This window comes from Polaribacter sp. AHE13PA (assembly GCF_019278505.1).
Lineage (GTDB): Bacteria > Bacteroidota > Bacteroidia > Flavobacteriales > Flavobacteriaceae > Polaribacter.
The window spans coordinates 461370-576712 of record NZ_CP058985.1; the positions used below are offsets into that span (position 1 = coordinate 461370).

General features: G+C 30.3%; 111 protein-coding genes and 1 other RNA gene (2 of these 112 cut by a window edge). 56 read left to right on the forward strand and 56 right to left on the reverse strand.

The annotated features are described in order from the left end of the window. A protein-coding gene (locus H0I28_RS01980; protein ID WP_254712623.1) for a DUF6452 family protein crosses the window boundary here: on the reverse strand, positions 1 to 28 show its beginning. It extends 446 nt beyond the left edge of the window; only the first 28 of its 474 coding nucleotides appear in the window; it begins with the start codon at positions 26 to 28; the stop codon falls past the left edge of the window. After that, complete coding sequence (locus tag H0I28_RS01985) at positions 18 to 308, reverse strand: 4a-hydroxytetrahydrobiopterin dehydratase (protein ID WP_068450203.1); 291 nt, start codon at positions 306 to 308, stop codon at positions 18 to 20. The genes H0I28_RS01980 and H0I28_RS01985 overlap by 11 nt, the downstream gene beginning before the upstream one ends. A 427-nt stretch (positions 309 to 735) precedes the next feature. On the opposite strand from H0I28_RS01985, the gene H0I28_RS01990 reads away from it, so the two are divergent. Together H0I28_RS01990 and H0I28_RS01995 are read left to right on the forward strand one after the other, a co-directional pair. Further along, positions 736 to 3318, forward strand: a complete 2583-nt coding sequence (locus H0I28_RS01990; protein ID WP_218760269.1) for a sulfatase-like hydrolase/transferase — start codon at positions 736 to 738, stop codon at positions 3316 to 3318. Beyond that, positions 3315 to 3776, forward strand: coding sequence for a DUF6702 family protein (locus H0I28_RS01995; RefSeq protein WP_218760270.1), 462 nt, complete (start codon positions 3315 to 3317; stop codon positions 3774 to 3776). The genes H0I28_RS01990 and H0I28_RS01995 overlap by 4 nt, the downstream gene beginning before the upstream one ends. Positions 3777 to 3863: 87 nt before the next feature. Here the strand turns inward: H0I28_RS01995 and rlmD are convergent, their stop codons facing one another. The 3 genes from rlmD to H0I28_RS02010 form a co-directional block, all read right to left on the reverse strand. Next, positions 3864 to 5318 (reverse strand): 23S rRNA (uracil(1939)-C(5))-methyltransferase RlmD, encoded by a 1455-nt coding sequence (gene rlmD, locus H0I28_RS02000; RefSeq protein ID WP_218752618.1) that lies wholly within the window; start codon positions 5316 to 5318, stop codon positions 3864 to 3866. Between the two features lie 100 nt (positions 5319 to 5418). Further along, complete coding sequence (locus H0I28_RS02005; RefSeq protein ID WP_218760271.1) at positions 5419 to 6114, reverse strand: OmpA family protein; 696 nt, start codon at positions 6112 to 6114, stop codon at positions 5419 to 5421. 16 nt (positions 6115 to 6130) lie between these two features. Continuing rightward, positions 6131 to 6607: a lipocalin family protein gene (locus H0I28_RS02010; RefSeq protein WP_218733014.1), complete on the reverse strand. Its 477-nt coding sequence runs from the start codon at positions 6605 to 6607 to the stop codon at positions 6131 to 6133. A 288-nt stretch (positions 6608 to 6895) separates the two neighbouring features. Between H0I28_RS02010 and H0I28_RS02015 the strand changes: the two genes are divergently transcribed. Further along, a complete protein-coding gene (locus H0I28_RS02015) occupies positions 6896 to 7054 on the forward strand; it encodes a YqaE/Pmp3 family membrane protein (protein WP_082864245.1) in 159 nt (52 codons plus the stop codon). Between the two features lie 155 nt (positions 7055 to 7209). Here H0I28_RS02015 and H0I28_RS02020 read toward each other — a convergent pair whose 3' ends face one another. Genes H0I28_RS02020 through H0I28_RS02030 form a run of 3 tightly spaced genes read right to left on the reverse strand, consistent with a single transcriptional unit; the run spans position 7210 to position 8562 of the window. After that, positions 7210 to 7548 carry a tRNA-binding protein gene (locus H0I28_RS02020; RefSeq protein WP_218760272.1) on the reverse strand — a complete coding sequence of 113 codons (339 nt, stop codon included), beginning with the start codon at positions 7546 to 7548 and terminating at the stop codon, positions 7210 to 7212. Positions 7549 to 7551: 3 nt separating this feature from the next. Beyond that, on the reverse strand, positions 7552 to 8016 hold the full coding sequence (locus H0I28_RS02025) for a DUF962 domain-containing protein (RefSeq protein ID WP_218752620.1): 465 nt from the start codon (positions 8014 to 8016) through the stop codon (positions 7552 to 7554). Between the two features lie 9 nt (positions 8017 to 8025). Beyond that, positions 8026 to 8562, reverse strand: a complete 537-nt coding sequence (locus tag H0I28_RS02030) for a YfiT family bacillithiol transferase (RefSeq protein ID WP_218733017.1) — start codon at positions 8560 to 8562, stop codon at positions 8026 to 8028. Between the two features lie 682 nt (positions 8563 to 9244). On the opposite strand from H0I28_RS02030, the gene H0I28_RS02035 reads away from it, so the two are divergent. Then, the gene (locus tag H0I28_RS02035) at positions 9245 to 10207 is read left to right on the forward strand and encodes a glycosyltransferase family 2 protein (protein ID WP_218760273.1); all 963 of its coding nucleotides are present in this window, start codon (positions 9245 to 9247) and stop codon (positions 10205 to 10207) included. Between the two features lie 57 nt (positions 10208 to 10264). Here H0I28_RS02035 and mazG read toward each other — a convergent pair whose 3' ends face one another. The 4 genes from mazG to ruvX form a co-directional block, all read right to left on the reverse strand. After that, complete coding sequence (gene mazG, locus H0I28_RS02040; protein WP_218733019.1) at positions 10265 to 11044, reverse strand: nucleoside triphosphate pyrophosphohydrolase; 780 nt, start codon at positions 11042 to 11044, stop codon at positions 10265 to 10267. Between the two features lie 87 nt (positions 11045 to 11131). Continuing rightward, a complete protein-coding gene (locus H0I28_RS02045; RefSeq protein WP_218752623.1) occupies positions 11132 to 11551 on the reverse strand; it encodes a DUF5606 domain-containing protein in 420 nt (139 codons plus the stop codon). A 102-nt stretch (positions 11552 to 11653) separates the two neighbouring features. Beyond that, positions 11654 to 12244, reverse strand: a complete 591-nt coding sequence (def, locus tag H0I28_RS02050) for a peptide deformylase (protein ID WP_218733021.1) — start codon at positions 12242 to 12244, stop codon at positions 11654 to 11656. A gap of 251 nt (positions 12245 to 12495) precedes the next feature. Then, entirely contained in the window at positions 12496 to 12906 is a 411-nt protein-coding gene (gene ruvX, locus H0I28_RS02055) for a Holliday junction resolvase RuvX (RefSeq protein ID WP_165730167.1), read from the reverse strand. Positions 12907 to 13287: 381 nt separating this feature from the next. Here ruvX and H0I28_RS02060 point away from each other — a divergent pair, with 381 nt between their 5' ends. The 3 genes from H0I28_RS02060 to H0I28_RS02070 are packed head-to-tail and all read left to right on the forward strand — an operon-like array spanning position 13288 to position 15829. Further along, positions 13288 to 14103, forward strand: a complete 816-nt coding sequence (locus H0I28_RS02060) for a 2,3,4,5-tetrahydropyridine-2,6-dicarboxylate N-succinyltransferase (protein WP_218733023.1) — start codon at positions 13288 to 13290, stop codon at positions 14101 to 14103. Between the two features lie 12 nt (positions 14104 to 14115). Then, on the forward strand, positions 14116 to 14880 hold the full coding sequence (locus H0I28_RS02065; protein ID WP_218760274.1) for a glycosyltransferase family 2 protein: 765 nt from the start codon (positions 14116 to 14118) through the stop codon (positions 14878 to 14880). Continuing rightward, positions 14867 to 15829: a stealth family protein gene (locus H0I28_RS02070; RefSeq protein ID WP_218760275.1), complete on the forward strand. Its 963-nt coding sequence runs from the start codon at positions 14867 to 14869 to the stop codon at positions 15827 to 15829. Before H0I28_RS02065 ends, H0I28_RS02070 begins: the two co-directional genes overlap by 14 nt. A 32-nt stretch (positions 15830 to 15861) precedes the next feature. On the opposite strand, the gene H0I28_RS02075 is transcribed toward H0I28_RS02070, so the two are convergent. Further along, the gene (locus H0I28_RS02075; RefSeq protein ID WP_218760276.1) at positions 15862 to 17880 is read right to left on the reverse strand and encodes an LTA synthase family protein; all 2019 of its coding nucleotides are present in this window, start codon (positions 17878 to 17880) and stop codon (positions 15862 to 15864) included. Between the two features lie 362 nt (positions 17881 to 18242). On the opposite strand from H0I28_RS02075, the gene H0I28_RS02080 reads away from it, so the two are divergent. Continuing rightward, a complete protein-coding gene (locus H0I28_RS02080) occupies positions 18243 to 19661 on the forward strand; it encodes a CCA tRNA nucleotidyltransferase (RefSeq protein ID WP_218760277.1) in 1419 nt (472 codons plus the stop codon). A gap of 7 nt (positions 19662 to 19668) precedes the next feature. Continuing rightward, positions 19669 to 20466 carry a glycosyltransferase gene (locus H0I28_RS02085; RefSeq protein ID WP_218752631.1) on the forward strand — a complete coding sequence of 266 codons (798 nt, stop codon included), beginning with the start codon at positions 19669 to 19671 and terminating at the stop codon, positions 20464 to 20466. A 6-nt stretch (positions 20467 to 20472) separates the two neighbouring features. Here H0I28_RS02085 and H0I28_RS02090 read toward each other — a convergent pair whose 3' ends face one another. From H0I28_RS02090 to H0I28_RS02105, 4 genes are all read right to left on the reverse strand, one after another. Continuing rightward, complete coding sequence (locus H0I28_RS02090; RefSeq protein ID WP_218760278.1) at positions 20473 to 22302, reverse strand: ABC transporter ATP-binding protein; 1830 nt, start codon at positions 22300 to 22302, stop codon at positions 20473 to 20475. After that, positions 22302 to 24017: a phospho-sugar mutase gene (locus H0I28_RS02095; RefSeq protein WP_218760280.1), complete on the reverse strand. Its 1716-nt coding sequence runs from the start codon at positions 24015 to 24017 to the stop codon at positions 22302 to 22304. Before H0I28_RS02095 ends, H0I28_RS02090 begins: the two co-directional genes overlap by 1 nt. A gap of 42 nt (positions 24018 to 24059) precedes the next feature. Next, positions 24060 to 25016, reverse strand: coding sequence for a glycosyltransferase family 2 protein (locus H0I28_RS02100; RefSeq protein ID WP_218761546.1), 957 nt, complete (start codon positions 25014 to 25016; stop codon positions 24060 to 24062). Between the two features lie 64 nt (positions 25017 to 25080). Next, a complete protein-coding gene (locus tag H0I28_RS02105) occupies positions 25081 to 25602 on the reverse strand; it encodes a DUF4199 domain-containing protein (RefSeq protein WP_218733032.1) in 522 nt (173 codons plus the stop codon). A gap of 175 nt (positions 25603 to 25777) precedes the next feature. On the opposite strand from H0I28_RS02105, the gene ffs reads away from it, so the two are divergent. The 5 genes from ffs (at position 25778) to H0I28_RS02130 (ending at position 29962) form a co-directional block, all read left to right on the forward strand. Beyond that, positions 25778 to 25876, forward strand: an RNA gene (gene ffs / locus H0I28_RS02110) — signal recognition particle sRNA small type. Between the two features lie 157 nt (positions 25877 to 26033). Then, entirely contained in the window at positions 26034 to 26837 is an 804-nt protein-coding gene (locus H0I28_RS02115; RefSeq protein WP_218760282.1) for an SDR family oxidoreductase, read from the forward strand. A 202-nt stretch (positions 26838 to 27039) separates the two neighbouring features. After that, entirely contained in the window at positions 27040 to 27693 is a 654-nt protein-coding gene (fsa, locus tag H0I28_RS02120) for a fructose-6-phosphate aldolase (RefSeq protein WP_165730188.1), read from the forward strand. Between the two features lie 119 nt (positions 27694 to 27812). Then, entirely contained in the window at positions 27813 to 29471 is a 1659-nt protein-coding gene (menD, locus tag H0I28_RS02125; protein WP_218760283.1) for a 2-succinyl-5-enolpyruvyl-6-hydroxy-3-cyclohexene-1-carboxylic-acid synthase, read from the forward strand. Next, on the forward strand, positions 29471 to 29962 hold the full coding sequence (locus H0I28_RS02130; protein ID WP_254712818.1) for a DNA-binding protein: 492 nt from the start codon (positions 29471 to 29473) through the stop codon (positions 29960 to 29962). The genes menD and H0I28_RS02130 overlap by 1 nt, the downstream gene beginning before the upstream one ends. A 279-nt stretch (positions 29963 to 30241) precedes the next feature. Here the strand turns inward: H0I28_RS02130 and H0I28_RS02135 are convergent, their stop codons facing one another. After that, positions 30242 to 31369, reverse strand: coding sequence for an alpha/beta hydrolase-fold protein (locus H0I28_RS02135; protein ID WP_254712819.1), 1128 nt, complete (start codon positions 31367 to 31369; stop codon positions 30242 to 30244). 98 nt (positions 31370 to 31467) lie between these two features. Here H0I28_RS02135 and H0I28_RS02140 point away from each other — a divergent pair, with 98 nt between their 5' ends. The 8 genes from H0I28_RS02140 to ftsY all read left to right on the forward strand — a co-directional run bounded on the left by H0I28_RS02140 (position 31468) and on the right by ftsY (position 37612). Next, positions 31468 to 32307: a 1,4-dihydroxy-2-naphthoyl-CoA synthase gene (locus tag H0I28_RS02140; protein ID WP_218733036.1), complete on the forward strand. Its 840-nt coding sequence runs from the start codon at positions 31468 to 31470 to the stop codon at positions 32305 to 32307. 146 nt (positions 32308 to 32453) lie between these two features. Next, on the forward strand, positions 32454 to 33323 hold the full coding sequence (gene purU / locus H0I28_RS02145) for a formyltetrahydrofolate deformylase (RefSeq protein ID WP_218760284.1): 870 nt from the start codon (positions 32454 to 32456) through the stop codon (positions 33321 to 33323). Between the two features lie 94 nt (positions 33324 to 33417). Further along, positions 33418 to 34026 (forward strand): fumarylacetoacetate hydrolase family protein, encoded by a 609-nt coding sequence (locus H0I28_RS02150; RefSeq protein WP_218760285.1) that lies wholly within the window; start codon positions 33418 to 33420, stop codon positions 34024 to 34026. A gap of 315 nt (positions 34027 to 34341) precedes the next feature. After that, complete coding sequence (locus H0I28_RS02155; protein WP_218760286.1) at positions 34342 to 35589, forward strand: competence/damage-inducible protein A; 1248 nt, start codon at positions 34342 to 34344, stop codon at positions 35587 to 35589. 82 nt (positions 35590 to 35671) lie between these two features. Next, a complete protein-coding gene (rpmB, locus tag H0I28_RS02160) occupies positions 35672 to 35911 on the forward strand; it encodes a 50S ribosomal protein L28 (RefSeq protein WP_158838598.1) in 240 nt (79 codons plus the stop codon). Between the two features lie 29 nt (positions 35912 to 35940). Beyond that, positions 35941 to 36123 carry a 50S ribosomal protein L33 gene (gene rpmG / locus H0I28_RS02165; protein WP_068449915.1) on the forward strand — a complete coding sequence of 61 codons (183 nt, stop codon included), beginning with the start codon at positions 35941 to 35943 and terminating at the stop codon, positions 36121 to 36123. A 51-nt stretch (positions 36124 to 36174) separates the two neighbouring features. After that, positions 36175 to 36327 (forward strand): DUF4295 family protein, encoded by a 153-nt coding sequence (locus tag H0I28_RS02170; protein ID WP_218733040.1) that lies wholly within the window; start codon positions 36175 to 36177, stop codon positions 36325 to 36327. 310 nt (positions 36328 to 36637) lie between these two features. Continuing rightward, positions 36638 to 37612: a signal recognition particle-docking protein FtsY gene (gene ftsY / locus H0I28_RS02175; RefSeq protein WP_218733041.1), complete on the forward strand. Its 975-nt coding sequence runs from the start codon at positions 36638 to 36640 to the stop codon at positions 37610 to 37612. A gap of 107 nt (positions 37613 to 37719) precedes the next feature. Here the strand turns inward: ftsY and cysK are convergent, their stop codons facing one another. The 8 genes from cysK to H0I28_RS02215 form a co-directional block, all read right to left on the reverse strand. Then, the gene (cysK, locus tag H0I28_RS02180) at positions 37720 to 38634 is read right to left on the reverse strand and encodes a cysteine synthase A (RefSeq protein WP_218733042.1); all 915 of its coding nucleotides are present in this window, start codon (positions 38632 to 38634) and stop codon (positions 37720 to 37722) included. A gap of 247 nt (positions 38635 to 38881) precedes the next feature. Next, a complete protein-coding gene (locus tag H0I28_RS02185) occupies positions 38882 to 41083 on the reverse strand; it encodes a M1 family metallopeptidase (protein ID WP_218760287.1) in 2202 nt (733 codons plus the stop codon). A gap of 135 nt (positions 41084 to 41218) precedes the next feature. Further along, a complete protein-coding gene (locus H0I28_RS02190) occupies positions 41219 to 43339 on the reverse strand; it encodes a M1 family metallopeptidase (RefSeq protein ID WP_218760288.1) in 2121 nt (706 codons plus the stop codon). 61 nt (positions 43340 to 43400) lie between these two features. Then, entirely contained in the window at positions 43401 to 43898 is a 498-nt protein-coding gene (locus tag H0I28_RS02195; RefSeq protein ID WP_368384463.1) for a DUF6702 family protein, read from the reverse strand. Between the two features lie 29 nt (positions 43899 to 43927). Next, positions 43928 to 44719 carry a carboxypeptidase-like regulatory domain-containing protein gene (locus H0I28_RS02200; RefSeq protein WP_218733046.1) on the reverse strand — a complete coding sequence of 264 codons (792 nt, stop codon included), beginning with the start codon at positions 44717 to 44719 and terminating at the stop codon, positions 43928 to 43930. Between the two features lie 11 nt (positions 44720 to 44730). Beyond that, positions 44731 to 45525: a carboxypeptidase-like regulatory domain-containing protein gene (locus tag H0I28_RS02205; RefSeq protein ID WP_218760289.1), complete on the reverse strand. Its 795-nt coding sequence runs from the start codon at positions 45523 to 45525 to the stop codon at positions 44731 to 44733. An 11-nt stretch (positions 45526 to 45536) separates the two neighbouring features. After that, positions 45537 to 46349, reverse strand: coding sequence for a carboxypeptidase-like regulatory domain-containing protein (locus tag H0I28_RS02210; protein WP_218760290.1), 813 nt, complete (start codon positions 46347 to 46349; stop codon positions 45537 to 45539). Between the two features lie 9 nt (positions 46350 to 46358). Further along, positions 46359 to 47141 carry a carboxypeptidase-like regulatory domain-containing protein gene (locus H0I28_RS02215; protein WP_218760292.1) on the reverse strand — a complete coding sequence of 261 codons (783 nt, stop codon included), beginning with the start codon at positions 47139 to 47141 and terminating at the stop codon, positions 46359 to 46361. 93 nt (positions 47142 to 47234) lie between these two features. Between H0I28_RS02215 and pepE the strand changes: the two genes are divergently transcribed. Further along, positions 47235 to 47936, forward strand: a complete 702-nt coding sequence (pepE, locus tag H0I28_RS02220; RefSeq protein ID WP_218760294.1) for a dipeptidase PepE — start codon at positions 47235 to 47237, stop codon at positions 47934 to 47936. Positions 47937 to 47941: 5 nt separating this feature from the next. Here the strand turns inward: pepE and H0I28_RS02225 are convergent, their stop codons facing one another. The 8 genes from H0I28_RS02225 to tpx form a co-directional block, all read right to left on the reverse strand. Continuing rightward, positions 47942 to 48676: an SDR family oxidoreductase gene (locus tag H0I28_RS02225; RefSeq protein ID WP_218760295.1), complete on the reverse strand. Its 735-nt coding sequence runs from the start codon at positions 48674 to 48676 to the stop codon at positions 47942 to 47944. A gap of 63 nt (positions 48677 to 48739) precedes the next feature. Then, entirely contained in the window at positions 48740 to 49342 is a 603-nt protein-coding gene (locus tag H0I28_RS02230) for a TetR/AcrR family transcriptional regulator (RefSeq protein ID WP_218760297.1), read from the reverse strand. 163 nt (positions 49343 to 49505) lie between these two features. Continuing rightward, on the reverse strand, positions 49506 to 50651 hold the full coding sequence (gene ribB / locus H0I28_RS02235) for a 3,4-dihydroxy-2-butanone-4-phosphate synthase (protein WP_218733053.1): 1146 nt from the start codon (positions 50649 to 50651) through the stop codon (positions 49506 to 49508). Between the two features lie 6 nt (positions 50652 to 50657). After that, entirely contained in the window at positions 50658 to 52121 is a 1464-nt protein-coding gene (locus H0I28_RS02240) for an LptF/LptG family permease (protein ID WP_218733054.1), read from the reverse strand. A gap of 62 nt (positions 52122 to 52183) precedes the next feature. Next, on the reverse strand, positions 52184 to 52840 hold the full coding sequence (locus H0I28_RS02245) for an outer membrane lipoprotein carrier protein LolA (protein WP_218733055.1): 657 nt from the start codon (positions 52838 to 52840) through the stop codon (positions 52184 to 52186). A gap of 37 nt (positions 52841 to 52877) precedes the next feature. Continuing rightward, positions 52878 to 55352, reverse strand: coding sequence for a DNA translocase FtsK (locus H0I28_RS02250; RefSeq protein ID WP_218760299.1), 2475 nt, complete (start codon positions 55350 to 55352; stop codon positions 52878 to 52880). 43 nt (positions 55353 to 55395) lie between these two features. Next, on the reverse strand, positions 55396 to 55776 hold the full coding sequence (locus tag H0I28_RS02255; RefSeq protein ID WP_218733057.1) for a diacylglycerol kinase family protein: 381 nt from the start codon (positions 55774 to 55776) through the stop codon (positions 55396 to 55398). A gap of 3 nt (positions 55777 to 55779) precedes the next feature. Beyond that, positions 55780 to 56277, reverse strand: coding sequence for a thiol peroxidase (gene tpx / locus H0I28_RS02260; protein WP_218752657.1), 498 nt, complete (start codon positions 56275 to 56277; stop codon positions 55780 to 55782). A gap of 160 nt (positions 56278 to 56437) precedes the next feature. Between tpx and H0I28_RS02265 the strand changes: the two genes are divergently transcribed. The 4 genes from H0I28_RS02265 to H0I28_RS02280 all read left to right on the forward strand — a co-directional run bounded on the left by H0I28_RS02265 (position 56438) and on the right by H0I28_RS02280 (position 61365). Then, complete coding sequence (locus H0I28_RS02265; protein ID WP_218752658.1) at positions 56438 to 57007, forward strand: fasciclin domain-containing protein; 570 nt, start codon at positions 56438 to 56440, stop codon at positions 57005 to 57007. Between the two features lie 131 nt (positions 57008 to 57138). Next, on the forward strand, positions 57139 to 58515 hold the full coding sequence (locus H0I28_RS02270) for an MATE family efflux transporter (protein ID WP_218760301.1): 1377 nt from the start codon (positions 57139 to 57141) through the stop codon (positions 58513 to 58515). A 96-nt stretch (positions 58516 to 58611) separates the two neighbouring features. After that, positions 58612 to 58836: a hypothetical protein gene (locus tag H0I28_RS02275; protein WP_068449935.1), complete on the forward strand. Its 225-nt coding sequence runs from the start codon at positions 58612 to 58614 to the stop codon at positions 58834 to 58836. A 378-nt stretch (positions 58837 to 59214) separates the two neighbouring features. Beyond that, the gene (locus H0I28_RS02280; protein ID WP_218760303.1) at positions 59215 to 61365 is read left to right on the forward strand and encodes a S46 family peptidase; all 2151 of its coding nucleotides are present in this window, start codon (positions 59215 to 59217) and stop codon (positions 61363 to 61365) included. A 235-nt stretch (positions 61366 to 61600) separates the two neighbouring features. On the opposite strand, the gene H0I28_RS02285 is transcribed toward H0I28_RS02280, so the two are convergent. The 7 genes from H0I28_RS02285 to H0I28_RS02315 form a co-directional block, all read right to left on the reverse strand. Next, a complete protein-coding gene (locus H0I28_RS02285; RefSeq protein WP_254712820.1) occupies positions 61601 to 62122 on the reverse strand; it encodes a hypothetical protein in 522 nt (173 codons plus the stop codon). Between the two features lie 226 nt (positions 62123 to 62348). Further along, positions 62349 to 63005, reverse strand: coding sequence for a hypothetical protein (locus tag H0I28_RS02290; RefSeq protein ID WP_218760305.1), 657 nt, complete (start codon positions 63003 to 63005; stop codon positions 62349 to 62351). Between the two features lie 532 nt (positions 63006 to 63537). Beyond that, entirely contained in the window at positions 63538 to 64890 is a 1353-nt protein-coding gene (locus tag H0I28_RS02295) for a DUF4831 family protein (RefSeq protein ID WP_218760307.1), read from the reverse strand. Positions 64891 to 65401: 511 nt separating this feature from the next. Continuing rightward, positions 65402 to 66331: a peptidylprolyl isomerase gene (locus H0I28_RS02300; RefSeq protein WP_218760309.1), complete on the reverse strand. Its 930-nt coding sequence runs from the start codon at positions 66329 to 66331 to the stop codon at positions 65402 to 65404. A 157-nt stretch (positions 66332 to 66488) separates the two neighbouring features. Further along, positions 66489 to 68078 (reverse strand): hypothetical protein, encoded by a 1590-nt coding sequence (locus H0I28_RS02305; protein ID WP_218760310.1) that lies wholly within the window; start codon positions 68076 to 68078, stop codon positions 66489 to 66491. Positions 68079 to 68083: 5 nt separating this feature from the next. After that, positions 68084 to 69676, reverse strand: a complete 1593-nt coding sequence (locus tag H0I28_RS02310; protein ID WP_218733067.1) for a peptide chain release factor 3 — start codon at positions 69674 to 69676, stop codon at positions 68084 to 68086. A gap of 351 nt (positions 69677 to 70027) precedes the next feature. Next, positions 70028 to 70705 (reverse strand): peptidylprolyl isomerase, encoded by a 678-nt coding sequence (locus H0I28_RS02315; RefSeq protein WP_218760311.1) that lies wholly within the window; start codon positions 70703 to 70705, stop codon positions 70028 to 70030. 122 nt (positions 70706 to 70827) lie between these two features. Here H0I28_RS02315 and idi point away from each other — a divergent pair, with 122 nt between their 5' ends. The 7 genes from idi to H0I28_RS02350 all read left to right on the forward strand — a co-directional run bounded on the left by idi (position 70828) and on the right by H0I28_RS02350 (position 74450). Beyond that, positions 70828 to 71346 (forward strand): isopentenyl-diphosphate Delta-isomerase, encoded by a 519-nt coding sequence (gene idi / locus H0I28_RS02320; protein WP_218752666.1) that lies wholly within the window; start codon positions 70828 to 70830, stop codon positions 71344 to 71346. After that, complete coding sequence (locus H0I28_RS02325; protein WP_218760312.1) at positions 71339 to 71752, forward strand: 6-carboxytetrahydropterin synthase; 414 nt, start codon at positions 71339 to 71341, stop codon at positions 71750 to 71752. Before idi ends, H0I28_RS02325 begins: the two co-directional genes overlap by 8 nt. Before the next feature lie 31 nt (positions 71753 to 71783). Then, the gene (kdsB, locus tag H0I28_RS02330) at positions 71784 to 72515 is read left to right on the forward strand and encodes a 3-deoxy-manno-octulosonate cytidylyltransferase (RefSeq protein WP_218733070.1); all 732 of its coding nucleotides are present in this window, start codon (positions 71784 to 71786) and stop codon (positions 72513 to 72515) included. Positions 72516 to 72518: 3 nt separating this feature from the next. Continuing rightward, positions 72519 to 73217: an HAD family hydrolase gene (locus H0I28_RS02335; protein ID WP_218733071.1), complete on the forward strand. Its 699-nt coding sequence runs from the start codon at positions 72519 to 72521 to the stop codon at positions 73215 to 73217. Continuing rightward, positions 73214 to 73840: a chloramphenicol acetyltransferase gene (locus H0I28_RS02340; protein ID WP_218760313.1), complete on the forward strand. Its 627-nt coding sequence runs from the start codon at positions 73214 to 73216 to the stop codon at positions 73838 to 73840. The genes H0I28_RS02335 and H0I28_RS02340 overlap by 4 nt, the downstream gene beginning before the upstream one ends. Before the next feature lie 28 nt (positions 73841 to 73868). Continuing rightward, on the forward strand, positions 73869 to 74129 hold the full coding sequence (locus H0I28_RS02345) for a hypothetical protein (RefSeq protein ID WP_165730272.1): 261 nt from the start codon (positions 73869 to 73871) through the stop codon (positions 74127 to 74129). 126 nt (positions 74130 to 74255) lie between these two features. Next, entirely contained in the window at positions 74256 to 74450 is a 195-nt protein-coding gene (locus H0I28_RS02350) for a hypothetical protein (RefSeq protein WP_165730274.1), read from the forward strand. 37 nt (positions 74451 to 74487) lie between these two features. Here the strand turns inward: H0I28_RS02350 and H0I28_RS02355 are convergent, their stop codons facing one another. Genes H0I28_RS02355 through H0I28_RS02370 form a run of 4 tightly spaced genes read right to left on the reverse strand, consistent with a single transcriptional unit; the run spans position 74488 to position 77578 of the window. Further along, positions 74488 to 74946, reverse strand: coding sequence for a sensor of ECF-type sigma factor (locus H0I28_RS02355; RefSeq protein ID WP_218733073.1), 459 nt, complete (start codon positions 74944 to 74946; stop codon positions 74488 to 74490). A 10-nt stretch (positions 74947 to 74956) separates the two neighbouring features. Further along, entirely contained in the window at positions 74957 to 75496 is a 540-nt protein-coding gene (locus H0I28_RS02360; RefSeq protein WP_218760314.1) for a hypothetical protein, read from the reverse strand. Between the two features lie 33 nt (positions 75497 to 75529). Beyond that, positions 75530 to 76078, reverse strand: a complete 549-nt coding sequence (locus H0I28_RS02365) for an RNA polymerase sigma factor (protein WP_218733075.1) — start codon at positions 76076 to 76078, stop codon at positions 75530 to 75532. A 51-nt stretch (positions 76079 to 76129) separates the two neighbouring features. Continuing rightward, complete coding sequence (locus H0I28_RS02370) at positions 76130 to 77578, reverse strand: TonB-dependent receptor (RefSeq protein WP_218733076.1); 1449 nt, start codon at positions 77576 to 77578, stop codon at positions 76130 to 76132. 79 nt (positions 77579 to 77657) lie between these two features. On the opposite strand from H0I28_RS02370, the gene H0I28_RS02375 reads away from it, so the two are divergent. The 5 genes from H0I28_RS02375 (at position 77658) to H0I28_RS02395 (ending at position 81749) form a co-directional block, all read left to right on the forward strand. Next, the gene (locus H0I28_RS02375; protein WP_218760315.1) at positions 77658 to 78440 is read left to right on the forward strand and encodes an MBL fold metallo-hydrolase; all 783 of its coding nucleotides are present in this window, start codon (positions 77658 to 77660) and stop codon (positions 78438 to 78440) included. Positions 78441 to 78544: 104 nt separating this feature from the next. Further along, positions 78545 to 78898 carry a hypothetical protein gene (locus tag H0I28_RS02380; protein ID WP_068449955.1) on the forward strand — a complete coding sequence of 118 codons (354 nt, stop codon included), beginning with the start codon at positions 78545 to 78547 and terminating at the stop codon, positions 78896 to 78898. Positions 78899 to 78907: 9 nt separating this feature from the next. Next, positions 78908 to 79708, forward strand: coding sequence for a cell envelope biogenesis protein OmpA (locus H0I28_RS02385; protein ID WP_218752675.1), 801 nt, complete (start codon positions 78908 to 78910; stop codon positions 79706 to 79708). 17 nt (positions 79709 to 79725) lie between these two features. Further along, positions 79726 to 80211 carry a Rab family GTPase gene (locus H0I28_RS02390; protein ID WP_208888887.1) on the forward strand — a complete coding sequence of 162 codons (486 nt, stop codon included), beginning with the start codon at positions 79726 to 79728 and terminating at the stop codon, positions 80209 to 80211. 5 nt (positions 80212 to 80216) lie between these two features. Next, complete coding sequence (locus tag H0I28_RS02395) at positions 80217 to 81749, forward strand: ATP-binding protein (protein WP_218760316.1); 1533 nt, start codon at positions 80217 to 80219, stop codon at positions 81747 to 81749. 47 nt (positions 81750 to 81796) lie between these two features. Here H0I28_RS02395 and H0I28_RS02400 read toward each other — a convergent pair whose 3' ends face one another. Both H0I28_RS02400 and tsaD read right to left on the reverse strand, forming a co-directional pair. Continuing rightward, positions 81797 to 83653, reverse strand: a complete 1857-nt coding sequence (locus H0I28_RS02400) for an LTA synthase family protein (protein WP_254712821.1) — start codon at positions 83651 to 83653, stop codon at positions 81797 to 81799. A gap of 49 nt (positions 83654 to 83702) precedes the next feature. Continuing rightward, entirely contained in the window at positions 83703 to 84734 is a 1032-nt protein-coding gene (gene tsaD / locus H0I28_RS02405; protein WP_218760317.1) for a tRNA (adenosine(37)-N6)-threonylcarbamoyltransferase complex transferase subunit TsaD, read from the reverse strand. A gap of 239 nt (positions 84735 to 84973) precedes the next feature. On the opposite strand from tsaD, the gene H0I28_RS02410 reads away from it, so the two are divergent. The 4 genes from H0I28_RS02410 (at position 84974) to H0I28_RS02425 (ending at position 92060) form a co-directional block, all read left to right on the forward strand. Continuing rightward, positions 84974 to 89359 carry a translocation/assembly module TamB domain-containing protein gene (locus tag H0I28_RS02410; protein ID WP_254712822.1) on the forward strand — a complete coding sequence of 1462 codons (4386 nt, stop codon included), beginning with the start codon at positions 84974 to 84976 and terminating at the stop codon, positions 89357 to 89359. Positions 89360 to 89584: 225 nt separating this feature from the next. Beyond that, a complete protein-coding gene (pfkA, locus tag H0I28_RS02415; protein WP_165730296.1) occupies positions 89585 to 90568 on the forward strand; it encodes a 6-phosphofructokinase in 984 nt (327 codons plus the stop codon). A gap of 25 nt (positions 90569 to 90593) precedes the next feature. Continuing rightward, positions 90594 to 91595 carry a type I glyceraldehyde-3-phosphate dehydrogenase gene (gene gap / locus H0I28_RS02420; RefSeq protein WP_218760319.1) on the forward strand — a complete coding sequence of 334 codons (1002 nt, stop codon included), beginning with the start codon at positions 90594 to 90596 and terminating at the stop codon, positions 91593 to 91595. Positions 91596 to 91691: 96 nt separating this feature from the next. Beyond that, entirely contained in the window at positions 91692 to 92060 is a 369-nt protein-coding gene (locus H0I28_RS02425; protein ID WP_068449962.1) for a methylglyoxal synthase, read from the forward strand. Here the strand turns inward: H0I28_RS02425 and H0I28_RS02430 are convergent. Both H0I28_RS02430 and H0I28_RS02435 read right to left on the reverse strand, forming a co-directional pair. Then, the gene (locus H0I28_RS02430) at positions 92053 to 92433 is read right to left on the reverse strand and encodes a RidA family protein (protein WP_218733084.1); all 381 of its coding nucleotides are present in this window, start codon (positions 92431 to 92433) and stop codon (positions 92053 to 92055) included. The two genes, H0I28_RS02425 and H0I28_RS02430, sit on opposite strands and share 8 nt — an antisense overlap. A gap of 247 nt (positions 92434 to 92680) precedes the next feature. Beyond that, positions 92681 to 95341 (reverse strand): putative LPS assembly protein LptD, encoded by a 2661-nt coding sequence (locus tag H0I28_RS02435; protein WP_218752680.1) that lies wholly within the window; start codon positions 95339 to 95341, stop codon positions 92681 to 92683. 93 nt (positions 95342 to 95434) lie between these two features. Here H0I28_RS02435 and H0I28_RS02440 point away from each other — a divergent pair, with 93 nt between their 5' ends. The 13 genes from H0I28_RS02440 to H0I28_RS02500 all read left to right on the forward strand — a co-directional run bounded on the left by H0I28_RS02440 (position 95435) and on the right by H0I28_RS02500 (position 108176). Further along, positions 95435 to 96526, forward strand: a complete 1092-nt coding sequence (locus H0I28_RS02440; RefSeq protein ID WP_218760320.1) for an N-acetylmuramoyl-L-alanine amidase — start codon at positions 95435 to 95437, stop codon at positions 96524 to 96526. Positions 96527 to 96580: 54 nt separating this feature from the next. Continuing rightward, a complete protein-coding gene (locus H0I28_RS02445) occupies positions 96581 to 97552 on the forward strand; it encodes an MlaD family protein (protein WP_218760322.1) in 972 nt (323 codons plus the stop codon). A 23-nt stretch (positions 97553 to 97575) separates the two neighbouring features. Next, complete coding sequence (locus H0I28_RS02450; RefSeq protein ID WP_218760324.1) at positions 97576 to 98892, forward strand: (Fe-S)-binding protein; 1317 nt, start codon at positions 97576 to 97578, stop codon at positions 98890 to 98892. Positions 98893 to 99069: 177 nt separating this feature from the next. Further along, the gene (locus tag H0I28_RS02455) at positions 99070 to 99849 is read left to right on the forward strand and encodes a (Fe-S)-binding protein (RefSeq protein ID WP_218733089.1); all 780 of its coding nucleotides are present in this window, start codon (positions 99070 to 99072) and stop codon (positions 99847 to 99849) included. A 23-nt stretch (positions 99850 to 99872) separates the two neighbouring features. Continuing rightward, the gene (locus tag H0I28_RS02460; protein ID WP_254712823.1) at positions 99873 to 100376 is read left to right on the forward strand and encodes a PH domain-containing protein; all 504 of its coding nucleotides are present in this window, start codon (positions 99873 to 99875) and stop codon (positions 100374 to 100376) included. After that, the gene (locus H0I28_RS02465) at positions 100369 to 101868 is read left to right on the forward strand and encodes a PH domain-containing protein (protein ID WP_218760325.1); all 1500 of its coding nucleotides are present in this window, start codon (positions 100369 to 100371) and stop codon (positions 101866 to 101868) included. The genes H0I28_RS02460 and H0I28_RS02465 overlap by 8 nt, the downstream gene beginning before the upstream one ends. Beyond that, on the forward strand, positions 101859 to 102770 hold the full coding sequence (gene menA / locus H0I28_RS02470) for a 1,4-dihydroxy-2-naphthoate octaprenyltransferase (RefSeq protein ID WP_218760326.1): 912 nt from the start codon (positions 101859 to 101861) through the stop codon (positions 102768 to 102770). The genes H0I28_RS02465 and menA overlap by 10 nt, the downstream gene beginning before the upstream one ends. A 27-nt stretch (positions 102771 to 102797) precedes the next feature. Next, entirely contained in the window at positions 102798 to 103475 is a 678-nt protein-coding gene (locus H0I28_RS02475; RefSeq protein WP_218760327.1) for a metal-dependent hydrolase, read from the forward strand. A gap of 1 nt (position 103476) precedes the next feature. Beyond that, complete coding sequence (locus H0I28_RS02480; protein WP_218760329.1) at positions 103477 to 104001, forward strand: SRPBCC family protein; 525 nt, start codon at positions 103477 to 103479, stop codon at positions 103999 to 104001. A 104-nt stretch (positions 104002 to 104105) separates the two neighbouring features. Continuing rightward, positions 104106 to 105143 (forward strand): o-succinylbenzoate synthase, encoded by a 1038-nt coding sequence (locus tag H0I28_RS02485; protein ID WP_218760330.1) that lies wholly within the window; start codon positions 104106 to 104108, stop codon positions 105141 to 105143. A gap of 2 nt (positions 105144 to 105145) precedes the next feature. Continuing rightward, entirely contained in the window at positions 105146 to 106111 is a 966-nt protein-coding gene (locus H0I28_RS02490; RefSeq protein WP_218752690.1) for a CPBP family intramembrane glutamic endopeptidase, read from the forward strand. Beyond that, complete coding sequence (locus H0I28_RS02495; RefSeq protein WP_218760332.1) at positions 106108 to 107199, forward strand: AMP-binding protein; 1092 nt, start codon at positions 106108 to 106110, stop codon at positions 107197 to 107199. The genes H0I28_RS02490 and H0I28_RS02495 overlap by 4 nt, the downstream gene beginning before the upstream one ends. 488 nt (positions 107200 to 107687) lie before the next feature. Then, positions 107688 to 108176 carry a thioredoxin family protein gene (locus H0I28_RS02500; protein WP_218760334.1) on the forward strand — a complete coding sequence of 163 codons (489 nt, stop codon included), beginning with the start codon at positions 107688 to 107690 and terminating at the stop codon, positions 108174 to 108176. Positions 108177 to 108302: 126 nt separating this feature from the next. Here the strand turns inward: H0I28_RS02500 and H0I28_RS02505 are convergent, their stop codons facing one another. The 7 genes from H0I28_RS02505 to H0I28_RS02535 all read right to left on the reverse strand — a co-directional run. Continuing rightward, a complete protein-coding gene (locus H0I28_RS02505) occupies positions 108303 to 109403 on the reverse strand; it encodes an OmpA family protein (RefSeq protein WP_218733098.1) in 1101 nt (366 codons plus the stop codon). 110 nt (positions 109404 to 109513) lie between these two features. Then, positions 109514 to 110410, reverse strand: a complete 897-nt coding sequence (locus H0I28_RS02510) for a Ppx/GppA phosphatase family protein (RefSeq protein ID WP_218733099.1) — start codon at positions 110408 to 110410, stop codon at positions 109514 to 109516. A 6-nt stretch (positions 110411 to 110416) separates the two neighbouring features. Beyond that, entirely contained in the window at positions 110417 to 110905 is a 489-nt protein-coding gene (locus H0I28_RS02515; protein WP_218733100.1) for a histidine phosphatase family protein, read from the reverse strand. A 34-nt stretch (positions 110906 to 110939) separates the two neighbouring features. Continuing rightward, positions 110940 to 111587, reverse strand: coding sequence for a pyridoxamine 5'-phosphate oxidase (gene pdxH / locus H0I28_RS02520; RefSeq protein WP_218760336.1), 648 nt, complete (start codon positions 111585 to 111587; stop codon positions 110940 to 110942). A 68-nt stretch (positions 111588 to 111655) separates the two neighbouring features. Further along, positions 111656 to 112843, reverse strand: a complete 1188-nt coding sequence (locus tag H0I28_RS02525) for an NAD(P)-dependent oxidoreductase (protein WP_218760338.1) — start codon at positions 112841 to 112843, stop codon at positions 111656 to 111658. A 135-nt stretch (positions 112844 to 112978) separates the two neighbouring features. After that, positions 112979 to 114172 (reverse strand): retropepsin-like aspartic protease, encoded by a 1194-nt coding sequence (locus H0I28_RS02530; RefSeq protein ID WP_218760340.1) that lies wholly within the window; start codon positions 114170 to 114172, stop codon positions 112979 to 112981. 458 nt (positions 114173 to 114630) lie between these two features. Further along, a protein-coding gene (locus tag H0I28_RS02535; protein ID WP_218760341.1) for a sodium:solute symporter crosses the window boundary here: on the reverse strand, positions 114631 to 115343 show its end. 718 nt of this gene lie beyond the right edge of the window; only the last 713 of its 1431 coding nucleotides appear in the window; the start codon falls outside the window, past its right edge — the gene reads right to left on this strand; it ends in the stop codon at positions 114631 to 114633.

Sequence of the window (115343 nt, forward strand, 5' to 3'; positions counted from 1 at the left end):
CTGTTATTTTATAGATACTATTCTTCAACTTCTACAATTTTATTGATGGCTTTAGCCAATTTAAAGTCTAGTTTTGTAACACCATCTACATCATGTGTGGTCAACTTAATATCTAAAGTATTATAGTTGTTTGTCCATTCTGGATGATGGTTTAAAGCTTCACACTCAAATGCAATTCTATTCATTGCAGACATACAATCTTTAAAGTTATCGAACTCAAAATCTGTATGCAAAGCATCGTCATAATAATCCCAATCTTGTAATTTTTCTAATTTTCTATTGATTTCGAAATCTGTTAGTTTTTTCATAGTGAAAAAGGATTTATGTTAATAAAAAGGTTCATTATAATTTCGTTTTGTACATAAAAAATGAATTTTAAAACGAAAGATAATTATTTGTGATTTTATAAGATGCTAAAATAGTTTGATTTTCATAAATAAGCTTTAATTCTTTAGAAATTATGAACGGATTTAACATTTTTGTAGTAAAACTAGAGGTAATTGTGATAGTCAAGTTTTTTCTTTTGTCCCTTTTCTCTTGTAAGAACTTTGGATTCTTTTTTTTATTTAGAGATTGATGTTTTTAAAAACGTTACATTATTATTAAACTCTAAAAAAAAGATCAATTAAACCATTTTCAAAATAATTGGTCTAAAATTTAGAAATGTGATTTTATAAGTTTTAATTACTATTTCTAATCAACTACAACTTTCTAATCAACTACAACAATTAATATATGAGAATATTAAAAACCATTCTATTAGTGTTTTTTTTCAAAACAACAATTTATAGTCAACAACAATCACCAAACATATTATTAATAATTGCAGATGATTTAGGAATAGATGCTGTTTCTGGATTTGGAATTAGTGAAGACTTACCTGTTACACCAACTTTAGACTCATTTAGAAAAAAAGGCGTGTCTTTTACCAATGTTTGGGCAGCACCACAATGTTCGCCTACTCGTGCCGCAATTATGAGTGGGAAATTCGGAATTAAAACAGGAGTGATGAGCCCCCCTTTAATTTTAGATACCAGCCATACTTCTTTATTTACCAAAATAAAAGAACAAAGTAGTACAGATTATAGTATGGGGCTTATTGGTAAATGGCATATTGGTGGAAATAGTAGTGCTAATTACAGTCATCCAGAAGATTCTGGAGTACCTTATTATGAAGGTGTATTTACGAGTCAGGTTGATGATTATTATAATTGGACAAAATTAAATTCAGACGGACAAGAAGAGCAAGTAAATGAATATATTACTACTCATTTAACCAATAGTGCAATATCCTGGATAGACAATCAAACGAAACCATGGTTTTTATGGTTAGCGCATATTGCTCCACATATTCCTTTTCAAACACCACCAGAAGGTACGTATACAACTTCGCCTACAGATGATAGAACTACCTATTTAGCAATGGTTGAGTCTTTGGATTATGAAATTGATAGACTTCTTAAAAGTATGGATGAAGAGACGTTAGAAAATACAGTTATTATTTTTATTGGAGATAATGGTACTCCGGGGAAGGCAAATAATTATTTTCCCAATGGACATGTAAAGTCTTCTTTATATGAAGGCGGAATTCGAGTACCTATGATTATTACAGGGAAGTCTGTAGAAAGAGTAAATGAAGTAGAAGCAAGCCTTGTGCAAGCAACCGATTTACATGCTACAATTTTAGAGTTAGCTGGTGTGCAATTAAACGGAGGAACTGAGAATAGTTTAAGTTTAAAACCTGCATTGATATTTGAAAACCAAATAGGAAGACAGATAAATTATACGGATTATGAAAATAATGGTACAGAATCTTGGGCTACTAGAAATGCTACTTATAAGTTAATTGAAGATGAAAATGGAGGTGAGGAGTTTTATAATATTGTTGATGATCTTAAAGAAGAAACTAATTTAATAGGAAGCTTAACAACAGAGCAAGAAACAATAAAAGCAATGTTGCAACAAGCAGCTCAAATAATAAGAACTGATTGGTCTTGTAGTGATGGAATTAAAAATGGAGCAGAAACTACTTTAGACGACTGTAATGATACTTGTGGTGTTACAGATGTGTTGAGTTATGACTATATTGTTTGTACTGATATACCCACAAGCCCTAGTATTTATTACGAATATGTAGAAGGAGACCAAAGAGTTGTGTATTCTAACAATTATCCAAATCATAATTTTTCTTATGTTTCACCTAGAACTCCAGAACCTTATTATAGAGTGTATAATTTTGATTTAGCACCAAAGTTATCTGGAGAAACAACTAGTATCTCTAGAACAAACGGAAGACCTGTTAATTATTTTGGAATCAGTTTAAATGGAGTTTATATGATGCCAGCTCCTGCAACACCATTTATTTTTGAAAACACAAATACTGGGCAATATAATTGGGATTGGGTATTTGAACCTACAACCAATATTGGGGATGGAAGAGATTTTGTTGCTTTAGATTGTGCTTCTGCTCATGTAAACCCGAATTCAGGTTATCATTATCATGGAAATATGTTTGGCTATGTAGAGGTACTAAAACCAGGTATTTCTTCAACAAATACAATTCCAACAGAACTTTTACAAGTAGGTTGGGCTTCAGATGGTTTCCCTATTTTATATCGATTTGGCCCTGATAAAGATGGAAATGTCAAAGAAATGTTTCCTAGTTTTCAATTAAAAAGTGGTCTAAGACCTGGAGATGGAATTAGTGCTCCTTGTGGGCCTTATTCAGGAAAATACACTAATGATTTTGGGTATATAGCAGGTAAAGGAGATTTAGATGAATGTAACGGAATTGAAGCTTCGGTTACGTTAACGACCGCTCAAGGTGAAGAAACTTTTGAATATTATTATGTAGTAACTCAAGATTTTCCGCAGATATCAAGATGTATGAAAGGAAATTTTAATGATAGTTTTATTAGCAGTGCAGGTGCTTTAAATGATGTTGATGCAGATTCAGATGGCTTTGTGAGTGCTTATGATTGTGATGACACCAATGCGAATATCAACCCTTTTGCAATAGATGATCCAGCAACGAGTGTAGATGAAAGTTGTGGGTCTACTTTAAGCATTGATAAACCTGAGTTAGATGAATTAGGTTTCTACGTAAATTCAAATCCTAATAATGGCAGTTTTTCTGTTATATCCACCCATGTAGAAAAATACAGGGCAGAATTGTTTTCTTTGAAGGGGCAGTTAATTAGTCAAAAGTCAGGTATTGGTGTCATAGAATTTAAGAATATTATAAGTGCAGGCGTCTATCTTTTAAGGATTACAATAGATGGAAAATTAGTAGGGACTTCTAAAATAATTGTAAAATGAGAATTTTAATTATTACATTTTTATCTTTTTTAAACTTTGGAAATACCAATGATTTTCATGAGGCTGTTTCAGCCACTTTTAATGTTGTTGAAAGAGGACATGTTTTAATGCTTGAAATTGATTTTGATACCTTCAACTTTTTAAAGTTGGATGCTTCAAAAAGTATTAAAGTAACTAAAGATGATTTTAGTACATACCTGAATAAAACATCGAGTTGGAAATTTGATGGAGAAAAAATAACACCTCAAGTTTTAACTATAAAATCGGAAAATCATCATACAAAAGTGATTTGTTTTTTAGCAAAGTCTAGAAAAAACATAAAAAAAGTTGAAATTAAAAATGAGTTTTTATTAAATGTTGAAACGCATTCTAATATCGTTGAGTTAGATATAAACGAAACTTTCAAAGATTTTAGGATGTATAAGGATAGAAAAGAAATTGTGGTGAATTATAATTAGAATTATCTTCAAGTTGATGTAGACTAAAAAATCTCAGGTTAATTATCAACCTGAGATTTTTTAATATATATAGTTTATGAAATTTAGTTATTTCTTCTCAAACAAAACCACTGTTTCAATATGACTAGTATGTGGGAATTGATCTACCAAACTAATCTTTTTAATAAAATAACCAGCTTCTGCTAACAGTTCTGTATCTCTAGCTTGAGTTGCTGGGTTACAAGAAACATACACCATTCTATCAGCATTTAGATTAATGATTTTTTGTAATGTTTTTGGCGCAATTCCTGCTCTTGCAGGATCTAAAATAATTGTCTTTATTTTATCTTTATATTCTGGATGTGCAACTAAGAATTTACCAACATCTGCTGCATAAAATTTTAGTCCATCAATATTATTTCTTTTGGCATTTTTTTCAGCATCTTCAATAGCGGAAGCCACGATATCTACACCAACAATTTTTGCGTTTTCACTTTTAGAAGCTACAATCTGACCGATGGTTCCTGTACCACAGAATAAATCCATTACCACAGTATTGTCTACCTTCGTTTTATCTTCTAAAACATATTCAACAACTTTTGAGTATAACTTTTCGGCACATTTAGGGTTCGTTTGAAAAAAGCTTTTCATGCTGATTTCAAAATTCAAACCTAATAATTCTTCTACAATTTTATCTTTACCATACACTAAGTCTAAACTACCCGCTGTTGCAATAGTTCTATCGCCCGTCTCATCATTAATAGTATGTAATAAACCTGCTAAACGATCTCCAAAAATATCCTTTAGAAAAGAAGCAAATTTCTGTAAATCAAAATTCTCTAATTCAGGAGAAGTAGTTACCAAATTACATAATAATTCGTCTGTTTTAAAAGATTTTCTTACAACAAAGTATCTAAAGAAACCGGTCTTTTTTGGACCATGCCAAGGCTCTAAACCAGTGTCTATACAATATTGACGAATGTTTTTTAAATTGTCTTCTAATTGCTTGTCAAATAAGCCAGAATCTTTTTCTAAATTATCTCCCATCCACCAAACACCACGTCTTTTAAAACCTAATGTAAACTCATCTTTATCTCTCTTTGTAACTCTATCATATCCAATAGCAGAAAAACCATATTCCATTTTATTTCTATAATGAAATACGTTTGGCGAGGTTACAAATTCATCAAATAGATCTTCGATATTAGCTACTTTTCCTATCTTTTTAAATAAGGTTAAAGTACTTTCTTTTTTATATTGATGTTGTAAATCTATAGGTAATTGAATATAAGGCGCACCAGGAATGTCTTGATAAGGAACTTCTACCTCATCTTCAGATGGTTCTAAAACATCTATCAACTTTGCTTCTGCATAGTTTTTACTAGACTTACTTATTTGTGCTTTTACTAATTGACCAGGCAAGGTATTCGGAACAAAAATAACAAAACTACCTTCATCAGACTGGATTCTTGCAATCCCTTTTCCGCCAAAAGCGTAATCTTCAATTTTTAATTCTAAAACTTGATTCTTCTTTACAAATTTATTTCGTTCTCTACGTGGCATTCTTAATTGTTTATGTGGTGCAAAATTAGGGAAAATATAGTTTGATGAAACAAAAAAGGCCACTCATTTGAGTAGCCTTTTTATTAAAGTAAGATTATATTTAGTTTCCAGCTTCTTTTTGTGCTTCTTGAATCATTTGTTCATTGGCAACAATAGCAAACTCTACACGTCTGTTTTTACTTCTTCCTTCTGCAGTTTCGTTTGTTGCAATAGGATCATTAACACCTAAACCTTTGGTTTCAAATCTTGCATTTTCAAGACCTTTAGTGGTTAAATACTCTTTTACAGAATTCGCTCTTTTTGCAGATAAAGTTTGGTTGTATTCAACTCTACCAGTGCTGTCCGTGTAACCATAAATAACAATATTAGTATTTTCGTAACTATTAAAAATAGGAACTAATTTTTCTAAATTTGCTTTTGCTCCTAAAGATAATGTAGCTTTATTAGTATCAAATCTAACGGCATTTTCACCTAAAGTTAACATAATACCTTCACCAACTCTTTCTACTTCTGCACCAGGTATTGCTTCTTCTATTTCACGAGCTTGTTTGTCCATTTTATTACCAATTACACCACCGGTAACACCTCCAATTACACCACCTAAAACAGCGCCTAATTCAGAATTTTTACCATTTCCAACATTGTTTCCAATTACGGCACCTAAAATGGCACCTGCTGCAGTACCAATACCAGCACCTTTTTGTGTGTTGTTTGCATTTTTAACAGCTTCACAAGAGGTTAGCATGCTTGCTGTTATAAATAATACTGATAAACTATAAATTATTGATTTTTTCATTGTGTTTCTTTTTTAATTATTTTCTTTGAAAAGAGTAAGTAATATCTTTTGTTTGTCCTGCAACGTTAATTTGGTCTACCAATTGGAAGCTTGATTCTGTTACATTTATAATATCTAAAACAAAACCATTATTTACTTCTTTTGCTTTGTAGTCGTTAATGATTTTTAAAACAAATTTTCCATCTTTATTTAGGTACCAAGTTATTGGAGAACTAAATTCTTTACAAGAGGTGCTTAGACTAGTAAGTGCCATTTCTCCTTTGTTGTTATTTGAAACAAAACTCCAGTCACTACCAACAAAACATTTAGAGTCTGCTATGTAAAAAGAAGTTACATTTAAAAAGTCTGATCCAGGAAAGTCAACAGCAGTCATTGTAAAATTTCCTTTTAAAATACGTTCGGTTTTATTGTCTAATTTGGTACTAACTGCAGAGGTAGATTTACATGCAATAGCTACTGAAATAAATAAAACAATACATAAAATTTTTTTCATAAGTAATATAGATTAGTTTTTTGCAAAGTTAAGAATACTAGTTAGCATATTCTTTATTTTTATATGCTATAGTTTAAGACACGTTTTTATAAAGATAGTCACTTTTATTGACATATTTTTTGAGTTTTTTTACAATTTATTTTAAATAAAGTCTATTCTGTTATTTAATGTTGATTTTGTTGAGGTTATAAATAGAAAATAACATATTTAAACTTTATTTTTTTAGCATTTCTCTGTAACAAATTTATTTTTGGTTCGTCTTATTTCTGTAACCAACTAAATATAAAAATGAGTTTTATAAGGGTATTACTTGCTATTTTCTTTCCGCCACTTTCTGTGATAGATAAAGGTTGTGGTTCTTTCTTTATTATTTTTTTACTGACGCTTTGCGGATGGATTCCTGGAGTAATCGGAGCTTTAGTCATTTTAAATAATCCGAAGAATTAATTTTTATGGCATTGACATAAGTTAGTTTTACAGATTTCAAGAAACTTGAAACCTGAAACTATTGTACTTCTTGCGTAAAATAAACCTATGTTTACTATGTTTCTATGTGGAGGTGTTTTTAATTCCTTAAACCTTAAACCTTAAACCTTAAACCACTAATTAACTTGCTCTCCGTTTTTTATCTCTTTAGAGGCTTGTAATAAAACCACATCTCCTGCAGTATTATAAACACCAATTACTAAGCATTCACTCATAAAGTTGGCAATTTGTCTAGGTTTAAAATTTACAATTACAGAAACTTGTTTGTTTAGTAAATCATCTTTTGTATATAAATCAGTTATTTGCGCACTAGACTTTTTAATACCCAATGCGCCGAAATCAATTTTTAGTTGATAGGCAGGTTTTCTAGCCTTAGGAAAATCATTCACTTCAATAATAGTTCCTGTTCTAATATCAACTTTTAAAAAATCTTCAAAGGTAATTTCTTCTTTCATTCCTTATTTTTTCTTTCCTAATTTTTGTATTACCCATAAAGGACCAATCAATAAAAATTCTAAATCTTTTAAGAATGATGGTTTTGCACCTTCTACTTTATGTCCATAAAACTGGCCAATCCAAGCTAAAATAAAAATAATTAAAGATGCGAAAAGCAGGTTTACTTGATTACTTAGCCAAAAATTGGCTGCAATTGTTATTAAAATTATCAAAGACATTTCTATAAAATACCAAAAGCCTAAACGCAAATAAAAAATAGAAATAACAAGACCAACTATTACAGCCCAATTTTCTATTAAAGGATTAGATAAGTTTAATGTGTTTTCTAAAAATGTGGTTGGTATACTCATGAGTAAACCAATAACACTAAAAAAAATTAAAGGAACACAAATGTAATGTATCGCTTGATTTGTTTCGTTTTGATGACTAACTGCATATTCATCAAAATATTCTTTAGCTGTTTTCATAAGTCGTTTTTATTTCCAACCTTCACGAATCATCAATTCTTCTATATGTGCAAAATGGTGCTTACTATGCCAAGCATAGATACAAATGTTTTCTTTTAAACTAACTTCTTTATTTCCAGATGGATGAATAAATATTTTGTTTAACTGTGCATCCGTCAATTTACGTAAGAAATACACCCATTTAGAATGTAAGGCTTTTAAAGCATCAATTGATAAAAATACAGGGTCAGATTTAGAATCTTCTAATTCTGCCCAACGTTCTTCATAATAGGCTTTTATAACAGGTTTGTCTTCTGTTAAAGCCCATTTAAAACGCGTATATGAATTATGATGACTGTCATAGCAATGATGTATTACCTGTCTAATTGTCCAGCCGCCCTCACGGTACGGTGTGTCTAATTGTTTGTCAGATAGGTCTTTGGTTAGGAATTCTAGTTCTTGAGGAAATCTTTCCAAAATAGAAACCCAATCTTCAATATTTTTATTTGTGATGTTTTTTGGAATATTTGTTCTTCCTATCGGATATTTTAGTTCTTCTAGTGTCATTTATTTCTTTGTTATTTTCTTTAAAAAACGTTCAGAATTTTTATTTTCTGGTTTAATAGCTAACGCTTTTTTAAAGTTGATAATTGCATTGGCAGTATCTTTTTTCAAAAAATAGGCTTCTACCATGCTATCAAAAACGTTTGATTTATTTGGGTATAATATAGCGTTTATTTTGAAAAGCACGATTTTCAAATAAAATAATATCCTTTTACTTCTTATTTTACCAATTTGCTAAATTCAATAATCTTTTTGATCGTTTTTTCTCTAATGGATAAACAAATCTATTTGCTCATCTAACTAAATAAATCGTATGTTTTTAGATATATAAAATTGATATTTTTTTTTACCTTCTTTCCACTGTTTATTAATCCTTTAGAAATAGAAAATCCAGTGCCTTTTTTTTTATTAGGTTTTACATTTACACCTATTGGTACAGTTTGATATTTAGGATTGTCTTTTTTTGCGAGTCTTTTTTCTCAAAAGTTACAGAGTAATCCTAATTTTAATGTTTGGTTAAATAAAATTAGTGGTTTTATTTTTATTCTGATGGCATTTTTAATTATACTAAGCTAAAGCTATCTGTTTTTTTGTTGTTTTTTTGATTTATGAGCGTTCAATTTTTTACATTTACAAGATTGTTTTAAATTAGTTTAACATTTAAAACGTTGAAAATATTTATAATTTGAGTCTCAATTTTTCCTTAATAATTCCAGTTTACAATCGTCCTAATGAAATAGAGGAGTTGTTAGAAAGTCTTACAAAACAAGATTTTTCTGATGATTTTGAAGTTTTAATTATAGAGGATGGTTCTACGGATAAAAGTAATTTAATTGTTGAGAAATATAAAACTGAATTAGATTTAAAATACTTTTTTAAAGAAAACAGTGGGGCAGGAGCGAGCCGTAATTTCGGAATGCAAAATGCTTCAGGAAATTATTTTATTATTTTGGATTCTGATGTTATTGTTCCTGTACAGTATTTATCCGAAGTGCAAAAAGCCTTAGAGACTAATTTTACAGATGCTTTTGGTGGGCCAGATGCAGCGCATAAAAGTTTTACTTCGTTACAGAAAGCAATTAATTACTCGATGACTTCTGTGTTAACTACAGGTGGAATTAGAGGTAAAAAACAAGCTGTCGGTAAATTTCAACCAAGAAGTTTTAACTTGGGGTTGTCTCAGATAGCTTTTAAAAAGACACAGGGTTTTTCTAAAATGAAAAACGGAGAAGATATCGATTTAACATTCCGACTTTGGGAAAACGATTGTGAAACACAGTTAATAGAAAAAGCTTTTGTGTATCATAAAAGAAGAAGCTCTATTCAGCAATTTTTTAAACAGACCTTTGGTTTTGGAACAGCTAGACCTATTTTGAATAAAAAATATCCCACAACAGCAAAACCGACCTATTGGTTTCCTTCTTTGTTTATTATTGGAATTGATGTGAGTATCATTTTAGCCATTTTGGGCTATAACCAATTGTTGTATTTCTACGGATTTTATTTTCTGCTTGTCTTCTTAGATTCTTTAGTGCAGAATAGGAGTTTGTATGTAGCTTTCTTGAGTATCTTAACTTCTTTAACCCAGTTTTTAGGATATGGATTAGGGTTTTTAGAATCGCAATTTTACCCGAAGAAGAATAAGTAAATTAAGGTTTCGACTGTAATCATCAACTTGATATAGAAAATAGTCTAGTTTATTTTTTTACTTAAAAAATTCTTTAGATTTCTCCCAATACACATCCATTTCAGTTAAAGACATATCAGCAAGTTCCTTGCCTTCTTTTTTAGCTTCTTGTTCTAGAAATTGAAAACGATTAATAAACTTCTTATTCGTTTTTTCTAAAGCATTTTCTGGATTTACGCCAATAAAGCGAGCGTAATTAATCATAGAAAACAAGACATCACCAAACTCTTTTTCTGTGTTTTCTTGATTTCCTGCTTTTACTTCTTCATTTAGTTCTGTGAGTTCTTCTTGTACTTTTTCCCAAACTTGTTCGGGTTTTTCCCAATCGAAACCAACACCTTTTACTTTTTCTTGAATTCTACTTGCTTTTACAACCGCAGGTAAACTTTTAGGAACACCTTCTAGAACAGATTTATTTCCTTCTTTTAATTTTAATTGTTCCCAATTACGTTTTACTTCTTCTTCTGTTTCAGCAACAACATCTCCGTAAATATGTGGGTGTCTGTGTACTAATTTGTCGCAAATTGCATTGGCAACATCAGCAATATCAAAAGCCTTTTTTTCGCTTCCAATTTTAGCATAAAAGACGATGTGCAGAAGCACATCGCCTAATTCTTTTTTAATTTCTTGTAAGTCATTATCTAGAATAGCATCGGCCAATTCATACGTTTCTTCAATAGTAAGATGACGTAAGCTTTCTAAAGTTTGTTTTTTATCCCACGGACACTTCTCACGAAGATCGTCCATAATATCTAACAATCTATTAAAAGCCGCTAATTGTTCTTTTCTGCTATTCATTTTTTTAGTTTTGAATACTGAATACTGAATACTGAATACTGAATACTGAATACTGAATACTGAATACTGAATACTGAATACTGAATACTATTTTTCAGTTTCTTCAGCAGATACTTCTTCAACTTTAGGAAATTCCATGCCAGCTTTTACTAAAATATTAAACCACTGAATTACTTTTTTTATGTTAGAAGCATATACTCTTTCTTCATCATAACCAGGTAAAACCTCAGAGAAAAATGCAATTAAATTTTTGCTACTTTCTTTATGAGATAAAGCCTCTTTACCTTCTGTTTTTTCATACATAGAAGTAAAAATGTTTAATAAAGGCACATCTTCTTCATACGTGTAAATTGCTATGTTTTCTAACAAGCTAACGTTTTGAGCAGCATTAATTGCTACACGTTTTTTTTCTACTAAAGATTCTGCGATTACTGCATTTTTAGATTGTGAGATTACTTGAAATAATCCAGGTTTACCAGTTACGGCAATAATTTTGTTAAATTCCATTTTTGTATATTTTATTAGATGTCATTTCCAGAACAGACAAACGTTTTCTTAAATCAAAAACAATTAGTTTGTGACTGAGCTAGAAAAAGACATGGTTTTTTGTTATTTACCTTTTTTTGCATTTGGGAAACGCATTCTGTAGTCTGCATTAACTTTCCCTTTAGAAATATTTTCTAATTTCTTTTTTATCAACCTCTTTTTAAGGGAAGAGAGTTTGTCTGTAAACAATACTCCATCTATATGGTCGTATTCATGTTGAAAAACCCTTGCAGCTAAACCGTCTAAAGTTTCTGTATGAGTTTTAAAATCTTCATCTTGATATTCAATAGTAATTTCTGGCTGACGAAAAACATCTTCTCTAACATCAGGAATGCTTAAACATCCTTCGTTAAAAGCCCATTCGTCACCTTCTTCCTTTAATATTTTAGCATTTATAAATACTTTATTAAAATCCTTTAAAGCTGCTCTATCCTTTTCAGATAAATCTTCATCTTCAGCAAAAGGAGAAGCATCAATAACAAATAAACGGATTGCTTTACCAATCTGAGGAGCTGCCAAACCAACACCAGAAGCATTGTACATGGTTTCTTTCATATTAGAAATCAATTTTTCTAAATTAGGATAATCTGCATCAATTTCTACGGACATTTTTCGTAAAACAGGATCTCCGTAAGCTACAACTGGTAATATCATTTCTTTATTTTTAAGATTGGCAAAAATACAATTTACAATTACGAATTACGAATTTTTTGAAATTGGATTTTATTTTTTTTTGAGTTTTATTTTTTAAACAGTTTTGTCTTTGCTCTAATAAGGTTAAAACATCTAAAAAGAACCTATTGTTTAAAGTGAGTTTCTCATTCATCGCATGAAAAAACTTAATTGTAAAAGTTGCTTAACTAATAGAATAACATTAGCAAACAATCTAACAATTTTGCGTTTTATTACTTACTATATAAATAAGACTGTAAAATAATGGTAGCACTAATTTCATCAACCAAAGCTTTATTTCTACGTTGCTTTTTATTTAAGCCTCCATCAATCATCGTTTGAAAAGCCATTTTAGAAGTAAAACGTTCATCAATTCTTAACAGTGGAATTTGAGGTATTTGGTTTTCTAGTTTTTTTAGAAACGGAAGTATTAAAACTTCACTTTCACTATCGGTATTATTCATCTGTTTCGGTTTTCCTACCAGAAAAAGATCTACTTTATTTTCAGAAATATATTTTTTCAGAAAAGGAATTAAATCATCGGTGTTCACCGTTGTTAAACCAGAGGCAATAATTTGTAGTTCATCTGTAACTGCAATACCTGTTCTTTTTTTACCAAAATCGATGGCGAGAATTTTACCCAAATTAAATGTTTTTTGCAAAAATAAAAGTTATAATATAATAACTACTGTTTAATTTAAATATTATCAATTAGTTAACGTTTTTTTTTGTTTTATGCCGTATAAACACCCAAAATGTCTAGTTAAATTCAATTTTATTCTCCTAACACTTACATAGGCATGAAACAATTCAATTTTATTGTCAATCATTTAAAAAACATTTGTTTGTCAGATAGTTACAATCAAGCCTTAGTTCTTGATTCTAAATACAAAGTGGTCTTATGTGTTTTCTCGAAGATAAATGATAATTGTATTTTAAACAAGATGTAATAATCTGTTTAAAAAACGTATATTCGTCCACGTTTTTGTGGATAGATTTATATTTGCGCAAATATACATATTAGAATGAAAGAAATTAGAGAAATCATAGAGTCAGCTTGGGAAAACCGCGAGTTGTTAAAAGAAGAAAATACAATTAACACAATTAGAAAAGTTGTTGATTTATTAGATAAAGGAGAGTTAAGAGTTGCTGAACCAACAACGGATGGTTGGCAAGTAAATGAATGGGTAAAAAAAGCGGTAGTTTTATATTTCCCTATTCAAAAAATGGAAACTTTAGAAGCTGGTATTTTCGAATACCACGATAAAATGCCTTTAAAAACAGATTACGCAGCACAGGGAGTTCGTGTAGTTCCTGGAGCGTCTGCTCGTAAAGGATCTTATCTTTCTCCAGGTACTATTTTAATGCCAAGTTATGTAAATATTGGCGCGTATGTAGATGAAGGTACTATGGTAGATACTTGGGCTACGGTTGGTTCTTGTGCACAAATTGGTAAAAATGTTCACCTTTCTGGTGGAGTAGGTATTGGTGGTGTTTTAGAACCATTACAAGCGGCACCTGTAATTATAGAAGACGGAGTTTTTGTTGGTTCTAGATGTATTGTTGTAGAAGGTGTAAGAGTAGAAAAAGAAGCAGTTTTAGGTGCAAATGTTGTATTAACAATGAGTACTAAAATTATTGATGTTACTGGTGATGTACCTGTAGAAACTAAAGGTGTTGTTCCTGCTCGTTCTGTAGTGATTCCTGGTAGTTATACAAAGAAATTTCCAGCAGGAGATTTCAATGTGCCATGTGCTTTAATTATAGGGAAGAGAAAAGAAAGTACCAATAAAAAGACTTCTTTAAACGATGCGCTACGTGAATATGATGTAGCCGTTTAAGAATTAGGTACTATGACAAAAATCACAGCAATTATACCTACATTAAATGAAGAAATTCATATTGCTGATGCTATTAAATCAGTAAGTTTTGCAGATGAAATTATTGTTATAGATTCTTATAGTACAGATAAAACTTTAGAAATAGCTGAAAAGCTACATGTAAAAATCATCAAGCGAAAGTTTGATGATTTTTCTTCTCAAAAAAACTTTGCAATTGACCAAGCAGCACATAACTGGATTTATATTTTAGATGCAGATGAAAGAGTTACGCCAGAAGTAAAAAAAGAAATTTTAGAAGCGGTTAAAAACCCGAATGGTTTTGTCGGTTTTTATATAAGAAGGACTTTCTATTTTTGCGAAAAAAAGGTAAATTATTCTGGGTTTCAGAGAGATAAAGTAATTCGTTTATTTTTAAAAGAACATTGCAATTATAAAGGAGCTGTTCATGAAAGAATTGCAGCGAATGGAGAAATTGGTTTTTTTAAACATAAAATAGACCATTTTTCATATAGAAATTATGATCATTACATTTCTAAGCTGAATCATTATGCAGCAATTAGAGCCAAAGAATTACATGAAAGAGGAGCTAAAGTGAATATTTATCATGTAATGATAAAACCCTCTGCAAGGTTTTTTATTCATTATTTTATCCGCCTTGGGTTTTTAGATGGTTTTACAGGTTTTTTAGTTGCAAAAACACAAGCTTATGGTGTGTTAACGAGGTATATTAAGTTATGGTTATTAAATAATAAGAAGCATTTAAATGGAAGAATCTAAAGGAATTGTTATTGATGCTGTTATTACTTGGGTAGATGGAAATGATCCCGTACATAAAGCCAAAATGAGAAGATATTTAGATGATAAAATTATACTATCTCCTAAGGGAATTAATCTGCGTTATGGGCAAATCGGTGAAATCGAATTTTGTGTAAAGTCTATTTTAAAGTATGCTACATTTATAAGACATATTTATATAGTTACAGATAATCAGACACCTCAATTTTTAAAAAAGAATTCATCACTTTATTCCAAAGTGAAGATTATAGATCATAAAGATATATTTAAAAATCATGAAAACTTTTTACCAACGTTCAATTCTAGGTCAATAGAAACAAGGTTATATAAAATACCCGGTTTATCAGAAAGGTTTATTTATTTTAATGATGATTTTTTTTTACTAAAGAAAACAAAAGTAGAAGATTTTTTTATAGGTGATTTACCTGTATTAAGGGGGAGTTGGTTAAGATTTGATAGTGATGTTTTATATAAAAAAATAAAAAATATTTTTAAGAAACAAAAAAAAGAGAAAAGAGTTGGGCATAAAATTGCACAACAAAAAGCAGCCCAAATCTTAGGTTTAAAAAAATACTTTAAATTTCATCATACACCTCAACCTTTAAGAAAGTCGACTTTTGAGAATTTTTATAAAGATAATCAGTCGTTAGAGGTTTTAAATATTAAGCCAAGATTTAGAAGTGATAGTCAGTATATCGCTCAAAGTTTGGCTAATCATTTAGAGATAAAGAATAAAACCTCAATTAAAAAAAATAATTATAATTTGGTTTATTTTCAGAGCTATAAAAAACCTCTTTTTTTTATTAAGAATAAAATTAAAAGAGCTGAGAAAAATCAAAATAAACTCTTTTTATGTATGCAGAGTTTAGACCAATGTCCTTCAGAAAAACTAATTTATATAAAAAATTGGCTTCAAAATAAATACGAGTAATTATTTTGAAGTCCAATTATAGCTTTAAGTATTTAGTCTACAGTTGTAGATTTAGGTATTTTCTTGTTGTTAAAATATAAATATTTGGTTGTATAATAGTAAGCCGATAAAAGGCTATCCATTTGTTGCGCAACCTCAGGCTTCTCTAACTGAATATCTTTTACTGTATTTGCATCTAAACTGTACAAACTCGTTTTTTTAGAGATGTTTGTTTTCTCGTAATAAAAATTATCTTTTAATATTCCAACTCCTTTTTCTCCTTTACTTTGTAAGTAGACAAAAGCAGCAGTATCTGTGTTGGTACTATCTAATAGGTCTCTTCCTAAAGTATAATTTGTATAGTCTACTTTAGCGATACTTGTTGCCGTAGGAAACACATCTATTAATTTAGCATATTTATTAACTACTTGAGGTTTTACATATTTTGGGGCATGAATAAAAAATGGCACATTATGCACTTGTATCCCTAAATCATCTTGATTATTTTTTAAGAAATTTAGTTTTTTCATACCTCCTCTATGATCGCCAAAAAAGACAAAAATAGTATTGTTATAATAACCAGTTTCTTTAGCTCTTTCTAAAAAACGTGCAACATTAAAATCTAAATATCTAATTGCGTTTAATTGTCCTAAAGATCTAAAACCACCTTTTGACAAGGTTTTTTCGTCTATTTCGTCCTCTAAAATAGGTTTAAAACTTTCTTTTTTGTCAGGTACTGTAAAAGGCATGTGGTTTGTTGCTGTTTGAATGTAGGCAACAAAAGGTTTTCCGCTTTCATGTAGTTTTTTAAATTCTTTGTCAGACTCTTTAAATAAATCGTAATCATCAATTCCCCAAACATCAGCTCTGTTTTCTTCTTCGAAACTACCTTCTTCAAAAATTTGTAAATCTTTTACATTCGATTGAAATACGCCTCTTATATTCGCCCAATTTGCAGAGCCACCTATAAAATATTGTTTTTGATACCCTTCATACTGATCAAAAATAATACGTTGATCTATAATCATAGGGTTTCTAGAAGCCGTTTTTACATCCTCTATATCTGGTAACCCCGTAACACTAGCAAAAACGCTTGCTGCTGTACCTGGTTTATGAACATAGAATTTAGAGAAGCTTAAACTTTCCTTTATAATAGAATCCATTTTTGGGCTAGAGTTTAAAGGATTACCATAGTGACTCAATGTTGCCGTTCCTGTAGATTCTAGCATTACATAAATTACATTTGGCTTCTCTTTATATGGTTCTTTAAAAGTTACTTTCTTTGCAAAATTTATAGTGTCTTTTGGTAAGTTTAAGTGTTTTGCAATTACAGGGTAATAAGCTTTAAATTTTTCAATATTAGCACCTTCACTTCTAAATGAAAAACTATCAAAGAAATATAAAACAGGGTTTAATGCAAATTGATTTACGGTAGTGTTTTTAGAGAAAAAAGCCTCACTCCAGCGTAATGGGTAGTGTGTAATACTGTTATAGATACCAAAAGATAAAACGAGTATGGTTAGAATAATAATTACTGCTTTTACTTTTTTTGTTATTTCTTGATGTGCTTTTGAAAATATATTATATACAAAATTAGCATATTTATAGATGATAAAACATAAGATTATCAACCCTATAAGTCCTTTATAAATAGGATAACTTTCAACTAAAACTTGACTAGATATTTTTAAATTACCTAAAAATCGAAGTGAAGAAGCATCTAATCGAATTCCTAAATACTCATAATAACCAAGGTCAAATAAGTAAAATAAAGTTAAGGTCAAATAAGTTAAAACGAGATATGTATTCGCTATCTTTTTATAAATTTTCCTTTCAAAAAAACGAAAATTAGTGATTAAAAGTAATATCGCTAGTGGGAAAAAAGCAATAACGGCAAGTTTTAAATCAAAACGTATACCTAAGAAAATAGCTTTTTGTAATTTTAGTGGATCAAGATCTTCTACTTGTATAAATAGAAGGTAGAAGATTCCTCTAAAAAGTACTGCGAAAATAAATAGAAAAAATACATTTGTAAAAATGTATTTTATGTAACTCGGAATTTTTTGAAACATAGGTATTATATAGGAGCGCAAAGATAGTATTTTTAGAATACACAGTTATAAAGTTCATTTCAATATTTGAGAGAATCTAGCATCGGTTTTAATTTATATTTATTGCTAAAGACTTGAATAAAACAAAGTACTTATAGATACAAATCACTAAGTTGTTTTTATTACTTATTATTTATCCGAGAGATTATTACTATGGTAATTGTATTGCTAACTATTACCTTAGAATCATTTTAAGAAAAAGTAATTCATTTTTTTGTGTAGCATGTTTTATATAGTAAATTTGCGGTAAATTAACATGAATGTAAAATGACCAATTACTTATAGATTGGTGACTTATATTCGAACTTTAAGAGCATAAATTCATGCAAAAACAATTCTTTAAAGAAGCCATTTCTCTAGAAATATTTAATGTTATATCCAAAGCATCCAAAGAGTTACAAATAGAGAGTTATGTAATTGGCGGTTATGTACGTGATTTTTTTTTAAAAAGAGGAAACTCTAAAGATATTGATGTTGTAGCGGTTGGTAGTGGTATTGAGTTGGCTCAAAAAGTATCTAAACTGTTGCCAAATAAACCCAAGGTACAAGTTTTTAAGACCTACGGAACTGCAATGTTACGTTATAATGATGTAGAAATTGAATTTGTTGGCGCTAGAAAAGAATCGTATTCTGAAGATAGTAGAAATCCTGATGTTACAGAAGGTAATTTACAAGACGATCAAAATAGAAGAGATTTAACGATTAATGCGTTAGCTTTAAGTTTAAATGAAGATAGTTTTGGCGCTTTATTAGATCCTTTCAATGGAATAGAGGACTTGAAAAGTAAGGTGATTAAAACACCTTTAAATCCAGATATTACGTATTCTGATGATCCTCTAAGAATGATGCGTGCCATTCGTTTTACTACGCAATTAAATTTTAATATTGATAGAGAATCTTTAGATGCAATTTCTAGAAATGCTTATCGATTAAAAATTATCACTCGTGAAAGAATTGTGGACGAATTGAATAAAATTTTGTCATCTCCAAAACCATCAATTGGTTTTTTATTGTTAGAACAAACAGGTTTGTTAAAGCAAATATTACCTGAGTTAATGGCTCTAAAAGGAGTGGAGGAAGTAGAAGGGCAGAAGCACAAAGATAATTTTTACCACACTTTAGAAGTGGTTGATAATATTTCTGAAAATACAGCAGATGTTTGGTTAAGATGGGCGGCATTATTGCATGATATCGGAAAAGCACCAACTAAAAAATTTAGTAAAAAAGTAGGTTGGACCTTTCATGCTCATGAATTTGTAGGTTCTAAAATGGTGTATAAGTTATTCAAGCGTTTAAAAATGCCTATGAATAACAAAATGAAATTTGTTCAGAAAATGGTCATGTTAAGTTCTAGACCTATTGTTTTAGCAACGGAAGTTACAGATTCTGCAGTTAGACGTTTGGTTTTTGATGCTGGAGATGATATTAATTCATTAATGACTTTATGTGAGGCAGACATTACAACTAAAAACCCCAAGAAATTTAAACGTTATCACCAAAATTTTGAGTTGGTAAGAATCAAGATAAAAGAGGTAGAGGAGAGAGATCAAGTACGTAATTTTCAACCACCAGTTACTGGTGAAGAAATTATGGAAGCTTTTAATTTAAGACCTTGTAGAGAAATAGGTCAAATTAAAGAAGCTATTAAAGAGGCTATTTTAGAAGGAGAAATACCAAATGAAAAGCAAGCATCTTATGATTTTATGATTGAAAAAGGAAAAGAATTGGGTTTGAAAATTTAGATAAAAAATGAAAGTATCTGTAATTATTTCTTATTATAAAAATAAAATTAATCTCAACTTAATTTTAAAAGCTTTACAAAATCAAAGTGAAACTAATTTTGAGGTCATTGTTTCTGAAGATGATTATAATGAAGATACATTTACTTTTTTAGAAAACTGTAAAAAAGACTATAATTTCCCAATAAAGCACACAAATCAAGATAAAGATGTAGGGTTTAGAAAAAACATGATGCTAAATAAATCTACTAAATTGGCTCAAGGTGATTTATTGGTTTTTATTGATGGAGATTGTGTTCCTCATAAACATTTTATAAAAGCCTACATAAAAAATTTTGAAGAAGACGTTATGTTAAAGGGACGTAGGGTGATGCTTTCAGAAAGACTTACATCAAAGCTTAAAAAAACATTTAATTTAAAACTGTTAGATTTACCTAATGTTTTATTTTCAAAAAGCAAAAAGAAAAAAATTGGAGTTTATAGTCCATTTTTAAATTTGTCTTACAATAGTGATAAAAAATGGCTGCTTGGATGTAATTGGGGAATCTCTAAAAAGACAATTTATAAAGTAAATGGTTTTGATGAAGATTATCAAAGAGCGGCAGTAGGTGAAGATAATGATATTGAATGGAGGCTTAAGTCTATTGGTATTAAAGGTAAATCTGTAAAAAACAAAGCTATTGTTTATCATTTATTTCATAAAGAAAAATATTCTAAAGAAGATTTATTATTTAATAAACAGATTCTTAAGAATAAAAAACTAAAAAAAAACTATTACTGTTTAAACGGATTAGATAAGGTAACTTAGTTGGCACTATGATAAACTCTGCATAGTAACCAACTTAAAGTACTCTCCTTTTTTAGCAAGTAATTCGTCGTGTTTACCTTGCTCTACAATTTTACCTTTTTTAAGTACTACAATTTTATCTGCTTTTTGTATAGTAGATAGTCTGTGTGCAATTACTAAAGATGTTCTGTTTTGCATCATTTTTTCTAAAGCAAGTTGTACCAATTGTTCCGATTCTGTGTCTAGGGCAGAAGTAGCCTCGTCTAAAACCATTATTGGAGGATTCTTTAAAACTGCTCTTGCAATAGACAAACGTTGTTTTTGTCCGCCAGAAAGTGTGTTTCCACTATCACCAATATTTGTATCGTATTTTTCAGGTAAATTCTGAATAAACTCGTCTGCATTAGCAATTTTTGCAGCTTCTAAAACCGCATCATCAGTTGCCTGCTGTGTTCCTAATTTAATATTATTGGTAATCGTATCATTAAATAGAATAGAATCTTGAGAAACAATACCCATTAAATTTCTTAAAGACTTTTTAGTGATGTCTTTAATATTGTTGTCATCAATAAGTACATCCCCTTTATTAACATCATAAAAACGAGTAATTAAATTTGCCAAGGTAGATTTTCCACTTCCAGATTGCCCCACTAAAGCAACGGTTTCTCCTTTATTAATCGTTAAAGAAAAGTTTTTTAAAACATATTCATCTTTATACTTAAAAGAGATATTTTTAAATTCTATTTTATTTGTAAAGTCTTGTTTTATAATTGCGTTCGGCTTGTCCTTAATGGTGTTTTCTGTATTAAGAACCGTCATAATTCTTTCTGCAGAAGCCTCTCCTTTTTGAATGTTATAAAAGGTGGTCGTAATTAATTTTATAGGATTTAAAACAGTGTAAAAAAGTACAATGTACCCTAAAAACTGACTCGCTTTTAAATTACCTGTATTAGACAAAACTTCTGTGCCACCATACCAGAGAATCGCTATAATTGTTGCCGACCCTAAAAACTCACTCATAGGTGAAGCTAATGTTTGCCTGTGATATACACTTGTCATTAATTGCTTAAAATGAAGTGTTGAGTTATTGAATTTTTTTGCGATTACATGTTCTGCATTAAAGCCTTTAATAATTTTTAATCCAGTTAATGTTTCTTCAATAAAAGATAAGAAATTACCAGTTTCCTTTTGTGCTTTTGCCGATTTCGATTTTAACTTTTTACTAATAGATGATATTATAAAACCAGAAACGGGTAATAAAACAAAAACAAACAATGTTAGTTTTAAACTCATGTACAGCATAATTGTTATAGAAATAACAACTGTTAAAGGTTCTCTAACAATGGTTTGTACAGAGCTTATTATTGAGTTCTCTACTTCTTGCACATCTCCTGTCATACGAGCTATAATGTCTCCTTTTCTTTTTTCTGAAAAATAGGCAATAGGGAGTTCTACAATTTTATTATACAAATTATCTCTTAAATCTTTTACAATTCCTGTTCTTAAAAAAGCAATTGCATAAGAAGCTAGATATCTAAATAAATTTTTAAAAAAGAATAATGACAGTGATAATAAACAAATAAATAAAAGCACGTTTATTTCGCCGTCATTAATAATTTTTTGAGAAATAAAGTAGTTAAATTCATTTTCTAGATAACTACCAATATTTCCGATACCACTATAAATTGGCTTTGAAATGGCTACTCTTTCTTCTCCAAATAAAATTTTTAGAACAGGAATAAACGCCAATACAGAAAGCACATTAAAAACTGCGTAAAGTATATTAAATAGAATATTTAAAATAGTAAATTTTCGATACTTTTTCTCATATTTTAGAATGTCCTTAAAATATCCCATTAATTCAATTTCATTTCTTTAATAATTCTTTGAATTTTTGCATCTAAAGCAGCTTCTACAGAAGTAGCGTTTTCTTTAGTATCTAAAGATGTATTTACACTAAAGTAGAATTTTATTTTTGGTTCTGTTCCACTTGGTCTTGCAGCAATTCTTGTTCCAGATTCTGTTTGGTAAATTAAAACATTAGATTTTGGTAAATCGATGTTTGTTACCTCACCGGTTATAAGGTTTTTTCTAGTTGATGCATCGTAATCAGAAAGAGATTCTACTTTTTCTCCATCAATTTCAGTCAATGGATTGTTACGCATATCGCTTAACATTTGCTGAATTTCTGCAGCACCATCCATTCCTTTTTTAGTAATTGAAATTAAATGCTCTTTATAGAAGTTGTTTTTAACATATATAGCCAATAACTCTTCGTAAAAAGAACTTCCGTTTTGTTTAGCATACGCAGCAACTTCACAAGCTAAAAGTGTTGCAGTTACTGCATCTTTATCCCTTACAAAACCACCAACCATGTATCCAAAACTTTCTTCACCACCACCAATAAAGTCTAGCTCTGGAAAATCTCTAACCATTTTAGCGATCCATTTAAAACCAGTTAAACCAACTTTGGTTTCAACACCATAACTTGCAGCAACATCATTAACCAACTCCGTAGAAACAATAGTTGATCCTACAAATTGTTTTCCGTTCATTTTGCCTTCTTCTTTCCACTTCTTCAACAAGAATTCAGTCATAACAACCATTGTTTGGTTCCCATTCATTAATTTCATGTTTCCGTTTGTATCTCTAATAGCTACACCTAATCTGTCGCAGTCTGGGTCGGTACCAATAACAATATCTGCACCAACTTTATTCGCTAAGTCAGTTGCCATCTTTAAAGCTTCTGGCTCTTCTGGGTTTGGAGATTTTACAGTTGGGAAATCTCCATCTGGTTCTCTTTGTTCTTCAACAATATGTACATCTGTATATCCTGCTTTAGCTAATGCATCAGGCACAGAAACTATAGAAGTTCCGTGTAAAGATGTAAATACAATTTTTAAATTTTTACGATCTACTTTATCAGATAAAGAACCATTTTTTACAGATGCTTCAATAAAAACATCATCAACTTCTTTACCAATTACTTCAATTAAACTTTCGTTTGCATCAAATTTAATTTCAGAAAAATCTAATGCATTTACTTTTCCAATAATTCCACCATCATGTGGAGGAACAATTTGTCCACCATCTGCCCAATATACTTTGTAACCGTTATATTCTGGCGGGTTGTGAGAAGCCGTTAAAACGATACCAGCATCGCAACCTAAGTGACGAACGGCAAAAGACAATTCTGGAGTTGCGCGTAAATCTTCAAAAAGAAATACTTTTATATTATTTGCAGATAAAACATCTGCGACTACTTTAGCAAACTTTTTACTGTTATGTCTACAATCGTACGCAATTACTACGCTTAATTGTTCTTTTTTTACGTTTTCTATTAAATAATTAGACAAGCCTTGAGTTGCTCTACCTAATGTATATTTGTTAATTCTGTTGGTTCCAGCACCCATAACTCCACGCATTCCTCCAGTTCCAAATTCCATGTCTTTGTAGAATCTGTCTGCTAAAGCATCAGGATTATTGTTAATTAATTCTTGAATTTCAGTTTGAGTTTCAGCATCAAAAGTAGCTGTTAACCATTGTTTTGCTTTGTCTAAAATATTATCCATCGTTTAAAATTATGTTGCTTAGTTGAAATACAAATATACTATTTAGAAATTGAGTTTTTCTTTAATTGTATAGTGTTTTTCGTTACTTTTTGTTTTTATAATGAGTTCTCCAATAAATCCTGCTAAAAATAATAGTGTTCCTAATATCATAGAAGTTAATGCTATATAGAACCAAGGATTGTCTGTTATTAAAATTGTTTTAATACCGTTAAAAAGTTTGTAAAGTTTATAGGCGCCAATATAAAATGCAGATGTTGTTCCAAATAAGAACATTAAAGTTCCCCAAAGACCAAAAATGTGCATGGGTCTTTTACCAAATTTTGATAAAAAAGAAATGGTAATTAAATCTAAAAAACCATTTACAAAACGGTCCATTCCAAATTTAGTTTCTCCGTATTTTCTTGCTTGGTGTTGTACTACTTTTTCTCCTATTTTAGTATAGCCTTCGTTTTTGGCTAAAACAGGAATGTATCTGTGCATTTCTCCACTTACTTTTACTGCTTTTATAACCTCGTTTTTGTAAGCTTTTAAGCCGCAGTTAAAATCGTTTAGTTTTAAACCAGATGTTTTTCTGGCAGCAGCGTTAAATAATTTTGAAGGGATGTTTTTAGTGATAACGTTGTCATAACGCTTCTTTTTCCAACCAGAAATTAGGTCGAAATCTTCTTTAATGATTAGATCATATAATTCAGGAATTTCATCTGGATTGTCTTGTAAATCGGCATCCATGGTAATTACAACAGCTCCTTTTGCCATGTCAAAACCAGCATCTAAAGCTTGCGATTTTCCGTAATTTTTTTGAAACTGAATTCCTTTTACCTCGGTATGTGCAGCGGATAGTTTTTCAATTACACTCCAAGAATTATCTGTACTACCATCATCTATAAAAATGATTTCATATAAATAACGATTGGATTGCATAACTTTTGCAATCCAATCGTATAATTCTTGTAAAGATTCATCTTCGTTAAGAAGTGGTATTACTACCGAAATATCCATGTTTGTTTTATTCAATATTTATAATTCAAAGTTTAATTTGTACAAAAACCTCAAATATTAAAATTTAGTATGTTTCTTCTTCAGTTTTTTTCATGATTGCAGAAGCAATTGCAGAAATAATAAAACCTAATATTGCAGCACCAATAATTGAAATAGCAGCTATAATGCCCGGAGATTGAAATTTCTGTGCTATTTCATTAGCACCTTCAATTTGCGCTTCTGTCATTCCACCATCTAAATATGCTTGATTTTGAATTTCCATAGCTTGTTGCATAAAATCAGGCTCTATAACAGTCATAAAAATATACTGATAAATGGCTGTAATTAATGCAGAAAGTATACATATACCAACACCAATTTTAACACCTTGTCCCCAAGAGATAAAACCACTATTAATTTCTTTATATTTTTTTATACCTAAAACAACTAAAGCTGTGGTTAAACCAATAGATATAACTGAAATTGACCAGTGAGGTTTAAGGTGTTCACCCATTGCATAGGTAATAACACTCAATAATATTCCAGCTACTGCTAAAATAACACCATAATTTACAATTAGACTTTTACTGTTTGCTTGATCTTCCATTTTTTTAATTTAGTTAGTTATACAAATATATTGTTTTCATTGTTGATAGTTTTTAATTATTTATAAAAGTTTGTTTACTATCACAACAATTCATTAGTATTCAGAGTGTTGAAAATGTTACATAAAATTTACACTTTTTTTATTGTCAATATCAAAAAAGCGTGTAAATTTGCAGCGGCAAGTCCTACACAACTAGCTCCCTTTGAATCCTCCAGGGCGGGAACGCAGCAAAGGTATTAGGTTGTAGCGGTGTGATGTAGGTAGCTTGCCATTTTTTATTTCTCTCTATTTAATTCTGAATTTCTTCAGAATTTTTCTTTTTTAGAGCAATTATTAACTTTCTCCTTTTTAGTTTCCTTCGTTTTCTTTTAAGATATTTGTGGCAACATTTAATTATTAAGTATTTTTAATTTTTCAAGCATTTATTATTTATGTCTAAAGTTGTATTAATTACTGGAGCTTCATCCGGAATAGGGAAGTCTATTGCTACGTTTTTATCTGAAAAAGGATATAAAGTATATGGTACAAGTAGAAATCCTAAAAACACTGCCAATTTTTCTTTTGAATTAATTGCTTTGGATGTCTTAAAGGTTGATACTATTAATGCAGCAATCGATTTAATCATTCAGAAAGAAGGAAGGTTAGATGTTTTGGTTAATAATGCAGGAATGGGAATTACGGGTCCAATTGAAGATACGCCGACTGATGAAATGAGAGCTGTTTTTAATACCAATCTTTTTGGTGCTGTAGATGTAATGAAAGCTGCTTTGCCACAAATGCGCAAACAAAAATCGGGTACTATTATTAATGTAACTTCTATTGCTGGTTATATGGGCTTACCTTTCAGGGGATTGTATTCTGCTACAAAAGGTGCTTTGGAAACCATAACAGAAGCAACAAGTATGGAAGTAAAACCATTCGGAATTAAAGTTGCTTGTGTTGCTCCTGGAGATTTTGCAACCAATATTGCCGCAGGAAGATATCATACGCCGGTTTTTGATGATTCTGCTTATAAAGAGAATTATCAAATGAATTTAAATTTGATGGATGCGCATGTAAGTGGCGGAATGGATCCGATAGAAATGGCAAAGGCTGTACATAGGATTATAGAAACTAAAAACCCGAAGATTCATTACAAAGTTGGTGGATTTATGGAAAAGTTCTCCATTGTTTTAAAGCGAATTTTGCCAGATAGAACTTACGAGAAAATATTAATGAACCATTATAAATTATAGTTTTAGGCAGTTTTTAATGTTTATAAGTAGTAAGTAAATAGTTTTATTTCAATTCTTAATTTTATAAACAAGTAACTATCTTTGCGTTAGGGATTGAAGCAATTGTTTGAGCTCTTTTTTGTTTTTTAACAAAAAAAGCGAGTGCGTAAAGCCCGCTCGAACGCCCAAAATAAATAGAACAATTACAACTAAATATATACAAATGAAATTTTTTATTGACACTGCAAATTTAGAGCAAATTAAAGAAGCGCAAGCTTTAGGTATTTTAGACGGAGTTACTACAAACCCATCTTTAATGGCTAAAGAAGGTATTACTGGCGAAGTAAACATTATTAATCATTACAAAGAAATTTGTGAATTGGTAGAAGGTGATGTTTCTGCAGAAGTAATTTCTACAGATTTTGACGGAATGGTAAAAGAAGGTGAAGCTTTGGCTGCTTTAAACCCTCAAATTGTTGTGAAATTACCAATGATTAAAGACGGTGTAAAAGCGTGTAAATATTTTTCTTCTAAAGGAATTAAAACAAACGTAACGTTAGTGTTTTCTGCAGGTCAGGCTTTATTGGCTGCTAAAGCAGGAGCAACGTATGTTTCTCCATTTATTGGTCGTTTAGATGATATTTCTACAGACGGAATGAACTTGATTAAAGAAATTCGTTTAATTTATGACAATTACGGTTTCGAAACTCAAATTTTAGCAGCTTCTGTACGTAATACAATGCACATTATTAACTGTGCAAAATTAGGATCTGACGTTATGACTGGACCTTTAAGTGCAATTGAAGGTTTGTTAAAACACCCATTAACAGATAGTGGTTTAGCTACATTTTTAGCAGATTACAAAAAAGGAAACTAGCCAACATAGTTGGTTTTTATATAATAAAGTCAGAAAGTAGAAAAATATTTTACTTTCTGACTTTTTTGTCTTTAATAACTTTTGGACTTTGTAACTTTGTCACCTTGTAATTTATAGTAATGTACCCAAAAAAAGAACTCGCACAAATTGTAATTTCAGCATGTAGTCAATTTAATATTGATACGGTTGTTATTTCTCCAGGCTCACGTAATGCTCCTTTAACAGTTGGTTTTTCTAATCATCCAGAAATTGAAACATTAAGTATTGTGGATGAGCGTTGTGCTGCTTTTTTTGCATTAGGTATTGCGCAACAAACTCAGAAACCAGTTGCAATTGTTTGTACTTCGGGTTCTGCTTTGTTAAATTATTATCCGGCAATTGCAGAAGCATTTTACAGTAACATTCCGTTGGTTGTAATTTCTGCGGATAGACCAAAACATTTAATTGATATTGGAGACGGACAAACCATTCGTCAAGAAAATGTTTTTGATAATCATATTTTGTTCGCTGCCAATCTAATTGAAAACGAGAAGTACAAAACACGTAATTCTCAATTAATAGGAGAAGCTTTGCAAGTAGCAGTTTCACAAAAAGGTCCTGTACATATTAATGTTCCGTTTGATGAGCCTTTGTATGAAACGGTTGAAGAAATGCAAAGTTTTAATTTTCCGCATATTTCTTTAAGTTCTTTAGATAATTCTCATATTGATTATGATAATTTATCAAAAATATGGAACACAGCAGAAAAGAAAATGATTCTTGTTGGTGTTAATTATCCTGATGCCGATTTACATAAATTAATGGATTTGTATGCTGAGGATGAATCTGTGTTAATTTTAACAGAAACAACTTCTAATTTACATCAAGAAAAGTCTGTTAATTCTATAGATCAATTAATTTTTTCTTTGAATGACACACAGTTTGAAGATTTAAAACCAGAAGTATTAATTACTTTTGGAGGGATGATTGTTTCTAAGAAAATTAAACAATTTTTAAGAAAATTTCCACCAAAACACCATTGGAATATTGATGAAAAGAAAGCAGTAAATACGTTTTTCTGTTTATCTGAATTTATACAAATAAAGCCAGTTGATTTCTTTTCGAAATTTAATAGAACAATAATAAAAAAAGAAAGTAAGTATCAACAAAAATGGTTGCAATTTCGTGATGAAAAACGTTTAAAACATCAAGAATATTTATCTAAAGCAATACATTCAGATTTTAAAGTTTTTGAGCAGGTTGTAGAGAGTATTCCTGCCAATAGTCAGTTGCAAATTAGCAACAGTTCTATAATTAGATACGCACAATTATTTTCTATAGATAATTCGAATACCGTTTTTTGTAATAGAGGAACAAGCGGAATTGACGGAAGTACTTCTACTGCAATTGGTGCTGCTTTTGCAAATGAAAATCAGACGGTTTTTATTACAGGAGATATTAGTTTTTTCTATGATAGTAATGCATTGTGGAATGCTAACATACCTAAAAACTTTAGAATTATTTTAATTAATAATTCTGGAGGTGGAATTTTTAAAATTATTCCAGGACCAGGAGCTACCAATGCTTCAAAATATTTTGAAACTCCGCATACGTTAACTGCAGCGCATTTATGTAAAATGTATCATTTCGATTATTTACAAGCAGATACTACAGAAAGAGTACAAGAACATTTACAAGGTTTTTATGAAACATCAGAAAAACCAAAAATATTAGAAATCTTTACGCCAAGTGAAGAAAATAATTTAATTTTAAAAGAATATTTTAAATACATACAATAATGAGTTTACAAGAAGATTTATACGACGAAGAAGAGAACTTACAAGATGACGAAAATAACTCGGAAGAGGTAGAGATGTACTTGAAAGAGGGAGAGAAAGTCAGCTTAGTAATTGAAACAGAAACAAATTTAGGATACACCGTTTTAATTAATGAAGAATTTGATGGTTTACTTTTTAGAAGTGAAGTTTTTCAGGAATTGGAAGAAAACATGGAGGTTGTTGGTTATGTGAAACAAATTCGTGAAGATGGAAAAATAGATGTTTCTTTGAGACCACAAGGTTTTAGAAATGTTATTGATTCTGATGTAGAAAAAGTATTGACAAAACTAAAAGAAAGTAGAGAAGGTTTTTTATTATTGACAGATAAAAGTTCTCCAGATTCTATCCGTTTTCATATGAAAATGAGTAAAAAAGCCTTTAAAAAAGCAGTAGGAAATTTATATAGACAAAAACTAATTCTTATCAAAGAAGATAGAATAGAGTTGGTGTAACATAAGTATTCAGTCGTCAGTTAGCAGTAGGCAGTAAAAATATTTTTAATTAATAGTATTTGTTATTTTTTAACGAATATAGATTTTTTAATTTTGCATACTGCATACTGCATACTGCATACTGCATACTGCATACTGCATACTGCATACTGCATACTGCATACTGCATACTGCATACTGCATACTGCATACTGCATACTGCATACTGCATACTGCATACTGCATACTGCATACTGCATACTGCATACTGCATACTGCATACTGCATACTGCATACTTTTTACCTCCCGCCTAATCTTAGAATATTTTCATAAAACCTATCCGCATTTGGGTCTGCAGGATCCATTTTTCCGTAACCAATCTTATACTGTACAATTGCTTTATTAATTTGTTTACTGCTTTCGTAAAATTTACCAATATAGTAATCACCTAGTGGAGATGAAGGGTATAGTTTTAAAATCATTTTACCAAAAGGAAGTAACTGATCTCCATTTTCCTTTTCCATAATTAATTTCTCGATAGCAAAAATATCACTTTCTCTTATTCCTAAATTACTTCCAAAAAGAAAATCAATTTCTAAGTATTTGTTTTCTAAATAAGCAATAGCATCTGATGGCGATAGATCTTTTATGTTTTTGTCAAATTCCTCTTTAGAAATGGCAGAGTACACTTGAAAAACTTGATTTAGTGCTCTAGGAATCGCTTCACCAATAGCAGATATGCTACTTGGAGTATTAATGGTGTCGTTTATAATGTTAAGGTTTTTTATCTCTAAAGATTTTAAGCCTCCTTGTAATTCTCCTATTTTAGTCTGTTTATCAACAGAAAACGATGTAGAGTTATTTATGTATAGGTAAAAAGTATTGTCTTCCTTTTCGTATCTCGGTAAATTATAACTTTGCAATTGCTGTCCTATAAAATCAGAAAAAAGAGGGTTTATACAGATGTAAGAATTGATAAGTGGAATTTTTTCTCCTAAAAAAAAGGATACTAAATTTGCAGAAGTACCTTGACCAATAATAGAAATAAAAGGAGAAGTATTGTAATTGCTTTCGATTTCAAAAATAACTTCATCTTTTATAAATTGATAAAATTTCTTGTTATCTACAGTAAATTCGCCTGTAGTTACATTAAAATAGGTGTCTTTTTTTCTGGTTTTAGCCATTTCAATTCCTACCACAATTTGTTTTGGAGCTTTGTCTTTAGCTGCAAATAACACAGAATTCCCTACATACATATCAAACAAAAGCTCACTATCTAAAACAACTGCTAAAGGATAATTTTTGTCCTCTTCAGGATCATAACCTTCTGGTAAATATATTTTTATGTCCCTTTTATCATCTGCGTAATCGGAGATGATTGTTTTATTTATTATTTTTTGTGCATACCCGCTAAGGCAAATCAACATAAATATTAGGGTGAACGATTTCTTTATCATAAATTTGAATCTTTATTTTTGTAACCAATTTTTTTGTTCTTCTAAAAGAACGTCCAAAATACAAAATTATGATACAACCCGAGTGGAAAACTGTTAAAGAATACGAAGACATTACCTATAAAAAGTGTAATGGAGTTGCTAGAATTGCATTTAATAGACCTAATGTTAGAAATGCTTTTAGACCAAAAACAACTAAAGAACTATACGATGCTTTTTACGATGCAGGCGAAGATGTAAATATTGGCGTTGTGCTACTTTCTGCGGAAGGACCAAGTACCAAAGACGGTGTGTATTCTTTTTGTTCTGGTGGAGATCAAAAAGCACGAGGACACCAAGGTTATGTTGGTGACGATGGTTATCACAGGCTAAATATATTAGAAGTACAGCGTTTAATCCGATTTATGCCAAAAGCAGTTATTGCTGTGGTACCAGGTTGGGCAGTTGGTGGCGGACACAGTTTACATGTAGTTTGCGATTTAACTTTAGCTTCTAAAGAAAACGCTATTTTTAAACAAACAGATGCAGATGTAACTTCTTTTGATGGTGGTTATGGTTCTGCATATTTGGCAAAAATGGTTGGGCAAAAAAGAGCTAGAGAAATCTTTTTCTTAGGAAGAAATTACTCTGCGCAAGAGGCTTATGAAATGGGGATGGTAAATGCCGTTATTCCTCATGACGAATTAGAAGACACCGCTTATGAGTGGGCACAAGAAATTTTAGAAAAAAGTCCGACTTCTATAAAAATGCTAAAGTTTGCTATGAACTTAACAGACGACGGAATGGTTGGTCAACAAGTTTTTGCAGGAGAAGCAACAAGACTTGCTTATATGACTGATGAAGCAAAAGAAGGAAGAGATGCTTTTCTTGAAAAGAGAAAACCAAACTTCCCTAAAAAATGGATACCATAGATGATTATGTAATTTCAGTTTAAAGCTATAGTATTTAGTTTTAGTAATATGTTTGAGCTTGCTCTAAAAGAAATAAATAATTAAAAATCCAAATTACCCAGTTTGCAGTTCCTTCCTGTCGGGAAGGTTAGGATGGGCAGTTTTTTATGAAACCACAAGTAGTCTCTTTTTTAATAAAATGTCCAGATCAAAAAGGATTGGTAGCTAAAATTACCACTTTTTTTTATGAAAATGGATTCAATATTTTAAGTTCTCAACAGTATGTAAATTCTGTTGAGAATACATATTTTATGAGAGTTCGTTTAAATGCTGATGGAACAAATATTTCTAAAGAAGCATTAGAAAATAACTTTCAACAACTAGCAACACCTTTGTGTATAGATTGGTCTGTTAATTATGGCGATAAAAAACAAAATGTAGCCATTATGGTTTCGCATACTAGTCATAATTTATATGATTTGTTAGAACGCTCTAAAGAAGGACGTTTAGACTGTAATGTAAAAATGATTATCAGTAATCATAATAAATTAAGATATGTTGCAGATATGTTTAATATTCCTTTTTATCATTTGCCAGTTACAAAGGAGACTAAAAGAGATCAAGAAGATCAAGTTGTGCAATTGCTAGATGCTAATGAAGTAGATTTAGTTATTATGGCGAGGTATATGCAGATTTTATCTTCAGATTTTATCAAACATTATCCAGAGAAAATCATCAATATTCATCATTCTTTTTTACCAGCTTTTCAAGGGGCAAATCCGTATAAAAAAGCCTATGAAAGAGGGGTGAAGTTAATTGGAGCAACAGCACATTATGCAACGGTAGATTTAGATGAAGGCCCAATTATTGAGCAAGATGTAAAACCGGTAACGCACGAAAGTACACCAACAACCTTAAAGAGGATTGGTGCAGATATAGAGAAATTGGTGTTGGCAAGAGCGGTTAAAAACCACTTGAATCATCAAATAATAGTTTCAGGAAATAGAGCTATTGTTTTTCCAGAAGCAGGAGAGTAAAAAAGTATGCAGTAATTCAGTTGCAGTTGGCAGTTTAGAGTTACAACATACTTTAATTATAATTTTTGAATCATTTAATTTTCAACATATATAAATGAAAATAATTTGTATTGGGCGCAATTACGCAAAACACATAGAAGAATTAGCAAATGAAAGACCAGAGAATCCTGTTGTTTTTCTAAAGCCAGATTCTGCTATTTTACCAAGAAAAAATCCATTTTTTATTCCACCTTTTTCTGATGACGTTCATTATGAAGTAGAGGTTTTGGTAAAAATAAATAAAGTAGGTAAACATATTGATGTAAAATTTGCTCATAAATATTATGATGAAATCGGATTAGGAATCGATTTTACCGCAAGAGATGTACAAGCAAAATGCAAGGAAAAAGGTTTGCCTTGGGAAAAAGCAAAAGCATTTGACGGAAGTGCCGTTATTGGTGAGTTTTATCCGAAGGAAGAATTTGATTTAGAGAACTTAAAATTTCAATTGTATAAAAATAATGAAATTGTTCAGGATGGTAACACCAATGCTATGTTGTGGAAAACCGATGAACTAATTGCTTATGTTTCTCAATATTTCACCTTAAAAAAAGGAGATATTATTTTTACAGGTACACCAGCAGGTGTTGGAAAAGTTGTAGAAAACGATAACTTAAAAGGTGTTATTGAAGGGAAAGAAGCTTTTAATATTAAAGTAAAGTAGGTTGATAAATTTTACGATACAAATAATAGCATCAATATTTGTTGGGATTTGTTTTATGTATTTGGCTAAAAGGTTTGAAAAAAATAATATCTTTTATTTTTGTATAGGTTTTTTTGTCTCTCTTGTAATCCGAATTATTTATTTACTTATTTATGGCTTTTTTACAGATTTTAAACTTCAGCAAGATTTTGAATCTAATAGAAATTTATCGGTCTTATTGAGTGTTATTCTTTCATATTTCCTTTTCGTTTTTTTACAAAAAAGATTAAAGAATAGAAATTTAGATTATCAAAATATAAATGAAATAGGCGCATAATGAATGCAGAAATTATTACAATAGGAGATGAAATCCTAATTGGTCAGATTGTTGATACCAATTCACAATTTATTGGTCAGGAATTAAATAAAATAGGAGTTTCAGTTTATCAAATTACTTCCATTCAAGATGATAGGCAACATATTCTTAATGCTTTAAAGGAAGCGCAAGAAAGAGTAGATATTGTTATTTTAACAGGTGGTTTAGGACCTACTAAAGATGATATCACTAAAAAAACAATTGCAGAATATTTTAATGATCATCAATTAATAGAATATCCAGAAGTAATTGAGCAAATAAAAGAGATGTTTATAAAAGTAAATCATCCTTTTAATGAAGTGCAAAGGTATCAGGCGCAATTGCCATCAAAAGCAACCTTATTAAAGAATGTTTTTGGTACAGCACCCGGAATGTGGTTTTACGAAAACGAGACTGTCTTTGTGTCACTTCCAGGAGTTCCGTATGAAATGAAAGGTTTAATTACCAATGAGGTATTGCCTAAAATTCAACAGCAGTTTAAATTACCTTTCATTCTTCATAAGACAATTATGACCTATGGACAAGGTGAAAGTATGATTGCAGAAAGAATTGAAGATTTCGAAAACAATTTACCACCCTATATTAAGTTGGCCTACTTACCTTCATTTGGTAAAGTGAGGTTGCGTTTATCCGCCAAAGGCGCTCACAAAGAAATTTTAGAAAAAGAACTGAATGATAAAGTTGCAGAAATTTATCAATTAATACCCGAAATTATTACTGGTTTAGATGACGATAGTTCTTTAGAAAAAAGAGTAGGAGCATTATTAAAAAGAAATAATGAAACAATTTCTACAGCAGAAAGCTTAACTGGAGGTCAAATTGCAGCAAATTTAGTGTCTGTTGCAGGTTCATCGGACTATTATAAAGGTAGTTTTGTAACGTATTCTGCAGAAACAAAAATTAATTTATTAGGTGTTTCCGCAGAAACGATTGATAAATATAGCGTTGTTAGTGAGGAGGTAGCTTTAGAAATGGCAAGAGGAGTGAAGGCTAAATTGCAGACAAATTATGCAATTGCAGTTACTGGTAATGCAGGACCTAGTACAGATAATACAGACAAAAGTGTAGGTATTGTGTATATTGCTTTTATATCGGATACTACAGAGTTGGTGCAAGAATTTGACTTTGGTCAGCCAAGAGAAAAAGTAATTAATAGAACGGTAAGTAAGGCTTTAGAAATAGCAAATAAAGAAATTCTTAAAAAATAATTAAAATTGTTTTGTTCAGAATTAGAATTAAGTGTATATTTGCACCTCGTTTAGAGATAACACTATAAATACTGTCGAAAAGATGTCTAGAGTTTGTGAATTAACAGGTAAAAAAGCAATGGTTGGGAACAATGTATCTCATGCTTTAAATAGAACTAAGAGAAAGTTTGACGCTAATCTAATGACCAAGCGTTTTTATATCCCAGAAGAAGATAAATGGATAACATTAAAAGTTTCTGCTTCTGCATTAAAAAATATTAACAAGAAAGGAATTTCTTCAGTTATAAAAGACGCGAGAGCTAACGGATTTTTAACTAAATAAGCGCTCAAGCGATTTAAAATTTTATACAAATGGCAAAAAAAGGTAACAGAGTTCAGGTAATTTTAGAATGCACAGAGCATAAAGCTTCTGGTAAAGCAGGTACTTCTAGATACATTACAACAAAGAACAAAAAGAACACTCCTGATAGAATGGAAATTAAAAAATTCAATCCTATCTTAAAGAAAATGACTGTTCACAAAGAAATTAAATAATTAAACTGTCTAGAACTCAGAATAGAGCACATAGATTAAAAAACTTAGACAATGGCAAAGAAAACAGTAGCATCGTTACAAACATCTTCAAAAAGATTAAGTAAAGCTATCAAAATGGTAAAATCTCCTAAATCTGGAGCTTATACTTTCGTAGAAACTATTTTAGATCCTTCTAAAGTAGATGCTTTTTTAGCAAAAAAGTAGTAATTACTACATAAAAATATATAAAACTACTTTCTAATTTAGAAGGTAGTTTTTTTTGTGTCTTATAATTACGTATTTTTGGGCGTTTCCTAAAAAGGTCGCGCTTTACATTATATCTTTTCTTAGACTGTTATGGTTAAGAAAATTTTGTGGTTTTAATGAAAATCTTTAAATTTAAATTAAATAATTATATTTATAAGAAAAGGATGTCATTTCAATCGCTAACGCAAGCTTTTTTAGTGACAATTTGACCAAACCCAACAAGTGGCACGTTTTTTAACGTATTGCTATTATAGTATAAAAGATAAAAATGAGTTTTTTTAAAAAAATATTTTCAAAAGAAAAAAAAGAAACCTTAGACAAGGGATTAGAAAAGTCTAAGGAAAGTTTCTTTGGCAAACTAACCAAAGCTGTTGCAGGTAAATCTAAGGTAGATGATGCTGTTTTAGACAATCTAGAAGAAATATTAGTAGCTTCTGATGTTGGTGTAGGTACAACGCTTAAAGTTATTGAAAGAATAGAAGATAGAGTTGCCAAAGACAAATATGTTGGTACAGATGAATTAAATAGAATTCTACGTGAGGAAATTGCAGGCTTACTTTCTGAAACCAATATTGGTAACGAAACTGAATTTGTAATTCCGGAAATCCCTAAAGACAAGGACGGTAATAAAATGCCTTATGTTTTAATGGTAGTTGGTGTAAATGGAGTTGGTAAAACAACTACTATTGGTAAATTAGCAGCACAATTTAAAAAGCAAGGATTAAAAGTTGTTTTAGGTGCAGCAGATACTTTTAGGGCAGCAGCAATAGATCAATTACAAGTGTGGGCAGACAGAACAGGTGTACCAATTGTACGTCAAGAAATGGGATCTGATCCAGCTTCTGTAGCTTTTGATACTTTAAAATCTGCAGTAAATCAAGATGCAGATGTTGTTATTATAGATACCGCTGGTCGTTTACATAATAAGATAAACCTAATGAATGAGTTGACCAAGATAAAACGTGTTATGCAAAAAGTGGTAGCAGATTCTCCACATGATGTATTGTTAGTTTTAGATGGTTCTACTGGTCAGAATGCTTTTGAACAAGCAAAGCAATTTACTTTAGCAACAGAAGTTACTTCTTTAGCAGTTACTAAATTAGATGGTACGGCAAAAGGTGGAGTTGTTATTGGTATTTCAGATCAATTTAAAATTCCTGTAAAATATATTGGAGTAGGAGAAGGAATTGATGATTTACAAGTGTTTAATAAACATGAATTTGTAGATTCATTTTTTAAATAAATCAATCTTATTTTATTTTATAAAAATCTGAAATAAATTCAGATAGACAAAAAAAGAAGCCTCACAAATTGTGAGGCTTTTTCTATGATTATACTTTTTGTAAATTATTATTCTGTTAAAAGACCTTCTACAGAAAGATAACGTTCTCCAGTATCATAATTCATGGTTAATATAACTTCTTCACCTTTTAAGGTTGCTAACTGTTTTCTAACAGCCGCTAAAGAGGCTCCTGTAGAAATACCTACTAAGATTCCTTCTGTTTTTGCAATGTTTTTAACTTCTGCAAATGCTTCTTCATTCGTTATTTTAACAGCACCATCAATTATGTCTTTATTGAATGTTTCAGGAAAGAAGCCTGGTCCAATTCCTTGTAATTTATGAGGTCCTGGTTCGCCTCCAGAAATAATAGAAGATCCTGTAGGTTCCACTGCCAATACTTTTATACTGGGATATTTTTCTTTTAAAACCTCTGCCATACCTGTAATATGTCCGCCAGTTCCAACACCAGTAATTAAATAATCTAAACCTTCAGGAAAGTCGTTTACTACTTCTTGAGCAGTAGTTTTATGATGGATTTCTGGGTTTGCAGGATTTGTAAATTGCGATGGCATCCACGCATTTTTATTTTCAGCGACCATTTCGTGCGCCTTTGCGATAGTACCTCCTAAACCAAGTTCTTTAGGGGTAAGTACTAAATTAGCTCCGTAAGCTTTCATTAAAGCACGTCTTTCTACGGACATAGATTCTGGCATCACTAAAGTAAGCTTCAAGTTTTTTACAGCAGCTACCATTGCTAAACCAACACCAGTATTACCAGAGGTTGGTTCTATAATTTCTGTATCTTTATTTATTAGGTTCTTGCTTTCAGCATCTTCAATCATTGCCAATGCAATTCTATCCTTAATACTTCCACCTGGGTTTGCTTTTTCTAGTTTCATCCAAACATTTGCATTTGGAAATAATTTTGCCAATCGTACAACCGGTGTGTTACCGATACCTTCTAATATATTATTGATTTTCATGAAAATTTTATATTTAGTTTGTATTGTTATTTCTTAGAGTACTAAGTTAGAAAATTCAGTTAAAATAGCCTTAGTATTAATCCTAATTTAATCCTAAATTAGAAATAGGAGTTTTAACATTTCTTAAAAAGTATGGTGTTTTATAGAATTCCTTAAATGGACTAAAGTAAGTTGCTTGTAAAGTTATATCATAAAAAAAAGCCCCACAAATGTGAGGCTTTTTATATGAGAATAAGTAATCAGTTACTTATTGATTTACTTTACTTTTAAATTTATCAAACTCATTAGATTCTTTTTTAGGCCAGCTATTGTTAGAAGTATCTACATCTGCTGTTTCAAAATCTGGATCTACAGTTATGCTTGTAATTTCTTTGGTAGAAGAAAAAACTCTTTTAGCACTAGTGTCATTTTTCATCCAAATCTGTGCCGGAAATGTTTGTTTATCAGTAGTTCCATCTGCATAGGTTAATCCTACAATAATTGGCATTACTAAACCTCCTGGTTTTTCAAATTCTACTGCATATAAATAAGAAGGAACTTCTTTGCCATTTGTGTGAGCATCCATTGCTTTTGCATTGGCATCTTCTTTTTTATCTGTGATGTAAACTAATTCTCCTAAACCATCAAAATATTGCTTGTATTGTTCTTTTAATTTTGTAACTCTTTCATTAGGTTTGTCTGTTAAGTATAATGGTTTTACTTCTTTAACCGCTATGTCAGTTACATCTGTAGTATAGAACCATCCTCTCCAAAACCAATCTAAATCCATAGCAGAAGCATCTTCCATTGTTCTAAAAAAGTCTTCTGGAGTAGGGTGCTTAAACATCCATCTTTGAGAATACGTTCTAAATGCATGGTCAAATAATTCTGGACCCATAATCGTAGTACGCAATATATATAAAGCGGCGGCTGGTTTTGTATATGCGTTTGGTCCGAATTGTTTTACGTAATCTCCTTGAGACATGATAGGAGAGATATTACTTTGGTCTCCGCCCATGTATCTTGTTATTTCTTTAGCCGGATTTTTTGAAAACAAATCATAATCATAAGAAAACTCTGCTAATATTTCTACAAAAGAGTTTAAACCTTCATCCATCCAAGTCCATTGTCTTTCATCAGAATTTACAATCATCGGGAAAAAGTTATGACCTACTTCGTGAACAATTACTCCAATCATTCCTTTTTTCGTTCTATCAGAATAGGTTCCATCAGGATTAGGACGACCAAAGTTGAAACAAATCATTGGGTATTCCATTCCTTGTCTTTCTGAGTGTACAGAAATTGCTTTAGAATATGGGTAGTCAAACGTTAATTTAGAATATTCTATTAAAGTGTGTGCAACTGCTCTTGTAGAGTGCTCTTCCCATAAAGGATTTCCTTCTTTAGGATATAAAGAAACCGCCATTACGGTTTTCCCATTTATGTTGGTAGCCATGGCATCCCAAATATATTTTCTAGAGGATGCGAAAGCGAAATCTCTAACTTTTTCAGCTTTAAATGTCCAAGTTTTTGTTTTGGTAGCACGCCCTTTTTCTGCTTCTTCAGCTTCGGCTTGTGTAACAATCATTACTGGGTTATCAAAAGTTTTTCTTGCTTTTTCCCAACGATTACGTTGTGTCTTCGTTAAGACATTTTTTTCGTTCTGTAAATCACCAGTTGCATCTACAATATGATCAGCAGGTACCGTTATGTTTACTTCATAGTCTCCAAACTCTAAAGCAAATTCACTACGACCCCAGAATTGCATATTTTGCCATCCTTCTACATTGTTATATACCGCTAATCTTGGAAAGAATTGTGCAATAGTATAGTTGTTGTTTCCGTCAGGGAAAGTTTCTAAACCAGAACGTCCACCATCTTTATTAATATCGTTGATTTTATAATTCCATTTAATGCTAAATTTAAAAGTATCTCCAGACGCTAATGGTTTAGGTAAATTAATACGCATCATGGTTCTGTTGATAAAGTGTGATAAAGGTTTACCATTACTTTCTACTTCTTCAATATTAAAACCAAAACCTTTCCCTTCATTCATAAAGTCTTTTTGGAAATTTTCTGGAGTTATAAAAGGAGTTGCTCCAGTAGATTGAGCTAAAGGTGTTTTAGAATCATCTGCTCTCATGTTTTGATCTAACTGTACCCATAAATACTCTAATTGATCCTTAGAGTTATTGTGATACGTAATTGTTTCATCTCCATAAATTTTATTAGTGCTTTCTTCTAAACGAATGTCCATTACATAATCAACTTTTTGTTGCGTGTATTGACTTCCTGGTGCACCAGAAGCAGCATGTTGATCATTAGGAGTTGCCAAAACATCTTTTAGTTGTCTAAACTTGTTTTGGTCTGTGTGCCCTTGTAGGGTTTTACTTTCTTCTTTTTTTTCTTGTGCAAAAGTACCTGCAGCAACAAAAAATAAAGAAAATACGAATAAAGTGAATTTTTTCATTTGAGTTATTTGAATTAAAAGTGAGCTAAACTATGAATATTGTTGGATATTTGTTAAAAAAAGTTAAAACTTTAACAAATTTTTATAAAAAAAAGCGATATGTTGTCATATCGCTTTTAATTATTTATCTTTTTGTTATCCTTTTATTTTACTTTTAAATTTATCAAACTTATTGTTTGTTTCTTTTGGCCAGCTATTGTTACTTGTATCTACATCGGCAGTTTCTAGCTCTGGGTCTATTACAATACTTTCTATTTGTTTCGATGAAGAAAAAACTTTTGTTATTTCAGCATCATCATATCTCCAAATTTGTGCAGGATATGTTTTCTTTTCTTTAGTACCATCTTTATAATTGAACTCTACTATAATTGGCATCACTAAACCACCAGGTTTATTATAGGTAATTTCATAATGATATTTACCATGTGTATTAGAAAAACCTAAACCTTCTGTAGTATCTTCGGTAAACTCTACACTATCATTATCTGTTTTTGTGTAAAATTTCTTCACACCTTTAATACCTATATCTGTTACATCAGTTGTATAAAACCAACCTCTCCAAAACCAATCTAAATCTACACCAGAAGCATCTTCCATTGTTCTAAAGAAATCAGCAGGAGTTGGGTGTTTAAACATCCATCTTTGAGAATACGTTCTAAATGCATGATCAAATAATTCATGTCCCATTATAGTTTCTCTTAAAATCCATAGCGCAGTTGCTGGTTTACCGTAGGCATTATTTCCAAATTCATAAACATTATCTCCTTTAGACATAATTGGAGAAATTTTAGATTGATCTCCGCTCATATAACGTACAATGTTTTTAGGCAAACCTCTACTTAGTGGATAATCTTCTTCATAAGCCATCATAGCTAACATTTGTACATAAGAGTTTAAACCTTCATCCATCCATGTCCATTGTCTTTCATCAGAATTTACAATCATCGGAAAGAAATTATGTCCAACTTCGTGAATTGTCACACCAATAGTTCTGTATTTTTGTCTATCAGAATAACCACCATCTGGTAAATTTGGTCTTCCAGGATTAAAACAAATTTGTGGATATTCCATACCCATTTGTCCGTCTACAGAAATTGCCTTGTGATATGGGTAATCAAAAGTATATTTAGAATATGTTTTTAAAGTTTGTACAACTGCTCTTGTAGAGTGATCTCCATATAAAGGATTTGCTTCTTTAGAGTATAAAGAATAAGCCATTACAGTTCTACCATTAATATCTACTGCCATTGCATCCCAAATAAATTTTCTAGAGGTTGCAAATGCATAATCTCTTACATTTTCAGCATAAAATTTCCAAGTTTTTGTTTTCTTAGATTTTGTTTTTTCAATTTTTGTAGCTTCTTTTTGAGTACGGATTATAATAGGGGCATCAAAAGAAGTTTTTGCTTTTTCTAATCTTTTTAATTCAGTCTTGGTTAAAACTTCACTTTCATTCTTTAAAACTCCAGTTGCACCTAACATGTGATCGTATGGTGTAGTAATATTTACGGTGTAATCTCCAAACTCTAAGGCAAATTCAGATCTACCCCAAAATTGGTCATTTTGCCAACCTTCTACATTATCATAAACACATAATCTTGGAAAGAATTGAGCAATTACATAATTTTTGTTTTCGTTTTCTTCAAAATATTCATAACCAGATCTACCTCCTTGAGTTCTATGGTTATTAATGTTATACCACCATTCTATTTTAAACTTGTAAGTTTCTCCTGATGCTAATGGTTCAGCTAAATTAATACGCATCATTGTTTGATTGATCGTATAAGATAATTTTGCACCATCATTTGTTGTTACACTAGTAATTTTAAAACCACCATCAAAAGCTTCTTCAGGATAAGCTCTATCAAAACGAGCTTTGCTAAGTTTAGTAGGTACTTTACTAGATTGAATATCTGGAGTTTTAGAATCTGCAGCTCTCATATTTTGGTCTAATTGTACCCATAAATATGTTAATTCGTCTGCAGAGTTGTTGTGGTATGTAATGGTTTCTGCACCTGTAATTCTGCTTTTTTCATCATCTAAAACAATGTCCATTACGTAATCTACCTTCTGTTGTGTGTAGTTTTTACCTGGCGCTCCAGAAGCAGTTCTTTGCTCATTAGGGGTTGCTAACACATCTTTAAGCTGTCTAAACTTGTTTTGGTTTGTGTGACCTTGTTTTGTGGTTGTTTCTTGGCCAAAAACAGCTGATCCAACAAAAAATACACTTAATAGTAAGAATGTAATTTTTTTCATTTGTACTTGAATTGATTAGCGGTACAAATTAAGAATAAGTTAGAGAAAAAGTTAAAATGAGTTAAAATTTTAACAAACCTTTATCATTCTTTGCGGTTAATAGAATACTTTTGTGCTTTTTGCCAACTTTACTCTTTATTAAATTTTCTTGTTGTGGAAAGTGTTTGGTTAAGATTTTATTGGTAACTTCTATGTTGTTAAGCTCTTTAACGTCTTCAATTTCTAAATAAAAATAGACCAAATCTCCATCATATTCTTTACCGATATAGTTAAAATTTCTAGGAACATCATTTACCTTTAAATGGAGTTTACTGTTTAAGTATTTAATAAAATAAACGTCGTTATCTTTTAGTTCTTCTTTTGTGGTAAGTTGTAAATCAATATTGTAGTCTTTATTTAGGGCGAGTTCAATATCATCCATAAAAACATTGATTGTTATTTGAACAGCTTGCAATTCACTTCTATACTCAATTTGAGTGAGGCTCAAATAATACTTATGAGCGGAGAAGGATAGAAGGGGAATTATTAATAAAATTAAAATAGATTTTTTAGTATTCATGCTGGTTTTAAAATAATTATTCTGCCAATTTACTCTTTTTTTATGATTTGTAAATAAGGCATACTTTCTTTCTGAAAAATTTTGATGAGTTCTAAAATATTACCTTCTTTGTGAAGACGTTCTATATCTAAAGGATTACAATAGTCTAGAAAATGAAAGTAATTGTCTTTCGGGATTTTTAATTCTTCAAAGAAAAATGGTTCACCAAGTTCAGATAGTATTTTATATGGAACTTCTTTTTTACGTTTTAACTCTTTGTTTAATAAACTCTCTTTATCTTTAAAAGGTATTACTACTTTAGCTCCAACACCACCAAACATTTGTGTAGGATCTGTTTCAACTTTTTGTGGTCTTACTCTTTTGTCTATATAATCATCTTCTTCAGCTCGTTTTAAATTCACGTTAGAAAAATCCATAACCTTTCTTAATAAGGAATCTCTTTTATCTGTAGGTACTTCCTTTAAATCAATTCCTAATCGTCCTGTTAAATTGTGTTTTTTTAGTTCGAATTCATCTAAAACATAAGTACTGGGTTTTAGTTTTATAATGATGAATTTATTGTTGATATTTTGTTTCGTCACATAAAACTTTCTTGTAACGTACTGTATCGATGAAATACGTAATGAGTCTCCTTGCGAAACATATATTCTAAAAGTACCGTCATCCGAAGAAAAAGTACCTTGGTTTGTTTTTAGGTTGATAATATTTGCATTTTTAATGATACCTAAAGAATCTATTACTTTTCCATTAATCAGTACTTGTTGCGCTAAAGAATTAGAAGCTAAAATGAATACATAAAGTTGAAGTAGTTTTATAATCATAGAAAAATAATTTATTTTTTTTTTATGATTTGTAAATAAGGCACACTTTCTTTCTTAAAAATTTTGATGAGTTCTAAAATCTTACCTTCTTTATGAAGGCGTTCTATGCCTAAAGGATTACAGTATTCTAGAAAATGAAAGTAATTGTCTTTCGGGATTTTTAATTCTTCAAAGAAAAATGGTTCACCCAGTTCTATGAGTATTTTATCTGGAACAGCTTTTTTACGATTCAACTCTTTACGTAATAGTAGGTCTTTAAATTTAAAAGGAATGGATGCGCTGCCGCCACCACCACCAAAAGAATTTGCAACTGTGTTAACAATTGGAGGTTTCATTCTTATGTTTGCATCAATTCTTGTGTCTACGAGTTTAAAATTGACTTTAGAAAAATCTAAGTTTTTTTGTAATAATGAATCTTTTCTATCTGTTGGTACCTCTTTTATATCGACACCTAACCTTCCTATTAAATGATGCTTTTTTAATTCAAATTCATCTAAAACAAACGTATTTGTACCCAATCTAATGGTAATAAATTTATTGTTGATAATCTCTTTGCTTATTCTTAGTTTTCTGGTAATATGCTGCACAGACGAAACTTGTAAAGAATCTCCTTCTTTAGCATAAATTCTAAACACTCCATCATCCGAAGAAAAAGTACCTTTATTAGTTTTTAGGTTGATGATGTTCACATTCTTGACAGTACCCAAAGAGTCTACAACTTTACCTGAAATTAAGGTTTGCCTTTCTTGGGATAAAGAGGTGCATGTTACAAAAAATAATAAAAATTGAAGTAGATTTTTTTCCATGCACAGCTGTTTTATTCTTCTTTTATGATTTCTAAATACGGAACACTTTCTTTCTGAAATATTTCTATAAGTTTTAAAACTTTATTTTCGTTATATATTTTATCGAGATCTAAATAATCACAATAATCTAAAAAATGATAATATTTTTCCTTAGGAATTTTTAATTTTTCAAAGAAAAAATCTTCACCAAGTTCTAGTAATATTTTGTTTCCCAATGCTTTTTTACGATCTAACTTTGCGTCTAGTAATTGTGTTTTTTCGAATTTTTTAGAAGAAAAAAGACTTCCAATTAGTCCAGCAGCATTAAGTCCTGAGTAAGAATTAGCAACGGTATTTACTACTTTAGATTTTGCTCTATCATTAGCATCAATTCTATGATCTTTTAACGAGAAGTCTACATTAGAAAAATCCATATTACTTTTTAATAAAGCGTATTTTTCTTCAGTAGGTATGCTTTTAACATCTACCGCCAATCTACCAATTAAGTCATGTCTTTTTAATTCGAATGCATCCAAAACATAGGTATTTGGTTTTAGTATAATAATAAGCGCTTTATTTTCTATAATTTGCGGAGTAATCTTTATCTTTTGTGTGATGTGTTGTATGGATGAAATTCTTAAAGTATCTCCTTTTTTAGCATAGATTTGAAAACGCCCAGCATCCGAAGAAAATGTACCTTGATTGGTATTTAGGTTGATAATATTTGCATTTTTTACAATGCCAAGAGAATCTAAAATTCTACTAGAAATTAACGTCCCATTATTTTGAGACAACGAGGGGAGTGTTATAACAAATAAGAAAATAGTAAGTAGTTTTTTTTCCATTCAATAGGGTTATTGGTTCGTTAAGTAGAGTTCTTCGTCAACTATTCGTTTAGGAAATAGTTTGCTTTCTCTCATTAATAACTTAAGCACATCTAATTTGTTTTCTCTCTTAAAAATGCGAATGATATTTTTATCTATACAATCATTTAAAAACTGATTAATATAGATTTTTTCAATTTTTAAATCTGTGATAAAAAAGTCATCGGTAAAATAGTCTCTTACTTTTTTAAGTTCCGTATCTTCTAAAGCCATTTCCTTTAGTTGTTTTTCTCTTTTTGCATTTCCGTTTAATATATTTATTAAATTGTCTAAATTAACAGAAGCTCCAGATTGAAATTTTACGATAGATTTATCTTCCTTTGCTTTTACATTAGCATAAGGTAAATTTAAGGATTTTGCGTCTACGACGATACCATTATTAGGTAGTATTTCTGGATCTTGGTAAAATATACTACGTTGTTTCTCTAATATCATTTCTTTTAAAACAACCGTTTTTTCTTCTAATGGAATGCTTATTCTTTTGGTTGAAAGCATTTTGTTTGTAATAATAATATGCTTGTCTATATATTTTAAATGAGAGTAATATAAAGTATCTCCTACTTTAACAGGTATTTCAAAAAAACCATTGGTATTGGTAATCGTACCAATACTTGTATTTTGGTTAATGATATGAACATCTGGAATAGCCAAACTATCTAAAACAGTTTTACCAGTTAGATTAGTTCTTTTTTCTTGAGCTTCTAAGGATAGAAAACTTATAAAAAAGGCAAGAAAAGTAATCGCTTTTGACATTAATACAAAGTAAAGAAGTACGTGTCTTAAAACTCTATTAAGAGAATTGTAAACTTGTGTTAAAATGAATAGTTAAATTCTTATTTTTGGACTATGAAAAAAATGATTATCGCAAGTACATCAACAGTACACGGAAGTAGCTATTTAGAATATTTATTACCTACTTTAAAAACACATTTTAAGGAAGTAAAACAATTACTATTTATTCCGTATGCAAGACCAAGCGGAATTAGTTATGACGAGTATACTACAATAGCAAAAAATGCTTTTTCAAATATTAATATTGATGTAAAAGGAATCCATGAATTTGACAATGCTAAAGAAGCAATTCAAAATTCTGAAGCTGTTTTTACTGGAGGAGGAAATACTTTTGAGTTGGTCAATCAATTGTACAAAAACGATGTATTATTAACTTTAAAGCAAGTGTTAGATAACGGTACGCCGTACTTAGGGACAAGTGCCGGTAGTAATATTTGTGGTATAAATATGAAGAATACCAATGATATGCCTATTGTGTATCCTCCTAGTTTTACAACTTTAGGATGTATTCCTTTTAATATAAATGCGCATTATTTAGATCCTATTGAAGGTTCTACTCACATGGGAGAAACAAGAGAAACACGTATCAAAGAGTTTCATGTTTTTAATGAAACTGCAGTTTTAGGTCTGCGAGAAGGAAGTTGGTTAGAAGTTATTAATGATGATATTTTTTTAAGAGGTAAATTGACTGCCCGTTTGTTTGAACAAAATAAGCAGCCAATAGAATTAAAAAGTGGGGGATTAATTAAATTTTAATTATTTTATACCATAGCTCCGTTTGCACCAATAACTTGACCAGAAACCCATTTAGATTCATCGCTTGCTAAAAATAATGCGACTCTAGCAATATCTATAGGTTTTGCTAATCTGTTAAAAGCGTTCATAGAACTTAATTGTTCTATAAATTCTGTTGATTTTCCTTTTAAAAATAATTCGGTTTCAGTTGGTCCAGGAGCTAATGCATTTACAGAAATTCCTCTACCGATTTCTTTAGAAAACACACGTGATATTTGTTCTACTGCAGCTTTTGTTGCAGAATAAATGGCGTATGTTGGTAACATTAATTTTACGGTACTAGAAGAGATGTTAATGATATTACCATTATCAGCAAGTTTACTTTCTGCTTCTTGTAAAGTATTGTACAAGCCTTTTACATTTACGTTAAAATGAGTGTCGAAATCTTGTTCGGTAATGTCTTTTAATTTTTTAGATTTCATAACACCTGCATTGTTAACTAGAACATCTATTTTGCCATAAACCTCAATGGTTTTATCAAATAGATGTGTTACTTCTTTTCTGACACTAACATCTGCTTTTATAGCTATTGCTTCCCCGCCGTTGGCGATTATTGTTTTTACGGTCTCATTCGCTTCAGCTTCACTACTAGAGTAATTTACAATTACTTTAGCTTTATTTTCTGCGAATAATATGGCCATCTCTTTACCGATTCCTTTAGAAGAACCTGTTATAATAACTACTTTATTTTTTAGTTTCATTTTTTAATTTTTTTTTAATTATTATTAAAAGATACTATGTGGTATGTTTTTTGTGAAAATAAATTAGACTTTAATTTGATTGATATAGGCAGATAAACCTAACGTGTAATGGTCAATAATTTCATCGTTGTCATATAGCTTTCGTATGCCTCTAATGCCTTCAAAAGCACTAATTAAATAAATAGCTGTAGCCTCACTGGAAATGGATTGCAAAATACTATTTTCATTTTTTCCTCTTTCAATTAAATGTATCAATGCAGATTTCCATTCTTCAATAATATTTTTTAACGCAATTTGATAGATTTTTTCAGAGTCTCCAACTTCATTTATAAAGTTATTCATTGGGCAGCCAGATTGCTTTTCATCTAAAGGGAAAGATTTAATTCTCTCTAAAAAAGTCTGTTTTAAGAGATCAATGGCATTGCCAGAGTTGTAAAGTGGAGAGATCATTCCATCATAAACTCTTTTTTGAATTTTAAGCTTAATAACAGCAAGACCTAATTCTTTTTTGTTTTTGTAATGGTGATAGAAAGCACCTTTGGTAAGTTGAGTTTTTACCATTATTTTATCGACACTGGTTGTTTTAAAACCGTCTTTGTAAAATAATTTAAAGGATTCATCGAGAATTAATTGTTTGGTAAATTCCGACTTTTGTTTTTGTAACATAATTCAAAGTTAATAAAAAATACTAAGTAGTATGTTTTATTAACTTTAATTAACATTTGACTTATTTTAATGAAAATCAAATATCCTCTAGGTTGCGCCTAGAGGATATTTGATTTCAAAAAAAATATTTAAAAAATGTTGATTTTTAAATAGGGTAAAGGTATTAGTACCCTACATAATCTACAATCTCTAAACCATAACCAATCATACCAACACGTTTAGTTTGTTGTGTATTTGTAATTAATTTTAATTGACGAATGTTTAAATCATGTAAAATTTGAGCACCAATTCCGAAATCTTTGTTGTCCATTTTAATTTCTGGAGCTTTGATATTTCCGTTTTTTTGATTCTCTTTTAAAGTAGACAATCTACTCAATAAGTTTTGAGATTGATTTTGTTGGTTTACAAATATAATAGCCCCTTTTCCTTCATCATTAATCACCTGAAACATTTGGTCTAGTTTCTTATCCGCATTATTGGTTAAGGTTCCTAAAATATCATTATTTACTAAAGTAGAATTTACTCTAGTTAAAATAGCTTCGTCTTTAGACCAAGAACCTTTTGTTAAGGCAATATGAACTTGGTTATTGGTAGTTTGTTGATATGCTCTTAATCTAAAATCTCCAAATCTAGTTTGTAAATTAAAATCTTCTTTTATTTCAATTAAAGAATCATGCTCCATTCTATAAGCCACTAAATCTTCTATAGAAACAATTTTAATATCAAACTTTTTGGCAACTTCTAACAATTGAGGTAAACGAGCCATGGTACCATCCTCGTTCATGATTTCTACAATAACACCCGCTGGCTGTAAACCTGCTAAACGAGCAAAATCTATAGCAGCTTCTGTATGTCCTGTTCTTCTTAAAACACCACCTTCTTTAGCAATTAATGGAAAAATATGACCAGGTCTTGCTAAATCAAAAGATTTAGTGTCTTTATCGACTAATGCTTTTATAGTTAAAGCTCTATCCCCAGCAGAAATACCAGTTGTAACTCCTTTACCACGTAAGTCTACAGAAACCGTAAAAGCCGTTTCCATTGGGTCTGTATTGTTATTCACCATAACGTGTAAGTCTAGTTCTTTACAACGTTTTTCTGTTAAAGGTGCACATATTAATCCTCTACCATGTGTTGCCATGAAATTAATCATTTCAGGCGTCACTTTTTCTGCTGCAGCTAAAAAATCTCCTTCATTTTCTCTGTTTTCATCATCTACAACAATAATAATTTTACCGTTTCTTATGTCTTCAATTGCTGCTGAAATTGAATTTAACTCTGTACTTTTTTTAGTGTTTTGAACAGTCATAATATCTTATGCTTCTTTTTTTGTAAATATTTTTTTAAAAAAATTGATAATCGGTTGCGTAATGGCATCCATATTAAAAATCCCTTTGTCTCGTGTAGCTCTTCGTGTTAAGATAATACCAATTGGAACCATAATAAAAGCAGATGACCAAGAACCTAAAAAGGAGGTGACCTTACTTTCTTCTGCTAAATTTTTACCAAAAGTATTACTAAAGAAATAGGTTACGTAAATAGCAATAGCTAATATCATAGGCAAACCAAAACCACCTTTTCTAATAATTGAACCTAAGGGTGCACCAATAAAAAAGAGAATTAAACAAGATAACGAAAATGAAATTCTATTATAATACTCCGTATCGAAAAAATTTAGATTTTTTCTTTTGTATTTAATGGAGGTTTGACCATTTTTAATAGAGCTTAAAGCGCGTTCTGTTTTTGTAGTGGCTGAGTTTAGAATATTAATTTTAGATTGTAAGTCAAAATTTTCTAAGACATCAATATCAATGTTCTCTGTTTTTAATGAATCTGGGTATTGGTATAAGTCTTTTGCAACTGTTGTTGCATATAAGTTCTTAGATTTTAGCAATAAAGCTTCATCATAACTTGCTTTTAAGTCGGGTATGGTGTCACTTAATTGATTTAAACTAAGCATCATAAAGTTTTTAGTGTGATCTGTTTTGCTTAAATCATCATCTCCAGTAACAGAAGACATATCAATGTTAAATTCGTATTCTTTAAAGGTAGCGTTTGATGCCGCCATTTTTTTTCTTTGTAAATTCGTTTTGGCCGTTTTTGCGTGTTCTTGATAGTAATAACCATCATATAGAATAAAAGTCATATAACGGCTTCCTTCTTCAGATATAATTTTACCTCTTTCGGCGGTAATTACCTTTTGGTTCCCTTTTCCTGCAGTTAAATCGTAGATTAATACTTTTTTTAATAAACTTACTTCTTTTCCGTTTTTACCTTCTTCATCAAATTTTTCATCAAATTTAATTTGAAAACCAGGTAAATCACTATTAAAACTTCCAGCGACTAATGCAAGTGCTGGTTGTTTCTTTTTAATATTTAAATATAAATTCTTCTGCTTTAAAACGGCATAAGGATAAATATTGTTTAAAAATAAAAAGTTAATACCACTAAGAATTAGTGTTAAGTATACTAATGGTCTTACCAAACGTTGTAAGGAAATACCTGCAGATTTTGCTGCTGCAAATTCGTAGTTTTCACCTAAAGTACCCAATGCCATTATAGAAGATAAAAGGACTCCAATAGGCAATGCTTGTGGTGTGATAATTAAGGTAGAGTAGTATAAGAATTTTAATATAAAAGGTAAGCTAATTCCTTTACCAGCAATGTTTTCGAAGGTTTGCCATAAAACTTGCATCACCAAAACAAAAAGCACGATTAGAAACGTAGCTATAAAAGGAACTAAAAAGGTTTTTAAGATGTATCTATCTAAAATTTTCATCTAGGCAAAAGTAGTTTCTTATCTTCAAATAAGCTACTAAATTTCTGTTAATTGGAAAATAATTAATCTATTGAGAAGTTTAGCTTTTTGTATTTTGCTTCATCAAATGAAAAATGCGAACTAGGCAGGTTTTGGTTGCTTTTAAATTCATTAATTGTAAAGGTTGTTTTAGAACCGTTAGAACCTGTCTGAATCAATTTATAAATGTGCTTTGTTTTTGCATCAATTGCCAATTCTACTTTTACAATATCAGAAGCGCTATCTATTGGGCTTAAGGTAACTAGTTGAATTTTTCTGCCGTTTAAGTTTTTTAAATTTCCCATTTCAAAATTATAACCTTCTTTGTAAAAAGTTAATAATTTAGAAGGGTAAATAAAACCATCATCACCACTCATATCTCCATCTGTAACCGTAATTTCTTTTTCATCATTATTAATTACATACAGTTTTTTTCCGTCGAAAATAAATTGGTTTCCTAAGTAATTAAGGCTGTATTTTTCTCCGGATAGTGCAATTTTTCCTCTAATTGGTGGCTCATCGCCTTCCATGATACCTGCGTCTTCGTTGCTTAAGGTTTGACTAAAGCTAATAGACATGTTTTTATAAGCTCCCATTGTTGTAGAAACTTCATCTAAAAGAGATTTTGCTTTTTCTGCATTTTGAGAAAAAGTGATCGTTGTTAAAAATAAACTTAAAAATAATATGGTTACTTTTTTCATAATTATAATTCTTATCATCTCGATCGTAGTCGAGAGACTATTGGTTCTTTTCGTTTTCTAATAATTGCTCTAAGGCTATAAAATCTGGAACTAAGACTTGTCTTGCTTTACTTCCTTCAAAACCACCTACAATACCAGCAGCTTCTAACTGATCTATTAATCTACCAGCTCTATTATACCCTAATTTTAATTTCCTTTGTAATAGAGAAGCAGATCCTTGTTGGGCCGTAACAATAATTTCTGCGGCATCTTTAAAGAGTTTGTCTCTATCGGAAATATCTATATCAAGACTCGTGCCACTTTCATCATCTACGTACTCTGGTAATTGATACGCTTCTGCATAGGCTTTTTGAGAACCAATAAAATCTGTAATTTTTTCAACTTCTGGTGTGTCTACAAAGGCACATTGTATTCTACTAAGATTGTTTCCTGCTGTATATAGTAAATCTCCACGACCAATTAATTGATCTGCTCCACCAGCATCTAAAATTGTTCTAGAATCTATTTTAGAGGTTACTCTAAATGCAATTCTTGCAGGAAAATTGGCCTTAATAATACCTGTAATTACGTTTACTGAAGGTCTTTGTGTTGCTACAATTAAATGAATACCAATTGCTCTAGCAAGTTGTGCTAAACGTGCAATAGGAGTTTCTACTTCTTTACCAGCCGTCATAATTAAATCGGCAAACTCATCAATAACCAAAACAATGTATGGTAAAAATTGATGTCCGTCATTAGGATTTAATTTACGTTGTTTAAATTTAGCATTGTATTCTTTAATATTACGAACCATAGCAGCTTTCAACAAATCATAACGATTATCCATCTCTATACAAAGCGAATTTAAGGTATGTACCACTTTAGTCGTATCTGTAATAATAGCTTCTTCTATATCTGGTAATTTTGCTAAATAATGACGTTCTATTTTATTAAACAAAGTAAGTTCTACTTTCTTTGGATCTACTAAAATAAACTTTACTTCTGCAGGATGTTTTTTGTATAAAAGTGATGTTAAAACTGCATTTAATCCAACAGACTTTCCTTGACCCGTTGCACCTGCCATTAATAAGTGAGGCATTTTAGCTAAATCTACCACAAAAGTTTCATTAGAAATGGTTTTACCTAAAGCAATAGGTAATTCCATAGTAGATTCTTGAAATTTCTTTGATGAAATTACAGAATGCATAGAAACAATGGTCGATTTTTTATTAGGTACTTCTATACCAATGGTTCCTTTACCAGGGATAGGAGCAATAATTCTAATTCCTAAGGCAGATAAAGACAGTGCAATATCATCTTCTAAATTTTTAATTTTAGAAATTCTAATTCCTGCCTCAGGTACAATTTCATATAAGGTAATAGTTGGTCCTACAGTAGCTTTAATTTCTGCAATACCTATTTTGTAGTTTTTTAAAGTATCTACAATTCTATCTTTGTTAGCTTCTAATTCTTCTGGATCTATAGAAATAGATTCATTGTATTGTTTTAAAAGGTTGAAGGTTGGGAATTTGAAATTTCCTAATTCTAGGGTAGGGTCAAACTCACCAAAATCTTTTACCAATTGATTGGATAAATTTTCTGTAGAATGCTCTTCATCTCTTCCAATAGCAACATCAATCTCTACATCTATTTCTACCTCTTTTTCTTCTTCTTTCGCTATTTCAGTTTTTAATACAGGTCCTGTACTTTTTTCCGTGTTTAAAGAAATTTCTTCTTTTTTAGAGGATACATCAGAATATTTAGAAATTGTTGGTTGTTTTTTTTCTAAAGATAATTCTACAACAGATTTTTCTTTCTGATCATTTTTTAAAGGTACCGTTTCTGTTTTTTCTACAGTTTTTACAGATGTAGCGGTTTCTTGTGTTGTTTCATTAAAAACGGCTTCTTCTGCTTTTCTGGCTTCTCTTTCTTCTCGTTTTATTTTTAAGGTTTCTATGTACTTATCAAAAGTAACTTTATAACGTAAAACTAAATAAGCAATAAAAAAGAAGGTTAAAAGAATGACCAAACCAGTTTTACCTATAAATGCTTGTAAAAACTCATTAATTTCATAACCGATAACACCAGATAACAATGCGTACTTGTCATATGCAAAACCTAACGTTATAGAAATCCATATCATCACCAAAAGAGACCAGTTCCAAGAAATTATTAATGAAGAGAATTTCTTTTTAAAAAGGATATACCAACCTGTTAAAAGTATCTGAAATGCGACTATAAAAGCAGCTATTCCAACCCCAGAATAGATGAAAAAGTTACTTAAATTAGCGCCAATTTTTCCAAGTAAATTTTTACTTCTAACTGTTTTATCTGCAAATTCTTTAAGTATGCTTTGATCTTCTTGCCAATTAAAGAAAAAAGAAATAAAAGCAATACAAAGAAAAATTGAAAATAAAATTAAGAAAGATCCTAAAATTGTCTTTGCTTGTCTTGTTTTAAAATATGCAAAAATACTCGGTTTTTGTTCCGAAGAATTTAAGGGTTTTTTTGAACTTGTTCTTCTCTTAGCCATTAATAATTTTTGGTCGTTTTTAGCAGTAAATAAAAAAAATCAACTAAAATAAGATCGTTATTTTAGGGATGTATATAAAACCTGCAATAATTAATGAAGTAAAAGCTGCAAAGCTTGGTGCGCCTGCAGCTATATCTTTAATAAAACCTATTTTCTCGTGATAATCTGGGTGTACAAAATCTGCCACTTTTTCTATAGCAGTGTTTAAAGCTTCTGCCACTAAAACGAGGCCGATAACGATAAACTGAAACATCCATTCTATATTAGAAATATTAAAATAAAAACCTAAAATAGTAGCAAGTACAGCAACAAAAAGTTGTGCTTTTATGCTGTCTTCTGTAGTCATTAAAAGCCACATACCTCTTAAGGCAAACTTAAAACTACGAAGTCTTCCTCTTATAAAGCTATCATTAGGATTCTTCATAAATTAAATTGCGTTTAAAGCAGCTGTATAATTAGGTTCGTCAACAATTTCAGAAACTTGCTCTGTATACGCAACGTCTCCTTTTTCATCGATAATAACAATAGATCTAGAGTGTAAATGTGCTAAAGGACCATCTGCAATTTCTAATTCGTAAGATTTTCCGAAGTTACCATCAGCAAAATCAGATAACATTACTACATTATCAATACCTTCTGCACCACAAAAACGAGCTTGAGCAAATGGTAAATCTTTAGAAACACATAAAACAACTGTATTTTCTAAATCTGCCGCTTTTTTATTAAATTCTCTAACAGAAGCAGCACAAGTACCTGTATCTACACTAGGGAAAATATTTAAAATTACCTTTTTACCAGCAAAATCTGATAAACTTTTTTGAGATAAATCTACTGCAGTTAGTTTAAAATCAGCTGCTTTAGTTCCTGTTTTAGGTAAGTTACCTATTGTATTTATTGCGTTTCCTTTTAATGTGATATTTGCCATTTCAGTATGTTTTTTAGAACTTCAAAAGTAATGATAATTAAATTATTTATGGAAATATTCTTGTGATTCATTTTATTTTTAAATTTATTTTAAAACCGTAACTAAAAAAATCTCGTAGATATGTTGAACACAAATTATTATTAATTTTAAATATCAAATTATGAAAACCTTAAATTTTTTTAAAGTAACAGTTTTAATGCTTAGTTTAGTAATTAGTCAAAATTTTAGTGCACAAGAAAAAACAAAAATGGTAGGTGGAGCAGAAATGTATCCTTCTAAAAATATTGTAGAAAATGCAGTAAATTCTAAAGACCATACTACATTAGTGGCAGCTGTAAAAGCAGCAGAGCTAGTAGATGTATTAACTAGTGAAGGACCTTTTACTGTTTTTGCACCTACAAATAAAGCGTTTGATATGTTGCCAGAAGGTACTGTAAGTACTTTGTTAAAGGCAGAAAATAAAGCGAAATTACAAACAATTTTAAAATACCATGTTGTTGCAGGTAATTGGAGTGCTAAAGAAATTGTAGCCTTAATTAAAAAAGGAAATGGTAAAGCTGCTATTAAAACAGTAAGTGGAGGAACCATTACTGCTTGGATGAAAGGAAAAAACGTTTATATTTCTGATGAAAACGGAGGGAAAGCTAAAGTTACTATTGCAGATGTAAACCAATCTAACGGGGTTATACATGTAATTGATGCTGTTTTATTGCCAAAACCAGCAATGTAAAAAGCGGTATTTATTAGTATCAAAAATCCACTTTGAAAAAAGTGGATTTTTTGTGTTTTTATTTTACAGATAGCAACGATTTATTCTAATTACAAGTTGTATTTTTGCACTCCGTAAAAAGAACAATAAGCGTGAATATTTCTCAATATACATCAGAATTTAAATACAATTGGAAGCTGGCAGCACCAGTAATGTTAGGTATGCTAGGGCATACATTTGTAAGTTTTATAGATAATATAATGGTTGGTCAAATGGGAACTGCAGAATTAGCTGCGGTTTCTTTGGGGAATAGTTTTATGTTTATCGCCATGTCTATAGGTATTGGTTTCTCTACAGCTATTACACCTTTAATTGCAGAAGCAGATTCATCTGATAATCTAAAACAAGCAAAAGCTACGTATAAAAGTGGTTTGTTTTTATGTACCTCCTTAGGTATTATCTTATTTGCTGGAGTCTATTTCTCTAAGCCTTTAATGTATTTAATGAAACAACCCAAAGAAGTGGTAGAGTTGGCAATTCCGTATTTAGATTTGGTTGCTTTTTCATTAATTCCTTTGGTTATCTTTCAGGCAATTAAACAGTTTAGTGACGGTCTTTCTATGACGAAATATCCAATGTATGCGGCATTAATAGCAAATGTTATAAACATTGTTTTAAACTATTTATTAATTTTTGGGAAATTTGGTTTTCCAGAAATGGGGATTATTGGTGCAGCGTATGGTACGTTAATTTCTAGAGTTGTAATGGTGCTTTACTTATGGTTATTACTGCGTTATAAAGAAAGATCTGCAGAAATAGTAAGAAATATAAAATTCTTTGTTTTAGATGTTTTAACGATAAAAAAAATTGTGAATATTGGTTCTTTAAGCGCTATGCAAATGCTTTTTGAAGTTGCTATTTTTACAGCAGCAGTTTGGTTAAGTGGTTTGTTAGGGAAAAACCCACAAGCAGCAAACCAAATAGCCTTAAACTTATCTTCAATGACATTTATGGTTGCAACGGGTTTAAGTGTTGCTGCTATGGTTAGAGTAGGAAACCAAAAGGGATTACGAGATTATAAAGAATTGCGTAGAATTGCTTTTTCTATTTTTTTATTAGGAGTATTGTTAGCGATGTTTTTTGCATTACTTTTCTTTATTTTTCATAAAAGTTTACCAATGATTTATGTAGATTTAAGTGATACTACTAATTATATAGACAATATGGAAGTAGTTTCTATTGCTTCAAATTTATTAATAGCAGCAGCTTTTTTTCAAATATCAGACAGTATACAAGTTGTTTTTTTAGGAGCTTTGCGTGGTATGCAAGATGTTAAGGTACCTACAATTCTTACTTTTATTTCTTATTGGGTTATCGGTTTTCCGGTTTCTTATTATTTCGGAAGCGAAGAAATGTATGGTAGTTTTGGTATTTGGTTAGGTTTGCTTGCAGGTTTAACAACAGCTTCTATTTTACTATTTATAAGATTTAATTCATTAACTTTAAAGTTGATAAAAGAGAAAAAATAATAGTGTCCCCTCGAGCGCAGTCGAGAGGTTCTTAAAATAAATAAATTAGTTCTCGACTGCGCTCGAACAGACAGCATCTATAATCAATAAAATATTATGACTTTACCTAAATTTTTATTAGCAGATAACAGTAAATTTCCTGAAGATATTTTTGTGTTACACACAGAGTTTCCTCGTTTTTTAATCAACTTAAAAGATGATGAAGTAGAGTGGTTTGAAGATTTAACAGGAGAAAGTGAAGAAGATATTGCTACAGAATTAGCAGATTTAATGGATAAAGCAGGTGCTTTTTATGATGATGAAATGAAGGAATTTGACTAAGACTCGCTAACTTGTTTTTAGGTTTTAACCCTGAATAACAGTAGTTAGTTTTATAAATAAAATAGGATTATTAAACGCTTAAAGAATAGAATCTATTTCTAATTTTTAAGCGTTTTTTTGTGTCTAAAAATTTTTTCATTTAGATCTCAATATTCGTTTAGAACTTTCCTTTTTTTTTTAAAATCAGCAAGTATAACAGCCGTAATTTGATTTGTTTTTTTCTAAGGAAGATCAAATAAAAGTTATAGAGATAAACTGGTTAAAAAAGATGATTTTTAGACTATCAATAGAATGAGAAATAACATATTTTAACATCTTATCTGCTCTAAAAAGAGCCTAAGTTTTAGTATTTTTATCCTATATTTAAAACAAGATAAAATGAAAAAAATACTGATTACATTTATTGTATTTATGGTCTCAATTCCTTCAGCATTGGCAGATGAGGGAATGTGGTTTTTAATGCATATTGAGCGATTAAATCATCGTGATATGCAAAAAATGGGATTACAATTAACAGCTGAAGAAATTTATAGTGTTAACAATCAAAGTTTAAAAGATGGTATCGTGCAATTTAATGGAGGTTGTACAGCAAGTATCGTTTCAGAAAGCGGATTGGTGTTAACAAATCACCATTGTGGTTACAATGCAATTGCAGAATTATCTACAGCAGAACAAAATCACTTAAAAAATGGTTTTTGGGCAGGTTCTAAAGAAGAAGAATTGAAACCAGAAAGCTTATATGTACGTTTTTTTGTAAGAATGGATGATGTTTCTAAACGTATTTTATCTCTTGTAAATGATAAAATGAGTGAAAAAGAACGTGAAGCAATCATTAATAGAGAAATTGCTAAAATTGAAAAAGAAAATAACGAAGGTGGAAAATATACTGTTTCTGTTCGTTCTTTCTATGAAGGAAATGAGTTTTACTACTTTGTCTATGAAGATTATAATGATGTTCGTTTAGTAGGTACACCTCCAGAAAATGTTGGAAAATATGGTGGAGATACAGATAACTGGGAATGGCCAAGACATACAGGAGATTTTTCTTTATTTAGAGTCTATGCAGATGAAAACGGAGAACCAGCAGAATATTCTACAGCCAACGTGCCTTTAAAAGCAAAATATCATTTACCTGTTAATATTGATGGTGTAAAAGAAAACGATTTTGCAATGATTTTAGGATATCCTGGTAGAACAAACCGTTGGATGCCTGCACAAGGAGTAGAGCAAAATGTAAAATTTGCATATCCTGCTTGGGTAGAAGGTTCTAAATTAAGTATGGATGTTATGAAAAAATACATGAATGCAGACGAGTCTGTAAATCTAATGTATGCATCTGCTTATGCTGGTATTGCCAACTATTGGAAAAACAGAGGTGGAATGATTACCGCTTTAACAGAACATAAAACGGTTGAAAAGAAGCATAAAGTAGAAACGAAGTTTGCAAGATGGGCTAAGAAAAAAGACAATAAGGAGGTCTACGGAAAAGTTATTGAAAACATCAATAATTATTATAGTTTAACCAACGAAAAAGCAAAACAAACCAACTACTTATTAGGGATGTTGCGTTCTAGTAAATTTGCTATTTTACCATATAGAATTGGTGGTGCTTTAAAGCAATATACAGCAGCAAATGAAGCAGAGCGTGCAAATATGTTACCAAGATTACAAGCGATTATAGAGAGTTCTTATAAAGATTTTTACTTGCCTTTAGAGGAAGAGGTTTTTGCAAAACAATTAGGTTTGTTAGCATCAAAATCTAATTACTCATTGCCAGAATTGGTAGCAGAAGTAGGTGGGAAAAACGACAATGATTTTTCTGCGTATATCAAAGCTATTTTTAAGTTGAGTATGTTTACTTCTAAAGAAGGAGTAGCGGCTTATTTACAATACCCAAATGAAGCTATCTTAAATAGTGATCCTTTATTGCAATTGTCTAATCAGTTATTAGATAAATATAGAGAGAATCCAGAAAACTTGGTACAAGCAGAAAATGATTTTAAAGCATCATTTAGATTGTTGGTAAAAGGATTGCGTGAATCTGGATTGAGTAATATTAAATATCCTGATGCAAATTCTACTTTAAGATTGTCTTACGGTAAAGTAAGAGCTTTACCAGCGGATAAGAGAAACGATGCGAATGAGAATAATTATACTACTTTTCAGGGGATGATTAAAAAGTACAAACCAAACGATCCTGAGTTTGATTTAGACCAAAGCATGTTAGATATTTACGAAAAGAAAGATTACGGACGTTACGCAAATGAGCGTGGTCAGTTACCTGTAAACTTTTTAACGGATAACGATATTACTGGTGGTAACTCTGGTTCTCCTGTTGTAAACGGAAAAGGTGAATTAATTGGTTTGGCTTTTGATGGAAACATTGAAGCAATGGCTGGAGATGTTATTTTCGACTCAAACTTACAAAGAACTATTAATGTTGATATTAGATATGTACTTTGGTTGATAGATAAATACTCAAATGCAAAACATATTGTAGATGAGTTGACTATTATTAGTAAGAAATAGTAAAGTCTATTTGTAGGTTTTCAGCAATATAAAAGCTCTCTGGTTTCAGAGAGCTTTTTTTGTTTTTAGAAATGGAAGTTTATGGGTGAGAATTGCTTACGTTTTTGTGTTAAGGAAAGTTGCGTTTAAAGTGAACGGCTATTTTCCGCAGGAAAATAGGAGTTTACAAAAATGCGACTAATTTTGATTAAGCTAAAATTAAGCAATTTTTTTTACACGGTGTTGTGCAACGTATTTATATTCGTTTTGTAATCCAATTCGAAATTTTTTCAATTCGGAATATTAAAATTAAGCCTATTATTGTTCTTGAAATGTATTTTGATAAGCTAAAATCAGGAACATGAGCGTTTTCATTCCCATTCAGTTTTGAAATTAGTTCAACACAATATTTTATAAAATCAGGCAATAAATAAATTGAATTAGCTAACCAAACAATTCCCACAGTAATTAAAATAACTTTCGATAATGACTTGGAATTTAATTCTGTACTTATTTCTTTATCTGTTCTTATTAGTTTTTTAGAAATCCATTCTGCCTTTATGAATAGATACAGTGATACAATAATATTAGCAAAAATAAGAAATGTTCCTGTGTAGTATAACTTTTCTAATGGTTCGTTTAATGAATCTTTAGATATTCCTATTGCAGTAGTAAGATAAATTGAAAGAAAGTAAGAACCAAATTGGTCAAAAATTTTAATAAATAAAAATATTCCAGCTATTCTTATTGCTAGAGCTGTTAAAATTCGATTTGTCATTAATTTTCAGTTTTTTCAGATATGTTGCACAACGTCTCGGCTATGGTTAGTACGGGAATTAAAAAGCGATTAACTTCCGATTAAGCACTTAGCCAAAACTTTTTATTTTGTTTTATCTTTTTTTATTAAAGCCAAATCAAAAGATTTGGCGGATTTCGTAAATATGCCAGAACTTTGGTTAAGGACCAAAACCCGTATTAATTATAGCCATTGTTGTAAAGCGTTTTTAATCATTCTTCTTTTGGTCAATCAATGTTCTTAGACTTGTTATAGGATTTAATTCCTCAATTTTTGATTCATCTAATTTCACCCATTCAATCCAGTCTAATCCCATAGTAATATCATACTCTCCAATTAAACCGTCTAATAGAATGTAGATAGCATTTTGAGTTTGTCCTTCTCCATTATAATCTCTAATATTTAATTCAATTCCGATTTTTCCATAATCACCATCTTGAAATCTAAAATATATGTCAGAATATCCGATTTTGAAATCTCCGTATTGAATTTCAAAATCATCTCCAGGAACTCTTTGTCGGAATGCATTAAATTTCCACTTATCAATTTTTGGAGCTTTTTCAAGAAGGTTTTTAACTATTGGAAAAAGTTTTTTAATCCCTTCAGCGGAAACAGTAAATTCTCGAATCTCATTTTCTTGTATTGGACTGAATTCAAAAACTAAGTCTGAGTGAACTTTTTTAAGTTCAGTTGAAAGTTCATTAAATATTCTTTCTCTAATTTCAAGATTTTCAATTTCAGTATAATAAGTTTCTTGATGTTTTGAGAACCAAGTCCAAAATTTTTCTTCTTTTGATTGATTGTTAAATAGAGAAAATCCCATTGTTAAAATTATAATTGGTATGATTATTAATATTCTTTTCATTCGGTCGGTCAAATGCTTTACAACTTGTTTATATGATAACTTTAATTACGTATATCCACTATTTAAGAAGGAATATACATAGTCATAAGTTTATTTTTTTTGGAAATTCTTTCATAGCAAATGGGAAGAATTTGGTTGTATAAATTTACAATAAATAACAAGTGCTTGCTATTTAAATGTTTAAACATTTATTTCTACTTATTAACAAAAGTTTATAAGGCATGAATTTTAAAAAAGTGAATTTCAGAAATTTTCTTTAAGATTCTTTATTAATAGATACTATTTTTTTTAAAATCTCAATAATCATTTTAAAATTCATTTGGTATTAGAGAAGCATACTTTAGATTTAATTTTTTTTTTTACATATAAAAAGCTCTCTGACTTCAGAGAGCTTTTTATATGTTTGTATGATTAGTTGCGTGTTCCAAGGAACTAATTTAGTAATTAATTACTGTCCAATAAAGTCCGATAGGACTTTTTTTGGTGGTTAATAAATTATAAATGAGTTGCATAAGGTGTTGTGTGTAGGTTGTTAGCTATCTTCTTCTAAATCTTCAATTTGTTTTTGAATTTGCCTAATAAGTAACTCAAGTTCTAATATTTGTTGTTTTTCAGTTGTTTCCCTTAAAAGTCTTTCAAATTCTGTTTCACTTTCTTCTTCGACTTCTTCAGGATCTTTTAAAGAGTCTTTAAGGTCTTTTATTGATTTTTCTTTTGTTAATTCTTTTATTTCCGCCTCAAACTTCAAGTATTCGATAGTTTCGCTAACAGCATCTACAGAATTTTTTATGGATTTTGATAATTTTTCAGAAGAACTACCAGCAACAACTTTTTGATTTACTAAACCACCTGTTATGGAACTAAAAACAAGAGATGTTTTCTTTTTTCCACCTTTTTTAGAATCTACTGGAATAACAGAGGTTTTTCCAAATTGAGCTAGATAAATAGATGTTGTACCTAATAAATTTTTATTTGATGTTATGTCTATATTCACATTTGATGGTGCTCTGTATACAATTCCTTGTACTTGTTCTTTTCCTTTTAATGGGTCGAATAAATTTTCTTTCGTTTGAGGTATTTCGATAGAAATTGTATCGTTAAATTTACTTCCTTCGGAAAATATATGTGTAGGTAATATGTTATGATATATTTTATTATTTTCAATAATTGATGAAATTCCTTTTTTCGTGTACTTCTCTGTTGGGTCAATGATAATCGTGTACTTTATTTTTGTTTTTTTGTAATATGTTTTAAAATTCTTTAAGCTCCATTCAATTTGACTTTTATAAAAATCAACTTTTTTCAAAGCAAGTTCTAAATCTTCTTTCTTTTTTATTTTAATGATATCTCTCTGTATTTTTATAATAAAATCATAAATTTCTTTTCGAGTTGCTTCTAATTGGCCATCTAAATAAGGTGAGCCTTTATGAAATCCTGGTACAGCTAAAGTTTTAGCCAATTTTGCACTTGATATCACAATATTTTCAGCAAAGTCGATTGAATTGTCATCTATTTCTGAATCAATGGAAGATAAAAGGCCATTATCGGAAAGTTTAATATCTATATCAGATTTTAAAAAGAAACTATTAGATATTTCATTAGACGTGATAAGGTAGGTTTTTGATTTGTCAGCAACCAAAACTGTAGAAATAGATACTGGGTCTTCTATTGTTATTTTGGGAAATTCTCCAATAAGTTTTTTATCTTCTCCATTATCTATGTAACGAGGTTCATTTATCGTATAGACGACTTCAATTTTTAGTAAGTTTTTTGGTAAATTATATGAGATTCCTTTTTTATCTGTTTCATAATTTGAAGTATAAAGACTTTTACTACAAGAAATTAATACTAAACAGGTTAAAATTAAATAGATGGTTTTTTTCATAATATTTGTTTTTTCTAACTTACATATAACTTCTTTATAATCTAAATTTAATTGCGTACACCCTCCATTTAATGGAAAATATACTCAATAATAAGTTTATTTTTTAGAGGAAAATCTTTAATACCAAATGGGAAGAATTTGATTTTTTTAATTTATAATAAATTACTTTTAAATTATAGTTATGTGTAATGATTATAGGTGTTGTAGCTATTTTTTTATTCAATTCTATTTTCAGAGGTAGTTACACAATTTTGTGAAAAAGAGATTTCAGGTGAGATTAAAATTATTGTAAAAAGTAATATTAAGTTTTTCATTTTAGTTAGTCTCAAGTTATAAACTTTGTTTCTATAAGACAATACCTAATAGTAGGTATATTTTGTGGTTCCGGTGTTTTCTTAAATAGTTACCAATTTCTTTATATACTATTATGAATCACGCACCCCCAAATGCAAAAAGCTCCCTGAAATCAGGGAGCTTTTTGTAATTATATAACTTGTAAAGAATGTTATTCTTATTTAACAGCCATTAATTCTACATCAAAAATAAGTGTTGCATCTGGTGGAATAACTCCTCCTGCACCTGCAGAACCATATGCCAAATTAGAAGGGATTACAAAACGAGCTTTGTCTCCTACTTGTAATAATTGAATTCCTTCATCCCAACCAGAAATAACCTGACCTACACCAACATTAAAATCGATTGGTTCTTTTCTCTTGTAAGAAGAATCGAATACAGTACCATCTAATAATTGACCTTTGTAGTGTACAGATACTCCAGCTCCTTTAGTAGCTTTTTTTCCTGTTCCTTTTTGTAAAATTTGGTAACGTAAACCACTTGCAGTTATATCATAACCAGCAGCAACCGTATCTAACAATGCTTTTTGTTTAGCTTTTTCTTCTGCTTCGCGCTTTTCTCTAGATCCTTCAAAAGTTCTAAAAGCTTCTACCGCATTAAAAGCTTCCGCTTCTGCACCAACTTTAATAATTTCTACAGTCATATCATCTCCTTGAGCAATTGCATCAACAACATCTTGTCCTTCTATTACAGAACCAAAAACAGTATGTTTACCGTCTAACCATGGAGTAGGAACGTGGGTAATGTAAAACTGACTTCCGTTTGTTGCAGGACCAGAGTTAGCCATTGCTAATTTTCCTGGAGCATCATGTTTTAAATCTGGGTGAAATTCATCATCAAATTTATAACCTGGGTTACCAGTTCCTGTTCCTTGTGGACAACCACCTTGTACCATAAATTCTGGAATTACTCTGTGGAATTTTAATCCATCATAATAAGGAGTTCCTTGCTCTTTTACAGCATTTTCTAAATTTCCTTCTGTTAAAGCAACAAAATTACCAACAGTTCCAGGAGCTTTTTCGTGTTCTAATTGTACTAAAATCTCACCTTTTGGAGTGGTGAATTTTGCATAAATTCCGTTATTCATAATCTTTTAATTTACTTTTTTGTTTTCTCGAGCGCAGTCGAGATGTTTTATTCGTTTAATAGTTCTCGACTGCGCTCGAACTGACATTACTAATAACCTTGAAATACATCAAGATTTTATTGTTATTGATAAGTTTCTGAAACAAGTTCAGAATACATTATTTTTTAGCATTTAAAATTGATAAACCATAGGTAAAACCAATATTTAAATTTGTTGAGTTTACGTTGCCGTTAGGAGACCACATTTGTCCGCCCGAAGCTGTAAACGAAAAGTTATCGTTTAAATGATAATTAATACCTGCGGTTGGTCTTACTAAAACACCTTCGCCAGAATCTACACCACCACCACCTGCAACACCTGCTGCAGCTTCTGCAAATAATGAAAAATTGTCATTTAAAAATTTATTTGATTTTATTCCTAATCCAAAAATTCCATGAGCATAACCACCTGCACCACCTAAATAAGCAAAAGAAGCTTCTCCGGCTATATAAAAACGATTGTTTAGGTCGTAATTAACTTTTAATGCTATTAACTCTAAATCATGTTCTTTGTAAGATCTATCAAGAATGGCAACATCAAAATAAGTTTGATTTTGCACTCCAATTTGTATTCCTTGGGTTTTTATATATTTAATTTTTTCTGCTGTGTAAGGATCTTTTATTCCGCCACTTAAACCATAATATTTTAAACTAAAACCGGCTGTATATGCTTCAAAAGTACCACTAACAGATTTATGATAACCACCATGAAGACCTAAACCAAAATTTTTGGTAACTTTTACATCTGCACCAACACTTGGGTACATGGTTAAACCACCTTCAGGAAAAATTCTACCTCCTGCAGCACCAATTCCTGCTTTGGCAAAAAAGTTTACATATTCTGTTTCTACAAAGTTTTTACCAATACCGAAAAAAACATCCATAAAACCAGCTCTTAAACCACCATACATGGCGTCTACATGTGCGTAAACAAAGGTGTTTTTATTTAAATAACGTTGGTACTCAAAACCTAAAAGGCTTAATGTTTGGGTAATTGGAGTTGTATTATTAAAGTTTCCAAGACCATCGTTTCTTGAAGATCCTATTGGAAAAAGGTAATCAAAAGTAATTTGTTGTACACTTTTTACAGCAGGTTTAGTCCAAACTTTATCTTTAGTTTCATCGTTAACTGTAAAATATTTTTGAGAATGTTTGTAAGATGTAGTTCTTAACGAGGTTGGTATTTCTACAAAAAAGGAAATATTATCTCCTTTTTGAATTCCAGTAAAAAAGTTTACATAACCATATTGCAAACCAAATGCATATCCGTTATTTTTATATTGTAAACCTATGTTTGGGTAGATAATTCCACCGCCATCAACTAAGCTTCTAAAACCACCACCACCTCCTATATGCACGTTGGCATCGAAATATAAGTTTTTATAAAGTTGAGTGTTTACACCTAAATTTACTCCTAAAGTAAATAAACCACCTTGATCACCATATACTGCTCCGTGAAAACCAGCACCTGTATATAACCAATCATTTAAAGGAAAATTATAATTTAGTCCAAATAAACCCATTCTTGGTTGAAGTGTGTAGGTACTACCATCTCCATAATCATATGTTTTATTTGGTTGGTCTATTAAAATATAATTTAAACGAATAGAATTGTGTAATTCTTTAGGTTTAAAATCTGATAAATTATAAGTCTGTGAAACTCCATTAAAACTGAGAGTTGCTAGCAGTAAAAAAAGAAATTTCTTCATCATAATTATTTTTTAAATTCACTTGTAAAATGCAACTTTACGGTTGGATATTTACTTTGTGTCATTTGTATGGTAAATTCAGAATCGGCTAAAAATACCAACTGACCTTGTTTGTCCTTTGCTAAATAACGTTGCTTAACACGTTTAAATTCTTTAAATTCATCGTTCTTTATATCTTCTGGTTCTACCCAACATGCTTTGTGAACACTTAAATTTTCGTAAGAACATTTTGCTCCATATTCGTGTTCTAGTCTGTATTGAATAACCTCGTATTGTAACGCACCAACAGTTCCAATTACTTTTCTACCATTCATGTCTAAAGTAAATAGCTGTGCTACACCTTCATCCATTAATTGATCTAAACCTTTATATAATTGTTTAGATTTCATTGGGTCTGCGTTATTTACGTAACGGAAATGTTCTGGAGAAAAACTAGGAATTCCTTTAAAATTCAACTCTTCTCCTTCTGTTAAAGTATCTCCAATCTTAAAGTTACCGGTGTCGTGAATTCCTACAATATCTCCAGGAAAAGATTCTTCTACAATTTCTTTTTTCTCTGCAAAAAATGCATTCGGACTAGAAAATTTTACTTTTTTACCATTTCTAACATGTAAATAAGGCGCATTTCTTTTAAAAGTTCCCGATACAATTTTAATAAAAGCAAGTCTATCTCTATGTTTTGGATCCATGTTTGCATGGATTTTAAACACAAAACCAGTCATTTTTTTCTCTTTAGAATCTACTAAACGCTCTTCAGCTTTTTTAGGCTGTGGAGCAGGAGCAATGTTAATAAATGCATCTAATAATTCTTTTACACCAAAATTATTTAAAGCAGAACCAAAAAATACAGGTTGTAAATTTCCTTCTAAATAATCATTTCGATTAAATTCTGGATACACTTCACTAATCAATTCTATTTCTTCACGTAAAGTATCGGCTGCTTTTTTACCAACGATAGTATCTAGTTCTGGGTTTGATAAATCATCAAACTCAACACCTTCAGAAATAGAAGTTTTATTATCACCAGAAAAAAGATTTAATTTCTTTTCCCAAATATTATAGATTCCTTTAAAATCATATCCCATTCCTATAGGAAAACTCATTGGGGTAACAGTTAAACCTAATTTTTGCTCAACTTCGTCTAATAAATCGAAGGCATCTTTTCCTTCTCTATCCAACTTGTTGATAAAAACCAACATCGGAATTTTTCTCATTCTACAAACTTCCACCAATTTCTCGGTTTGTGGTTCTACACCTTTTGCAACATCAATTACCACAATAACACTATCTACAGCAGTTAAAGTTCTAAAAGTATCCTCAGCAAAATCTTTGTGACCAGGCGTATCTAAAATGTTTATTTTTTTATCTTGATAAATGAAAGCTAAAACAGAAGTAGCAACAGAAATACCACGCTGACGTTCAATCTCCATAAAATCGGAAGTTGCTCCCTTTTTTATCTTATTATTTTTTACAGCACCTGCTTCTTGAATTGCACCACCAAATAGTAACAATTTTTCTGTTAAAGTTGTTTTACCAGCATCCGGGTGCGATATAATACCAAAAGTTCTTCTACGAGCTATCTCTTCTAAAAATGTCATCTACAAAATTTGAGGTGCAAATATAGGGTTTATTCTATAATTTTTTTAGTGATTTTAATCGCAGATCGATAGCTAAGGATTCAACTCGCTTGGGTTTGTTTCTAAATGAAAAATATTTGTTTTAGAACCATGTCTAATATCCTTGATAAAAGGTTGTTGATTGGTGATAAAAAGAAAAAAAAGATACTTGTTTTACAGTTTTTTTTTGCTTTTTCTTTTAACAGACAAAACACTCAAAAATAGTTATTTGAATAAGTTTTGTTTCTTGTGTCTTTTAGTGTAGCGGTCTTATGTCTTTTTAATAGACATTAATAGTGTGATTTCTTAACAAATCTCTGTGAAATATGCTTTCTATTCTATAATTTCGATGTGCATTTTTACATCATCAACAGGCCATTCATCTACGCCAACTTCAACTTTAGACATTTTTGTCATGGTATCAAAACCAGAAATAACTTCGCCAAAAACAGTATGTTCATTATCTAAATGATGAGCACCTCTCTTACTCTGAACGATATAAAACTCAAAAGGACTTGATAATTTATTAGGATTATTGTCCCATTGTCTGGCAGCGGCCAATGCACCATATTTATGTTTTCTGTTATTTCTAAATTCCGGTTCTAACAGATAGTTCCCGTATTTTCTTCGTTCTCTTTGGGTGTACATTTCATCAGAATTACCACCTTGTAGCACAAAGTTTTTAGCAATTCTATAAAAAACAGTGGTGTTAAAATATTTTATTTTGGTTAAGAAGATAAAATTTGCTCTATGAATAGGCACATCCTCAAATAAACGTAATTTTATTTTGCCAAAATCGGTTGTAATTTCTACAATGGTTTCTGGGTTTTGTTTGCCGAATTCGGTTAAAAAAGCCTCTGTGTTTTCACTATTTAGACTATCCCAAGCTTTTACAACCTTCTCTTCTAGTTTATTTTTATTGGTTTGTTTTTCTACAGGTTTCTTTTCATCTTTACATTGATAAAATGCAATTATGGTAACTATAAAAAGGGCTTTTAGGAAAATTTTCATAAAACAAATTAGATGTTAAGAATTACAAATATATGTTATCAATATAAAAGAATAGAAAACTCTTATGGGTTTTGTAATTATTTTATGATTTAATACTCGTTGATTTTCTTATTTTTGCGAATATGGAAGAACAAGTAGTTTTAGTAGATGAAAAAGACAATCCGATTGGATTGATGGCAAAAATGGAAGCACATGAAAAAGCATTATTGCATAGAGCTTTCTCAGTTTTTGTTTTTAATGATAAAGGAGAGTTAATGCTGCAACAAAGAGCTGCACATAAATATCATTCGCCTTTATTATGGACAAATACCTGTTGTTCTCATCAAAGAGATGGAGAAACAAACTTAGCTGCAGGTAAAAGAAGATTAATGGAAGAAATGGGGTTTGTTACGGAGATAAAAGAAGTTTTTTCGTTTATGTACAAAGCACCTTTTGATAATGGTTTAACAGAGCATGAATTTGATCATGTGATGGTTGGTTATTATAACGATGCTCCCAAAATAAATAAAGAAGAAGTAGAAGCTTATAAGTGGATGACTTTACTTGATGTTAAAAAAGATATGGAGAACAATCCAAATGAATATACAGAGTGGTTTAAAATTATTTTTGATAAATCTTTTGAAAAATTAAAAAATGCCTAAAGTAAAAGTTTATAGAAGAGCACATTTTAATGCGGCACACAGACTGTTTAATTCAGAGTGGTCGGATGAGAAAAATGCAGAAGTATTTGGTAAATGCAGCAACCCCAATTACCATGGTCATAATTATGAAATGATTGTGGCATTGTTTGGTGAAGTAGATCCTATTACTGGTTTTGTATATGATTTAGGGGTGCTAAGAGAATTGATTAAAGAGGAAATAGAAGAGCCTTTTGATCATAAAAACTTAAATATCGAAGTACCAGAATTTAAAAACTTAAATCCAACTGCAGAAAATATTTCTATAATTATTTATAATAAATTAAGAGCTCACATACCAGCAAACTTAGAAATAGAAGTAACTTTATACGAAACACGAAGAAACTTTGTGCGTTATTCTGGAGAGTAATCATTTTACAAGTACCTTTTAAATATAATTTATGAAAATAATTGCCATGATTCCTGCACGATATAGTGCATCTCGTTTCCCAGGAAAGTTAATGAAAGATTTAGGAGGGAAACCTGTTATTTTAAGAACGTATGAAGCCGCATTGCATACCAATTTATTTGATGATGTTTTTATTGTAACAGATTCTGATGTTATTTTTGAAACCATAGAAAAAGCAGGCGGAAAAGCAATTATGAGTACCAAAGAACACGAATGTGGTTCTGATAGAATTGCCGAAGCAGTAGAAAATATTGAAGCAGATATTGTAATTAATGTTCAGGGAGATGAACCTTTTATTGATGAAGTTTCATTATCTAAATTAATTGATGTCTTTAAAAAAGACGATAAAAAAGAGATAGATTTAGCTTCTTTAAAAGTACAAATTACCAATAAAGAAGATATAGAAAACCCTAATAATGTTAAGGTAATTACCGATGTAGATAATTTGGCAATTTATTTTTCTAGAAGTGTAATTCCGTTTCATAGAGATAAAGACATTGCTGTTAAGTATTATAAACATAAAGGCGTGTATGCTTTTAGAAAGCAAGCATTAATAGATTTTTACAATACGCCAATGACACCATTGGAAGCTGCAGAAAAAATAGAAGCCATTAGATACCAGGAAATTGGTAAAAAGATTAAAATGGTAGAAACGGATGTAGAAGCTGTAGGTATAGACACTCCGGAAGATTTAGAAAAAGCTATTCAATTTTTAAAATTATAAATCATGAAAATAAGTAACAACATAAAGGTAATTGCTTTTGATGCGGATGATACTTTGTGGGTAAACGAAACTTATTTTAGAGATGCAGAACATCAATTTGCAAAATTATTAGCAAAGTACGAGACCGAAAATAAAATAGACCAAGAGCTTTTTAAGAAAGAAATTAAAAACTTAGTATATTATGGTTATGGTGTAAAAGGTTTTATTTTATCGATGGTAGAATGTGCTTTAGAGCTTTCTAATTATAACGTGAATCAAAAAACAATAGCCGCAATTTTAGACATCGGTAAAGAGATGTTAGATAAACCTATAGAGTTGCTAGATGGAGTAGAAGAGGTGTTGCAATCTCTTCAAGGAAAATATAAGTTAATTGTTGCTACCAAAGGAGATTTGTTAGATCAAGAAAGAAAGCTAGAGAAATCTAATTTGCTAAAATATTTTCATCACATAGAAGTGATGAGTGATAAGAAGGCGAAAGATTATAAGAAATTAATAAAGCACTTAGATATCAAGCCATCAGAATTTTTAATGATTGGCAATTCGTTAAAATCAGATGTTTTACCATTAGTTGCTTTAGGAGCATCTGCAATTCATGTTCCGTTTCATACCACTTGGGTTCATGAAGAAGTGAGTGATCAAGAAAAATCTGATTCAGAGTACAAAACAGTTACTAACATTAAAGATATCGTTCCCTTTTTATGAAGTATTTAAATATTGAAAACTGGAATAGGAAACAACATTACGAACATTTTAGAAATTTAGAAGATCCTTTTTTTGGAGTGACGGTTAATGTTGATGTTACTACGTTATACAAAAGGTCAAAATTGGAAAAGAAATCTTTCTTTGCCATGTATTTGCATGCTTGTTTGGTAGCGTTAAACAGTATAGAGAATTTTAAATACAGAATACAAGAAGATAAAGTATTTATTTGCGATACGATTCATGCTTCGGCAACCATTGCAAGAGAAGACCATACTTTTGGGTTTTCTTTTATTCATTATGCAGAAGGTTTAGAAATATTCAATAAGAACTTTTTAGAGGAGAAAGAACGAATTTTAAATTCTACAGATTTATTTCCTCCAATAGTATCAGATAGTTGTATTTATTGTTCAGCTTTGCCTTGGTTTACATTTACGAGTCAAAAAGAACCTGTTTCTGGAGTTAAAAATGAAAGTATACCAAAGTTATCTTTTGGTAAAACTTATCAAGAAAACGATAGAATAATGATGCCTGTAGCTATTGCTGCAAACCATGCATTAGTAGACGGATATCATATTGGTTTATTTTTTGAAGAATATCAGAAACAATTAGATAAAAACACCTAACTTTGCAAAATTAAATTTTAAAGAAGTTATGGCAAGTATAAAAAACTTAAAAAAAGATATCAATTACGTTTTAGGTGATGTTATCGAATATGCATTAGATGTTTCAATCTTAAAAAATGCACCAGAAAAAGGAGAAGCGATTATTGATGAAGCTATCGAAACTTTTGACACTTTAGTTGCTAAAGTTAACAACAGTAAGGTAGAAAACAAAAAAGCGCACTTTAAAGCAATCAACCTAGAATTAGAAGAAAAAGCGAAAGGATTAGTTGAAAAGATTAATACATTATAATCTTAACAATTTTTTAAGCATAATTTAAGACCATCATTTATAAAATGATGGTTTTTTTCGTTACTTTTGGTAAAGCTACTATAACGATTTAGTAGTTGTGTTTATTGTCTAATTTAATTAATAGAAATGGCTAGAGCAATGTTTGAGTACACTAAAACGGTACTAAAAAAGGTAAGTTTTAATTCAGATTTGTTTTGTAAAGAACTAGAAAAGGCCTTAAGTCGATTGTTACCTTATGAAGTAGATGAGCTAACGATTTGGTTAAGACAGTTTACTTCTAATAAACCAGAATTATATTCTTGCATGGCATTAATTAAGTAACAAAAAAAAAGGAAGCATTTAGCTTCCTTTTTTTTGTTTAATTTTTAGATTCTGATCTCCTATGTTTGTATTTACTCATTAGTTTTCTGCCAAACTCCATTTCTGCTAACTGTAGTTTAACAATCTTTTTATAAGAAATTACTTTTTTTACGTTATTTATAAAATCATTTTGAGATTCATAAATTTTTTGATCTGTGTCTAGTTTTAAAGCTATTAATTTTTCTGCCTCTTTTTCAGAAACCGAGTTAATATCTCCTTCTATCATAGCTCTTTTAATTTCTGACCTTAGTATGTTTCTTAAACTATACTGTTCTTTACTATAGGTGTTGTAAATAGGCCAAAACTTTTCAGCTTCGCTAGGAGATAAATTTAATTGTTCTGTTAAATAAGATATTTTTAGAGCTTTAATTTTCTCTTTACTTCCTTGCTTATCTTGAGCAGACAAGGTAAGAGTACAAAAAAGGGTAATGCAAATAAGGGTTATAATTTTTTTCATATTCTTAATTTTAGTTTATTTCATTTAAAAATGAAGTGTTGTCTATAGAATTTATATAATCTTCAATGTTTTCATCTTCTAAAGATGAAAAATAAAAGTCACTCTCTTCTAAAAGGTCATTTTCTAATACAATAGCAATGTCATTAGTATGTATAGTAGCAGAATTTAACCAAAACTCCATGTCATCATCAGATAATGAATCTATGGTTAGTTCTTCTTTCTTGTTAAACTCAAAAGAATTTAAACCGATAAATAAAATGATTGATGCTGCAGCAGCAATAGGAATTATTTTTAGAATTCTTTCTTTAAAAGAAATAACTTTAGCTTCTTTTTTCGGTTCTGAAACTTTAGATAGAATATTATCTTCTAAATCTTTAAAGTAGTTATCTGGTGTTGTAAAACCATTTTCTTTAGTCAGATTCTCTTCTGCCAATTTTGTATCAATAGCATCTTCAATTGTATCAAAATAGTTTTTAGGAAGCGAAAAACTATTTTTCTTTCCTAATATTGAGTTTAAATACTCTTCGCTATTTTTAATCTTGTTTTCCATGATACTCTTTAGACCTTTTATTTATAGAAAGGTTTAATTGGTTTCTTTTTTTATATAAAGTTCAATTTTCTTAACTGCGTGAAAATAAGAAGCTTTTAAAGCTCCAACAGAGGTTTCTAAAATTTCAGACATTTGATCATATTTTATTTCATCAAAATATTTCATGTTAAAAACAAGTTGTTGCTTTTGTGGTAATGTTGCAACTGCTTTTTGTAAAATAATTTGAATTTCATCACCTGTATAAAAATCATCACTCGCTAGAGTAGATGCTAATTCTTGTTGGTAATCAGTAATGTCTAAACTTCGTTTTTTAGCTCTTTTGTTTATAAAAGTGATAGATTCATTGGTTGCAATTCTGTACATCCAAGAAAATAACTTACTCTCTTGGTTAAACTTATCTATATTTTTAAAAACCTTAATAAACGTATTTTGTAAAACATCATCTGCATCATCATGAGAAATCACAATTTTACGGATATGCCAATACAAGCGTTCTTTATAGAGAGTTATAAGCTCTCTAAATGCTTTGTCTTTAGTCTGAACATTTTTTAATTGTTCTATTAAAATAGTTTCGTCTGTCAACTATAATAGTTTATAAAGTTTAGACTTAAATAGTAATAAAAGGTTTAATGCTTATTTTCTGACTCTTGTTCTAGAGTAACCAAAAAGTCTTTTTTGCTTTATAGTATCAGAAATTCCTTCAGGTAACATTTCTTCCCAACCTTTTTCTCCGTTTAAAATCATTTTTAAGATAGTACGAGAAAAAATATCTAAGATATCTTTGTCAAAATCATCAATATTAACCAGTTTTCCGTTGTTTTTAAAGAACTTGTATAGTTCTTTCATTCTTGGATGAACCTTAAGTTTTTCTATTGTAATGTACTCGTCAGATTTCGTATCATGATAAGGATAGGTATATACTTTTAAGTCTCTGTAAAATAATTTACCAAAAGCTTCTAAGATTCCTCCACTTAAATTACGGTAATATTTCTCATCAAAAAGTTCTATAAGATTTTGACCTCCCATGGTTAAGCCCATTCTTTCTTTGGTAAATTCACTAAAATATTCTACCAATTTAAAGTACTGTTGAAAGCTTGTAATCATTACATTTTGTCCTAGAGAGCAAAGTAATTCTGCCCTGTCTAAGAAATCTCTTTCATTAATTTTACCTTCAGAAGTTAGGTTACTTAGGGTAATCTCGAAAATTACTTGAGTTTTACTTTCTTCTACTTTATTTTCTGATAAAAATATTTTTTTAGACTTTTCATACATGTCCATATTTACCTTAGTAACAGGTCTAAAACTTCCACGTAAAGCTAAAATGTTTTTCTTATATAAAACTTGTGCTGGTAATAAGTTATTTCCGTCGGGGCCGAACATAACGGCATTTGTCATACCATTTTTCAGCAATTGTAAACTCATTAAACGGTTGTCTACATACATAAAACGAGGTCCAGCAAAATTAATCATATCAATTTCTAACTGGTCATTGCTTAAGTTGTCGTAAAAAGATTTTACTAAATCTTTAGGATTATCATTCAGATAAAAAGCACCATAAATTAGATTTACACCTAAAATACCTAAGGTTTCTTGCTGTAAACGAGCATCCGTTTCTTTAAAACGTAAGTGTAAAACAATTTCATTGTAGCCCTCTAAAGGATCTAGTTGAAAACGAATTCCTACCCAACCGTGTCCTTTAAATTGTTTTGCAAAATCTATAGTAGTTACTGTGTTTGCGTAACTAAAGAATAATTTATCTGGATGTTTTTGTCTGCTTAATCGATCTTCCATTAAATCGATTTCGTGACCTAACATTTTTTTTAAACGCGGCTGTGTTACATAACGATTGTCTTCTTCCACGCCATAAATAGCATCAGAAAAATCTTTATCATAAGCACTCATTGCTTTTGCTATTGTTCCTGAAGCAGCTCCAGATCTAAAAAAGTTACGAGCAGTTTCTTGTCCTGCGCCAATCTCAGCAAAAGTTCCGTAAATATCTCTATTTAAATTAATTCTTAGCGCTTTGCTTTTAATTGTAGGAACACTACTAATCTCTTGATCTCCTTTTAAAGATATTGCCATATAATGCTATTTTTTAAGGTTGAAACAAATGTACTAAAATAGAAGGCTATCAGTCAATTTTTATCTTATTTTTGTTGGAATGAACTTTACTAAGAAACAACTGAATATTACTTTTTTAGGAACAGGTACTTCACAGGGAATTCCGATGATTGCTAGTAATGATCCTGTTTGTTTGTCTAAAAACTTAAAAGACAAGCGTTTGCGGTCTTCTGTTTTAATCTCTTGGGACCATGTTTCTTATACTATAGATTGCGGTTTAGACTTTAGACAGCAAATGTTAAGAGAGAATGTACAATCTTTAAATGGTGTCTTTTTTACGCATGAACATGCAGATCATATTGGTGGTTTAGATGATTTAAGAGCTTTTTGTTATCAAATCGGGGAAATGCCAATTTATTTATTGGAAAGAACCTTACTAAGTTTAGAAAAAAGATTTGATTATATTTTTAGTGTAGAAAACAGGTATCCTGGTGCGCCGAGTGTATTGCCAAAGTTGGTAGATAAAACAAGTTTTAATGTAGAAGGAGTAGAGGTAACGCCTATAGAAGTTTTGCATGGAAAATTACCTATTGTTGCATACAGGTTTGGATATTTTGCCTATTTAACTGATGTGAAAACGGTTTCTGATGAAGAGAAATTGAAATTGAAAGATTTAGATGTTTTAGTAATAAACGCATTAAGAATAGAAGAGCATCCTACTCACTTTAACTTACAAGAAGCCTTAGATTTTATTGCAGAAATAAAACCTAAAAAAGCCTACTTAACGCATATTAGTCATAAACTAGGTTTTCATGATGCGGTATCTAAAATGTTACCAAAAAACGTATTTTTAGCCTATGATGGTTTAAAAATAACAGTTTAAGATTATAAAAACTCTTTTTTGATGTATATTTGTTAGGAGTGCCTAATTTTTACCACTCATTAAGAACAATAACTATTACTTATAGTAACCAACTTTTAGTATAAATGGAAAAAAATTCAGAAAATAAACAACCTGTAGTTGAAAATCATAAAATTGATGATAGAATTGCAGCGGTAAGAGACTTGATTTTTGGAGAAAACATGCAGCAATACAGTACAGAATTTGCTGATGTGTACGACCAGATAAAAACATTAAAGGATCAAACTAATAAAAACCTATCTGAGTCTGTTACAAACCTAGAAAATAAATTAGCGGATCTAGAAAGTTTAATGGAACACAAGTTTCAAGACTTGAATGATGATCTAGATAAAAGATTAGCTGATTTAGATGATGAAAAAGCAGACAGAAAAAAATTAGGTAAAGCTTTAGAGAAAATTGCATTGATGTTGCAAGAATAGATGAAAAAAATGCCTGCAGATAACAATAAAGACAATCGTTTTGAGTTGCTCAGAGACCTTTTATTAGCTGATGATAGAGAGAAATTTGATTCTCTTAGTGAAGAAATTATCCTTAGAGAAAAATTGTCTAAAAGAGTTGCTCCTCTTGTAGATGAAAAAATTACGGACTTACGTAATAATTTTTCAAGAGATTTTGGAGGCACCATTACAGAAACGATAAAAGTTCAAATAAGAGACTCTCAAGATGAAGTTGTAGAAGCCTTATACCCAATTATGGGTAAAATGGTTAAGAAATTTATTGTTGCAGAAATTACTAAATTATCAGACAGTATTAATGAAACTGTTAAAGAAAAATTCTCTATTCAACAAATTCTTAAAAGATTTTTTAAAGGAAAAAGAAATGATGCTGGTATTGTTTTAGAAGGGGTTTTTGAATTTGTTATAGAAGAAGTTTTTATCATAGAAAAAGAATCTGGTTTACTCTCTGGAAATTATTCTAGAGGAAATATTGCAGATAAGGATATGATTTCTGGCATGTTAACAGCTATTAAGTCTTTTGCTGAAGATGCCTTTTCCAAAGAAGGTCAGGATTTAGAAAATATAAAGTTTGAAACTTTTCAGCTTTCTATAAAAAACTTTAAAACTATTTATATTGCCATTGCAACTTCTGGTGTTATTACAGAAGAGCATGCAGAAGAATTGTCTGACAATATAAATAACTTATCAGAAATTATTTTAAGAGATCGTTCTTATTTATCGGATGAAGAGCGTTTGAATAATTTAATTTTAAACGAATTGATTAAAGAGTAAATAATTATTCAGAATTTATGATTGCAAAAAAAGTACTACTCGTTGGTAATTTTGGTGTTGGTAAAACATCTTTAATTAGACGGTTTGTTTTAAATGAGTTTTCTGAAGATTACATTAGTACAATTGGAGTTAGAGTGAGTAAAAAAATAGTGGAATATAAAAATGAAACTATTAAATTGATGATTTGGGATGTTGCAGGTACAAGTGGCAATGATAAAATACCCAAAGCTTATTTTTTAGGGTCTAATGCGGCAATGTTTGTGTTTGATGTAAGCAGAGAGGAAACCTATTTAACTATAGACGAGAATCTAAATATGGTTAAAGAATTATCTGGTTTGCAAAACATAACAGTGGTTGGTAACAAAAAAGATTTACTTTCTGCAGAAGAATTAGAAAATGTAGTACAGAAAGTTTCTGTACATATAGATTTAATTACCAGTGCCAAAGAAGATGAAAATGTTGAAGATGCTTTTATGAAATTAACTACATTAGCTTTAAAATAATACTATTGATACCTGCAAAAATAGATGATGTTTTTATACAATTAACTACCGATTTTTCGGGGGTTATTACAAACATTGATGCAGGGAGTTTTGCTAAAACTGCATTTACAATTAAAGATTCTATTTACGATTCTTGCCTTTTCTTAGAGGGAACTTTAGAAGCTTTACCGTTAAATGATCCCTTTTTATTAGAGGGAATGGTTATTGTATCTGAAGATACAGAATATAATATAGATTTAGAACTTTTTAAAGAGGATGCTCAAATCACTATTTTAATACATAATAGAAGCAATGTATATAAATATGTAAGTGAGTTAAATCAAAATAGAAATGATATTTTCTTTATCAAAAGGGAACTTGCAGAGAAAAATATCGAATTAGAAAAGCTACGAAAACTTGCAGATAAAGCGAACGAAGAGAAATCTCGTTTTTTAGCAATGATGAGTCATGAAATTAGGAATCCATTGAACTCAATTCTTGGGTATTCTGAAATGATTTCATCAGAAAATTTGAATAAGAAAGTTACCGAGTACATTAAAAACTTATCATCCTCAGGGAAAAACTTAAAGGTTATAGTAGATGATATTTTAGATTTATCACGTATAGAAGCTGGTAAATTAGTTTTGGTAAATGAAGAAATTTCTATTGTAGAAACTATTCAGAATTGCAAAAATGATTTTCAGCATATTCATACCAATAAAAATGTAGAATTAGTTTTTTTAGCATCAGAAAAACTGCCGGAAATTGTTTTAGGAGATGCTGTAAGAATTCAACAGATATTATCAAATTTAATTAGTAACGCTATTAAGTTCACCAATAAAGGGAAAGTTGTTATAAGTTTAAAAGTGTCTTTTGAAACAGAAAGTAAGGTTGCCGTAATCTTTGAAGTTACAGATTCTGGTAGAGGGATGAGCGAGCCTCAACGTTTAAAAATATTTGAAGAATACCAACAAAACGAATTAAATGACCATAGAGTTTATGGTGGTGCTGGTTTAGGATTGGCTATTGTAAAACGTTTGGTAGAAGCTATGAATGGTAATATTTCTGTAAAAAGTGAATTAAATAAAGGAGCTTCCTTTTTTGTTGAAATTCCTTTTGAAAAAAAGTCAAAATTAAAAAAGCAGGTAATAATTCCAGAAAAGGGTAATAATAAAAATATCGATTTAGAAGGAAAAAATATTTTAGTGGCTGATGATGATCTTATGAATCAAACAATAGTTGCGCATATTTTGAAAAAAGAAAAAGTGAATGTAACCATTGTAAATGATGGCTTAGAGGCACTTTCTAAAATTGAAAATGAAGTTTTTGATGTTGTTTTATTAGATATCAACATGCCAAATATGACTGGTGAAGAATTGATAAAAAAGAAAGCGACTACTACAAACGTCAATTCTAGAACCCCTTTTTTAGCATTAACAGCCAATACTTCTACGGAGGATATTGAAAGGTATTCTATCTTAGGTTTTTCTGGAGTTATCTCTAAACCTTATACTATTGTTGATTTTATAGCGAAAATTAGAAATGTTTTTCTTCATTAATAATTGATCAAACAAAAGAAATCTTAGTGTAAGCTCTATTTAGTAACTTAATCACGCTCTAAAAAATCTTGAAAAGCTTCTTGAGAAATAGATTTTCCTAAAGAGTCTAATTTTGCAGCTTCCGTACCTTCTTCTAAAATTGCTTTCTTACTGACATGATCAAATAGATAAAGTCCATTTTTAGTAAGTGTGCCAAATCCTTTGTTAAAGATATAATGTGCGTATTGTTTATCGGAAGTATTAAAAATGTTTTTACTAAATTTAAAATCAGAATTATCACCATTTAGTAAGTCTAGAAGTGTGTAAGATAAATCTACCTGACTAGCAATATTGTCTATTTCAATTCCCTTTTTGTTTAGAGCACCACCTAACCACAACATAGGTATTTGAAATTTTATGGGCGCATTAAAGGTGCCTTTATGTTCCGGAGAACGGTGCCCATGATCTGCAATAATAACGATTAAGGTGTTTTTGTACCAAGGCTGTTGTTTTGCAAAATTAATAAATGTACCAATGGTTTTATCTGTATAGGCATGCGCGCTTCTAAACTTATTTTCTTCAGTATCTTTTCCGAATTTATAGGTGTCAGGGAATTCGTATGGCTCGTGGCTTGTAAGTGTTAACGCTATTTTAAAGAAAGGTTCGTTTTGTTTTTTAGACAAATCGTCTGCTAAACGTTTCATAAACACGTGATCGTGCGCTCCCCATTTAGAATTCCAATCTTTTACATCAAAATCATTACCATCTACAAAATCGGTAATTCCTGAATTTCTTAAATAGGTATTCATGTTACCAAAGTTTAAATCGCCACCATAATAAAACGAAGTATGATAGCCTAAATCGATCATTTTTTTAGGTAACATTGGTAGGTTTCTACTTTTATTTGGCATTTTCATAATGCTCTGCGATGGTTGGGGATAGTACCCACTTAAAATAGCAGGAATCCCTTTGTCTGTTCTATCTCCGTTCGCGTAGTAATTGGTGAATAAAATACCTTCTTTAGAGAGCTTGTTTAGATTTTCTGTTACATTTGGCTCACCACCTAAAGCCCCTACAACTTTTGCTGTTAAACTTTCCCAGATAATAAAGATTACGTTGGGTTTTGTGGTGTTTAAAATGCTGTCAGTATCAGCTGTTAAAAGTTGAGATCTTCTTTTTTTGATGGTGTTTTTTGCTATTTCACTATCAAAAAATTTGTAAGGGTTTTTACCATCTGGTTTATGTGTAAGTGCGTTAAAAAAGTTCCAAGCATAATTTATGGATGCGTGGTTTGCAAACATATTACTAGAAAAGTAAACATTACTTTGGTTAACAGGTATGGTTTGTAAACCGCCTCTTACTGGTATAATTAATGCAGCTGTTATTAAGAAAAATAGCACAGCTTGTAGCCAAAAGCCTTCTTCTACCTTTGCTATTTTCTTTGAAATAATGTTGTTAAACCATTTTATAAAGATGAAAGAAGTTGCAATCCAAAATAGGGTTCCGGTTATCTTTTGAAAAGTAGAAACAGAAGCAATCATAATTTCTGGAGTATTTAAATACTTTAGTAAAGCGGTATCTAAACGCGTTCCCCAAGATTGATATAAACTAGCATCTATAATTAGTAATAAACTTAAAATAACAATCATAATACCCGAATACCATTTTATAATTGTTCCAATTATTTTTGAATTGATAAAAACAGAAAAAATGATGATTAAAAACGGAATAAAACATAAATATGCGGCAAAAGAACTGTCTAATCGTACACCGTAAAGAAATGTTTTTAGTGTCGTTAAAAAGTCTAACTCTTTTGTTTTATCAAGATAAAAAAGAAGGAAAAATAATCGTGCAAACGCAAAATATCCTATCCATAATAGAAAATAATAAATATTGAATAGAAATCTGTTTTTTAATGTTTTCAAGGAGTGGAAATTCAGTTTGTTAATTATGTTTATTTTATCTAAAAAGTTTCTAAGAATTCTCAGTAACTTTTAAACGCGCTTTTGCAGTTACAGAAACATCAGAATAATCGTTGTTTAAGTATTTTAAATAACCAGTAATAGCAATCATTGCAGCATTATCTGTTGTATATTCAAATTTAGGTACGTAGGTTGTCCATCCAAAATGTTTTTCTGCTAACTGTAAGCGATGTCTAATTTCTGAATTTGCAGAAACTCCGCCAGCAATAGCAATATGTTTAATGCCTGTTTGTTTTACCGCATTTTTTAATTTATCCATTAAAATCTCTACAATTGTATATTGTATAGAAGCACAAATGTCATCTAAATTTTCTTCAATAAAATTCGGATTTATTCTTACTTGTTTCTGAATAAAATATAAAATCCCCGTTTTTAATCCGCTAAAACTAAAATCTAAATCACCTACTTTAGGTTTTGTAAATTGAAAAGCTTTCGGATTTCCTAGTTTTGCATGCTTGTCTATTAAAGGACCACCAGGATAAGGAAGACCTAAAATTTTAGCAGATTTATCAAAAGCTTCACCAACAGCATCGTCAATGGTTTCGCCTAAAACTTCCATTTCAAAATGATTGGTAACTTTTACAATTTGTGTATGTCCGCCACTAATAGTTAAACATATAAAAGGAAAAGGAGGCATTTTACTATTCTCATCCTCAATAAAATGAGATAAAATATGAGCCTGCATATGGTTTACATCTATTAAAGGTATTTGTAAACCTAAGGCTAAAGATTTTGCAAAAGAAGTACCTACAAGTAAAGAACCCATTAAACCAGGACCCCTTGTAAATGCAATTGCAGATAAATTTTCTTTAGTTATATTTGCTTGCTCTATAGCTTGTTGCACTACTGGAACAATGTTTTGTTGATGCGCTCTAGACGCTAATTCTGGAACAACACCACCATATTTAGAATGTATTTCTTGGTTAGCAACAACATTACTCAGCACTTTTGCGTTACAAATTACTGAGGCACTTGTGTCATCACAAGAAGATTCTATCCCTAATATATAAACCTGTTTTTTCATTAAAAATGATAATTTAAAGCAAAATTAAGGATTATTTTATGTTGTCTTCCTTTTTTAAGAATAGAAATTTAATTCTTTGTTAAATTTGCACGTTCTTTGTAGTAATTGGCAACGTTTTTGATTACTATATATCATCTTTGTTACACTCATTTTAAATAGAAAAAATTATCAAAAAAGTTGGAAAAATAATACTGAAATGGCTTGGGTACTTTGTACTCTTTTTGCTGTTCATTTTTATTTTGATTTCTTTACCTGTTGTACAAACAAAGTTAGGTAGTTATGCCACCCAAAGACTTAATGAAGATTTTAATACGAATATCTCTATAGAAAAAATAGACTTATCCCTTTTAGGGAACATTCAATTAAAAGGAGTAGATATTAAAGACCATCATCAAGATACTTTAATCTATGTTAAAAAATTATCGAGTTCCATTCTAAATGCAAAGAATTTTTTAGATAATAAAGTGAATCTTGGTAGTATTTCTTTAGACGGTGCTTATGTTTATATGAAAACCTATAAAGGAGAGAAAGATGATTCTATGGCTGTTTTTATAGATAATTTTAATGATGGTACACCAAAAGATTCTCTCTCCAAGCCTTTTATCTTAAAGTCTGACAATGTTTATGTAAGCGATTTAAATTATAAATTGATTAACGAAAATAGTAACAATCCTATTTTGTTTTCCGCAAGTAATGGTGGTGGAAACTTACAAGACTTATTAGTTTATGGACCTGATTTTTCATCGAATATAAGAGGGCTTTTTTTTGTAGATAATAGAGGTTTAGAGGTTACAAGTTTAACAACCGATTTTTCGTATTCTAGAACGGAAATGCATTTTGTAAATACATCATTACAAACTAGAGAATCAAATATTAAAGGCACCATAGCTTTTAACTACAAAAGAGAAGATTTAATAGACTTTAATAATAAGGTAGATATTATAGCAGATTTTAATAAAAGCACCATTTCTATACCAGATTTAAAGAAGTATTATAAAGAGTTGTATGGAAATGATATCGTTACTTTTACTGGAGACTTTAAAGGAAGGTTAAATAATTTCTCGTTAAATAATCTTAGATTAAGTTCTAATAGAGGGATTAAAGTAATTGGGGATTTAGGTTTTGTAAATGCGGTAGATTCTGAAAAAGGTTTTATTTTTAATGGTAATTTAAGAGATGTAGCAGCTACTTATTATGACTTAAAAAGTATTTTACCGAACGTTTTGGGAAAAACACTGCCATCGGAATTTGCTAAATTTGGAAGATTTACTTTAAAAGGGCAAGTACATGTTACTTCTAAAGAAATTAAAGCCAATTTAGATTTACAATCTGAAATAGGGAATGTTGTTTCCGACTTGCAAATTTCTAATATAGACGATATTGATTATGCCGCCTACAGCGGAAAAATAGCGTTAAATATGTTTGATATTGGTGAGTTATTTAATGATCCTTTATTTGGTAATGTTTCCCTAAAAGGAGATGTAAAAGGTAGTGGTTTTAAATTAGATAATATTAATACTTCTTTTATAGGTACTGTTGCAGCGCTCAATTTTAAAAAGTATACCTATAAAAATATTGAAGCAAATGGTCAGTATCAAAATAATAAATTTGATGGAGATTTAAAGATAGATGACGTTAACTTTAAAATGAAGTTTAACGGATTAGCAGATTTGTCTACAGACATCAATAAGTTCGATTTTAAATCGAATATAGAGTACCTTAATTTAAAAGAAACAAACCTTTTTACAAGAGATAGTATTGCTGTTTTAAAGGGTGATATAGAATTAGATGTAGAAGGAAACACCTTTGATGATATTACTGGAAAAGCAACTTTTACGAATATTTTATACACAAACCAAAAAGAAGAATTTAATTTTAAAGAATTTAATGTATTATCTTCTTTAAAAGATAGTATTAAAACAATAGAGGTAGTTTCTAAAGATATTGCAGAAGGATATCTTACGGGTAAATTTTCTTTTTCTGAACTGTTACCCGTTGCACAAAATGCGTTGGGTAGTGTTTATACAAACTATACACCTTTTACTGTAGCACCAAATCAGTTTCTAGATTTTAATTTCACGATCTATAATCAAATTGTTACGGTTTTTTTTCCTGAGGTTTCTATTGATAATAATACAAAGATAAAAGGTAAAATTAAAGCAGATAAAAACCAATTAAGGTTAACGTTTTCTTCGCCCAAAATAGAAGCTTATGGCAATGAGCTAAAAGATATTTTGTTAAGAACAGATAATCAGAACCCGCTTTATAATTCCCATTTAACAGCATCCGAAGTAAATACAAAATATTATAATGTTTCTAAATTAAACTTATTAAGTTTAAATCAGAATGATACCTTGTACTTTAAATCAGAATTTAAAGGAGGTAATAAAAAGAACGAAAATTTTAATCTCGATTTTTTCTATACATTTAATCCGGAAGGGAAATCTGTTGTTGGTCTCGAAAAATCATCCTTAATATTTAAAGAAAATACATGGGAGATTAACCCAGACGTATTAAATAAAAATAAAGTTACTTTCAATATCAAAGAAAATGATTTTAACTTTAGTCAGTTTAAATTTACTTCTGGCGAGCAAAAAATAGAGTTTTCTGGTAGTGTAAAAGGAGATTCTGAGAAAGTACTTTTAGCAGATTTTACAAAAGTGAAATTAGAGAGTTTTTTACCTAAGATTGATAGCCTTGCGTTAAAGGGAGTTTTGTCTGGTCATGTAGACTTTGTTCAAAGTAAAGGTGTTTACAATCCGGAAGCATTACTTTCTATTGCAGATTTTCAAGTCAATAATTTTAAGCAAGGAGATTTATCTTTAAATGTAAAAGGAAATAATTCTTATAAAAAGTATCAAGTAGATTTATCTATAAATAATGAAAAGGTAAAAAGTATTGCAGCAACTGGTTCTTTGGATTTTTCAGAAAAACGGCCTTTAATAGATCTAGATGTTTACTTAGAAGAGTTTGGTTTAGATGCTTTTAGTCCGCTTGGTCAAGACGTTTTATCCTCTATAAGAGGTACTGCAAATGGAGATTTTTCTTTAAGAGGTTTCTTAGGGAACCCCGAAATGGAAGGAACTTTAACGCTTAAAAATGCAGGTTTAAAGTTTCCGTATCTTAATGTAGATTATGATTTTGAAGGAGAATCTATAATCAGTTTACAAGAACAGTCGTTTATTTTTGAAGAAGTAAAATTGGTAGATACCAAGCATAAAAGCCGTGGGAGGCTTATTGGTGATATAACCCATTTGAATTTTAAAAAGTGGTTTTTAAATATAGAAATAGAAAGTAATAATTTATTAGTTTTAGATACTAAAAATACTGATGAATCACTTTATTACGGATCTGCTTTTATAGATGGTACAGCTAATATTACGGGGTTAACAGATCAATTAACAATAGATATTAACGCTAAAACCATGCCTGGTACTGCATTTGTTGTTCCTTTAAAAGATATAGAAACCGTAGATAGTTATAATTTAATCCATTTTAAAACGAAGGAAACTGGAATTCAAGAAAAACAAAAAGAGGTTGCCTTAGAAGCTATTAAAGGATTGTCTTTAAACATGGATTTAGATGTAACAAGAGACGCAACGGCTCAGGTAGTTATAGATGAGGTGAATGGGAGTCAGTTAACTGGTAGCGGTAAAGGAAATCTAAGGATAGAGATAAATACACGTGGTAAATTTAACATGTTTGGCGATTATATGATAGATAGTGGTGTTTACGATTTTAAATATGGAGGTATTGTAAGTAAACCATTCTTAATACAAAAAGGAGGTACCGTTTCTTGGAGCGGAAATCCGTATGAAGCCAATTTAGATGTAACAGCAATCTATAAAGCAAAAGCCAACCCAGGAGTTTTATTGCAAAATTTTAATTCTAATAGAAAGATAGAGGTAGATCTAGTAACCAAAATTACAGGAGGTTTATTTAGTTCTAAACAAGATTTAGACATTCAATTAACAAATGTAGACCCATCGATTGCGAGTGAGTTGGAGTTTATTTTAAATGATAATAATGTAAACGAAAAAACAACACAATTTATATCATTACTTGCTTTTGGTAGTTTTGCCAACCCAGATAGAGCAGATTTTAATGCAGGTGAAACTTTTTCTAATACAGCTTCTAGTGCAGTGTCTGCAGCTTTTTCTAGTTTATTAAATAACCCTGATGGTAAATTTCAATTAGGAGTAGATTATCAACAAGGAAATAGTGGTACAGATATAGGTAGTTTATATACAGATAATCAAGTTGATGTTTCTGTAAGTACACAATTGGGTGATAAAGTTGTTATTAACGGAAAAGTGGGAGTGCCTGTTGGTACACAAACGCAATCTAGTGTAGTTGGTGAAGTAAAAGTTGAAATACTATTAAATAAAGAAGGTAATTTTAGAGGAGTTATTTTTAATAGACAAAACGAAATACAATATTCTACAGAAGAAGAAGGCTATACGCAAGGTGTAGGACTTTCTTATCAGGTTAATTTTAATACACTTTCTGGTTTGTTAAGAAAAATTAAAGGAAAGAAAAGGGGTGTTAGAGAAAATGAAACTTTCATAAAAAGAGATTCTACCCTAAGATTAAAGGATAAGTTAATAAATTTTGAAGGAAACTAATAAACTTACTATTTATTAAAATAAAAGTGATTTTTATCATTTAATTTTTTCGAGTTCATGGTTATTTTTGCGTCTGAAAAAATAATAACAAAAGATTAATGTACACCATTAAAATAATTAAAAAAAAATAGCTACTTTTCACTTATAATAACGAAAATTAGCCTAAAACGATTTCGTAATTTTATTATTTTAAATGGTTATAAAGCAGTAAATTTACATCAGGATATGAAGAAAATTAAAAAAATAGCAGTTATGACTTCTGGAGGAGATGCTCCAGGAATGAACGCCGCAATTAGAGCCGTAGTTAGGTCTTGTGCCTATTATAGTTTAGGTTGTGTAGGTATATATAGAGGATATGAAGGTTTAATTGAAGATGATCTTGTTGATTTAAATGCAAGGAGCGTTCATAATATTATTAACAAAGGAGGTACAATCTTAAAATCTGCTAGATCTAAAGGATTTAGAACCAAAGAAGGTAGACAGAAAGCTTACGAAAACTTAATTGAACGTGAGGTAGATGCACTAGTTGTAATTGGTGGAGATGGATCTTTTACAGGAGCAGTATTGTTTAACGAAGAATTTGGTTTCCCTGTAGTAGGTATTCCAGGTACTATTGATAATGATATTTTTGGAACTTCACATACGTTAGGGTATGACACAGCTTTAAATACCGCCGTAGAAGCAATAGATAAAATTAGAGATACAGCATCTTCACACAACAGACTTTTCTTTGTTGAGGTAATGGGGCGTGACGCAGGTTTTATCGCTTTAAATGCAGGTGTAGGAGCAGGAGCAGAAGAGATCTTAATTCCTGAAGAAGATTTAGGGTTAGATAGAATGCTAGAATCTTTAGAAAGAAGTAGAAGAGCAGGAAAATCATCTAGTATTGTAGTAGTTGCAGAAGGTGATAAATCTGGTAAAAATGTATACGAACTAGCTAGTTATGTAGAGCAAAACTTACCAGAATATGATGTTCGTGTTAGTATTCTTGGTCATATGCAAAGAGGAGGTTCTCCTTCTTGTTTCGATAGAGTTTTAGCAAGTAGACTAGGTGTAAAAGCGGTAGAGTTATTATTAGATGGTAAAACAAATCTAATGGTAGGTTTAAAAGATAATTTAGTAATTAGTACAGATATTAAAGTAGCAATTGCTGGTGGACATTCTATAAACCACGAGTTACTTAGAATTTCTGATATCATAACAACATAAAAATAATTAATTAAAAACTAGTAAAATGATTAAAATAGGAATTAACGGATTTGGTAGAATTGGAAGATTAGCATTCAGATCTACAGTAAATAGAAAAGACGTACAAGTAGTAGGAATTAATGATTTATTAGACGTAGATTATTTAGCTTACATGTTAAAATACGATTCAGTTCACGGAGCATTTGAAGGAACTGTTGATGTAAAAGACGGTAAGTTAGTTGTAAACGGAAACGAAATTAGAATTACAGCAGAAAGAAACCCAGCAGATTTAAAATGGGATGAAATTGGAGCTGAATATGTAATCGAATCTACAGGATTTTTCTTAACAGAAGAAACTGCAGGGAAGCACTTAGAAGCAGGAGCTAAAAAAGTAGTATTATCTGCACCTTCTAAAGATGATACACCAATGTTTGTAATGGGTGTTAACAATACAGAATTAAAAGCAGATCAAAAGATTTTTTCTAATGCATCTTGTACTACAAACTGTTTGTCTCCTATTGCAAAAGTATTAAACGATAACTGGGGTATCTCAGAAGGTTTAATGACAACTGTACATGCTGCAACTGCAACTCAAAAAACTGTTGATGGTCCTTCTATGAAAGACTGGAGAGGTGGACGTTCTGCAATTGGTAACGTAATTCCTTCTTCAACTGGAGCTGCAAAAGCTGTTGGAAAAGTAATTCCTGCATTAAACGGAAAATTAACAGGTATGGCTTTTAGAGTTCCTACTATGGATGTTTCTGTTGTAGATTTAACTGTGAAGTTAGAGAAACCAGCAACCTATGCAGAAATTTGTGCTGCAATGAAAGCTGCTTCAGAAAGTGATGCAATGAAAGGTGTTTTAGGATATACTGAAGATATGGTAGTTTCTCAAGACTTTGTTGGAGATACTCGTACTTCTATCTTTGATGCTAAAGCTGGTATCGCATTAAACGATAACTTTGTAAAAGTTGTTTCTTGGTATGATAACGAAATGGGTTATTCAACTAAGATTGTTGATTTAATCGAATATGCTGCTTCTTTATAATATAAAGTAGCTTATACATAATAAAAAGCCTGATAGAATTAATTTTCTATCAGGCTTTTTTTTTATCTTTAGATTAAATAAATTTAATACTATTTTATGGAAATAGCAATTATTGCACATGATGGCAAAAAAGCAGAAATGGTTCAGTTTTTAAATGAACACAAAGAGGTTTTGCTTACAAAAAATATAAAGTTAGTTTCTACAGGAACTACAGGTTCTAAAGCAGAAAAAGCGGGTTTTGTAGTTACAAAATTCTTATCTGGTCCTATTGGAGGAGATGCGCAAATTGCAGCAAGAGTTGCAGAAGGCAAATGCAATATGGTCTTATTTTTTAGAGATCCTCATGCAAAACACCCTCACGAACCAGATATTATAATGCTGTTAAGAATTTGTGACGTACACAACGTTCCGTTAGCAACAAACCCTGCTTCTGCAGATTTGTTAATGAAGGCAATTGCTATTTAATAGCAATTGCACTTATTTCTACATTTACAAACTTCGGTAAGTTAGCTACTTCTACAGTTTCTCTTGCAGGAGCTGTTTCTTCGTTAAAATAGTTTCCGTAAATAGCATTTATTTCTCCGAAATTATTCATGTCAGAAATAAAAATAGAAGTTTTAATGACGTTTTCGAAAGTCATATCTGCGGCAGCTAATACTTCTTTTAGGTTTTCCATAACCTGAGTTGTTTCTTCTTTTATGGAAGATAAAACCAATTCTCCATTTTCTGGATTGATGGCAATTTGGCCAGAAGTATATAATGTATTTCCGCTTAATACAGCTTGATTATAAGGTCCTATTGGAGCTGGTGCTTTTGTAGTTGTTATTATTTTTTTCATTAGATTTTATGTTTCTAAATTAGAGAATTCTAAAGTAACAAAGTTAATAAGTTTTTACGATTGTTCGTACGAGGGAATCTAAGTATTTTAGTTTTGAATACTGAATACTGAATACTGAATACTGAATACTGAATACTGAATACTGAATACTGAATACTGAATACTGAATACTGAATACTGAATACTGAATACTGAATACTGAATACTGAATACTGAATACTGAATACTGAATACTGAATACTTTTTTTTAAAACAACGTTCTATCTGCAGGTTTGCTTTTATCCCATTTAAGATCTGATAAGACAGAAGATTTTACACCTATAAAAAAGGTGTAAGATGAATTTGTACCAAAAGGAACCCAATTGAAATTAAATTGCCAACTATCTAAGTCTCTCGTGAAATTAAATCTAGAAAACGTAAAAGCACCTCCTTTAACATCGTAACCAGAAGAATAACCCATTTTCCATTTTGGAGAGAGTTCTAAATTACCACTAAACATAATACTGTGCACACCAATGCTACCACCGTCTATACCATTATTTGTATAATTGGTAGAGTATGCTAAATTGATAGACCAAGGGATGTCTGCTTTATACAGCTGGGTTTCTTTCTTTTTATCTGTTTCTTCTGTATTACTTGCGTTGTTTCTATTATCTCTACCGGTAGGATTAATATCTGCACCAATAACATCTACATTGTTGTCTCCTCCGTTAGCACTTTGTTTAGATTTGTCCTTTTTATCTTTACCAAAATCAGTGCTAGATATAGAGTAATTTGCGGTTAAATTAGCATTTGTTAGCCTTAAAATATTTGCATTAAACTCGTTAATTCTTACACCGTCGCTATTTACTTTATAAGGATCCATAGAACCACTTAAATTAACAGATAACTTATCTTTAAATAAACGTGTACCTGCAGAAAAACTAACCGGAGACCATCGCAAACTATCGGCTGCAATATTATAAGAACTACTAAAGTTTAAATTATTTAAAAGCGTTATTTTCTCATCTTCTTCATCACTATCTGGATCTTTCGGAGCCACTTTTGCTTCTAAAACGTTGTTTAAAGAAATACCGATTGAGTTACTTAATCCAGACGAAGGTGCTCCATATATACCTTGGTCATACACAGTGTAGTCTAATAAGTCGGTAGCATCTGCACTTTGTTGTACTTGTTTTATGTATTTATCTTTAAAATCTGGTCTGTAAGAATAGGAAACAGAAGGTCTAAAAGTATGACGAATGGTTTTTAATCTTCCTTTCTTAAAATTAAAAGTACCATAAATATTTGTAGATAAACTAACTCCTGCATTGTACTCTCTATAGCTTTTAAAACCTCTAAGAGTATCAGTTACCACAACATTATCGGTAACATCATAATCTTTTTGAATATAATCAAACTGCCAAGTTTCTTCATAATTAGCACTTGGAGACAATGTAAAGTATTTAAAGGCTTTTATGTTTGTGCTGGTTCCTGTTTTATGTTGCATTCCAGATCTTGCTGTTTCAAACATTTTAGGTGTAAAAAATTCATCATCTGTAGTGTTAATTAAATACTGACCTTGCATGGTGTAATTAAACCCCATTTTTTGAATAGGAGTTTTTTGGATACCATTTTTTCCTGCAAATGGGTATATTCTACTCATATTTACAGTCAATGACGGTAAAGTCATTGTAATAGCTTCAGTATTTGTGTTTTGTTGATGACTAGCGGTAAGGTTCATGTTAAACGGCGTACCCACAAAAGTTTTACTATAATTTATAGAAGAGTTAAATGTATTAGTTAATGTTTCTGCTATATTATATTGATTTTGAGATTCTCTAAAAAATTTACTACTACCAAGGTTTACAGAAGCAGAAAACCTAGAGTTAGGACTCGCCTTAGCATCCTGACTATGAGACCACCTAATGTTAAAATTGTTAGATTTACTATAATCATCAAAACCTCTAATTCCGCTTATATTGTTTTCGAAGTTTAAACTAAAAGAACCATTAAAGCGATATCTTTGTCTATAGTTAGATGATATTCTAGCTCCCCAACTTCCGTTAGAGTATACATCACTTAAAACAGTTAAATCCATATAATCACTTATGGCAAAATAATAACCACCATTCTGAAAACCAATACCTCTATCACTACTACCAGTATCAAAAGAAGGAATTAAAAAACCAGATACACTTGTTTCAGTTATAGGAAAATAAGCAAAAGGTAAAAATATAGGTGTAGGTATGTCTGCTAAAACTAAATTACTAGTACCTACAATAATCTTTTTTCCAGGCACTAATTTTGCTTTGTCAGTTGCTATGTAATAATCCGGATTTTTCTTTTCTGAGGTTGTAAAACGAATGTTTCTTACATATATAGTAGAATCATTTATACGTTTGGTTTTTTCTCCATACGTAAACATTTCTCCTTGTTTTGTTTTTAATCCGTAGATTAAAGCTCTTTCAGTTTTAAAATTATAGATAATAGAATCTTGTTCAGATTCTTGACTTCCTTGTTTAAATATTGGACGTTGCACATAGCCTGTACTATCTATAATTCCTTTTGCAAAAAGGGTGTTTTTCTTATAATCAACAACAATTAAACCAGCTTTTAAATCGATGTCTGTATAGGTGATGTTTGCTTCGTTATAAAGAGTAACCGTTTGGTCTTTTGCGTTTTGTATGGTGTAATCTGTAGCAACATGCACAATAATGTCTTCTATAGTCTCTTTAGGTTTTATCGAATCTAAAGAAATAGAATCTGTGTTTTTTAATGCCAAAGAATCTCTCTTACTTTTAAATAGAGAATCTTTCTCAACATTAGTAATTGCTGTTTTATCTTCAGATTTTAGTTCTTGTGAAAAGCCTATTTCTATAAAAAATATGCTGCAAAATAAAAGAATGTATGATAGGTTTGTTTGCAAGGCTTTAAATGCTATTTTTGTATAAAGGTTAAAAGTATGGCTCAATATTTGAAACACCAAATTTACGAAGCCAAAATTAGTTAAATTTTATTGATGCAAATTAAAGAAAATCACAAAATTAATATCAAAGTTAAAAATCTTTTATTTTTTCTCTTTGTGTTCTCATTTTTAATGAACTCATCATTAGTATTTGGGCAAAAAGAATATGTAGTTGTTATTGATGCAGGTCATGGTGGTAAAGACCCTGGTAACATGGGTAATGGTTATAAAGAGAAGAATATAGCGTTAAAAGTTGCGTTAATTGTCGGTAAAAAATTATCTAAAGCGAATGATATAAAAGTTGTTTATACTAGGGATGATGATGTTTTTATTGATTTATGGAAAAGAGGAGAAATTGCAAATCATGCAAAAGCAGACTTATTTCTGTCTATTCATTGCGACTCTCATACCTCTAATGCTTACGGAGCAGGTACTTTTGTTTTAGGGTTAAGAGGTAATAAAAAGAACCTAGAAATCGCCAAAAGAGAAAATGCTGCTATTTTTTATGAAGATAATTATGAAGAGAAGTATAAAGGTTTTGATTCTAACTCAGCAGAATCTGTAATCGGATTATCACTTTTACAGGAAGAAAACTTAGATAGAAGTTTAGCGATTGCTAGTTTAATTCAACATAGTTTTACATCTAAATTAAAAAGACACGATAGAAAGGTAAAGCAAGATAACTTTCAGGTTTTAAGAGAAACAATTATGCCAAGCGTTCTGGTCGAATTAGGTTTTTTAACTAATAAAACAGAAGGGAGATACTTAAATTCTAAAAAAGGTCAAGAACAAATGGGAACTGCCATTACAGCGGCTGTTTTAAATTATATAGGTAATTTAAAACTAAATACTGTAAACAATAATATATCAGAAAGCAAAGTAGTAGGTAATATTGAATACAAAGTGCAAGTTGCCTCAGGAAAAAATAAAATAGAAACAAAAGCATATAATTTTAAGGGTTTAAGAGATATAGAAAGAGTTCCTGTAGGGAGCTTTTATAAATATTATTATGGAAATACTTCTAACTATAGTAGTGTAAAACAATCTTTAAGGGCAGCAAAATCTAAAGGATATACATCTGCTTTTATTGTCGCTTTTAAGAATGGGGAAAAGATCTCTGTACAAGAAGCGCTTAAAATACAATAGATTTGATGGTTTCAACCAAAAATTATTAGTAGTTTTGTTATTAAACTTTTATGGATGTCTAAAGAATTAAAAACAGGAATTGTAGCTATTGTTATTATATTCATATTTATATGGGGATATAATTTTTTAAAAGGTCAAAACTTGTTTGATGGAAGTACCCGTTATTTTAAAGTAGAATACACCAATATTGGTGGTTTAACGGAGTCTAGCTCAGTAACTATTAATGGGTTAAAAGTAGGTAAAGTTATAGATATTGCTTTTAATAAGTCAAATGATAAAAAAGGGCAATTAGTAGTTGATTTCGCTATTGAAAAAGATTTTGATTTCTCTAAAAAGAGTATTGTAAAAATATATTCTCCAAGCCCTTTAGGTGGTTCTAACTTAGCAATAATACCTAATTATGAAGGCGAAATGGCTGTTTCTGGAGATTATCTTGAAGGAGAAATTGAATCTAGTTTATTTACTTCTATTGGTGAGCGTTTAGATCCAATACAAGCAAAGTTAGAGACAGTAATGGTAAGAGCAGATTCATTGTTTAAAAATGTAAACAATATTTTAGATACCAACACACAAAATAGTCTAAAAAATTCGGTTTCTAGCTTAGAGGCAACTTTAAATGAAGTAAATAAAATGATGTCATCTGTAAACGGGATGATAGATGCTACTTCTTCAGATTTAAAAGCAAGTGTAAAAAATACAAAAACAATTACAGAAAATTTTGCAAAAGTTTCAGATACGTTAGCAAATGCAGATATTGGTAGGGTTGTAAAAAAAGCAGAATATACGCTTACTTCTGTTAATACAATATTAGAAGGTATCAACTCTGGTAAAGGTACTATAGGTAAATTAATTACTGATGAAGCGATGTACACAAATTTAGAAAACGCTTCTAAAGAACTAGAAGAGTTGCTTAGAGAAATGAAGTTGAACCCTAAGCGATTTGTACACTTTTCATTATTTGGTAAAAAAGCAAAGCCTTATACACCTAATGGAGACGACGAATTAGAAAAAGAAGAAAACAACTAATTTTACATAAACCCTTTACGAATATGCAATACTTACCAAACATAATCTTTGCTTTAGCATTAGCTTTAGGACTTAGTTTTTTTGTGATGAATATTCGCAAATTATTTAGAAATATAAAATTAGGGAAAGAGGTTAATCGTACGGATAAAAAACCTGAACGTTTAAAAAATATGTTGATGATTGCTCTTGGGCAATCTAAAATGGTAAAAAGACCTTTTTCAGGAGCTCTTCACATTATTGTGTATGTTGGTTTTATAATTATAAATATAGAAGTTTTAGAAATTATTATTGATGGGTTATTTGGAACTCACAGAGTTTTTCAAGGGCTTTTAGGAGATGGTATATACGGATTTTTAATTGGTGTTTTCGAAGTATTAGCAGTACTCGTTTTTGTTGCTGTTATTGTTTTTTGGTTGCGTAGAAATATATCTAATATTAAACGTTTCTTAAGTAAGGAAATGAAAGGTTGGCCTAAAAATGATGGAAATTATATCCTTTATTTTGAAATGGTGTTAATGACATTGTTTTTAGTAATGAACGCAACAGACGTTAGTTTTCAACAATTAGGAGTAGGGAATACAATCAGTCAATTTATTGCACCTTTATTTGATGGTTTTTCTCCAGAAGGTTTACATACAATAGAAAGAACTGCATGGTGGATTCATATTTTAGGTATTTTAGTTTTCTTAAACTACTTATACTACTCAAAGCATTTACACATCTTATTAGCGTTTCCAAATACCTATTTTGCAAATCTAAATCCAAAAGGGCAGTTTACCAATTTAGACTCTGTTACTACGGAAGTAAAATTAATGATGGATCCGGATGCAGATCCTTATGCAGCTCCAGCTGAAGGAGCGGAAGAAGCTGTTCCAGAAAAATTTGGAGCCTCTGACGTTGCAGATTTAAATTGGGTGCAGTTATTAAATGCTTATACCTGTACAGAATGCGGTAGATGTACATCATCTTGTCCTGCAAATCTTACAGGAAAAGAATTGTCTCCAAGAAAAATCATGATGGATACTCGTGATCGTTTAGAAGAGGTTGGTAGAAATATTGATGCTAATAAAGGCGTTTTTGTTGATGATGGTAAGCAATTATTAAACGATTATATTTCTCCAGAAGAACTTTGGGCATGTACAAGCTGTAATGCTTGTGTAGAAGAATGTCCTGTAAATATAGACCCGCTTTCTATTATTATGGATATGAGAAGATATTTAGTAATGGAAGAAAGTGCAGCACCACAAGAGTTAAATATGATGATGACAAACATCGAAAATAATGGAGCTCCATGGCAATACAATCAACAAGACAGATTAAACTGGGCTAACGAAGAGTAAAAAGTAGTTTACAGTTTACGGTTACAGCTGGTAGTAAAAAGCTGTAGTTTTCAAAATAAGTATTCAGTAAACAGTTACAGTTTTCAGTTTTTGTCAGTTCGAGTGAATTTAATAGGAACGAATAAATTTGTATCGAGAACACACGATTAATCATTTAAACGAATAAACATCAAAGTTATGAACGTACCAACAATGGCAGATATGATGGCTCAAGGTAAGCAACCAGAAGTGTTGTTTTGGGTTGGCGCAGCAGGAAGTTATGATGATAGAGCAAAAAAAATATCGAGAGCATTTGTAAAAATATTACATCAAGCTAAGGTAGATTTTGCTGTTTTAGGAACGGAAGAATCCTCTACTGGAGATGCCGCAAAAAGAGCAGGAAATGAGTTTTTGTTTCAAATGCAGGCAATGATGAATATTGAAGTGTTAAATGGTTACGAAGTAAAAAAGATTGTTACTTGCGATCCGCATTCATTTAATACTTTAAAAAATGAATATCCTTCTTTAGGAGGGAAATATGAAGTTTTCCATCACACACAATTTATACAAGACTTAATTGCAGCAGGTCGTTTAAAAATAGATGATACTACTTTAAAAGGTAAAAGAGTTACGTTTCACGATCCTTGTTATTTAGGTAGAGCCAACGAAGTGTATGAGTCTCCTAGAGAATTAATAAAAAGATTAGGTGTTAATTTAACCGAAATGAAACGCAATAAATCTACCGCTTTATGTTGCGGAGCGGGAGGAGCACAAATGTTTAAAGATGCAGAAAAAGGGGATAAGGAGATAAATGTTTTAAGAACAGAAGATGCTTTAGAAACCAAACCCAATATTATTGCTACGGGGTGCCCTTATTGTAATACCATGATGACAGACGGAATTAAATTTAAAGAAAAAGAAGCAGAGGTTGTTGTTAAAGATATTGCAGAGTTAATTGCAGAGGCTAATAATTTGTAGATAAAAACATTAAAATAATTTAAATGTTTGAAAACGAATTTGTTTCTAATTTACCAAATATTACTGAGATAGCTTTTAAACGGATTCATAAGAATTATTTAAAAGTCATTTTATTTAATGTATTATTACTTTTTACTGCTGTCTTATTAGGGCTTTACTTTGCAAGTTATTATAATTTTCTTCAAGGAATTAGTCCTTATGTTTACCTTATTTATATCGCTTTTATAATCGTTTTTATTTTTACAGTACTTTTACTTTACTTCGGATTTAAAAAAAGAAAATATGCGGTTAGACAAAAAGATATTTCTTATAAAAGTGGCTTGTTTTTCAAAAAAATAACTACAGTACCATTTTCTAGAGTTCAGCATATAGAAGTAGATGAAAGTCCTTTTTCTAGGTTTTTTAAATTGGCTTCCTTAAGTGTTTTTACGGCAGGGGATAGTAGTGATGATTTAGAAATAAAAGGTATTACCAAAAAAGAAGCTATACAAATAAAAGAATTTATCAGTCAAAAAATCAATGAATAATACGTTTGATTTTAGCCAATTTTCTAAACAGTCTAAAAAAGGAATTCTTGTAATTTATCTTAAGTTACTATATAAAGTCTTAAAAGCTTTTTGGGTTTTGCTATTCCTATTTATTCAAAAGTTCTCTGAATTTAATGAGAGTACATTTTTCTACATCTACATGGGACTCGGGTTTTTGTTCCTATTTTTTCTGATTAGAGCTTTTTTGATTTATGAAAACTTTCAGTTTAAGGTTCAAAATAATCATTTTATCTTAAAACAAGGAATTTTAAAAAAGACAAATACTTCCATTTCTTTTGATCGAATTCAGAATATTAATTTTAAGCAAAATATTATTCAGCAACTTATTAATGTTCATGAAGTTAATATAGATACTGCTGGGTCTAATAAAACAGAAATTTCTATAAAAGCATTGTCTTTTCAAAAAGCAAAAGCACTTAAAAGTCAACTTTCATCTTATAATTCTAACATACTTAAAGAGGAAAGTGTTGCTGAAAAACCTTTTTTAAAAATAAGTTTATTAGAATTGTTAAAGGTTAGTTTAACAGAAAATCACCTACAAAGTTTGCTTATTTTTCTGGCATTATTATTAGGTCTTTATCAGCAATTAGAGCAATTATTTAGTGGTATTGGAAAAGATTACTTGCTAAATGAATACATAGAAAAGAGTAGTAATTCGTTTCATCAAGGCGTATTTGTATTTATTGTGCTCTTTATTTTACTGGTTTTTATAGCCATTTTAAGTTCTTTTATGAGAGTGTTTTTATTTCATTTTAATTTAACTGTTTTTATAAAAGACCAGAATTTTGAAATTTATCAAGGATTGCTTACCAAGAAATCTATTATTTTAAAGAAGGATAAAATTCAAAGTATTACTATTTCTACAAATCCAATAAAAAAGATTCTAGGTATTTTCTTTATTACATTTAAACAAGCTGTTAGTGGCAAGGTAAGTGGAAAAAGAAAGGATAAGTTAATACGAATTGTTGGTTGTAAGAGAGCTCAGGTTAGTAAGATTAAAGAAATACTTTTTAGTTTTTCTGAAGTAGACGATTTAGAAAAAAAGCAGGTGCATGTTTATTTAAAAAAGAGAATGTATTTTTTGTCTTTTATACTTTTGTTGATATTAAACGGAGTTTTTTATCTTACTTTTTTAGATGGATTGGTTTTCTTCGGGAATGTTTTATTGGTTCCTTTGTTTATCCTTTTTGTCCATCTAATATTCAATAAAAGATTTTATAAAATAAGCGATGATGTTTTGCTTGTTGGTTCTGGAGTTTTTGACACTCATTTAACATATTTACCGTTTTTTAAGGTTCAAAATATTAAAATGATGCAAACTTTTTTTCAAGAAAGAAATAAGGTTGTAGATTTGGTTTTTCAAACCGCTTCTGGAGAAATTAAACTTCCTTGTATAGAAAAAAGCGAGGCGATAAAAATTTACAATTATACTTTATTTAAAGTGGAAAGTAGTACAGATTTATGGATGTAAAAAGTTACGTAAAAGCAGCACGATTAAGAACCTTACCTTTATCGGTTTCAGGGATTATTGTTGGAAGTTTTTTAGGGAGTGATCAGTTAAATAATCAGATTTCAATTTTAGAATCGCCTATTTTTTGGTTAGCAATTTTAACCACTATTGGTTTTCAAGTATTGTCTAATTTTGCAAACGATTATGGAGACGGAATTAAAGGCTCCGATAAAAATAGAACAGGAGAAGCACGTATGGTTTCATCAGGAGCAATTACTCCGAAACAAATGAAATCTGCCATGATAATTACAACAATTATTACGTTGATAATTGCGTTATTGCTAATTTATGTTTCTTTCGGAAAAGAAAATTTTGGGTATTCAATATTATTTTTAGGCTTAGGAATTGCTTCTATTGCAGCAGCTATAAAATATACAGTTGGTAATTCAGCCTATGGTTATAGTGGTTTTGGAGATATTTTTGTTTTTCTATTCTTTGGTTTGTTAAGTGTAGTAGGTAGTTATTTCTTGTACACAAAACAGGTGGATTATACTATTTTTCTACCCGCAATATCTGTTGGCTTGCTAAGTACAGCCGTTCTAAACCTTAATAATTTACGTGATAGGGAAGAGGATCAAAAAAATAATAAAAATACGCTAGTGGTAAAGTTAGGAATCTTAAAGGCAAAAAAATACCATTATGCATTGATTTTTGGTGCTTTAATTACTGCTTGTATATATACTTTTTTAGATTTTAAATTTGTTTATCAACTTATTTTCTTGATGGCTTTTGTGCCATTAATTAAAAACGTAAAAACTGTTGCAAACAACACGATACCTTCGGAATTAGATAGTGAATTAAAGAAAGTAGCATTGAGTACTTTTTTGTTTGCAATCCTTTTTGGAATTGGACAAATATTGTAAATTAGAATTCAATTATAATTGTAAGATATGAAGATTAAATATTTAGGGCATTCTTGTTTTTCTATAGAAATTAATAAAGTAATTATTTTAGTAGATCCGTTTATTTCGGGTAATTCATTGGCTTCTCATATAGATATTTCTACTCTTAAAGCAGATTTTATTTTATTAACCCACGCGCATCAAGACCATGTTTTAGATGTAGAAGTAATTGCAGAAAGAACAAAAGCAGTCATTGTTTCTAACTATGAAATCGCCATGTACTATGGTGCAAAAGATTTAGAAGTAACTGCATTAAATCATGGAGGGACTTTTAAAACGGAGCACTTTTCTGCCAAATATGTAAATGCAATTCATACTTCATCTTTTGCAGATGGCACGTATGGCGGTGAGCCAGGTGGTTTTGTTATTTCATCTAAAGATAAAAACTTATATGTTGCAGGAGATACTGCTGTTACCATGGATATGAAACTAATTCCTTTAACAACAAAACTTGATGCGGCTATTTTTCCTATTGGAGATACGTTTACAATGGGAGTTGAAGACGCAATTATTGCAAGTGATTTAGTGGAGTGTACCAAAATAATAGGCTGTCATTTTGATACTTTTCCTCCAATTGAAATAGATGTAAATGATGCCAAAATTAAATTCTCATCAAAAAATAAAGAATTAGTTATATTAGAAATAGGAGGAAATATAAAATTATAAAATGAAAACAATAAAAGTAATATTAATAATCATCTCTACCTTTATAGTGATTTTTTTACTAACAGGTTTAATTGTAAAAGAAACAACGTATACGGCAGAAGTGTCTATAGATAAGTCTGTAGACGAGGTTTTTACAGCTTTTAATAATTCGGAGGATGTAAATAACTGGATTCCAGAAGTACAGTCTTTTGAGGTAGTTAATGAAAATCCAGGAAAAATAGGAAGCATCTATAAAATAGTGGTTTTAAACCAAGGGCAAGAAATTACAATGACCGAAAAGGTATTGGCGTATGTACCTAATGAAAAAGTAACCTTGTTTTTTAATGCACAGGGTATGCTTAAAAAAGACGATTATATTTTTACAGAAAAAGACGGAGTTACCACCGTTACTTTAAATGCAAGTTGCCAAAGTGACACCTTTTTAATGGCTTGTGTTTTTCCTTATTTTAAAGGAACATTCATGGAGCAAGATCAATCTTATTTAGATAATTTTAAAGATTTTGTAGAAGATAAAAGAGAAGATTAATTCTTCTTTTTTCGTTGAAAAGACCGTTAAAAATATTTTATTGGCTGTGGTAAAGCACTAAAAAGATGGTATTCATATAAATATTTTATAAAAAATAAATTCTTTTGATACACGCTACTCATAAAAAATATACCCTCAATTTTAAAAATCCAAGTGGAACTTCACGTGGAATTTTAAGAACCAAAGAAACGTGGTTTATTATTTTAGAGCAAAATGGTAAAACAGGTATTGGTGAAACTGGTTTGTTTAGAGGTTTAAGTATAGATGATGTTGTTAATTATGAAGAAAAACTAATTTGGGCTTGTACAAATATTAACAAAGGTTTGGTGTTTTTGCTTAAAGAGCTTTGTGAATTTCCATCCATACAATTTGGACTAGAACAGGCTTTTTTATCGCTTAAAAGCGAAGATAAGTTTACATTGTTTCCATCAGAATTTACAAAAGGAAATGAAGCTATTGCCATAAATGGACTTATCTGGATGGGAGAAAAAGCGTTTATGAAAAAGCAAATCAAAGAAAAATTAGAATCTGGTTTTTCTTGCATCAAAATGAAAATTGGTGCTATTGATTTTGAAGCAGAAATAGCATTGTTAAAATCCATCCGAAAAGAATTTTCATCCAAAGAAATAGAATTAAGGGTAGATGCAAATGGTGCTTTTAATCCTAAAAATGCGTTAGAAAAATTAAAGCGTTTATCAGAATTAGAAATTCATTCTATAGAACAACCCATCAAACAAGGGCAAGTTCAAGAAATGGCTGTTTTATGTGCCAAGACACCTTTGCCAATTGCATTGGATGAAGAGTTGATAGGTATATTTTCATCCGAAGACAAAAAACAAATGTTACAAACAATTCAACCTCAGTTTATCATTTTAAAACCGAGTTTAATTGGTGGTTTTGCCGGGAGTTTAGAATGGATTAAATGTGCAGAAGCAATAAATGCTGATTGGTGGATAACTTCTGCATTAGAAAGTAATATCGGCTTGAATGCTATTGCGCAATTTACACATACATTAAAAAATAATTTACCACAAGGGTTAGGAACAGGTGGTTTGTTTACAAATAATTTTACGAGTCCGTTAGAAGTTAAAAATGGAGCTTTGCATTATAATCAAACTCAAAATTGGGATTTTAATTTATAAATATGAATTTTATACAACAAGCATATAAAGGAAAAAATGAATGGTTTCATTGGGTATTAACCATCTTGGTGGTTTTTGTTGGTTGGCAAATTATAGGTGTATTGCCTTTAACAGTTTTAGCTTATATGCATTCTGCAGATATAGCAGAGTTTACTGCGGCAGCTCAAAATAATTTTATGACGTTAGAGATCGATAAAAATCTTTTCCTTTTTTTTATGATTCTAATGTTCTTTTTTGGCTTGGTCAGTCTTTTAATAGCAATTAAGTACATTCATAAAAGAACTTTAACATCTTTGGTTACCAGTAGAAAGTCGATAGATTGGAAACGTTTTTGGTTTGGCTTTATTACTTGGGGAATCGTTTCTGCCGTTGTAATTATGAGTGGTATTTTTCTATCTCCAGAAAGTTATGAGTGGAATTTTAAACCGATACCTTTCTTTACTTTAATAGCAGTTTCTTTTTTGTTTTTACCTTTTCAAACTAGTTTTGAAGAGTTATTGTTTAGAGGATACTTTATGCAAGGTTTGGGGATTTTAGCTAAAAATAGATGGGTGCCTTTATTTATCACTTCAGTTTGTTTTGGTTTATTACATGGCGCAAATCCAGAGGTAGAGAAACTAGGTTACATTTCTATGGTTTTTTATATTGGAACAGGATTCTTTTACGGAATTACCACCTTAATGGACGAAGGAACCGAATTGGCAATTGGCCTACATGCTATAAATAATATTGTCGCCGCATTTTTTGTAACTACAAATTGGACTGTTTTTCAAACGGATGCATTGTATGTAGATACCTCAGAACCTTCTGTAGGGTGGGAAATGTTTTTCCCTGTGTTGGTTTTATATCCAATTCTATTATTTATTTTTTCTAAAAAATATGGATGGAAAAATTGGAAAGAAAAATTAACTGGTAAGATTACTGAACCGGTTAATTTAAAAGAAAATTATAGAATTTTAGAAGATTGAAAATAGATAAGTTTCATAGCAACTTTCAATTAAATGAGGTTTCATTTGCTTCTGTAGATGAAATTCTATCGTATGCATCTCGTTTTTCTAATGAAATATATCCATTTTTAGAAAGTTGGTTTTCAGCCGATGCTTTTATTACAGTGAAAACTTCTGGTTCTACAGGTGTTCCCAAAAACATAAAATTGCATAAAAAGCAGATGATCAATTCTGCTTTGGCTACTGGTAGTTTTTTTGATTTAAAAGAAAACACAACAGCATTATTATGTTTGCCTACAGAATACATTGCGGGTAAAATGATGTTGATTCGTGCTTTAACCTTAGGCTGGCATTTAGATATGGTAGCACCATCTTCTTATCCACTACGTGGGATAAAAAAACAGTATGATTTTTCTGCAATGGTTCCGTTACAGTTGGAGAATTCTATCAAGTCTTTAAATTTAATTAAAAAATTAATTGTTGGTGGAGGCGTAGTTTCTAGTCAATTACAAGATAAAATTCAGGCTTCTAATTGTAGTGTTTTTGCAACTTACGGGATGACGGAAACCATTACTCATATTGCCGTTAAAAGGTTGAATAGTTTTTCTTCATTACAAAACAATAATAGTAATGAATCTTTTCAAAAGGACTTTTATCAAACACTACCAAATGTAGAAATCTATAAAGATGTTAGAAACTGTCTGGTAATTAAAGCGCCAAAGGTTTCCAATGAAGTGATTTTTACAAATGATATCATTCATTTAGTTTCTGATGATCAATTTGAATGGTTAGGTCGTTTAGATAATGTAATAAACTCAGGAGGAGTAAAATTGCATCCAGAAAAAATAGAAGAAAAGTTATCGAAAATAATAAGCAAACGTTTTTTTGTTGCAGGTATATCAGATGATAAGCTAGGGCAGAAGCTTGTTTTAATGATAGAACAACCATTTGCTTCATTAGATGAAGAAGTAGCCTTAAAATTAAAAATAAAGCAATTAAAATCACTTACTAAATTCGAGATTCCAAAAGAAATTTATTTTGTTGCTAGTTTTATAGATACCGAAACAAATAAAATTCAACGTGTCAAGACCTTAGGTTTATTAAAATAAGAAGCTAGGTTTATACATTCATTTTTAATATTTCATTATTTTGTAATATTATATCCGAAAGAGAAAACTTTCTCTCTGAAATAATAAAAGGATAATTCGATACATTTAAGATTCATATAATAGTGCTCAAAATTTCTTAGCTATTTAATAATATTATATTATTCTTATCATTATTTTGAATTTACCATAATTAATAACTAAATGTTACAGTTATCTTGAAAAATATTTATATTTTTTATATATTTGTATTTATTCTGACGATAATACATAATAATTAAATTGGGGGATTGAATTTATTATATTCTAAGAATAACCTAAGGTCGTAATTTTCTAATTACGGCTTTTTCTTTTTTTATCCCTAATGTTTTTACCAGATTTACTTTTTTAATTGAGAGATACTATCTTTTTTTAACGCCTAATTAAGGGGAATTTTCTAGGGAGTTTTTTTTATGGTATTATTTTTGATATTTTTGATGAAATTACCATTCATGAAAAAAGTTATTTTAGGATTTACTATTTGTTTTTTTTCCATTACATATATTGTAGCACAAGAACACCCAATAGAAAAGCAAGAAGTTAATATAGAAGATTCAGTTCATATAAACTGGGAACCTTCTTTTAACGATGCTTTAAAGAAGTCTAAAAAAGAAAATAAACCAGTACTTATTTATTTTACAGGATCAGATTGGTGTGGTCCCTGTATTATTTTAGATAAGAAACTTTTTCATACAGAAAAATTTAGGGCTATAGCAGATAAAGATTTAGTATTGTATGAGGCAGATAGTCCTAGAAATGTAGATTTAATTTCTCCGGAGACTTTAGAAGTAAATAATGAATTAAAGAGAAAATTTAAAATAAGATCTTTTCCTACGTTAGTGTTTGTAAATCATAAAGGTAAAATGATCGGCTATAAAAAAGGATTAATTCTTACCGATTATTACTATCCTTTTATTCAATCTGTTATCGAAAATTATTAAAAAAATATACTTATAACTTAACAACACTTTCCGTTATAGGTTCATTATATATAGTTTTATTACATAAAAAAACCGAAGCATATTGCTTCGGTTTTTGTTGTTCTAAATTATATTAGAAAAATAAAATTATTTTTCATTCACCACTCTAAATGTAGTTCTTCTATTAGCTCTGTGTTGCGCTTCTGTACAAGAAACACCATCAGCACATCTGTTAGTTAATTTAGCTTCACCGTAACCATTACCAGTTAATTTACTTGGGTTAATACCTTTAGAAATTAAATAGTTAGTTACTGCTTGAGCTCTTCTTTCAGACAAGTCTTGGTTAGATGATTTAGTACCTCTAGAGTCTGTATGAGATTCTAAAGCTACAGATACACCAGTTTTTAAAACAGGTAATAATCTTGTATCGATAATTCCTTTAGCTGTAGAAGTTAAAGTAGCGCTTCCTAAATTCCAGTTAATTGGTAAAATTGTATTGTTTACTAATTCACATTCTACCTCTTTCCAAGTTGTTAAGCCTCCTTTATTAACTAAAATTTCTTTAGTAACTGTTTTGTATTTAGCATCAACAGTAACTTCTTCTTGCCATGCATCTTTTACTAAAACTGTTTTATTGATGCTTCCGTATTCTGCAGGAATTTCAATAGATTTAGTAGTTGGTGGCGTTACCATTACTTTAGTAGTATATGTTTTATCATATCCAGGAACTTTGTTAGATACAGTAGTTGCGTCTTTATCTAATTTAGTTAAAGGTACTGTTACATACTGAGCAGCAACAGGTACAAAACACCAGTATCTACAGTCGTTAGGGTCGCTAGATTCACAATCAGGTGCTTTTTCACTCATTTCCCAATTAGCAGAAGCAGCTTTTGTTTCTATTGTTTGAGAATCTGAATTAAAAGTAGCATTAACTACACTTAACTTATTTGCATCTACTTTGGCAGTATAGCTAACTGTTTTGTTTTCCCATACAGCAGGTACAACAACTAAACGTTGTCCAGCTTCTTTAATTAGAACTCTTTCTGTTATTGTGTTGTATTCTGCAGGATGTGTAACAATTTTTTTGTAAGCCGGAGCTACTTCTATCGTTACATCTTCGTTTTTCCAAACTTCTGGAGTTTTACATCGAACATAACACTTTCCTGGTTCTGGATTCTGTGGTAAGTCTTGAGCAAACGCTGCTGCTCCAAACATTAATAATGTAGCACTTAGTAAAATTTTTTTCATAATAAACTTGTATTTTGTGTTAATAGTTCAATTTTATGACACAAACTTTTTTAGTAAGTCACATCACGTTACTCAAAAATACAAATTATGTTAAAGAAATCATAAAAAAATTACAACTTATTGTAAAATAAGCTTTTAATTATTCCGTCAGAAAGTCCAATTTTAGGAACATAAATTTTTCTAGCGCCACTCCATTTCATAGCAGACAAGTAAATTTTGGTTGCTGGTATAATAACATCTGCTCTATCTGGGTTTAAACTTAACTCAGAAATGCGTTCATCATAAGTCATTTGTTTTAAGAATTGATATTGAGCATTTAGATAAATATAAGAAATAGGTTTTCCTTCTGCTCGTCCAGACATTTTAAATAACTTATTAATGTTACCGCCAGAACCAATTAAAGATACTTTCTTTAAATCTTTAGTATTTTTCTTTATCCATTTTTCTACGTTGGCAAACATTTCTTTGTTCACAGCTTTTTTGTTACTTAACAAACGTACTGTTCCCATTTTAAAAGATTTTGAAGTAAGAATCTTACCTTCAGAAAATATGGTAAACTCTGTACTACCACCACCAACATCAACATAAAGGTAAGAATTATCACCTTGTATTAATTGATTTAGATCTGTAGATGAAATTATAGCGGCTTCTTCTTTACCACCAATAATATCAATTTTTACACCAGTTTCTTTAAAAATTTTTTCAACAACTTCCTTACCGTTTTCTGCTTCTCTCATTGCAGAGGTTGCACAGGCTTTATACCTTTCTACACCATTTACATCCATTAATAATTTAAATGCTTCCATAGCATTAATCATTCTGGTGATGTTTTTCTCGCAGATAATTCCGCCAACAAAAGCATCTGCACCTAAACGAATAGGAACACGTACTAAAGAAGATTTTTTAAACTGAGGCTCTTTGTCGTCAGATACTATAACGTTGGATATTAGTAATCTAATTGCATTTGATCCAATGTCTATAGCTCCATATTTTTTAATTTCTAACAAACTATTTTATTTATGGTTCTTAGGGAATTCTATCATAAACGTTTTCCCTTTTTTTATGTTTTTCCAATGTTTATCTTCGAACTGAATACCTACAACTCCGCAAGTTGATACATGCGAAATAGGTTTGTTACCAAACTTATTTACAAAGGTATTGATACCGTGATCATGACTAAAAATGATGGCAGAATTAAACCCATCATCTAAAGCATTTACTGTTTTTACCAAATAACCATCACTAAAGCTATATAACTGTCTTTTTACTTGAAGGTTTGATAAAGGAAACTCGAAGTTTTCACAAAAAATAATTGATGTATGTAATGCTCTATTGGCACTACTTGATACAAAAACATCTGGTCTGTCTATTTCTGTTGATAAGAATTTAGACATTAAATGTGCGTCTTTTATGCCGCGTTTTTTTAGAGGTCTGTCAATATCTTCTATTCCTGAGTATTCCCAAGAAGATTTTGCATGTCTAACAATGTATAAAGTTTTCATTCAATTCTAATTGTTGAGTTGTAAATATAAAAATTTATGGTGCTAATCTTTCTTTTTTCCAAGAAAAATCTTCTTCTAAGGTATATCTTATTCTGTCATGCATTCTATTTGGTCTCCCTTGCCAAAATTCTATAGAAATTGGTTTTACCAAATAACCTCCCCAATGCTTAGGTCTTAGTATTTCTTTTCCTTTAAATTTGTTTTCAAAAGTTTTTAGGTTACCATCTAATTCTTCTCTAGAAGTAACTATATCACTTTGGTTAGATGCCCAAGCACCTAACTTGCTACCGTCTGGTCTAGATTCAAAATAACCGTCAGATAAGTTTTCGGCTAATATTTCTGCGTTTCCTTTTATAATAATTTGTTGTTCTAGCGCAGGCCAGAAGAAAGATAAACAGATATTGTTATTGGCTGCAATTGCTTTTCCTTTTTCTGAATTGTAATTGGTGTAAAAAATAAAACCTTCCCAAGTGAACTTTTTTAATAAAACAACTCTGCTTTTAGGAAAACCATCTAAACCAATGGAAGATACAGTCATGGCATTACTTTCATCTACCATGTTTGATGTATCGGCTTTTAGAAACCAAGTTTGGAAAAATTCCATAGGATTTTCTGGACAAGTACTTTCTAAAAGTTCTTGTTTTTCGTAGGATTTTCTGTAATTACTTAAATCTTTAGACATTATATATAAATTCTATAGAGTAAAAATACAGAATATTTTAAGAGTATTAACACTCTAAATCCCCCTTTTTAAAGATTTTTATTGATATGTTTTGCAAGATAAACTCCAGAACTTGCACAACCTTGAATTAAATATCCTCCAGTTGGAGCATCCCAATTTAACATTTCTCCAATACAAAATTGATTTGGAATTTTATGTAGCTGAAAATGAGTGTCTACTGCATTTAATTCAATTCCACCAACCGTAGAGATGGCAGCATTTAACTTTCCTAAGCCTGTAATTTCTATAGGAAATTTTTTAATATATTTTGATAAAATTGTTGCATCTAGATATGCTTCTTTAGAAAGATGCATTTTAAGTAACTCTATTTGAGAAGTGCTTAATTTTAATCCTTTCTTTAAAATTTGTGTAGTATTTTTAAAAGAGGAGTTTACAATTTTATTGCTCACTTCTTCTAGTGAAAAAGTAGGTTTAAAATCGATGTAAATCATTGCTTTTTCTTCGGATTTTAGTTGTGTTCTAATCTGCGGACTCAATGCGTAAATAGCATTTCCTTCTATTCCAAATTTGGTAATTACAGCTTCTCCTTTTTGTGTTTTGTCAGCACAAGAAATAGCAATGTTTTTTAAAGGGTTTCCTTCGTTTTCTTTGATGAAATCTAGATTCCAATCAATTTTAAAAGCACAATTGGAAGCTTCAAACGGAGTCGTGTTTACACCTTTTTCTTGAAACGTTTCTAACCAACTTCCGTCAGAACCAGTAATTTTCCAACTTGCACCGCCTAAAGAGAAAGTGGTATAATCAGAATGAATAATTGCATCATTAACTATTAAATTATTTTCTGCATCCCAACCAGAAAAAGTATGTTCGTATTTAAAAACAATTCCTTTTCCTTTTAAATGATTTAAAATAGTATTTAAAACAGTAATTGGTTTTATACCTTCTTCTGGATAAATTCTTTTGCTACTACCAATATACGTAGGAATTCCTATGGATTGTAACCAATTTCTAAAATCATCATTGGTGAAACTTAGTAAAGCATCTTTTAAAACATCATTAGGAGTATAGCGTTCAATAAAATCTAGAATAGGTTCTGAATGTGTCAAATTAAAGCCACCTTTTCCTGCAACTAATAGTTTTCTTCCTGCTGTTTTATTTTTTTCATAAATAGTAATATCAAATTTTTTGGTATCTAAAAAAGCGGCTAAAAGTAGGGCAGAAGGTCCGGAGCCAATAATTGAAATTGATTTTTTCATGATATTAATTTATACAAACAGGAATTATTGTTTTTTAAGATTTTTTACTTGTTTTAAGTACTAAAAGGCGAAAGTAAATCGGCAACTTACTACTTTATAAAATAGGTTAAAACCCGTAGTTAATTTTGTAGGATATTACCAAGGTGTTTTAATTTTGTTTATCTCTACTGTTTGTTGTATTCCATCAGATTCTATAACAATTTTTAAAATGTCGTTGGTAATTAAGGTTTTCCATTCTTTTTTCCAAAAGTCACAGAATTTACCTGTTATTTTTAATTCAATTAAATCTATATTGTTGATTTTTAATACTTTTGAATTCGGCTTTATTTTTCCAACCAGTTTGCTTTTATCATATATGTTAGCTACTGTAACTGTATTATTTTCATAATCTGTAAAAAAACCAACTTCGTAAATATTTGGCAGAATAGAATCTAATTTTTCTGTCTTATCTAAAATTAAATAATCATTTTTCCAGTCTATTGTAATGATGTAGTTTTCATAAAAGTCATTACCTAAAAGGGAAGAGTTTCCTGGTTTAATTAAGAGGTAAGAAGGTCGCTTAAATACTTGTTCGTTTATTTGAAAACTATCTAGCTTTTTAAAGTGTGTCTCTCCTTGTTTTGCTCCTGTAAAATTAAAACCTTTTATTCCAACCTTTGTAATTGACGGATTGTTTTTTAATAAAGTTGTATCTCCTGTTTGAATAAAGCCATTAAACCCAGTGTCAAAAGTAAAATAATTTGATTTTTGACCTATTTTTAGGTTAAAATGAATATTACCAACCTCTTCAGAATTCATTTTTACTTTTTTAGAATTACTTGATATTTCAAATCTTTCACTGTTATCTGTAATTCTAATAGTTTGTTTTTGATAATCTATTTGCCAATTGGCTTTTCTCATCAAATTATTTCCAATGATACCGTCTATTTTTTTACATCTAATATATTTTCCAAATTTAGATACGTCCCAAATTAAACTAACAGTCTCCCTGAATTCAATACCTGCTATTTTTATTGAGTTTATTTGAACTCTCTCTACTTTTTTTACTGAATCACTACCATTTGAAACAGTTCCTTTTTTTAGCTGTTTTACATTTAATTCACTTGATATTGTTGGGGCAATTAGGTTTAATTCAGCTCCTGTATCAAGAAGGAAATTATACTCTTTTTCTTGAATTGTTACTGGTATAAATATAAATCCGTTTTCGTAGGTGAAAGGAATTTCTTTTACGTATTCTTTTTTGGTTACAAACCCCTGTTTTTTATAATTGTATGTTACGCAACTACTTAATAAGATAATTATAAAAAAGGCTATTATTCTGTTGTTCATAAGGTTTGTTATTCTAGTGTTTTTAATAATTTATATACTTAAAGTTGTGTTGTTTTTGATAAATAATAGTAACATTAAACTTTTTAGCATCTAAAAGTAACGTAAAAGGGGCGGTGTTAATAATGCAAACTATTTTTTTGATGATATAAAGAGGAATTTTTGCAAGTGAGCTAAAACCGCAATAAAATTTATACGGTGTTGCAATTGGTTATTATAGTTATAATAACGAATCACTCGATTTTATACTAACATTTGTTGTTTTAAGAATTTTTTTGATATCATTTTTTATCCAGTCTTGTGATTTTGGGTGAAATACTATCTCAAAATTATACTTTTCAAATTCATTAAGTATCAAATTATAACCAAATGGTTCATTTATTTGATGATATATCCTCGTTTTAATAATTATATCAGAAGTTAGCGAATTTATCTAAAAACAAAGTTAGAAACAAACTAAATTACTTCTTCGCTAAATACAATCCAATAAAAGTTAAAAGGCCATTTAAAACCAACACAAAAAAGCCAAAGTCGAAACCAAGTTTTTGTTTAGAATAATAACTAATTACATATGTAAGAATCGGAGCAATTATGCAAATGGCAGGTATTAATTTATCTTTTACCTTTATTTTGGTAAACATTCCAAAAGCATACAAACCTAATAAAGGTCCGTACGTATAGCCTGCAAATGTGAATATTTTGGCAATAACACTTGCATCTGCAATAAAATATTTAAAGATTAAAATGGTTGCAATCAAGACAAAAGAGAAAATAATATGAATCTTCTTTCTTATTTTTTCTTGTTCGTTTTTATCCTTCTTTTTATCAATTTCTAAAATATCAATACTAAAAGAAGTAGTTAAAGATGTTAGCGCAGAATCTGCACTAGAATAAGCTGCTGCAATTAAACCCAATAAAAAGAATAGAGCAGTAGCCAAACCTAAGTTTCCTTGTGTTGCAATAATAGGAAAAAGCTCGTCTTTGTGTGCTTCAATTCCTGCTTGTTGTGCATAATCTGTTAATAAAACACCTAAAGCTAAAAAGAAAAAGTTGACAATTACCAACACTATGGTAAACCAAAACATATTTTTCTGAGCATCTTTTAAATTTCTACAGGTTAAGTTTTTTTGCATCATATCTTGATCTAAACCTGTCATTACAACGGCAATAAATG

What these genes read in the sequence shown, in the direction of transcription:
- H0I28_RS01985 (WP_068450203.1), bottom strand. Translation starts at nt 308, where the DNA reads ATGAAAAAACTAACAGATTTCGAAATCAATAGAAAATTAGAAAAATTA.
- H0I28_RS01990 (WP_218760269.1), top strand. Translation starts at nt 736, where the DNA reads ATGAGAATATTAAAAACCATTCTATTAGTGTTTTTTTTCAAAACAACA.
- H0I28_RS01995 (WP_218760270.1), top strand. Translation starts at nt 3,315, where the DNA reads ATGAGAATTTTAATTATTACATTTTTATCTTTTTTAAACTTTGGAAAT.
- rlmD (WP_218752618.1), bottom strand. Translation starts at nt 5,318, where the DNA reads ATGCCACGTAGAGAACGAAATAAATTTGTAAAGAAGAATCAAGTTTTA.
- H0I28_RS02005 (WP_218760271.1), bottom strand. Translation starts at nt 6,114, where the DNA reads ATGAAAAAATCAATAATTTATAGTTTATCAGTATTATTTATAACAGCA.
- H0I28_RS02010 (WP_218733014.1), bottom strand. Translation starts at nt 6,607, where the DNA reads ATGAAAAAAATTTTATGTATTGTTTTATTTATTTCAGTAGCTATTGCA.
- H0I28_RS02015 (WP_082864245.1), top strand. Translation starts at nt 6,896, where the DNA reads ATGAGTTTTATAAGGGTATTACTTGCTATTTTCTTTCCGCCACTTTCT.
- H0I28_RS02020 (WP_218760272.1), bottom strand. Translation starts at nt 7,548, where the DNA reads ATGAAAGAAGAAATTACCTTTGAAGATTTTTTAAAAGTTGATATTAGA.
- H0I28_RS02025 (WP_218752620.1), bottom strand. Translation starts at nt 8,016, where the DNA reads ATGAAAACAGCTAAAGAATATTTTGATGAATATGCAGTTAGTCATCAA.
- H0I28_RS02030 (WP_218733017.1), bottom strand. Translation starts at nt 8,562, where the DNA reads ATGACACTAGAAGAACTAAAATATCCGATAGGAAGAACAAATATTCCA.
- mazG (WP_218733019.1), bottom strand. Translation starts at nt 11,044, where the DNA reads ATGAATAGCAGAAAAGAACAATTAGCGGCTTTTAATAGATTGTTAGAT.
- H0I28_RS02045 (WP_218752623.1), bottom strand. Translation starts at nt 11,551, where the DNA reads ATGGAATTTAACAAAATTATTGCCGTAACTGGTAAACCTGGATTATTT.
- def (WP_218733021.1), bottom strand. Translation starts at nt 12,244, where the DNA reads ATGATATTACCAGTTGTAGCTTACGGAGATCCTGTTTTACGAAAAATG.
- H0I28_RS02060 (WP_218733023.1), top strand. Translation starts at nt 13,288, where the DNA reads ATGAAAGAAATTAGAGAAATCATAGAGTCAGCTTGGGAAAACCGCGAG.
- H0I28_RS02065 (WP_218760274.1), top strand. Translation starts at nt 14,116, where the DNA reads ATGACAAAAATCACAGCAATTATACCTACATTAAATGAAGAAATTCAT.
- H0I28_RS02070 (WP_218760275.1), top strand. Translation starts at nt 14,867, where the DNA reads ATGGAAGAATCTAAAGGAATTGTTATTGATGCTGTTATTACTTGGGTA.
- H0I28_RS02075 (WP_218760276.1), bottom strand. Translation starts at nt 17,880, where the DNA reads ATGTTTCAAAAAATTCCGAGTTACATAAAATACATTTTTACAAATGTA.
- H0I28_RS02080 (WP_218760277.1), top strand. Translation starts at nt 18,243, where the DNA reads ATGCAAAAACAATTCTTTAAAGAAGCCATTTCTCTAGAAATATTTAAT.
- H0I28_RS02085 (WP_218752631.1), top strand. Translation starts at nt 19,669, where the DNA reads ATGAAAGTATCTGTAATTATTTCTTATTATAAAAATAAAATTAATCTC.
- H0I28_RS02090 (WP_218760278.1), bottom strand. Translation starts at nt 22,302, where the DNA reads ATGGGATATTTTAAGGACATTCTAAAATATGAGAAAAAGTATCGAAAA.
- H0I28_RS02095 (WP_218760280.1), bottom strand. Translation starts at nt 24,017, where the DNA reads ATGGATAATATTTTAGACAAAGCAAAACAATGGTTAACAGCTACTTTT.
- H0I28_RS02100 (WP_218761546.1), bottom strand. Translation starts at nt 25,016, where the DNA reads ATGGATATTTCGGTAGTAATACCACTTCTTAACGAAGATGAATCTTTA.
- H0I28_RS02105 (WP_218733032.1), bottom strand. Translation starts at nt 25,602, where the DNA reads ATGGAAGATCAAGCAAACAGTAAAAGTCTAATTGTAAATTATGGTGTT.
- H0I28_RS02115 (WP_218760282.1), top strand. Translation starts at nt 26,034, where the DNA reads ATGTCTAAAGTTGTATTAATTACTGGAGCTTCATCCGGAATAGGGAAG.
- fsa (WP_165730188.1), top strand. Translation starts at nt 27,040, where the DNA reads ATGAAATTTTTTATTGACACTGCAAATTTAGAGCAAATTAAAGAAGCG.
- menD (WP_218760283.1), top strand. Translation starts at nt 27,813, where the DNA reads ATGTACCCAAAAAAAGAACTCGCACAAATTGTAATTTCAGCATGTAGT.
- H0I28_RS02130 (WP_254712818.1), top strand. Translation starts at nt 29,471, where the DNA reads ATGAGTTTACAAGAAGATTTATACGACGAAGAAGAGAACTTACAAGAT.
- H0I28_RS02135 (WP_254712819.1), bottom strand. Translation starts at nt 31,369, where the DNA reads ATGTTGATTTGCCTTAGCGGGTATGCACAAAAAATAATAAATAAAACA.
- H0I28_RS02140 (WP_218733036.1), top strand. Translation starts at nt 31,468, where the DNA reads ATGATACAACCCGAGTGGAAAACTGTTAAAGAATACGAAGACATTACC.
- purU (WP_218760284.1), top strand. Translation starts at nt 32,454, where the DNA reads ATGAAACCACAAGTAGTCTCTTTTTTAATAAAATGTCCAGATCAAAAA.
- H0I28_RS02150 (WP_218760285.1), top strand. Translation starts at nt 33,418, where the DNA reads ATGAAAATAATTTGTATTGGGCGCAATTACGCAAAACACATAGAAGAA.
- H0I28_RS02155 (WP_218760286.1), top strand. Translation starts at nt 34,342, where the DNA reads ATGAATGCAGAAATTATTACAATAGGAGATGAAATCCTAATTGGTCAG.
- rpmB (WP_158838598.1), top strand. Translation starts at nt 35,672, where the DNA reads ATGTCTAGAGTTTGTGAATTAACAGGTAAAAAAGCAATGGTTGGGAAC.
- rpmG (WP_068449915.1), top strand. Translation starts at nt 35,941, where the DNA reads ATGGCAAAAAAAGGTAACAGAGTTCAGGTAATTTTAGAATGCACAGAG.
- H0I28_RS02170 (WP_218733040.1), top strand. Translation starts at nt 36,175, where the DNA reads ATGGCAAAGAAAACAGTAGCATCGTTACAAACATCTTCAAAAAGATTA.
- ftsY (WP_218733041.1), top strand. Translation starts at nt 36,638, where the DNA reads ATGAGTTTTTTTAAAAAAATATTTTCAAAAGAAAAAAAAGAAACCTTA.
- cysK (WP_218733042.1), bottom strand. Translation starts at nt 38,634, where the DNA reads ATGAAAATCAATAATATATTAGAAGGTATCGGTAACACACCGGTTGTA.
- H0I28_RS02185 (WP_218760287.1), bottom strand. Translation starts at nt 41,083, where the DNA reads ATGAAAAAATTCACTTTATTCGTATTTTCTTTATTTTTTGTTGCTGCA.
- H0I28_RS02190 (WP_218760288.1), bottom strand. Translation starts at nt 43,339, where the DNA reads ATGAAAAAAATTACATTCTTACTATTAAGTGTATTTTTTGTTGGATCA.
- H0I28_RS02195 (WP_368384463.1), bottom strand. Translation starts at nt 43,898, where the DNA reads ATGAATACTAAAAAATCTATTTTAATTTTATTAATAATTCCCCTTCTA.
- H0I28_RS02200 (WP_218733046.1), bottom strand. Translation starts at nt 44,719, where the DNA reads ATGATTATAAAACTACTTCAACTTTATGTATTCATTTTAGCTTCTAAT.
- H0I28_RS02205 (WP_218760289.1), bottom strand. Translation starts at nt 45,525, where the DNA reads ATGGAAAAAAATCTACTTCAATTTTTATTATTTTTTGTAACATGCACC.
- H0I28_RS02210 (WP_218760290.1), bottom strand. Translation starts at nt 46,349, where the DNA reads ATGGAAAAAAAACTACTTACTATTTTCTTATTTGTTATAACACTCCCC.
- H0I28_RS02215 (WP_218760292.1), bottom strand. Translation starts at nt 47,141, where the DNA reads ATGTCAAAAGCGATTACTTTTCTTGCCTTTTTTATAAGTTTTCTATCC.
- pepE (WP_218760294.1), top strand. Translation starts at nt 47,235, where the DNA reads ATGAAAAAAATGATTATCGCAAGTACATCAACAGTACACGGAAGTAGC.
- H0I28_RS02225 (WP_218760295.1), bottom strand. Translation starts at nt 48,676, where the DNA reads ATGAAACTAAAAAATAAAGTAGTTATTATAACAGGTTCTTCTAAAGGA.
- H0I28_RS02230 (WP_218760297.1), bottom strand. Translation starts at nt 49,342, where the DNA reads ATGTTACAAAAACAAAAGTCGGAATTTACCAAACAATTAATTCTCGAT.
- ribB (WP_218733053.1), bottom strand. Translation starts at nt 50,651, where the DNA reads ATGACTGTTCAAAACACTAAAAAAAGTACAGAGTTAAATTCAATTTCA.
- H0I28_RS02240 (WP_218733054.1), bottom strand. Translation starts at nt 52,121, where the DNA reads ATGAAAATTTTAGATAGATACATCTTAAAAACCTTTTTAGTTCCTTTT.
- H0I28_RS02245 (WP_218733055.1), bottom strand. Translation starts at nt 52,840, where the DNA reads ATGAAAAAAGTAACCATATTATTTTTAAGTTTATTTTTAACAACGATC.
- H0I28_RS02250 (WP_218760299.1), bottom strand. Translation starts at nt 55,352, where the DNA reads ATGGCTAAGAGAAGAACAAGTTCAAAAAAACCCTTAAATTCTTCGGAA.
- H0I28_RS02255 (WP_218733057.1), bottom strand. Translation starts at nt 55,776, where the DNA reads ATGAAGAATCCTAATGATAGCTTTATAAGAGGAAGACTTCGTAGTTTT.
- tpx (WP_218752657.1), bottom strand. Translation starts at nt 56,277, where the DNA reads ATGGCAAATATCACATTAAAAGGAAACGCAATAAATACAATAGGTAAC.
- H0I28_RS02265 (WP_218752658.1), top strand. Translation starts at nt 56,438, where the DNA reads ATGAAAACCTTAAATTTTTTTAAAGTAACAGTTTTAATGCTTAGTTTA.
- H0I28_RS02275 (WP_068449935.1), top strand. Translation starts at nt 58,612, where the DNA reads ATGACTTTACCTAAATTTTTATTAGCAGATAACAGTAAATTTCCTGAA.
- H0I28_RS02280 (WP_218760303.1), top strand. Translation starts at nt 59,215, where the DNA reads ATGAAAAAAATACTGATTACATTTATTGTATTTATGGTCTCAATTCCT.
- H0I28_RS02285 (WP_254712820.1), bottom strand. Translation starts at nt 62,122, where the DNA reads ATGACAAATCGAATTTTAACAGCTCTAGCAATAAGAATAGCTGGAATA.
- H0I28_RS02290 (WP_218760305.1), bottom strand. Translation starts at nt 63,005, where the DNA reads ATGAAAAGAATATTAATAATCATACCAATTATAATTTTAACAATGGGA.
- H0I28_RS02295 (WP_218760307.1), bottom strand. Translation starts at nt 64,890, where the DNA reads ATGAAAAAAACCATCTATTTAATTTTAACCTGTTTAGTATTAATTTCT.
- H0I28_RS02300 (WP_218760309.1), bottom strand. Translation starts at nt 66,331, where the DNA reads ATGAATAACGGAATTTATGCAAAATTCACCACTCCAAAAGGTGAGATT.
- H0I28_RS02305 (WP_218760310.1), bottom strand. Translation starts at nt 68,078, where the DNA reads ATGAAGAAATTTCTTTTTTTACTGCTAGCAACTCTCAGTTTTAATGGA.
- H0I28_RS02310 (WP_218733067.1), bottom strand. Translation starts at nt 69,676, where the DNA reads ATGACATTTTTAGAAGAGATAGCTCGTAGAAGAACTTTTGGTATTATA.
- H0I28_RS02315 (WP_218760311.1), bottom strand. Translation starts at nt 70,705, where the DNA reads ATGAAAATTTTCCTAAAAGCCCTTTTTATAGTTACCATAATTGCATTT.
- idi (WP_218752666.1), top strand. Translation starts at nt 70,828, where the DNA reads ATGGAAGAACAAGTAGTTTTAGTAGATGAAAAAGACAATCCGATTGGA.
- H0I28_RS02325 (WP_218760312.1), top strand. Translation starts at nt 71,339, where the DNA reads ATGCCTAAAGTAAAAGTTTATAGAAGAGCACATTTTAATGCGGCACAC.
- kdsB (WP_218733070.1), top strand. Translation starts at nt 71,784, where the DNA reads ATGAAAATAATTGCCATGATTCCTGCACGATATAGTGCATCTCGTTTC.
- H0I28_RS02335 (WP_218733071.1), top strand. Translation starts at nt 72,519, where the DNA reads ATGAAAATAAGTAACAACATAAAGGTAATTGCTTTTGATGCGGATGAT.
- H0I28_RS02340 (WP_218760313.1), top strand. Translation starts at nt 73,214, where the DNA reads ATGAAGTATTTAAATATTGAAAACTGGAATAGGAAACAACATTACGAA.
- H0I28_RS02345 (WP_165730272.1), top strand. Translation starts at nt 73,869, where the DNA reads ATGGCAAGTATAAAAAACTTAAAAAAAGATATCAATTACGTTTTAGGT.
- H0I28_RS02350 (WP_165730274.1), top strand. Translation starts at nt 74,256, where the DNA reads ATGGCTAGAGCAATGTTTGAGTACACTAAAACGGTACTAAAAAAGGTA.
- H0I28_RS02355 (WP_218733073.1), bottom strand. Translation starts at nt 74,946, where the DNA reads ATGAAAAAAATTATAACCCTTATTTGCATTACCCTTTTTTGTACTCTT.
- H0I28_RS02360 (WP_218760314.1), bottom strand. Translation starts at nt 75,496, where the DNA reads ATGGAAAACAAGATTAAAAATAGCGAAGAGTATTTAAACTCAATATTA.
- H0I28_RS02370 (WP_218733076.1), bottom strand. Translation starts at nt 77,578, where the DNA reads ATGGCAATATCTTTAAAAGGAGATCAAGAGATTAGTAGTGTTCCTACA.
- H0I28_RS02375 (WP_218760315.1), top strand. Translation starts at nt 77,658, where the DNA reads ATGAACTTTACTAAGAAACAACTGAATATTACTTTTTTAGGAACAGGT.
- H0I28_RS02380 (WP_068449955.1), top strand. Translation starts at nt 78,545, where the DNA reads ATGGAAAAAAATTCAGAAAATAAACAACCTGTAGTTGAAAATCATAAA.
- H0I28_RS02385 (WP_218752675.1), top strand. Translation starts at nt 78,908, where the DNA reads ATGCCTGCAGATAACAATAAAGACAATCGTTTTGAGTTGCTCAGAGAC.
- H0I28_RS02390 (WP_208888887.1), top strand. Translation starts at nt 79,726, where the DNA reads ATGATTGCAAAAAAAGTACTACTCGTTGGTAATTTTGGTGTTGGTAAA.
- tsaD (WP_218760317.1), bottom strand. Translation starts at nt 84,734, where the DNA reads ATGAAAAAACAGGTTTATATATTAGGGATAGAATCTTCTTGTGATGAC.
- pfkA (WP_165730296.1), top strand. Translation starts at nt 89,585, where the DNA reads ATGAAGAAAATTAAAAAAATAGCAGTTATGACTTCTGGAGGAGATGCT.
- gap (WP_218760319.1), top strand. Translation starts at nt 90,594, where the DNA reads ATGATTAAAATAGGAATTAACGGATTTGGTAGAATTGGAAGATTAGCA.
- H0I28_RS02425 (WP_068449962.1), top strand. Translation starts at nt 91,692, where the DNA reads ATGGAAATAGCAATTATTGCACATGATGGCAAAAAAGCAGAAATGGTT.
- H0I28_RS02430 (WP_218733084.1), bottom strand. Translation starts at nt 92,433, where the DNA reads ATGAAAAAAATAATAACAACTACAAAAGCACCAGCTCCAATAGGACCT.
- H0I28_RS02440 (WP_218760320.1), top strand. Translation starts at nt 95,435, where the DNA reads ATGCAAATTAAAGAAAATCACAAAATTAATATCAAAGTTAAAAATCTT.
- H0I28_RS02445 (WP_218760322.1), top strand. Translation starts at nt 96,581, where the DNA reads ATGTCTAAAGAATTAAAAACAGGAATTGTAGCTATTGTTATTATATTC.
- H0I28_RS02450 (WP_218760324.1), top strand. Translation starts at nt 97,576, where the DNA reads ATGCAATACTTACCAAACATAATCTTTGCTTTAGCATTAGCTTTAGGA.
- H0I28_RS02455 (WP_218733089.1), top strand. Translation starts at nt 99,070, where the DNA reads ATGAACGTACCAACAATGGCAGATATGATGGCTCAAGGTAAGCAACCA.
- H0I28_RS02460 (WP_254712823.1), top strand. Translation starts at nt 99,873, where the DNA reads ATGTTTGAAAACGAATTTGTTTCTAATTTACCAAATATTACTGAGATA.
- H0I28_RS02465 (WP_218760325.1), top strand. Translation starts at nt 100,369, where the DNA reads ATGAATAATACGTTTGATTTTAGCCAATTTTCTAAACAGTCTAAAAAA.
- menA (WP_218760326.1), top strand. Translation starts at nt 101,859, where the DNA reads ATGGATGTAAAAAGTTACGTAAAAGCAGCACGATTAAGAACCTTACCT.
- H0I28_RS02475 (WP_218760327.1), top strand. Translation starts at nt 102,798, where the DNA reads ATGAAGATTAAATATTTAGGGCATTCTTGTTTTTCTATAGAAATTAAT.
- H0I28_RS02480 (WP_218760329.1), top strand. Translation starts at nt 103,477, where the DNA reads ATGAAAACAATAAAAGTAATATTAATAATCATCTCTACCTTTATAGTG.
- H0I28_RS02490 (WP_218752690.1), top strand. Translation starts at nt 105,146, where the DNA reads ATGAATTTTATACAACAAGCATATAAAGGAAAAAATGAATGGTTTCAT.
- H0I28_RS02500 (WP_218760334.1), top strand. Translation starts at nt 107,688, where the DNA reads ATGAAAAAAGTTATTTTAGGATTTACTATTTGTTTTTTTTCCATTACA.
- H0I28_RS02505 (WP_218733098.1), bottom strand. Translation starts at nt 109,403, where the DNA reads ATGAAAAAAATTTTACTAAGTGCTACATTATTAATGTTTGGAGCAGCA.
- H0I28_RS02515 (WP_218733100.1), bottom strand. Translation starts at nt 110,905, where the DNA reads ATGAAAACTTTATACATTGTTAGACATGCAAAATCTTCTTGGGAATAC.
- pdxH (WP_218760336.1), bottom strand. Translation starts at nt 111,587, where the DNA reads ATGTCTAAAGATTTAAGTAATTACAGAAAATCCTACGAAAAACAAGAA.
- H0I28_RS02525 (WP_218760338.1), bottom strand. Translation starts at nt 112,843, where the DNA reads ATGAAAAAATCAATTTCAATTATTGGCTCCGGACCTTCTGCCCTACTT.
- H0I28_RS02530 (WP_218760340.1), bottom strand. Translation starts at nt 114,172, where the DNA reads ATGAACAACAGAATAATAGCCTTTTTTATAATTATCTTATTAAGTAGT.